98 protein-coding genes and 1 pseudogene are annotated in these 83270 nt (G+C 35.2%); 67 read left to right on the top strand and 32 right to left on the bottom strand.

Annotation, left to right across the window (positions count from 1 at the left end):
- Positions 1 to 110 precede the first annotated feature (110 nt).
- Together LCM23_RS15895 and LCM23_RS15900 are read left to right on the top strand one after the other, a co-directional pair.
- Positions 111 to 563, top strand: coding sequence for an HIT family protein (locus LCM23_RS15895; protein ID WP_224937831.1), 453 nt, complete (start codon positions 111 to 113; stop codon positions 561 to 563).
- Entirely contained in the window at positions 556 to 1368 is an 813-nt protein-coding gene (locus LCM23_RS15900) for a protein phosphatase 2C domain-containing protein (RefSeq protein ID WP_224937832.1), read from the top strand. The genes LCM23_RS15895 and LCM23_RS15900 overlap by 8 nt, the downstream gene beginning before the upstream one ends.
- Positions 1369 to 1511: 143 nt before the next feature.
- Here LCM23_RS15900 and LCM23_RS15905 read toward each other — a convergent pair whose 3' ends face one another.
- From LCM23_RS15905 to LCM23_RS15915, 3 genes are all read right to left on the bottom strand, one after another.
- Positions 1512 to 2168, bottom strand: a complete 657-nt coding sequence (locus tag LCM23_RS15905) for a lipoprotein (RefSeq protein ID WP_224937833.1) — start codon at positions 2166 to 2168, stop codon at positions 1512 to 1514.
- Positions 2169 to 2303: 135 nt separating this feature from the next.
- The gene (locus LCM23_RS15910; RefSeq protein WP_224937834.1) at positions 2304 to 2915 is read right to left on the bottom strand and encodes a CPBP family intramembrane glutamic endopeptidase; all 612 of its coding nucleotides are present in this window, start codon (positions 2913 to 2915) and stop codon (positions 2304 to 2306) included.
- A gap of 366 nt (positions 2916 to 3281) precedes the next feature.
- Positions 3282 to 3464, bottom strand: a complete 183-nt coding sequence (locus LCM23_RS15915; RefSeq protein ID WP_095369711.1) for a YkvS family protein — start codon at positions 3462 to 3464, stop codon at positions 3282 to 3284.
- 248 nt (positions 3465 to 3712) lie between these two features.
- On the opposite strand from LCM23_RS15915, the gene LCM23_RS15920 reads away from it, so the two are divergent.
- The 3 genes from LCM23_RS15920 to ptsP all read left to right on the top strand — a co-directional run bounded on the left by LCM23_RS15920 (position 3713) and on the right by ptsP (position 6003).
- A complete protein-coding gene (locus tag LCM23_RS15920) occupies positions 3713 to 3907 on the top strand; it encodes a hypothetical protein (protein ID WP_224937835.1) in 195 nt (64 codons plus the stop codon).
- Positions 3908 to 4018: 111 nt separating this feature from the next.
- Entirely contained in the window at positions 4019 to 4285 is a 267-nt protein-coding gene (locus LCM23_RS15925) for a phosphocarrier protein HPr (protein WP_095369710.1), read from the top strand.
- Positions 4285 to 6003: a phosphoenolpyruvate--protein phosphotransferase gene (gene ptsP, locus LCM23_RS15930; RefSeq protein ID WP_263624275.1), complete on the top strand. Its 1719-nt coding sequence runs from the start codon at positions 4285 to 4287 to the stop codon at positions 6001 to 6003. Before LCM23_RS15925 ends, ptsP begins: the two co-directional genes overlap by 1 nt.
- 304 nt (positions 6004 to 6307) lie before the next feature.
- Here ptsP and LCM23_RS15935 read toward each other — a convergent pair whose 3' ends face one another.
- Together LCM23_RS15935 and LCM23_RS15940 are read right to left on the bottom strand one after the other, a co-directional pair.
- A complete protein-coding gene (locus LCM23_RS15935) occupies positions 6308 to 6532 on the bottom strand; it encodes a sulfurtransferase TusA family protein (RefSeq protein WP_095369708.1) in 225 nt (74 codons plus the stop codon).
- A gap of 12 nt (positions 6533 to 6544) precedes the next feature.
- Positions 6545 to 7612: a YeeE/YedE family protein gene (locus tag LCM23_RS15940; RefSeq protein WP_224937836.1), complete on the bottom strand. Its 1068-nt coding sequence runs from the start codon at positions 7610 to 7612 to the stop codon at positions 6545 to 6547.
- 171 nt (positions 7613 to 7783) lie between these two features.
- Here LCM23_RS15940 and LCM23_RS15945 point away from each other — a divergent pair, with 171 nt between their 5' ends.
- Both LCM23_RS15945 and LCM23_RS15950 read left to right on the top strand, forming a co-directional pair.
- Positions 7784 to 8233, top strand: a complete 450-nt coding sequence (locus LCM23_RS15945) for a hypothetical protein (RefSeq protein WP_224937837.1) — start codon at positions 7784 to 7786, stop codon at positions 8231 to 8233.
- Between the two features lie 73 nt (positions 8234 to 8306).
- Positions 8307 to 9182, top strand: coding sequence for an NAD(P)-dependent oxidoreductase (locus LCM23_RS15950; RefSeq protein ID WP_224937838.1), 876 nt, complete (start codon positions 8307 to 8309; stop codon positions 9180 to 9182).
- A gap of 53 nt (positions 9183 to 9235) precedes the next feature.
- Here the strand turns inward: LCM23_RS15950 and LCM23_RS15955 are convergent, their stop codons facing one another.
- A complete protein-coding gene (locus LCM23_RS15955) occupies positions 9236 to 10384 on the bottom strand; it encodes an aminotransferase A (protein WP_224937839.1) in 1149 nt (382 codons plus the stop codon).
- Positions 10385 to 10711: 327 nt separating this feature from the next.
- Here LCM23_RS15955 and LCM23_RS15960 point away from each other — a divergent pair, with 327 nt between their 5' ends.
- Both LCM23_RS15960 and LCM23_RS15965 read left to right on the top strand, forming a co-directional pair.
- Positions 10712 to 12028, top strand: coding sequence for an MFS transporter (locus LCM23_RS15960; RefSeq protein WP_224937840.1), 1317 nt, complete (start codon positions 10712 to 10714; stop codon positions 12026 to 12028).
- An 84-nt stretch (positions 12029 to 12112) separates the two neighbouring features.
- Positions 12113 to 13006: a chemotaxis protein gene (locus LCM23_RS15965; RefSeq protein ID WP_224937841.1), complete on the top strand. Its 894-nt coding sequence runs from the start codon at positions 12113 to 12115 to the stop codon at positions 13004 to 13006.
- 284 nt (positions 13007 to 13290) lie between these two features.
- On the opposite strand, the gene LCM23_RS15970 is transcribed toward LCM23_RS15965, so the two are convergent.
- The 3 genes from LCM23_RS15970 to LCM23_RS15980 all read right to left on the bottom strand — a co-directional run bounded on the left by LCM23_RS15970 (position 13291) and on the right by LCM23_RS15980 (position 15358).
- On the bottom strand, positions 13291 to 13782 hold the full coding sequence (locus tag LCM23_RS15970) for a YkyB family protein (protein WP_180316977.1): 492 nt from the start codon (positions 13780 to 13782) through the stop codon (positions 13291 to 13293).
- Between the two features lie 86 nt (positions 13783 to 13868).
- Complete coding sequence (locus LCM23_RS15975; RefSeq protein ID WP_224937842.1) at positions 13869 to 14363, bottom strand: L,D-transpeptidase family protein; 495 nt, start codon at positions 14361 to 14363, stop codon at positions 13869 to 13871.
- A gap of 158 nt (positions 14364 to 14521) precedes the next feature.
- Positions 14522 to 15358 (bottom strand): metallophosphoesterase, encoded by an 837-nt coding sequence (locus LCM23_RS15980; protein ID WP_306469963.1) that lies wholly within the window; start codon positions 15356 to 15358, stop codon positions 14522 to 14524.
- A gap of 287 nt (positions 15359 to 15645) precedes the next feature.
- Here LCM23_RS15980 and LCM23_RS15985 point away from each other — a divergent pair, with 287 nt between their 5' ends.
- A complete protein-coding gene (locus tag LCM23_RS15985; protein WP_224937844.1) occupies positions 15646 to 16863 on the top strand; it encodes an EAL domain-containing protein in 1218 nt (405 codons plus the stop codon).
- An 86-nt stretch (positions 16864 to 16949) separates the two neighbouring features.
- Positions 16950 to 17180, top strand: a complete 231-nt coding sequence (locus LCM23_RS15990; RefSeq protein ID WP_224937845.1) for a hypothetical protein — start codon at positions 16950 to 16952, stop codon at positions 17178 to 17180.
- 53 nt (positions 17181 to 17233) lie between these two features.
- Here LCM23_RS15990 and LCM23_RS15995 read toward each other — a convergent pair whose 3' ends face one another.
- Positions 17234 to 17473 carry a glutaredoxin family protein gene (locus LCM23_RS15995; protein ID WP_224937909.1) on the bottom strand — a complete coding sequence of 80 codons (240 nt, stop codon included), beginning with the start codon at positions 17471 to 17473 and terminating at the stop codon, positions 17234 to 17236.
- A 208-nt stretch (positions 17474 to 17681) separates the two neighbouring features.
- Between LCM23_RS15995 and LCM23_RS16000 the strand changes: the two genes are divergently transcribed.
- The 8 genes from LCM23_RS16000 (at position 17682) to LCM23_RS16035 (ending at position 24166) form a co-directional block, all read left to right on the top strand.
- On the top strand, positions 17682 to 17918 hold the full coding sequence (locus LCM23_RS16000; protein ID WP_095369696.1) for a YkuJ family protein: 237 nt from the start codon (positions 17682 to 17684) through the stop codon (positions 17916 to 17918).
- Between the two features lie 653 nt (positions 17919 to 18571).
- Entirely contained in the window at positions 18572 to 19021 is a 450-nt protein-coding gene (gene cbpB, locus LCM23_RS16005) for a cyclic-di-AMP-binding protein CbpB (RefSeq protein ID WP_095369694.1), read from the top strand.
- Between the two features lie 106 nt (positions 19022 to 19127).
- Positions 19128 to 20012, top strand: a complete 885-nt coding sequence (locus tag LCM23_RS16010) for a LysR family transcriptional regulator (RefSeq protein WP_281202404.1) — start codon at positions 19128 to 19130, stop codon at positions 20010 to 20012.
- An 85-nt stretch (positions 20013 to 20097) separates the two neighbouring features.
- A complete protein-coding gene (gene dapD, locus LCM23_RS16015) occupies positions 20098 to 20808 on the top strand; it encodes a 2,3,4,5-tetrahydropyridine-2,6-dicarboxylate N-acetyltransferase (RefSeq protein WP_224937846.1) in 711 nt (236 codons plus the stop codon).
- A 74-nt stretch (positions 20809 to 20882) separates the two neighbouring features.
- A complete protein-coding gene (locus LCM23_RS16020; protein WP_224937847.1) occupies positions 20883 to 22013 on the top strand; it encodes an N-acetyldiaminopimelate deacetylase in 1131 nt (376 codons plus the stop codon).
- Between the two features lie 233 nt (positions 22014 to 22246).
- The gene (locus LCM23_RS16025) at positions 22247 to 22789 is read left to right on the top strand and encodes a peroxiredoxin (RefSeq protein ID WP_095369690.1); all 543 of its coding nucleotides are present in this window, start codon (positions 22247 to 22249) and stop codon (positions 22787 to 22789) included.
- Positions 22790 to 22901: 112 nt separating this feature from the next.
- Positions 22902 to 23357: a TlpA disulfide reductase family protein gene (locus tag LCM23_RS16030; RefSeq protein WP_224937848.1), complete on the top strand. Its 456-nt coding sequence runs from the start codon at positions 22902 to 22904 to the stop codon at positions 23355 to 23357.
- Positions 23358 to 23506: 149 nt separating this feature from the next.
- Positions 23507 to 24166: a potassium channel family protein gene (locus LCM23_RS16035; protein WP_224937849.1), complete on the top strand. Its 660-nt coding sequence runs from the start codon at positions 23507 to 23509 to the stop codon at positions 24164 to 24166.
- Between the two features lie 35 nt (positions 24167 to 24201).
- Here LCM23_RS16035 and rnjA read toward each other — a convergent pair whose 3' ends face one another.
- Positions 24202 to 25869, bottom strand: a complete 1668-nt coding sequence (rnjA, locus tag LCM23_RS16040; RefSeq protein ID WP_224937850.1) for a ribonuclease J1 — start codon at positions 25867 to 25869, stop codon at positions 24202 to 24204.
- Positions 25870 to 25872: 3 nt separating this feature from the next.
- Positions 25873 to 26085 carry a DNA-dependent RNA polymerase subunit epsilon gene (locus LCM23_RS16045; RefSeq protein ID WP_095369686.1) on the bottom strand — a complete coding sequence of 71 codons (213 nt, stop codon included), beginning with the start codon at positions 26083 to 26085 and terminating at the stop codon, positions 25873 to 25875.
- Positions 26086 to 26821: 736 nt separating this feature from the next.
- Here LCM23_RS16045 and LCM23_RS16050 point away from each other — a divergent pair.
- Complete coding sequence (locus tag LCM23_RS16050) at positions 26822 to 27589, top strand: Cof-type HAD-IIB family hydrolase (RefSeq protein WP_224937851.1); 768 nt, start codon at positions 26822 to 26824, stop codon at positions 27587 to 27589.
- 64 nt (positions 27590 to 27653) lie between these two features.
- Here LCM23_RS16050 and def read toward each other — a convergent pair whose 3' ends face one another.
- Both def and LCM23_RS16060 read right to left on the bottom strand, forming a co-directional pair.
- On the bottom strand, positions 27654 to 28211 hold the full coding sequence (gene def, locus LCM23_RS16055) for a peptide deformylase (protein ID WP_224937852.1): 558 nt from the start codon (positions 28209 to 28211) through the stop codon (positions 27654 to 27656).
- A gap of 213 nt (positions 28212 to 28424) precedes the next feature.
- Positions 28425 to 28544, bottom strand: a complete 120-nt coding sequence (locus LCM23_RS16060) for a YjcZ family sporulation protein (protein ID WP_224937853.1) — start codon at positions 28542 to 28544, stop codon at positions 28425 to 28427.
- Between the two features lie 260 nt (positions 28545 to 28804).
- Here LCM23_RS16060 and LCM23_RS16065 point away from each other — a divergent pair, with 260 nt between their 5' ends.
- The 7 genes from LCM23_RS16065 (at position 28805) to LCM23_RS16095 (ending at position 36507) form a co-directional block, all read left to right on the top strand.
- Positions 28805 to 29467, top strand: coding sequence for a YkyA family protein (locus LCM23_RS16065; RefSeq protein WP_224937854.1), 663 nt, complete (start codon positions 28805 to 28807; stop codon positions 29465 to 29467).
- Between the two features lie 628 nt (positions 29468 to 30095).
- The gene (pdhA, locus tag LCM23_RS16070) at positions 30096 to 31211 is read left to right on the top strand and encodes a pyruvate dehydrogenase (acetyl-transferring) E1 component subunit alpha (RefSeq protein ID WP_224937855.1); all 1116 of its coding nucleotides are present in this window, start codon (positions 30096 to 30098) and stop codon (positions 31209 to 31211) included.
- A gap of 3 nt (positions 31212 to 31214) precedes the next feature.
- The gene (locus tag LCM23_RS16075) at positions 31215 to 32192 is read left to right on the top strand and encodes an alpha-ketoacid dehydrogenase subunit beta (protein ID WP_224937856.1); all 978 of its coding nucleotides are present in this window, start codon (positions 31215 to 31217) and stop codon (positions 32190 to 32192) included.
- A gap of 65 nt (positions 32193 to 32257) precedes the next feature.
- Positions 32258 to 33613, top strand: a complete 1356-nt coding sequence (locus tag LCM23_RS16080) for a dihydrolipoamide acetyltransferase family protein (RefSeq protein ID WP_224937857.1) — start codon at positions 32258 to 32260, stop codon at positions 33611 to 33613.
- Positions 33614 to 33616: 3 nt separating this feature from the next.
- Positions 33617 to 35026 carry a dihydrolipoyl dehydrogenase gene (gene lpdA / locus LCM23_RS16085; protein ID WP_224937858.1) on the top strand — a complete coding sequence of 470 codons (1410 nt, stop codon included), beginning with the start codon at positions 33617 to 33619 and terminating at the stop codon, positions 35024 to 35026.
- Positions 35027 to 35369: 343 nt separating this feature from the next.
- Entirely contained in the window at positions 35370 to 35621 is a 252-nt protein-coding gene (locus LCM23_RS16090; RefSeq protein ID WP_095373481.1) for a hypothetical protein, read from the top strand.
- A 37-nt stretch (positions 35622 to 35658) separates the two neighbouring features.
- Positions 35659 to 36507: a polysaccharide deacetylase family protein gene (locus LCM23_RS16095; RefSeq protein WP_224937859.1), complete on the top strand. Its 849-nt coding sequence runs from the start codon at positions 35659 to 35661 to the stop codon at positions 36505 to 36507.
- Here LCM23_RS16095 and LCM23_RS16100 read toward each other — a convergent pair.
- On the bottom strand, positions 36504 to 36854 hold the full coding sequence (locus LCM23_RS16100; protein WP_224937860.1) for a hypothetical protein: 351 nt from the start codon (positions 36852 to 36854) through the stop codon (positions 36504 to 36506). The genes LCM23_RS16095 and LCM23_RS16100 overlap by 4 nt on opposite strands.
- 33 nt (positions 36855 to 36887) lie before the next feature.
- Positions 36888 to 37328: a DUF1885 family protein gene (locus LCM23_RS16105; protein ID WP_224937861.1), complete on the bottom strand. Its 441-nt coding sequence runs from the start codon at positions 37326 to 37328 to the stop codon at positions 36888 to 36890.
- Between the two features lie 143 nt (positions 37329 to 37471).
- Between LCM23_RS16105 and LCM23_RS16110 the strand changes: the two genes are divergently transcribed.
- Complete coding sequence (locus LCM23_RS16110) at positions 37472 to 37744, top strand: SAV0927 family protein (protein WP_224937862.1); 273 nt, start codon at positions 37472 to 37474, stop codon at positions 37742 to 37744.
- Between the two features lie 195 nt (positions 37745 to 37939).
- Positions 37940 to 38065: a GapA-binding peptide SR1P gene (locus LCM23_RS16115; protein WP_224937863.1), complete on the top strand. Its 126-nt coding sequence runs from the start codon at positions 37940 to 37942 to the stop codon at positions 38063 to 38065.
- 179 nt (positions 38066 to 38244) lie between these two features.
- Here the strand turns inward: LCM23_RS16115 and LCM23_RS16120 are convergent, their stop codons facing one another.
- The gene (locus LCM23_RS16120) at positions 38245 to 39714 is read right to left on the bottom strand and encodes an aminotransferase class I/II-fold pyridoxal phosphate-dependent enzyme (RefSeq protein WP_224937864.1); all 1470 of its coding nucleotides are present in this window, start codon (positions 39712 to 39714) and stop codon (positions 38245 to 38247) included.
- Between the two features lie 337 nt (positions 39715 to 40051).
- On the opposite strand from LCM23_RS16120, the gene LCM23_RS16125 reads away from it, so the two are divergent.
- Positions 40052 to 40321, top strand: a complete 270-nt coding sequence (locus LCM23_RS16125) for a UPF0223 family protein (protein WP_095369672.1) — start codon at positions 40052 to 40054, stop codon at positions 40319 to 40321.
- Between the two features lie 81 nt (positions 40322 to 40402).
- Here LCM23_RS16125 and LCM23_RS16130 read toward each other — a convergent pair whose 3' ends face one another.
- Positions 40403 to 41020 (bottom strand): YktB family protein, encoded by a 618-nt coding sequence (locus LCM23_RS16130; protein WP_224937865.1) that lies wholly within the window; start codon positions 41018 to 41020, stop codon positions 40403 to 40405.
- A 230-nt stretch (positions 41021 to 41250) separates the two neighbouring features.
- Here LCM23_RS16130 and LCM23_RS16135 point away from each other — a divergent pair, with 230 nt between their 5' ends.
- Positions 41251 to 41445 (top strand): hypothetical protein, encoded by a 195-nt coding sequence (locus LCM23_RS16135; protein ID WP_095369670.1) that lies wholly within the window; start codon positions 41251 to 41253, stop codon positions 41443 to 41445.
- Between the two features lie 148 nt (positions 41446 to 41593).
- Positions 41594 to 42394 (top strand): inositol monophosphatase family protein, encoded by an 801-nt coding sequence (locus tag LCM23_RS16140; RefSeq protein WP_224937866.1) that lies wholly within the window; start codon positions 41594 to 41596, stop codon positions 42392 to 42394.
- A 77-nt stretch (positions 42395 to 42471) separates the two neighbouring features.
- Here the strand turns inward: LCM23_RS16140 and LCM23_RS16145 are convergent, their stop codons facing one another.
- Positions 42472 to 42657 (bottom strand): YlaF family protein, encoded by a 186-nt coding sequence (locus LCM23_RS16145; protein ID WP_095369668.1) that lies wholly within the window; start codon positions 42655 to 42657, stop codon positions 42472 to 42474.
- Positions 42658 to 42873: 216 nt separating this feature from the next.
- On the opposite strand from LCM23_RS16145, the gene typA reads away from it, so the two are divergent.
- The 5 genes from typA (at position 42874) to LCM23_RS16170 (ending at position 46671) form a co-directional block, all read left to right on the top strand.
- A complete protein-coding gene (typA, locus tag LCM23_RS16150) occupies positions 42874 to 44709 on the top strand; it encodes a translational GTPase TypA (protein WP_224937867.1) in 1836 nt (611 codons plus the stop codon).
- Between the two features lie 78 nt (positions 44710 to 44787).
- Entirely contained in the window at positions 44788 to 45102 is a 315-nt protein-coding gene (locus LCM23_RS16155; RefSeq protein ID WP_224937868.1) for a YlaH-like family protein, read from the top strand.
- 28 nt (positions 45103 to 45130) lie between these two features.
- On the top strand, positions 45131 to 45412 hold the full coding sequence (locus tag LCM23_RS16160; protein WP_308937069.1) for a hypothetical protein: 282 nt from the start codon (positions 45131 to 45133) through the stop codon (positions 45410 to 45412).
- A 501-nt stretch (positions 45413 to 45913) separates the two neighbouring features.
- A complete protein-coding gene (locus tag LCM23_RS16165; RefSeq protein WP_224937870.1) occupies positions 45914 to 46120 on the top strand; it encodes a hypothetical protein in 207 nt (68 codons plus the stop codon).
- Positions 46117 to 46671 (top strand): nucleotidyltransferase family protein, encoded by a 555-nt coding sequence (locus LCM23_RS16170; protein WP_224937871.1) that lies wholly within the window; start codon positions 46117 to 46119, stop codon positions 46669 to 46671. The genes LCM23_RS16165 and LCM23_RS16170 overlap by 4 nt, the downstream gene beginning before the upstream one ends.
- Positions 46672 to 46713: 42 nt before the next feature.
- Here the strand turns inward: LCM23_RS16170 and LCM23_RS16175 are convergent, their stop codons facing one another.
- A complete protein-coding gene (locus LCM23_RS16175; protein WP_095369663.1) occupies positions 46714 to 46914 on the bottom strand; it encodes a YlaI family protein in 201 nt (66 codons plus the stop codon).
- An 82-nt stretch (positions 46915 to 46996) separates the two neighbouring features.
- Entirely contained in the window at positions 46997 to 47599 is a 603-nt protein-coding gene (locus LCM23_RS16180) for a YhcN/YlaJ family sporulation lipoprotein (RefSeq protein WP_224937872.1), read from the bottom strand.
- 180 nt (positions 47600 to 47779) lie between these two features.
- Here LCM23_RS16180 and LCM23_RS16185 point away from each other — a divergent pair, with 180 nt between their 5' ends.
- Complete coding sequence (locus LCM23_RS16185) at positions 47780 to 49126, top strand: PhoH family protein (protein ID WP_263624283.1); 1347 nt, start codon at positions 47780 to 47782, stop codon at positions 49124 to 49126.
- Between the two features lie 68 nt (positions 49127 to 49194).
- Here LCM23_RS16185 and LCM23_RS16190 read toward each other — a convergent pair whose 3' ends face one another.
- Positions 49195 to 49692 carry a peptidyl-prolyl cis-trans isomerase gene (locus tag LCM23_RS16190; protein ID WP_224937873.1) on the bottom strand — a complete coding sequence of 166 codons (498 nt, stop codon included), beginning with the start codon at positions 49690 to 49692 and terminating at the stop codon, positions 49195 to 49197.
- 145 nt (positions 49693 to 49837) lie between these two features.
- Here LCM23_RS16190 and glsA point away from each other — a divergent pair, with 145 nt between their 5' ends.
- The 4 genes from glsA (at position 49838) to pyc (ending at position 56194) form a co-directional block, all read left to right on the top strand.
- Positions 49838 to 50776, top strand: a complete 939-nt coding sequence (glsA, locus tag LCM23_RS16195; RefSeq protein WP_224937874.1) for a glutaminase A — start codon at positions 49838 to 49840, stop codon at positions 50774 to 50776.
- Positions 50777 to 50869: 93 nt separating this feature from the next.
- Positions 50870 to 51151 carry a YlaN family protein gene (locus tag LCM23_RS16200; RefSeq protein WP_095369658.1) on the top strand — a complete coding sequence of 94 codons (282 nt, stop codon included), beginning with the start codon at positions 50870 to 50872 and terminating at the stop codon, positions 51149 to 51151.
- Between the two features lie 365 nt (positions 51152 to 51516).
- Positions 51517 to 52731, top strand: a complete 1215-nt coding sequence (locus tag LCM23_RS16205; protein ID WP_224937875.1) for an FtsW/RodA/SpoVE family cell cycle protein — start codon at positions 51517 to 51519, stop codon at positions 52729 to 52731.
- A 19-nt stretch (positions 52732 to 52750) separates the two neighbouring features.
- Complete coding sequence (gene pyc / locus LCM23_RS16210; protein WP_224937876.1) at positions 52751 to 56194, top strand: pyruvate carboxylase; 3444 nt, start codon at positions 52751 to 52753, stop codon at positions 56192 to 56194.
- A 64-nt stretch (positions 56195 to 56258) separates the two neighbouring features.
- Here the strand turns inward: pyc and LCM23_RS16215 are convergent, their stop codons facing one another.
- Positions 56259 to 57218: a COX15/CtaA family protein gene (locus LCM23_RS16215; RefSeq protein WP_095369655.1), complete on the bottom strand. Its 960-nt coding sequence runs from the start codon at positions 57216 to 57218 to the stop codon at positions 56259 to 56261.
- A gap of 1054 nt (positions 57219 to 58272) precedes the next feature.
- Between LCM23_RS16215 and coxB the strand changes: the two genes are divergently transcribed.
- From coxB to LCM23_RS16250, 7 genes are all read left to right on the top strand, one after another.
- Positions 58273 to 59331, top strand: a complete 1059-nt coding sequence (gene coxB / locus LCM23_RS16220) for a cytochrome c oxidase subunit II (RefSeq protein WP_095369654.1) — start codon at positions 58273 to 58275, stop codon at positions 59329 to 59331.
- Between the two features lie 34 nt (positions 59332 to 59365).
- Positions 59366 to 61231, top strand: a complete 1866-nt coding sequence (gene ctaD, locus LCM23_RS16225; RefSeq protein ID WP_224937877.1) for a cytochrome c oxidase subunit I — start codon at positions 59366 to 59368, stop codon at positions 61229 to 61231.
- Positions 61231 to 61860, top strand: coding sequence for a cytochrome (ubi)quinol oxidase subunit III (locus LCM23_RS16230; RefSeq protein ID WP_095369652.1), 630 nt, complete (start codon positions 61231 to 61233; stop codon positions 61858 to 61860). Before ctaD ends, LCM23_RS16230 begins: the two co-directional genes overlap by 1 nt.
- A 3-nt stretch (positions 61861 to 61863) precedes the next feature.
- Complete coding sequence (gene ctaF, locus LCM23_RS16235; RefSeq protein ID WP_095369651.1) at positions 61864 to 62196, top strand: cytochrome c oxidase subunit IVB; 333 nt, start codon at positions 61864 to 61866, stop codon at positions 62194 to 62196.
- A gap of 268 nt (positions 62197 to 62464) precedes the next feature.
- Positions 62465 to 63367, top strand: a complete 903-nt coding sequence (ctaG, locus tag LCM23_RS16240) for a cytochrome c oxidase assembly factor CtaG (protein ID WP_224937878.1) — start codon at positions 62465 to 62467, stop codon at positions 63365 to 63367.
- A gap of 184 nt (positions 63368 to 63551) precedes the next feature.
- Complete coding sequence (locus LCM23_RS16245) at positions 63552 to 64019, top strand: DUF420 domain-containing protein (protein WP_095369649.1); 468 nt, start codon at positions 63552 to 63554, stop codon at positions 64017 to 64019.
- Positions 64020 to 64319: 300 nt separating this feature from the next.
- Positions 64320 to 64649 carry a hypothetical protein gene (locus LCM23_RS16250; RefSeq protein WP_224937879.1) on the top strand — a complete coding sequence of 110 codons (330 nt, stop codon included), beginning with the start codon at positions 64320 to 64322 and terminating at the stop codon, positions 64647 to 64649.
- A 27-nt stretch (positions 64650 to 64676) separates the two neighbouring features.
- On the opposite strand, the gene LCM23_RS16255 is transcribed toward LCM23_RS16250, so the two are convergent.
- Positions 64677 to 65036, bottom strand: coding sequence for a YugN family protein (locus tag LCM23_RS16255; RefSeq protein ID WP_224937880.1), 360 nt, complete (start codon positions 65034 to 65036; stop codon positions 64677 to 64679).
- Between the two features lie 495 nt (positions 65037 to 65531).
- Between LCM23_RS16255 and LCM23_RS16260 the strand changes: the two genes are divergently transcribed.
- A complete protein-coding gene (locus LCM23_RS16260) occupies positions 65532 to 66614 on the top strand; it encodes a CAP domain-containing protein (protein ID WP_224937881.1) in 1083 nt (360 codons plus the stop codon).
- Between the two features lie 47 nt (positions 66615 to 66661).
- Here LCM23_RS16260 and LCM23_RS16265 read toward each other — a convergent pair whose 3' ends face one another.
- Positions 66662 to 67150 (bottom strand): PaaI family thioesterase, encoded by a 489-nt coding sequence (locus tag LCM23_RS16265; RefSeq protein WP_224937882.1) that lies wholly within the window; start codon positions 67148 to 67150, stop codon positions 66662 to 66664.
- A 203-nt stretch (positions 67151 to 67353) separates the two neighbouring features.
- On the opposite strand from LCM23_RS16265, the gene LCM23_RS16270 reads away from it, so the two are divergent.
- From LCM23_RS16270 to LCM23_RS16290, 5 genes are all read left to right on the top strand, one after another.
- Entirely contained in the window at positions 67354 to 67758 is a 405-nt protein-coding gene (locus tag LCM23_RS16270) for a YlbD family protein (RefSeq protein WP_224937883.1), read from the top strand.
- Positions 67759 to 67773: 15 nt separating this feature from the next.
- The gene (locus LCM23_RS16275) at positions 67774 to 68013 is read left to right on the top strand and encodes a YlbE-like family protein (RefSeq protein WP_191812444.1); all 240 of its coding nucleotides are present in this window, start codon (positions 67774 to 67776) and stop codon (positions 68011 to 68013) included.
- A 90-nt stretch (positions 68014 to 68103) separates the two neighbouring features.
- A complete protein-coding gene (locus tag LCM23_RS16280; RefSeq protein WP_224937884.1) occupies positions 68104 to 68535 on the top strand; it encodes a hypothetical protein in 432 nt (143 codons plus the stop codon).
- A gap of 65 nt (positions 68536 to 68600) precedes the next feature.
- Positions 68601 to 69041 carry a YlbF family regulator gene (locus tag LCM23_RS16285; protein WP_095369642.1) on the top strand — a complete coding sequence of 147 codons (441 nt, stop codon included), beginning with the start codon at positions 68601 to 68603 and terminating at the stop codon, positions 69039 to 69041.
- A 122-nt stretch (positions 69042 to 69163) separates the two neighbouring features.
- The gene (locus LCM23_RS16290; protein ID WP_224937885.1) at positions 69164 to 69439 is read left to right on the top strand and encodes a YlbG family protein; all 276 of its coding nucleotides are present in this window, start codon (positions 69164 to 69166) and stop codon (positions 69437 to 69439) included.
- A 50-nt stretch (positions 69440 to 69489) separates the two neighbouring features.
- On the opposite strand, the gene LCM23_RS16295 is transcribed toward LCM23_RS16290, so the two are convergent.
- Complete coding sequence (locus LCM23_RS16295) at positions 69490 to 69879, bottom strand: DUF7147 family protein (protein ID WP_224937886.1); 390 nt, start codon at positions 69877 to 69879, stop codon at positions 69490 to 69492.
- 131 nt (positions 69880 to 70010) lie between these two features.
- Here LCM23_RS16295 and LCM23_RS16300 point away from each other — a divergent pair, with 131 nt between their 5' ends.
- From LCM23_RS16300 to coaD, 3 genes are all read left to right on the top strand, one after another.
- Positions 70011 to 71393: a hypothetical protein gene (locus LCM23_RS16300; RefSeq protein WP_224937887.1), complete on the top strand. Its 1383-nt coding sequence runs from the start codon at positions 70011 to 70013 to the stop codon at positions 71391 to 71393.
- Positions 71394 to 71751: 358 nt separating this feature from the next.
- Complete coding sequence (gene rsmD / locus LCM23_RS16305) at positions 71752 to 72315, top strand: 16S rRNA (guanine(966)-N(2))-methyltransferase RsmD (RefSeq protein WP_224937888.1); 564 nt, start codon at positions 71752 to 71754, stop codon at positions 72313 to 72315.
- A 23-nt stretch (positions 72316 to 72338) separates the two neighbouring features.
- On the top strand, positions 72339 to 72821 hold the full coding sequence (gene coaD / locus LCM23_RS16310; protein WP_095369637.1) for a pantetheine-phosphate adenylyltransferase: 483 nt from the start codon (positions 72339 to 72341) through the stop codon (positions 72819 to 72821).
- Positions 72822 to 72892: 71 nt separating this feature from the next.
- Here the strand turns inward: coaD and ylbJ are convergent, their stop codons facing one another.
- Positions 72893 to 74107, bottom strand: coding sequence for a sporulation integral membrane protein YlbJ (ylbJ, locus tag LCM23_RS16315; protein WP_224937889.1), 1215 nt, complete (start codon positions 74105 to 74107; stop codon positions 72893 to 72895).
- A gap of 310 nt (positions 74108 to 74417) precedes the next feature.
- On the opposite strand from ylbJ, the gene LCM23_RS16320 reads away from it, so the two are divergent.
- Entirely contained in the window at positions 74418 to 75206 is a 789-nt protein-coding gene (locus LCM23_RS16320) for a patatin-like phospholipase family protein (RefSeq protein WP_224937890.1), read from the top strand.
- Positions 75203 to 76222 carry a SepM family pheromone-processing serine protease gene (locus tag LCM23_RS16325; protein WP_224937891.1) on the top strand — a complete coding sequence of 340 codons (1020 nt, stop codon included), beginning with the start codon at positions 75203 to 75205 and terminating at the stop codon, positions 76220 to 76222. The genes LCM23_RS16320 and LCM23_RS16325 overlap by 4 nt, the downstream gene beginning before the upstream one ends.
- Positions 76223 to 76442: 220 nt before the next feature.
- On the opposite strand, the gene LCM23_RS16330 is transcribed toward LCM23_RS16325, so the two are convergent.
- The 4 genes from LCM23_RS16330 to LCM23_RS26200 all read right to left on the bottom strand — a co-directional run bounded on the left by LCM23_RS16330 (position 76443) and on the right by LCM23_RS26200 (position 79644).
- Positions 76443 to 76727 (bottom strand): hypothetical protein, encoded by a 285-nt coding sequence (locus LCM23_RS16330; protein WP_224937912.1) that lies wholly within the window; start codon positions 76725 to 76727, stop codon positions 76443 to 76445.
- Positions 76690 to 77904 carry a nucleotidyltransferase gene (locus tag LCM23_RS16335; protein ID WP_224937892.1) on the bottom strand — a complete coding sequence of 405 codons (1215 nt, stop codon included), beginning with the start codon at positions 77902 to 77904 and terminating at the stop codon, positions 76690 to 76692. Before LCM23_RS16335 ends, LCM23_RS16330 begins: the two co-directional genes overlap by 38 nt.
- A gap of 222 nt (positions 77905 to 78126) precedes the next feature.
- Positions 78127 to 79242, bottom strand: a complete 1116-nt coding sequence (locus LCM23_RS16340; protein ID WP_224937893.1) for a site-specific integrase — start codon at positions 79240 to 79242, stop codon at positions 78127 to 78129.
- A gap of 174 nt (positions 79243 to 79416) precedes the next feature.
- Positions 79417 to 79644 carry a helix-turn-helix domain-containing protein gene (locus LCM23_RS26200; protein WP_224937894.1) on the bottom strand — a complete coding sequence of 76 codons (228 nt, stop codon included), beginning with the start codon at positions 79642 to 79644 and terminating at the stop codon, positions 79417 to 79419.
- A 112-nt stretch (positions 79645 to 79756) separates the two neighbouring features.
- Here LCM23_RS26200 and LCM23_RS25940 point away from each other — a divergent pair, with 112 nt between their 5' ends.
- Entirely contained in the window at positions 79757 to 79882 is a 126-nt protein-coding gene (locus LCM23_RS25940) for a hypothetical protein (RefSeq protein ID WP_263624294.1), read from the top strand.
- Here the strand turns inward: LCM23_RS25940 and LCM23_RS16350 are convergent.
- Positions 79879 to 80241 carry a helix-turn-helix domain-containing protein gene (locus LCM23_RS16350; RefSeq protein WP_224937895.1) on the bottom strand — a complete coding sequence of 121 codons (363 nt, stop codon included), beginning with the start codon at positions 80239 to 80241 and terminating at the stop codon, positions 79879 to 79881. The two genes, LCM23_RS25940 and LCM23_RS16350, sit on opposite strands and share 4 nt — an antisense overlap.
- Positions 80242 to 80394: 153 nt before the next feature.
- Between LCM23_RS16350 and LCM23_RS16355 the strand changes: the two genes are divergently transcribed.
- From LCM23_RS16355 to LCM23_RS16380, 6 genes and pseudogenes are all read left to right on the top strand, one after another.
- Positions 80395 to 80625, top strand: coding sequence for a helix-turn-helix transcriptional regulator (locus LCM23_RS16355; protein ID WP_224937896.1), 231 nt, complete (start codon positions 80395 to 80397; stop codon positions 80623 to 80625).
- Positions 80622 to 80804, top strand: a complete 183-nt coding sequence (locus LCM23_RS16360) for a helix-turn-helix domain-containing protein (RefSeq protein WP_224937897.1) — start codon at positions 80622 to 80624, stop codon at positions 80802 to 80804. The genes LCM23_RS16355 and LCM23_RS16360 overlap by 4 nt, the downstream gene beginning before the upstream one ends.
- Positions 80805 to 80832: 28 nt before the next feature.
- The gene (locus LCM23_RS16365; RefSeq protein WP_224937898.1) at positions 80833 to 81405 is read left to right on the top strand and encodes a host-nuclease inhibitor Gam family protein; all 573 of its coding nucleotides are present in this window, start codon (positions 80833 to 80835) and stop codon (positions 81403 to 81405) included.
- 69 nt (positions 81406 to 81474) lie between these two features.
- Positions 81475 to 82086: an ERF family protein gene (locus LCM23_RS16370; protein ID WP_224937899.1), complete on the top strand. Its 612-nt coding sequence runs from the start codon at positions 81475 to 81477 to the stop codon at positions 82084 to 82086.
- A 252-nt stretch (positions 82087 to 82338) separates the two neighbouring features.
- Positions 82339 to 82881, top strand: a complete 543-nt coding sequence (locus tag LCM23_RS16375; protein WP_224937900.1) for a site-specific integrase — start codon at positions 82339 to 82341, stop codon at positions 82879 to 82881.
- Positions 82882 to 82979: 98 nt separating this feature from the next.
- Positions 82980 to 83096, top strand: a pseudogene (locus tag LCM23_RS16380) (ClpX C4-type zinc finger protein); the annotation flags it as partial.
- Positions 83097 to 83270: the final 174 nt, after the last annotated feature.

The following is an 83270-nucleotide window of genomic DNA, read 5'->3' on the forward strand; positions in this document are numbered from 1 at the left end:
AGTTTTGGTGGTGTTTTTATTGCAGGAAAATATGAATTTTTAGAAAATTATACCAATATTACATTTTTTATATTATAATTCTATAAATAATTAAAAAGGAGAGAATTCCTGTGAAAGACTGTTTTATTTGCAATAAACACGCTGGAAATATTGAAACATCTGGAGTTATGATTTATGAGGACGAGTATGTTTATGTTGGTCATATTGATAGAGATGGAAATCCAAACTATTTAGGTCATATTATGATTGATTTAAAAAGACACGCTCCGACACTTGGAGATATGAATATGGAAGAAGCAAAAGCATTTGGTATGATCATCGCTAGAGTAAGCAAAGCATTGTTGAAAAGTGAAAATGCTGAACATATCTATTCATACGTTATGGGTGATGCGGTTCCTCATCTTCATATGCACTTAGTAGCTCGTTATCCAAATACACCTAAAGAATATTGGGGACCAAATGCTGTATATGATTGGGAAGATGCTCCTATGGGCAACAATAACGATGTTATTGAACTTTGCAGTCGTATAAAAACATATCTAGAGAAAAATGAAAATGAGTAACCATATCGTAGATTTTAACTGGATAGGGAACCAAGAAAATTTCGTAGATAAACCAGATATTCTTCAACTCAATCATATTTTGGTGGGGCGTTACGGTGGTAATTCGAACGCAGGACAATATAAGAATGAAGATGGATGTTTGGTATGGTTGAATGAAAAGGAAAATTGGGAATTCATCATTCTTCTAGACGCACATAATACATCAGAGAGTGCAGAAGTAATAGTAGAACAATTCGTTAATGATAGTTCTCAAATAAAAGATTTATTGTCTTTACCGACAACTCATCAAACATTTAAAAGGTTTGAAAATAAAATATTAAATATGTTTCAATCTCAAGAATTTCTATCTGCTTGCCGAAATGTCAAAGGAGAAACTGCTTGTTTAATTGTGGTAAGAAAAGATAAATATGTGTGGTGGTTTTCAGTTGGGGATTGTATTCTATATTTATTTCATCCAGACCTATTTGCTCTAGGTCAATACCAGTTAAATCAAAGACAATTCTATGAATGGATAGGACAAGTAAATACTTTTGAAGAGGAAGTACCTTGTTACAGTGTGGGGATAAAAGAATTAAGACAAGGAGAAAATCACTTTTTTCTAACCACAGATGGTCTAATTGAATGCCCTAATGAACCATATTCAAATCCGTCAAACATTTACAATTCTTTCTTTAACTCTCAAGATGGTGAAAGCATTCAGTCAATGTTGAAGAATATCCAAGATAATAATGTCAGAGATAGCACTACCATAGTTTCCTGGAAAGTAAATATTTCGAAGGAAGCTACTAGAGCCAGCAATCAATAGGCGAATATTTGCTGATTGTTATGCTAAATTTGAAGTTAAATGCTATAAAAAAAGAGGTGCGAATCGCACCTCTTTTTTTATTGTTAATTTAGGTTTTCTCCCCGTGAACCGAACCCGTTAAGCTAGGACAGTCTCTTTTTTTATTATTTTGTTTGAATGGTTTTTGCCATTTCAATAAAAGCATCTTTATAGTTGGTATCTTCATTCTTATTAAATAAAGTAAGCTTTACTTGGGCTGAATCATTGTGGACAATAAATGCCGTTACTGTATCGGTTTCAGATGAAGCTTCCATCATAACAGCATCTTTGAAAAAGTCATCTTGAGGGAGAGAAGGATGCTCTACTTCTTCGTTAACAGATTGAAGTTGGATCATTGTATTCTCTTCAAGTTGTTTCATGTCTACTTCTTCAGGAAGTACCTCAATTCGCATAAACACCTCAGATTGATCATTTAAATGGAGGATATCTTTATTTGGTTCCTCTGCAGTTAAGGTGAAATCAGGTAAAACATGTAAAGAAAACGCTTGATTGTCACTTTCTTTAAGAAAAGCAGTTTCTTCTTTTGTTTCACCGTCTATTTCATATGATAAATTTTCCTCCATCACGCGAATTTCATTTTCTTTTTTTTGGCTATCGTCTTTGTTTTCGTTTTGATTTTCATCTTCATCTTCATCTACTTCTTCATTTGGTGGATTACTATTATTATTTTCACCATTGCCATTGTCTGTTTCTGACGTTCCGCATGCTGCTAATAGAAAGATAGCTAAGGGAACAGTTAACCATTTTAAAAAGTTCTTCAAAACAAATTTCCTCCCTAAGTTACGTAATCAAAGCATTAGACGAGAAATGCTGTGTACTTGTTACAAATTTCCTCTAATAATTTTGGATAAAGCTAACTGCTATATGCTTACGACCATTTTACAAAATCTATCTGGTTATACTAGAGGAAAGAATACAAAAAGGAGCAAGGAAAATATAATATGTGAAGTGATAAGTAAAACAATGCTTCTTTTCCAAAGGTAAATGGTTCCCCAATATAATCCTGCTATTAATGCTGCCAGTACCAGAGCCCATGAGCCTGAATAAAACTGTACAGAAGCAAAAAGAATAGAGGAGATGCCAACAGCAAGAAAACCATTGGTATAGTTCATTACCCTCTTTTGTACAAATCCACGCCAGAAAATTTCTTCACCTGGAGCGAAAAGGAATATTAATAACAGATACTGCCATATATTCTTTGCGCCATAATAACTATAGAGCCTTTCAACAGGTTCTGTAATCGAGAGGCCGATAAAACTTAATACTGTATAACCTAACCAAAAAATGCCATATAGAAAAACCCCTGATAAAGTACCCCATAATAAGTTTTGGGTAAAGGTTTCTTGATGATCTAGTTCTATACTTATAATGGCAAAACTAATAAGAAATAACATGGTGGCACTAAAGATATACCAGAAGATTGATTTGTCCTCAAATGTGAAATACATTAGTACATGTGCAAGGACGATCCCGACAATTAAGCGAATGTCAGGTGAATTCTTACGCATTTCATATAACCCCTTTCATGCAAGACAATCATTATTCTATCAAAAAAGCAGTAAAAAAAATATGATTATCTTATTTGAGGATTATATTTATGACGAATATATGTCAAAGAAAAAGAAAAGGGTGAGTATATAGGTAGAACTATAGTAGAAAGATAGTATGAGGGATAACTATATATTCTGTCTGAAGGTACTAGATGTTATTATCGCTATTCTCATTGAAGCAGGAGTAGCAGAAATAAAAAAATCCAAACAAATCTGAATTCTTATGAAGGAATTCACTTTGTTCGGACTTTTTTTAATGAAGTGTCGATTAATTTATAGTTATTTTTTATGTTTAGAAAATAAAATGGGTATTTTGGATTTATATTAATTTTCTTGGACAATTTTATAGTTTTTATGATTTACAACTGTCCTGTGTTCTAATTCTAAATCTCTGTAGTTTTCCATATAGCTCAAGTCAACGATGACGGAGTTCTCATTTACTTTTTCGACAATGCCCCTTAAGCCATCTCTAAATTCAATAATATTTCCAACTTCAGCTTTTTTCACATAAATTGCCCCTTTTCTTTCCAAATTTTTTGTTAATAACCATTTTGCACTAAAACTGTTTATTCGTAAAGGAATTTACACTAATAATACGAAAAATATAAACCCTTTTGAGTGACTTGTCTACATTTTCCTCCTTTGCTGTAAACCATAGTTCTTACGTTGTTTTATGGATATAACCTAAATCTAATTGATTCTCTTTAAAAGAGCGCAGTTTTTTTATAAAATAGAAGGAAGCAGAGGTGAATAATATGGATGCATCATCAATAGAAGAAATCATAAACAAATTAAAGAACAAAGAGATTGAAGAGTACTATGTGAAAAAAGAAGATTTTTTAACGTTTCGCTCAGTCATTGTAAAAAGGGAAGATTTTAAATACATTAGAGGAATTGCACAAAGAGGTGGGGATGTTATTTATCAATATTTAACTGAACCTAGAAGTTAAAAAAGGTTTGTTTTTTATACATGTGATATAGTAAAAGAATCCTAAAAAATGTGTTATTCTAATGGATATCTATATTACATATAAGAGTGATGAAAAAGGAGATCGATGAAAATGATAGAGAAAAAATTTATTGTAACTTCACCAACAGGGATTCATGCTAGACCAGCCACACAATTGGTGCAAACAGCGAGCAGATTTACTTCAGATATTCAATTAGAGTATAAAGAGAGAAAAGTAAATCTAAAATCGATTATGGGTGTAATGGCATTAGCAGCTGGCAAAGGTGCGGAAATTACTATTATCGTTGATGGTAACGATGAAGAGGCGGCTATTGAACAACTTGCTACAATGCTTAAAGAAGAAGGTCTTGCGGAATAATGGCTTTCTTACAAGGGATACCTGCATCAGAAGGAATCGCTATTGCAAAAGCTTTTCGCTTTGAGCCAATTGATGTGAAAATCGAGTGCAAAAAGGTTGAAAACAGTACGAAAGAAGTTAACCTTTTTTATGAAGCACTCGAAAAAACCGTTGATGAATTAAAGCAAATTAAAGAGCATGCGAGTACCGAGGCAGGAATTGAAAATGCTACAATTTTTGATGCACATCTTCTTGTTTTGAGGGATCCGGAATTAATTGAACCAGTGATAGATCGGATAATGAAGAAACAGTACAATGCAGAATTTGCTGTGAAAGAAATAACCGATCACTATATTCATTTATTATTACAAACTGAGAACGAGTATTTAAAAGAAAGAGCAGCAGACATTAAAGATGTTGCCAATCGATTGCAGGCACATCTTTTAGGGATACCTGTTTTTGACCCAGCCATGGTGACGGAAAATGTAATTATTGTATCCGAAGATTTAACTCCATCAGACGCAGCGCTATTGAATCCTAGCAAAGTGAAAGGGGCAGTGACAAATGTGGGAGGTAAAACCTCTCACGCTGCGTTCATTGCCCAATCACTTAATATTCCCTCTGTTGTGGGTACAAAAACGGCCTTAGGTGATATCGAGAATGGTGATGTACTGGTAGTTGATGGGTATTCGGGTATCGTTCATATTAACCCGACGCCTGAATTGATTGAAGAATATGAAAAGAAACAGGAACAGACTTTAAGAGATTTGTCCGAACTATCTTGGTTAGCAAAAGAAAAAACAATTTCACTCGATGAGCAATATTTCTCTATTGTTGGAAACATCGGTAGCATGGAGGAAGCAAAAGGGGTTATCGAGCATGGGGGAGAAGGAATCGGCTTATTTAGAACCGAGTTTCTTTTTATGGAAAAAAAGCAATTACCGACTGAGGAAGAACAATTTCACGTTTATAAATCGGTTCTAGAATCGATGAATGGCAAACCGGTAGTTGTTCGAACTATTGATATCGGTGGCGATAAAGAGCTGCCATATCTAAAATTATCAAAAGAAATGAACCCTTTTTTAGGCCTACGGGGAATACGCTTCTGTTTAGGTGAACAATCAATTTTACGGACACAGTTACGCGCATTAATAAGGGCAAGTGCGTTTGGAACATTAAAGATTATGTTTCCTATGGTTGCTGTAATTGAAGAGTTTAGACAAGGGAAGCTTATGTTCAGAGAAGAATGTGAGAAACTGATAGAAGAAGGGGTAGAGATAGGTCATATAGAACTTGGTATGATGGTCGAAATTCCAGCTACGGCACTGATGATTGAGGCATTTGCAAAAGAAGTAGACTTTATCAGTATTGGTACAAATGATCTCATTCAGTATACATTGGCTGCCGATCGATCTAATGAGCAGGTGTCGTATTTATATCAACCTTACCACCCTGCTATTTTACGACTCATCAAAAATGTCATTGATGCTGCCCATAAAGAAGGGAAATCCGTCAGTATATGCGGTGATATGGCGGGCAATGAGGTCGCAATACCATTATTAGTGGGAATGGGCTTAGATGAGTTCTCTGTTCACTCAGCAGCCATAATTAAGACCAGAGCGCATATACGTAAGTTAAATAAGTCAGAAATTGAGAAAAAAATAGATATTCTCCTTAATTTGCCGAATGCTGTTGAAATTGAATCGGCACTAGAAAATTTTTTCTATAAAAAGTTATAAAAAATGGTTTATGTTCTGACTGATGCGGGTAATTCTTAAATATGCACTTAAGAAAACCTTAAGTCAGCTAAATCATTCTCATTTTCCCCTTATTAGCTAGCCGATTGGCTAGCTTTTCTTTTTGTTCTAAACTTAGATTTAGGAGGAACTATCGGCTTATTTATGGTGTATTAGGGTATTTACGTGAGGGCAATTTTTTATTTCGTTCAATAAGCGTATATCGTAGATAAAAAAACCGAACAAAGGTATTGTTCGGTTTCAAGAATTTTGCTAAAAACTTATTAGTTACAACGATTTTATTAATTTATTTCTTTTGAATTGTAATTGTCCAAGCGGCATCTCCAAGTTGTTCATAGTTGGTTACTTGGTGACCAGCTTCTGCAGCCCAGCGTGGAAGACTTTCAGTTGCTTGTGTACAATCAAATTGAATAATTAGTTCATCTCCTGATTGGATCGATTCAATTGCAGATTTTGCTTCCACTAATGGAAATGGACAAACTTGACCCATTACTTCTAATGTTTTTTGCATGTTTGTTTCCCCCTATACAGCTTGTTGTGATGTCGTACTTTGAGAAGCACGTCTTTTCTGTGGTCTAACATAGACAAAGTAGGCAGCGGTCCAAGTACCTAAAATAATAAATAAGAGACCGATCCATCCTTGCCATGTCATCATTGAAGTCATTACTAGTCCATTGCCTATTGAACAGCCACCCGCAAGGCTAGCTCCAAACCCCATCAATAATCCACCAATAAAACTATTTATACCTGTTTTTTTATCAGGCATTCTAAAACGAAATTCCTTGCTGCCTTTGGCTGCGATAAATGATCCAATGAAGATTCCTAATACAAGAAACACTCCCCAGTTAATAAATGCAGCATCACCAATCACTAAATATTGTAGAATGTTTGCAGATGGTGTTGTAATGCCTAAACCAAACATTCTACCTGTAGCAGCGCTTAGTGGCCATGCAAGGAGAGCGATTAGCCCTACAAGAATTGCAGTGACAAATGGATGCCATCTTTTTTCAAACAATAAATGGCTAAGTCCAGTCCGTTTAGGTTTTAAAGATGGTATCGCGATTTTTGGCTTTCTAAGCTCTCGATAAACAAGACCGCCAGTTATAAGTAATAAAGCGATAATGAAAATCCAGTTGCTTATACCAAATGTAGCAGCAATTGAGTTTTCCGGTAAAGTAATTGAACTTATTTCTGTATTTAAAGGTGCGAGTACGCCTGTTTTCATAACCGCAGCCATTACCATATAAGCGAACAGAGCAATCCAGCTACCTAGTAAACCTTCTCCCGCTCGATACCAAGTACCAGTCGCACAACCACCGGCTAATACGATGCCGATACCAAATACAAAAGAACCAAAGATAACTCCTAACCAAGCGAAATTACCAGCCGTGAAATCGATGATTCCTAATTGAATAAGAGTAAACACGCCAATACTTTGCACACAAATAGCAATGAGTAAGGCATAAAACATCCGATTATCTTTTGCGATGAACATATCACGGAAGCCCCCTGTTAAACAGAAGCGCCCACGTTGCATAACAAAGCCTAACAACGCACCGCAAATTAATCCAGTTATTAACATTTGTATCATATTTATCCCCTCTAATTCCGAGTAAACTTATAAGCCTTTACGATTTATGATGATAAAGGATAGACAGAAATATTGTCAAGGGTTTTTTAAGTAAATGAAAATAGAAGGATGAATAATTGTTGTTAAGTTTGACAATAACTGGATTAATCGTATCTGAAAGGGGAGTAGAAAATGTTGAGTCGTCGAATATTTATCGTATGCCTTCTCTTTTTTCTTAGTGGATGTACGAGTAATGATCAGCAATCAATTATTAATCATCATGCAGATGCTTTATTAACGAGAACAAATGAATTACAATTTAGATTTCAGTTAAATGATAAAGTTTTATTAGAAGAAGAAGCTTATGTCATTAAAGTCAATATCCATAATAAAGAACTAGCCTTAGCTTTAGGGGCGGATGAAATCTTTTATGGTAATGAAAACGGGCAGGCGGTAGAAGTGATTGAACCTGAAGGGAAGAAAGATTTCTTCATCTATATGGAACCCATTCCACTACAAAAAGATTTACATGTTTTTGACATTGAAAATATGATTGAGAATCAAGCAGTTTCTATCGAAATAATCAATAATGAGCATAGTGTGGCGAAGGGGTATTTAACTCATTTTTCTTCACAACTTTGATAAACCGTTATCTTTCAAATAGTAAATATAAATGATAGAATAATCAATATATTTATTTTGAAGGAGAGAGAGAATGAATAAAGAAGAGACGAAGATTGGTTTTATTGGTACAGGAGTGATGGGGAAGAGTATGGCTCTCCATTTGATTAAAGCAGGCTATACAGTCCTGGTCTATTCACGTACAAAAGAAAAAGCAGCTCAATTAATATCTCAAGGGGCTAGTTGGATTCATTCTCCTAAAGAATTAGCCAAGCAAGCAAACATTGTTATTACTATGGTTGGCTATCCTGATGATGTGAAATCAATCTATCTAGGTGAAGAAGGATTAATTGAAAATGCAAATCCACATACTTATTTAATCGATATGACAACGTCAACGCCTACTCTTGCGAAAGAAATTGCTGAAAGGGCAAAACAAAAAGAGATTTATGCAATTGATGCGCCTGTTTCAGGTGGAGATATAGGTGCTAAAAGTGGAAAATTGTCTATTATGGTGGGTGGTGAAGATACTGCCTATCAGGCAATTTTACCAATTCTACAATATATGGGCGAAAACATTGTCTATCAAGGAGTTGCTGGAGCTGGACAACATACAAAAATGGCCAATCAAATAGCAATAGCCTCGAATATGATCGGTGTTTGTGAGGCGATTATTTATGCAGAAAAAGCAGGATTAAATAGTGAGAACGTATTAAAAAGTATCACTAGTGGGGCAGCTGGGAGCTGGTCACTTTCAAATCTTGTCCCACGAATGATTTCTGGTGATTTCTCTCCAGGTTTTTATATAAAACACTTTATTAAAGATATGACAATTGCCTTAGATGAAGCGGAAAAAATGGGAATGGAAACACCTGGCCTAAGGTTAGCGCGAGAAATGTATGAAAAATTAGCTGCTGAAGGAGAAGGGGAAAGTGGAACACAGGCATTATATAAATATTGGGAAAGATAGTTTTTTATAAAAAGATAAGCTTTGTCGGCAGGAAGTGGGCCGACAAAGCTTTTTTATTGTATTTCAAGAAAAGAAGCTAATCGATTTAAACCCTCTTCCAATGTAGTCATTGAATAGGCAAAAGATAATCTAAAATAACCTTCCCCGTAAGAGGAGAAAGCACTGCCAGGCACGACAGCGGCACCTGATTGCTTCACTAATTGTAAACAAAAATCGAATGAGGATATTTGTTTCGATGGAATTTTTACAAAAAAGTAAAACGCTCCGTTCGGTTTAACCACCTCAAGATTCATCGCTTTTAGGCGCTGAAAAACATAATCCCGTCTTTTCTTATATTCTTCCTTCATGGGGAGAGCATCATCTATCCCTTTTGTTAATGCTTGTAGCGCAGCCATTTGCGAGATAGATGAGGCGCAAGTCACATTATATTGATGAACTTTTAAGATATGCTTAGCTATTTTCTCTGGAGCAAATAATAACCCGATTCGCCATCCAGTCATGGCATGTGATTTTGATAAGCCGTTAATGACAATGGTTTGCTCTTTTAATATTGAGCCAATGGAGAAATGTTGCGAATCAAAGCTTAACTCACTATAAATTTCATCTGCAACAATAAAAATATCTTTTCCTCTTATTAGATCCGCAATCTCTTCGATTTCACCTTTAGATAAACTGACACCAGTTGGATTTGATGGGTAAGGTAAAATAATTGCTCTTGTGTTTTCATTGATAAGAGGAAGTATGACGCTTGCTGTCATTTTGAATTGATTTTTTGTTATATCTGCATAGACGGGTGTTGCCCCACAGAGGCGAATAATCGGCTCATAGCCGGGATAAACCGGGCCAGGAAGAATAACCTCGCAATTTTCATCTAATATCGTTCTTAATGTAATATCTATTGCTTCACTAGCTCCTGAAGTAACAATCACTTCAGTTGATTCATCATAATCTAACTGATATTTTTCTTTAACAAAATCAGTTGCTGCTGCTCTTAATTTCAAATCGCCCGCATTATGTGTATACGATGTATAATCTTCATCAATCGCTAATTTAGCTGCTTCTTTTACATGTGTGGGTGTGGAAAAATCAGGTTGTCCGATAGTCAAAGAAATCATATCTTTTGTATCTGAGACCATATTAAAGAATTTTCTAATACCCGAAATTTCAATGGATTTAACTTTTGGATTAACTAAATGTTCCAATGGATTCACCTCAAATTAAAAATAATGAGAACGGTTCAAACATATTTATATGTAGTGTAGTTATACAAACCATTTGCGAAAAAAGATATTCATTGATTTTGTTGTCTTTCTACATTGATTCTTTTCCGAGTACATGGTTTTATCTCTTTATTGTACAAAAGTTTTCCTATAGGATAAACCTTTTTATTATGTAGCTTTTTTTACAATTTCTTAACTGCTAATAAATAAGGTTTTAGAAAAAAAGAGATAAAATAAATTCTAAAAAATGGTATGATGAAAGAAAAAATTACCTAATTTCAATTTGCAAATGTAGAGGGGAGAATGAGAGTGGAAATAGAAAGAGGATTAAAAAAGAAAAAAGGAAATCAATCGTGGAAGGCATATTTAACCTTACCCATCATTTCATGGGCATTATATGATTTTGCCAATACGATTTTTTCCTCCAATATTAATACCATTTTTTGGCCATTTTATATGCAGGAAATTATCGGGAATAATGAAGTACAAGAACAATTAGCGAATACTTTTATTGCTTACGCGAATTCAATAGCCAGTTTTTTATTGGTGATTTTTAGCCCATTGTTTGGTGTCCTCATTGACCGAACAGGGAGGAAGAAAAAATATATCGTTATCTTTACATTGTTATCTGTAAGCTTTACCATTTTAATGGGCGTATTTGCAGAGATAAATTTGACTAGTACCATCATGGGTGTTCCTTTGTATTTGGCTCTCGTAATCGTCTCATTTATTATAGCGAAGTTTTTCTTTCATTCGAGTCTTGTTTTTTATGACACGATGATAGCTGATTTAGGGAAAAAAGAAGATGTTCCTCTTATATCTGGATTTGGTGTTGCGATAGGGTATTTAGGGACATTATTAGGATTAACTGTATATTTATATGTTGGAAACAGTGATTTCCATCATGCTTTTATACCAACTGCTATTTTATTTTTATTATTTTCATTACCATTATTCTTTTTTATAAAAGATAATCCGAAAAAAGTACAGGTTGAAAACAAAGCTTCTTTCTTGTCAGGATATAAGGAGATTTATAAAACGTTTAAAGAAATAAAATCACATCGTGTCATTTTTACATTTATGATTGCTTACTTTTTCTTAAATGATGCCTTAGCAACAACAATCGCAATGATGGCACCTTATGCGAGCACCATTGTTGGCTTTTCTGCAGGAGAATTTATCCTATTGTATTTAGTTTCAACTGTATCAAGTATTATCGGCTCTTTTATTTTTGGTTATATTACCAAATCAGTTGGTGCTTATCGGGCCATTAGATATGTGAGTCTGCTCCTATTAGTTGCTTTAATAATCGGTACTTTTGCCGTTAATGCCTGGATGTTCTGGATAGCTGGTAGTATGTTTGGAATCGCTCTAGGATCCATGTGGGTAACATCGAGAACTTATATTGTCGAACTTACACCAGAAGATAAGAGAGGCCAGTTTTTTGGATTATTTGCGTTTTCCGGCAAAGTCTCATCGATTATTGGCCCGTTTATTTTCGGAACGATTACGTATCTGCTTGCTTCTCACGGTAGTATAGCTAGTAGGTTTGGAATGGGCTCCTTAATCGTCTTAACGCTAGTGGGATTATTCTTCTTAAATAGGATTAAGCCTGAAGAGAACTAAAAATCTACTTCTTCTTATCTATACTTATTGGTTTTAGCCGATATAAGCTAAGAGTAAGAAAAAGATTGAGAGGAAGACGTTTATATGATTTCAGAGAGACAATCAGTTGTAGAAAGCGGCATGAATGAACTAGAAATAATCGAATTCAAAGTAAATAATCAACATTATGGAATGAATGTTTATAAGGTTAAAGAAATTGTTGCCCCATTGGCGATTACGCCTATTCCACATGCCCATCCATTTATTTTAGGGATTACACAACTCAGAGGTGAAGTTTTGCCCGTTATTAGCTTGAGAAATGCATTGGTTTCCAATCAAGACTCGTATACACACATCGTTAAAGATGACAGTAGTTTTCTCATTGTAGAGTTTAATAAGCAAAAGGTGATATTTCACGTGGATGAAGTAAGGCAGATTCATCGTCTGTCATGGGATCAAATTGATAAACCTGATGATATTTATAATAATGACAATAGTTATACACTTGGTGTAGTAAAACAATCAGAAAATATGATTCTGATGCTTGATTTTGAAAAAATCCTGACTGATATCAATCCCAATATTGGTTTCTCCAAAGATGATTTAAAAGCGGATATTGCTGGTGATAAAAAGAATGCGAGGATTGTTATTGCTGAAGATTCCCCAATGCTACGCAGTATATTAAAAGAAACATTAAATAAGGCTGGCTTTCAGCAGTTACTTTTCTTTGAAAATGGAGAAGAATGTTATAATCATTTAGCATCTGAGGAAAATAAAGTCGATCTTGTTATTACTGATATTGAAATGCCATTAATGAATGGTCACTTCCTTACAAAATATATTAAGCAAGATAGTAAACGACAATCCACACCTGTAGTTATTTTTTCATCGCTTATTACGGAAGATCTTCTACATCAGGGAAGGAAAGTTGGTGCAGATGCACAAGTAAGTAAGCCCGATATCCAAAACCTTGTAAACGTCATCTTAGAGTTATTGTAAATAAAGTGACAGGTCCGCATTATTTCTTGCCATTATCTCATTTACTTGTTTATATAAGCTTAGAATTTAAGTAGATTCCATTCTTATCCCTAGGAGAATAAGATTTTTCCCAATATAAAACCCGAACCATTTGCTGTGTCCTCCCGTAAGTAGACAGGTTAAGAAATCTGACTACTTACGGGAGAGTGGCAATTCGTTCGGGTTTTTTGGTTTATAGCTTTATTTAGGTAGAATAAACTAGACTTCAGTCACTTCATTTTTATTTAAAAAGGTAAGGTACTATTTTAGAAGTAGGATTCCCCTAGTTTTTTAAATACAGGTTTTTCATATTTATTTGATTTACGATTATTTGGATGATGTTGGCCTTCTTTTAAACCGGTATAAGTCATGAGTAGCTTTTTGGCTTGGCTTAAAGAAATAGAGGAGCGTGGATTTCTTACTGACGAGTCCAGGTTTCCTAAATGGGGCAACGCTGTAAAATCCATTTTTGAAGGTGGTAAGTGAAAGGTGTAGGCACCACACTTAATTAATACATCTGATTGTTGTTGGCTATTTTTTGGGTTTCGTGAATAATGTAGACCAATCTTTTTTGCTTTACCTTCCTTCAGAAGCTTCTGTAGTGAATCATGTTTCACTTTATATAAAAACTTCGGATTTGGAGCCGTTTTGGCGTGACGGTTAACGGTGAAGATTGCTTGTGAGAGGTTTTCTACCGTTGGTTTTAACTGAGGGTGGTGCTCATTGCTTGCAGAGTTCAATTGAAGTACTCCTTTCATATTTTAGAAAAAATTAAATTATTAGTATACATTATACCCCTTTTTAAGAAAATACAAAAGGGTAAGTTCAAATACCCTATCATTTATTAAGTAATAACGACTGAAGTTCCATTGGGAACTAAACTAGCTAATTCAAGCACATCACTATTATGCATTCTAATACATCCTTTCGAAACAGCTTTTCCTATAGAACTCGGATCGTTTGTGCCGTGAATACCATACCCCTTCTTAGAAAGTGATAGCCATAATGCCCCAAAAGGACCTCCAGGGTTTGGTTCACGGTTGACGATAACGAATTGACCTACAGGTGTAGTTGTTAACATCTTACCAATTGCAATCGGATATGTTTTCACTAATTGCTTGTTTTTGAATAAGGAAAGCGTTCTTTTTTCTTTGGATACAACGATAGAATAGGGGATATCTGATGAATTAGGGAGTCCAGGGATTACTATTTGTTGCCCGATATATATTACTGATGGATTGACAATAGCAGGGTTTGCTAATAGTAATTGGTGATAGGGTATACGGTAATTTGCAGCAATCAGCTGCATCGATTCTCCAGGTTGAACAATATGATACATTTCCGATCCATCCTTTCTAGAGAAGGGTACCATATATATATGATAGCGGAAGTTGTAACATACATTTTTTTAAATGAATAGGAATGTGGGTAGATCATTTTTAAAGGTGAGCTTTCATTTGAAATGAATAACTCACCCAATATGATAAAAAGACGATGTTATTGACTTTTTAAGGTGAAGATTGTTAGTTCAGGCCGACAGAGAAAACGAAAAGGTAGTCTTGTTGTCCCGATTCCTCTATTAACGTATAATTTAAGTGGTTTTTCATCCCCTACATCATAAAAACCTTCATAATAAACTTCTCCAAAGGGTGGCTTTACCAGTGCACCAATGAAGGGGATTTGAATTTGTCCACCGTGACTATGGCCGCTAAATTGAAAGTCTACATGATATTGACTTGCTTCATCAGCTAAGTCAGGGGCATGTGATAGGAATATATGATACCCGTCATTAGGTATGTCCGCAAAAGTAGTTTGGAAATTTGGTTTACCGAGCATCGCATCATCAATGCCTGAAATATATATGCTTTCATTATTGATGGTTACTTTTTTACTCTCGTTAAGTAAAACCTCAAATCCCGACTCTTCCATTATCTCTCTGTAAATATCAGAACCATATCCACCGTGATCATGATTGCCATAGATAGCAAATTTACCAATCGATGCATTAAGTTTTGATAATACGGGACTAATTTGATTGATGTAAGGATACTCATTAGGTTTGTCCATTAAATCTCCAGTAAAAAGAATTAAATCAGGCTGGAATGAGTTAATTTTATTCATTAATTTTTTGAGTTCATTTAAGTCATAATGAAAGCCTAAATGTGTATCACTGAATTGTACAACTTTTAAATTATGAAAAGAGTGGGGTAATTGAGGTTTGATGATGTTATGATGATTTACTTGTAAATATTTCGGCTCAATATCACGTGCATAAAAAAAGCCACCAGTACCGATAGCGGCTAGAGCTACGAAAGATCCCATACTTTTTTTCAAAAAACTTCTCCGAGTCATTTTATCTGCCATTACATTATACCAACCAATCTCTTTAATATACTCTCTCATACTATCAAATATATGAACGAAAAAACAGCAAAGACCAATATTTCCAATCATTGATAACAATTTGTAATAATTAACTAAACAAATTGTAAGGATATATAGTTTAGTAGTTTTTACATATAGATAAAATTTTAATTTTCGACCTATTGGCAATATGTAGGGGAGAATATGATATAATGGGATATCGTATTAAAAGTTCAGATAAATGGGAGTGCCACTTTATGGAACCATTAGAAATCTTACAAGACAGCAAACAAATTATGCCGTATTTTTTTCCGATATTTAGTGCGGATGAGCATAGAATTATCGGTTATGAAGTGATTGGTAAGTTTATAACTGAAAATAATGAGATTGATTTGAAGTCATTTTTAGCTGACGATTCCATACCAGAAGAATATCGTAATAAAGTCGATGATATTTTGCTGGAAAAAGCGTTAGAGCATGCTATTCAAATGAAAGATGATGTAATGATATATATTAATCGCAATGTTGACTTGTTATTAAATCAAGATAGTGAGCATCTACTGAATATTTTAAAAAAATATGAGGATCAAGGTATTGCGTTAGATCGAATTGTTATCAGTATGACGAAAAGAACGCCGATTGATGATGATTTTGACTATTTGGATCATTTCATTAGTTATTATCGTACATATGGCATTAAAATCGCCATCGATAATTTAGGAGAAGCGAATAATAATCTAGAACAGATTGGGAAGTTAGCACCAAATATTTTAAGAATTGATTTAAAAGCTTTACGTTCTTCATCAAATAATCATCATTATCAAGAAATTCTTTATTCTCTATCAATGTTAGCCAGAAAGATTGGTGCAACATTATTATTTGAAAATATCGATATGGATTTTCAGTTGCAGTTTGCTTGGAGAAATGGGGGCAGATATTACCAAGGAGACTATTTGCATAAAGCTGGAAGTGTATTTGTTGATCGAGATATCTTGAAGGAAAAATTAAAAGAAAAATGTCATCAATTTATCACCTATGAAAAGAAAAAGTTGCACTCATTACACACGATAACTGAAAAGTTTAACGAAACGATGACAGAATACTTACAGAAAAATCATGTGTATGAATCTTATGTGCCATTCCTGACAAAACTAGCAACGAAGTTAGATCATGTTGCCTTTAGGTTATATATTTGTAATGAAGATGGTTTTCAACAAACTCCAAATATTTTTAAGAAAAATAAGAATTGGATACAACAAGATGAATACCTGCATAAAAATTGGAGCTGGAGACCATATTTTTTAGAGCATATAATGAGAATGAAAAGTAATAAAAAAGGTTTATTGTCAGATCTCTATACAGATATTGAGACAGGAGAAACAATTAGAACTTTTTCTTTTCCGTTAACAGCAACAGAGTATTTATTCGCAGATCTTTCCTATGATTTTTTATATGAGAGAGACGGGCTATTATAGATAAAGGCAATATCAACCAGCATAATTCATACTTTAGCGCACATCCTATCTTTACTAGAACGTATTATGTAAAGGAGTGAAATAGGGTGAGCGGCTGGTTAATTGCTTTAATCGTTGTTTGTTTAGTTCTCATCGTTTGGTCATTGTTCTCCACTTCATCTATATTAAAGGAAAAAGCATCAACGAATAAGGAACTGGATGCAGATATCCCCGATGAGGTGAAGAAAAGACCTTATTTATTCAATCCTATCCTTGTCGTCTATGTCGTTTTCTTCGTTGCCTTAGCAGCCATTACAATCTTTTACGTTTTTCGATAATTTCGTCTAAAAAGGCTTCCTCTTTTCACCTGGAAGCCTTTTTTATTCATTGATTATTCTTCTATTTCTAATAATTCTTTTAGCTTTTCTAAATTAAAACCGCTAATCACTTCGTTTTCGATAACGACCGTTGGAGTTGAGTAGGAATGATATGTTTGTGTTAGTGCTTTCATTGCTTTAGGATCTTTTTTAATATCTTTTTCTTCAAAAGAAAAACCGTAGTCTTTTAAAAACATTTTAGTAATTTCACACGGTGGGCATTCTGGTTGTGTATAAATAGTAATTGATTTCACGTACAATCATTCCTCCTGAAAAGTCGAACTTTGAAAAAATCTGGACTTTTTTTATTCTTTTACTTGTGTAATCATACCATATTAATTATCCTGTTAATATTGGCATGTAAAAAAAACGGTTTAATAACCGCTTTTTTAGAAGTAGGATAAAAACATGCCTAGAGAGAAACCTTAAGTTAAAGGGTTGTTTTGGAAAGGAGATAAACAATTGTCACAATTACAAGGCATATTGACTAGATTAAAAAATTTACAAGAGCAGGCAACTGGCTCAGAACCCACACAGAGATTTTTTGAGGTGAATGGTGAAAGAAAATGCCAAGTTACTTATCATCCGAAAAACGAAACATTCGAATTGGAAGTTTACAATGACAAAGAGAAGCCTAAACGTTATCAATTTGATAATGTTGATATGATAACAATTGAAGTGTTCGAGCTCATTCAGTAATCATACCCTTATATGCGGAGAGACCAACTAAATGGTCTCTTTTTTTTAATTAGAGATAAAAATGAAGGCACCTGCTCTTGCTTACGTAGGGATACAAAAAAGCTTACATTCAAGATGATAGTCAATCCTCCAAAATAGAATGAGAAGTGAACCTATGGGCTAATAAAGCGAATAGTTAGCTTAGACAAATTGGTTATCCCTGTCGTCTTTGTGCAAAATAAAATAAATATTAGACAATAGCATTAATTTTTCAGAAGGTTATTAGGAAGTACAGTAAGTTTGAATGAAGCAACGGATAAATTACATTCACGAGAGAGTAAAACGTGTTATCAAGTTAAATAAGGATTTGTCTCCTTCATTTCCATCGGCTAAATAATTTCATCGTTCTTCGGTCATTCTATAAAAGAGGTGATGTGATATGGTACCAGAGGTTATTTGTCCAAACTGTGATAGACGAGCGAAGATGGATAAAACACTTACTGCGCAATCAAACCAAAACTTGATTTTTCATTGTCCTTACTGTCAATATCGTAGTAGAAATATTCATACAAGTAAAGGATAGGTTTATGGGGTAAATATAAGGCAGATGTGAGGAAACTATGATAAAATCATAATTGAATACAAATCATTAAAGTTTGAGGAGTTTTCAAATTATGATCAGTCTCCACAGTGAAGAGTTTTTAGAAATTGATATTAAAGACTTGCTTATTCCTTCAGAGCGAGTGGCACATGTTCAAATCGGCAATAATTTAGAGCACACCCTTTTAGTTTTGACGAAAAGTGGTTACACAGCTATTCCTGTCTTAGATCCTCACTATAAGCTCCATGGATTGATTAGCACTCCAATGATTATGGAATCTATTCTTGGTTTACAAAGAATTGAATTCGATCAATTGGAAGAAAAGCGTGTAGAAGAATTTATGAATCATGATGTACCACGCCTAAATATTAATACTTCTCTTAGAAATGCCACAGGACTATTAGTCGATCATCCATTTATTTGTGTTGAAGATGATGAAGGGTACTTTGAAGGTATTCTTACCCGTAGATCCTTATTAGTTCAACTGCAAAAAGCATTGCATAGCAAAAAGAAGAAGGACTAAAGAGCTCCCAAAAGATATTGGGAGCTTCCGTATGTCAAGATTATTCACCCGTTTGCCCGTATGTGAAGGGGAGTGGTGTGAGTTTTAGAGGTGGTGAACGTCAAAAGTGGCTTCTCTATCGGAATTCCATATGTTAAGTGTACTTGCACAAGAAATGAATATGCGTAAAGCAGCTGAACGATTGTTTGTATCACAACCAGCTCTTTCTCAAAGGTTACAAAATATCGAGAAAGAATGGGGAAGTAGATTATTCGTACGGTCTCAAAAGGGATTGTCCTTAACACCAGCAGGTGAAATGGTCATCAAGTTTGTTAATGAGGTCGTGGTAGCTGAGGAAAAGGTAAAAGAATCGATTCAGTCTTTAAATACTGAAGTATACGGGACATTGAAAATTGCTGTTGCTTCCATTGTCGGGCAAAATTGGTTACCTCAAGTATTAAAGAAATTTGTTAATCGCTATCCTCAAGCGAAAATATCCTTGATTACAGGCTGGAGTAGTGAAATTCTAAGATCACTTTATGATGACGATGTACATATTGGGATTATTCGCGGTACACCAGATTGGAAAGGTGTTAAGATACCTTTATTTAAAGATAGCCTGTATCTTGTTGATACAGAGATTAAGGATACGAATCAAATATTAGAAACCGATCGGCCCTTTATTCAATTCAAAAGTGATTCAAATTATTATCAAGAGATACAAGACTGGTGGTTAAGGAAATTTAAGACACCGCCGAAAAGGACGATTGTAGTCGATCAAATTGAGACCTGTAAACAAATGACATTAAATGGGATAGGTTATGCAATATTACCTGCCATTACATTAACGGGGATGGAGAAAAATATATTTATTAGTCCCCTACAGGATGAAAACGAACAACCTATTAGTCGTGATACATGGTTACTTGGATATGAATCAGCTTTTGAGCTGAAGCAAGTACAAGCATTTGTCGAATTAATTAAGCAACATATAGCTGAAGAACAAAAATGATAATATCACTTGTTTTCAATGCGTTAGTTTGTTAAATTAATTCTAGTTAGTTTATACATATATGAACATCAAAGGAGGAATTACAATGAAAATGATGGATGCAAATGAAATCATTTCTTTTATTCAAAATAGTACTAAATCTACACCTGTAAAAGTCTATATTAAAGGTGATTTAGAGAATATCGATTTTGGTAGCTCAAGTCAATCTTTTCTGAATGGTCAAAGTGGTGTCGTTTTCGGTGAATGGGCTGAAATTGAACAAGCAATTAAAAATAATGAAGCGAAAATTGAAGATTATGTAATCGAAAATGATCGCCGTAATTCTGCTATTCCATTATTAGATATGAAAAACATTAAAGCACGTATTGAACCAGGTGCAATTATTCGTGATCAAGTTGAAATTGGCGACAATGTTGTCATTATGATGGGGGCTTCTATTAATATCGGTGCTGCTATCGGAGAAGGAACAATGATTGATATGAATGTCGTCCTTGGTGGACGAGCAACTGTCGGTAAAAACTGCCACATTGGTGCAGGTTCCGTATTAGCAGGTGTCATTGAACCCCCTTCTGCAAAACCAGTTATTGTTGAAGATGACGTAGTAATTGGGGCAAATGCAGTTATTTTAGAAGGCGTAACTGTTGGTAAAGGTGCTGTTGTTGCAGCGGGTGCAATTGTCATTGATGATGTAGCACCTAATACAGTTGTAGCTGGTACACCAGCAAAGGTCATCAAACAAATTGATGATAAAACAAAATCAAAAACAGAAATTAAGCAAGAACTTCGTCAACTTTAATCATAAGGTAAAATGAATATAGAAAAAGCGTGGAAGTTTATTTCCACGCTTTTGTATATGGAGGAGAATAGTAGTTGATTGATAATCAATTTGTGAGAATACGCCGAGACTTGCATAAGATACCGGAACTAGGATTTCAAGAAGTGAAAACCCAGAAATATTTATTAGAATATATTGCCTCATTGGATCAAACGCGAATGGAAGTAAAAACGTGGAGAACTGGTATTATCTTAAGGATTAAGGGCTTGAATCCTTCCAAAACGATTGGTTACAGGGCAGATATAGATGGCCTGCCAATTGATGAAGAAACAGACTATCCTTTCCAATCCACGCATAAAGGAAATATGCATGCCTGTGGTCACGACTTTCATATGGCAATCGCACTTGGTGTATTAACTAATATCGTCAATCATCCAATTAATGATGATATGGTATTTATTTTTCAACCTGCTGAAGAAGGACCAGGTGGAGCCAAGCCATTGTTAGAATCAGCAGAATTTCAACAATGGAAACCTGACATGATTTTCGCTTTGCATATTGCACCCGAATACCCTGTTGGTACAATCGCTGTGAAAGAAGGGCTGTTGTTTGCTAATACGTCAGAATTGTTTATCGATTTAAAAGGCAAAGGTGGTCATGCAGCCTACCCTCATCAAACAATAGATATGGTCGTAGCAGCATGCTCTTTAGTTAATCAACTTCAGACCATTGTTTCAAGAAACATTGACCCTCTTGATAGTGCTGTTGTAACAGTAGGAAAAATCACTGGTGGTACAGTACAAAATATTATTGCTGAAAATGCAAGAATAGAGGGAACGATCAGAACGCTCTCACCAACATCGATGAACAGAGTAAAACAAAGAATTGAGGCGCTTGTACAAGGAGTAGAAGTGGGCTATGAATGTCAAACAACAATCGATTATGGAAGTAATTATTATCAAGTATACAATGATGAAGTGTTAACAGCCGATCTCATGCAATTCACAGAAGGCCATAAAGAGGCAAACTTATTTATTTGTAAAGAAGCGATGACAGGTGAAGACTTTGGATATATGCTACGTGAAATTCCCGGTTTTATGTTCTGGCTAGGAGTTAATTCTCCATTTGGTTTACACCATGCACGTCTTAAGCCAGATGAGGGAGCAATTAATTTAGCGATTAACTATATCGTTGATTACTTGAACTATAAAGGGAATAGGGCGTAATCACTTCATATCAATCGAGCGCACGCTCAATTATTTTCATCACTTAGCTCTTTTTGATAATATAATAATATAGATAATAAATTGAATAATTTAGAATAAATCCTAATTTAAATTCATTTTAATTTACCTTGACTATTATCAAGAAGAAATGTATAATTATTATCGATGAACAAGTTGCAAATGAGAATATACATATCAATTGTTTAGTACATAATTACTGGAGGGAATTAATCATGGCAGAACGTATGGTAGGAAAACAAGCACCAAGATTTGAAATGGACGCTGTATTGGCTAATAAGGAATTTGGTAAAGTAAGTCTTGAAGAAAATATGAAGAATGATAAATGGACAGTTCTTTTCTTTTATCCAATGGATTTCACTTTTGTTTGCCCAACTGAAATTACTGCAATGTCAGATCGCTATGATGAATTCGAAGATCTTGATGCAGAAGTAATTGGTGTATCAACAGATACTATTCACACTCATTTAGCATGGATTAATACTGATCGTAAAGAAAATGGACTTGGTGATCTTAACTATCCATTAGCTGCGGATACAAACCATGTTGTATCACGTGACTATGGTGTCTTAATTGAAGAAGAAGGTGTAGCACTTCGTGGGCTATATATCATTAACCCTGAAGGAGAGCTAATGTATTCAGTAGTAAACCATAACAACATTGGCCGTGACGTTGATGAAACCCTACGTGTGCTTCAAGCACTTCAAACGGGTGGCCTTTGCCCAGCTAACTGGAAACCAGGTCAAAAAACTCTATAATTCATTAGAGTCTTATAACCCTATTGTTGGGTTACATAAGAAAAGAGGCCTAACATTCGTTTGTTAGGTCTCTTTTCTTCAGAGTTATCTATCATGAAGGGAGATTGACTATATGAAATTACGTGCGCCAATGCCTGAATTAACAGGAGCAACAGAATGGTTAAATGGACAAGTGACAAAAGAGGAGCTTATTGGTGAAAAGCCAACACTTATTCATTTTTGGTCTATCAGTTGTCATCTATGTAAAGAAGCCATGCCTCAAGTGAATCAATTTAGAGATGAATATAGTGAAAAGTTAAATGTGATTGCTGTTCATATGCCAAGGTCTGAAGATGATTTAGATTTAGAAGAAATCAAGAAAGTGGCAGCAGAACACGATATCACACAACCAATTTATGTTGATAGTGAACATAAATTGAATGATGCCTTTGAAAATCAATATGTCCCTGCTTATTATGTATTTGATAAAGAGGGTGTCCTCCGTCACTTCCAAGCAGGTGGTAGTGGAATGAAAATGTTAACAAAGCGCGTTAATCGTGTGTTGGATGAAATGGAGAAATCTGAATAAAGGGTAGCTTAAAAGCTGAGATTAATGAATCTCAGCTTTTTTTCTATTGGAATTGAAAAGATAAAATGAATCACTACATTTATGGCTTTTCCATTCATAAATGTGGTAGAATAATGTTCGTTAATAGGTGATAATTCGGAGGTTTACTTATGAGAAAAAACTTTGTTGTCATTGGTTTAGGTAGATTTGGTGGTAGTATTTGTAAAGAGCTAACGGAACAAGGGATGGAAGTAATGGCGATTGATTCGAATGAGGCAAGAGTGAATGAGTTTTCAGTTATTGCCTCTCACGCAGTAGTAGGTGATACAACGGATGATGCTGTCATTAAAAGTCTGGGTTTGCGTAACTTCGATCACGTAATTGTAGCCATCGGAGACGATATTCAAGCAAGCATATTGACAACATTGATGTTAAAAGAAAATGGCGTTAAAAAAGTAACTGTTAAAGCTCAAAATGATTATCATGGCAAAGTATTAAGTAAAATAGGGGCAGACGTCATTGTGCACCCTGAAAGAGATATGGGGATTAGGATTGCTCATAAGTTAGCCTCCAATAGTATACTTGATTATTTAGAGTTATCTGATGAGCATAGCATCGTTGAAATTGAAGCAAATGAAAGAATTGGCGGTCATTCGATTATTGATTTGGATATAAGAGCAAAGTATGGTGTGAATATAGTAGCAATCAAACGCAGGTCAAGTATTATTGTCTCGCCACAAGCTACGGAAATTATACAATATAAAGATGTACTTATTGTTATTGGGGCAGATAATGATATTAATCGTTTAGAGAAAAAGATGTTAAGTTAAAAAAAAGCATTCGAGGTAAACTCGAATGCTTTTTATCATACTTCCATAATGATAGGTAGTATCATTGGACGGCGTTTTGTTTTTTCATATAAGAACGGAGCAAGTGTATCTGTAATTTCATTTTTAATCTCAGACCATTGTGTTGTTTTTCTTTCCATCACTTTATTCAAATGTTTAGCGATTAAGGATTGTGCATCATTGATAAGGTCTCCAGATTCTCTCATGTATACAAATCCTCTAGAAATTAAGTCTGGGCCAGCAGAAATCTTAAACTCTTTCATGTTAATACTAACAACAACCACAACTAGTCCTTCTTCTGATAGAATGCGGCGGTCACGTAAAACAATATTTCCTATATCGCCAATACCATTACCATCGATATACACATTACCTGATGGGATTTTCCCTGCAACTTGAGCAGTCTGATCACTGAGGGCTAGCACATCACCATTGTCCATGATAAAGATATCTTCTTCATTCACACCACAATCTATAGCTAGGCCAGCGTGCATTTTTTGCATGCGATATTCACCGTGTATCGGCATGAAGAACTTTGGTTTGATTAATCTTAACATAAGCTTTTGCTCTTCTTGTCCACCATGTCCTGATGTGTGAATATTATTTAATTTACCATAAATCACTTCAGCACCAGCACGTGAGAGACGATCAATCGTTCTACTTACACTAATCGTATTACCAGGTATTGGTGAAGAAGAAAAGACAACAGTATCACCCGGGTGAATCTGAATTTGGCGATGTGTACCATTTGCGATTCTTGAAAGTGCTGCCATCGGTTCGCCTTGACTTCCCGTACAAAGGATAGTGACTTGGTTAGCAGGGAGACGATTAATTTGCTGTGCATCAATAAATGTATCTTTTGGTGCAGTAATATAACCAAGTTCTTGACCAATATTAATTGCAGCTTCCATACTTCTTCCAAACACTGCGACCTTTCTTCCGTTCCTTACAGCTGCTTCTGTTACTTGCTGAAGACGATGAATGTTCGAAGCAAAGGTAGCAAAGATAATTCTACCCTCTACTTTACGGAAAATATCATGAATGCTATCTCCGACTTTTCTTTCAGACATCGTAAATTCAGGAATTTCACTATTTGTACTATCTGAAAGTAAGCAAAGGACACCTTCTTTACCAATTTCAGCGATTTTAGTTAAATTAGCAGGTTCACCAACTGGCGTAAAATCAAATTTAAAGTCTCCAGTATGAACGACTTGACCTGGAGGAGTTTTTACAACAATCCCATAAGAATCAGGGATACTATGCGTTGTTCTAAAGAATGTCACAGAAGTTTTTCTAAATTTAATGATATCATCTTCCTGAATCTCATATAACTTCGTCTGTCTTAGTAAACCATGTTCTTCAAGCTTATTTTTTAATAAGCCTAGTGCTAGTTTTCCACCATAAATGGGGATATTTATCGTTTTTAATAAATACGGAATCCCGCCGATATGGTCCTCGTGTCCGTGCGTAATAAACAAACCTTTAATCTTATCTTCATTCTTTTGTAAATAAGTGTAATCAGGAATAACATAGTCAATCCCTAATAATTCATCTTCCGGAAATTTAATTCCCGCATCAATTAGGATAATCTCATCTTGGAATTGTACTGCATACGTATTTTTTCCGATCTCTCCAAGACCACCAAGAGCGAATACAGCAGTCTGGTCATTTTTAACAAATTTCATAAATTATTCAATCTCCAATACTTTAAAATCTTGATGATCTTGCTCATAAGCTAAGTAGTCACCTTCAACTGCTGTAACAAACTCAATATTGATTGGACGCGTTTTTAGTTTAGTTCGCACGTCCCTTTCATTTTTACCTTCTACATACACGGTTTTTGTGTGCTCACGTACAGGCACTTCTTTCGCGGACTCTTGATAGTAAACTTTAAATAACATAGGGTATCTCTCCTTATTCCGTAGTCTTTATCTATATTTTTTAAAAAGTAACATGAGATATAGGATAAGAGATCGTCACATGTAAGTATATTAAGGAAAAAAGGCTGCTCATACATTGACTCATTATTTATTTTTAGTATGGTTACCTACCAGGGGTAACAAAGACCTTTTTTTAAGAATCAATGTTTAGCATTACTTACTCGACTTTAAATCGTATGTTTAAATAATTTATAGACTAAGCCAAATATTGGTCTTATATACTTAACATTGTTGGATTTCTTAACACAATCTAATGTATTTACTTAGTTAAAGCGTTAATTGTATAATAAAATTAAATCAGTCTAGTGGCTTTCATCATCATGCCCATTCTTATTTATGTCTAAAACAGTGACTTTTTATTTCACGAATTGCCATTTCATTTCTGTATGTCATGTATGTAATTAAGTGTATTGATTATAAATTTACAATAATGAAGGAGCCCTTCGCAAGTTTGAAGGGCTCAAAATCCGTTTTCACTACTATTTGTCATACTTTAAACACTTTTCGATTCAATTCCCTTAATCCTATTGTATACGATATGCGTGTAAAGTAAAGCCTTCGGTTAGAGTTTTAGTAAAAAATGTTATTGATCTGTAGTTGTTTGACATCTTAAACAAGAAGGTTATATGGTTTTAGTAGTGGGAATCGTAATGAACAGAAATCATTTATCATGTAGGTAGAAAAAAGGAGTTATAAAATGAAAATTGTATTTTTTGATATAGACGGAACTTTGCTCAATAAAGATAATGTTATACCTGATTCAACAAAAAAAGCGGTCAAGCAGTTACAGGAAAATGGCATTTATGTAGCGATTGCTACAGGAAGAGCTCCATTTATGTTTAAGCATATTAGAGAGCAATTAGATATTGAGTCTTTTGTTAGTTTTAACGGTCAATATGTTGTGTTTGAAGGAAACGTCATCTATAAAAAACCCTTAAATAAGGTCCAATTAAGACAATTAGAGAAACATACACATAAAAATGGTCATCCGATGGTCTATTTAAATGAAGAGACAATGAAATCATCTGTTTCTCATCATCCATATATTCAAGAAAGTATGGATAGCCTTGATTTTCCACACCCTGAAGAAGATGCTATTTTCTATGAAAAGAAAGAGATTTATCAGGCACTTGTTTTCTGTAAACATGAGGATGAAAGCCTATATTTAGATGTTTATGACGATTTTGGCTTTGTAAGATGGCATCGTGTATCTACTGATGTTGTCCCATCTGGAGGAACGAAAGCAGAAGGAATAAAAGAAATGATTAAGAGACTAAACATCAGCATGGAAGATGTATACGCTTTTGGTGATGGTTTAAATGATATTGAAATGCTTGAGGCTAGTGGTGTCGGTGTTGCTATGGGAAACGCTTTTCCAGAAGTTAAAAAAGTCGCAAATATGGTGACTGAACATGTAGACCAAGATGGGATATGGAAGGGGCTAAGAAGGCTGGAATTAATATAACGAAAGCCTGGGTAAAGATTAAAATGGAGGGAGTAATTATACTCTCCTCCATTACTTAAGAACTTTACATTCTTTCTATCGCAATAGCATTTTCAATTGGTTTGAAAGGGTCTTGTTGATTTATATGGTCATAGAACATCACACCGTTTAAATGATCAATTTCATGTTGAAAACAAATAGCAGGTAACCCTTTTAATCTTATTTTAACTTCTTCATTGTCAATGTTATACCCTTTAACTGTAACTCGTGCATACCTTGGAACAAACCCTTCAATCACCTCATCCACTGAAAGACAGCCTTCTCCAGCTGTTAAATATGCCTTCTCAACTGAATGGCTAATAATTTTGGGGTTGAAGAGTGCGTAACTGATTAAGTTGTTTTTTTCATCCGAACAATGAACGGCAATCATTCTTTTTGATACATTTATTTGTGGAGCTGCTAACCCTATTCCTGGCCTTAATCCATATTGCTCCGCAATGGCAGGGTTTTGACTATTTTGTACATACATCATCAAATCGTTTAATAGTTTCTTGTCCTCTGAAGAAGCTGGTAAAATAACCTCTTCGGCTACTTTCCTTAACACAGGATGACCATCTCGGACAATATCATTCATCGTTAACAAAATTTCAACACTCCTTGAAAAGGTAAATATCATGTTATTGTATTTTTTAGGATCTATTGAAAAGTTTTAGTGAAATAAGGGTGTCTTATGTTCCCTCTCTTTTCAATCGACAAGGTAATGAAATAAGTTTACCAAACAAAATTGAAAAAGTTAATCTAATCATTGACATATTCTCTATGTAAAGGTGTAGATATTATCTACACCCTCCAAATACTAGTTCCAAAGAGCTGCCCCTACGATAATCAATAAAATAAAGAGAACGATAATTAAAGCAAATCCACTTCCACCACAACCGTTTCCACAACCACCATTACCGTATCCGTATCCAGACATAGTTTATACCTCCAGCATTTTTCATTTTCATCCTTAGCGGACGATTAGTATAGGCTATGACCAAGAAAAGCAAATTGTATGGGCCAGCGCCTAAAGCATAGTTGAAAATAACAAGAATATATATAGTACTAGTTAATAATTGTAAAATGTTTAAAGTATCGATATAGTAGAAGTGATAAACGACAAAATTTTTATAAATTAGACAAGTTTATGCAAACAGAGATACATAATGGTCTAGACGAATTAAGTGGAGGGATAGGATGTATAAGAAAGTAAAACTCATTGGACTAACAATGGTCGCAAGTATCGTATTCCTAGGTGGTTGCAGTCAAAGTCCAAAAGAAGAGATGCTCAATACGTTAGAGGAAGTTGCTCAAGCTGAACAAGAATTCAAAAATCAACAGGAGCCTCTTGTAGAAATTGAGAAAAAAGAAAAAGAAATTTATGATCAAATTATTGCTTTAAGTATGAAAGAATTCGATCAAATTAAAGAACTTTCAAATGAAGCGATTGAACTTGTTAATGAACGACAAGAATTAATGAAAAAAGAAGAAGAAAGTATTAATGCTTCGCAAAAAGAGTTCGAAAAAACGGAGAAGCAAATGAGTAAAATTGAAGATGAAAATTTAAAAAAGTCAGCTGATGAATTATACGATGTTATGATGCAGCGTTATGATGTACACAGTGAATTATACAATCATTATATGAATTCAACTGAAATGGACATTGAACTGTATGAGCTATTTAAAAAAGAAGATGTTACATTAGAACAGCTTGAATCCCAAATTGAGAAAATTAATCAATCATATGAGAAGATTGTAGAAAATAATGAAACATTTAATGAGAAAACGAAAGAATATAATGATAAGAAGCTTGCGTTTTATAAGGATGCTGGCATAGAAATGGAAGAGAAAAAAGAATAGTATACGATTAAAAGAGTATATGTAAACGAGCAAATTCAATTATCTGGATTTGCTCGTTGTTTGTTTATATAATTATTTTCCTTTAAAAAAGTGATTGAATTTTTGATTAATAAAAATTTATAAGTAAGGATCTTTTTTTGTGACGGAGATAACTATGTGCTCAAAGATTTTGGCAGAGTTTATTCAGACTAGTATACTGGAAAGTTTCGAAAAAGCGGGTTATAAAATAATGAAAATAGTCTAATTATATCTCTTTTTATGAATATTACCTTTATTATAACAGATGGATAAAACTACTCTTTTATATAGTACAGATTAAGACAGTTAAAGTTTTAAATTTTCATTCATTATTATTTGAAATGATTTAAAACCAAAAAAATAAAGGTTTTCACAATTGACGAATGAAAAACCTTATATTAAAATAAATGCAAACGAAGAAAAGTGTGTCATTCATTTTTGTGATACAACTAGTACAGTTTGAAGAAAAGAAGTTATAATAATAAAGACGTTTTTTTTGTTGGTATTTGTGGAAAACTATACTATGTGTTGTCATCAGACAAATATAAACGTGATATTCTCCATTTGATAATCAATTAAGCGTTTTTAAAATAAGAAAGGGTGACTTTTTATGGCTTCAAAAACGAAAAAGGCTAGTTTAGATGTAAAGAAGCAACTTGAAAAAGTAGAAGATCAATTTGAAACACTGCAAATTTTAGATGAAGAAGGTAAAGTTGTTAATGAATCAGCAATGCCAGATCTAAAAGATGAGCAATTACAAGAACTAATGAAACGGATGGTGTACACACGTATTCTTGACCAACGTTCCATTTCTTTAAATAGACAAGGTAGACTGGGCTTTTATGCGCCAACTGCTGGACAAGAAGCATCTCAACTGGCTTCACAATTTGCTTTAGAGAAAGAAGATTTTATTTTACCTGGATATAGAGATGTCCCTCAAATCATTTGGCATGGCCTTCCGCTTGCTCAAGCATTCTTATGGTCTAGAGGTCATTTTGAAGGTGGAAACATCCCAGAGGACGTCCACGTGATTGCACCACAAATTATTATTGGTGCACAATACATTCAAACTGCAGGAGTAGCATTAGGTATTAAGAAACGTGGCGAAAAGAAAGTAGCGATTACTTATACTGGTGATGGTGGAGCTTCACAAGGTGATTTCTATGAAGGAATTAACTTTGCTGGTGCCTTCAAAGCACCTGCTATTTTCATTGTTCAAAACAATCGCTTTGCCATTTCAACACCTGTAGAGAAGCAATCTGCTGCTAAAACAATTGCACAAAAAGCTGTTGCTGCAGGAATTCCTGGTATTCAAGTTGATGGTATGGATGCTCTAGCTGTTTATGCTGCTGTTAGTGAAGCACGTGAGCGCGCTATTAATGGAGAAGGACCAACATTAATTGAGACATTAACGTATCGTTATGGTCCTCACACAATGGCTGGCGATGACCCGACGCGTTACAGAACAAGTGATCTCGATAATGAATGGGAAAAGAAAGATCCACTTGTTCGCTTCCGTAAATTCCTAGAAGGCAAGAAATTATGGAATGAAGATATGGAAAACGAGGTCATTGAAAAAGCAAAAGAAGATATAAAAGTGGCTATTAAAGAAGCTGATAACACACCAAAACAAAAAGTAACTGACTTAATCAATATTATGTATGAAGAAATGCCTTATCACCTTAAAGAACAATATGAAATTTATAAAGAGAAGGAGTCGAAGTAAGCCATGGCGCAAATGACAATGATCCAAGCAATCACTGATGCACTTCGTACAGAACTTAAGAATGACCCGAATGTATTAGTATTTGGAGAAGACGTAGGCGTAAACGGTGGAGTGTTCCGTGCTACTGAAGGTCTTCAAAAAGAATTCGGCGAAGAGCGTGTGTTTGATACACCACTAGCGGAATCTGGAATTGGCGGTCTTGCAGTCGGACTTGGTTTACAAGGCTATCGCCCAGTTCCTGAAATTCAATTCTTTGGATTTGTTTATGAAGTAATGGATAGTATTTCCGGACAGCTTGCTCGTATGCGCTATCGTTCTGGAGGAAGATATAATGCCCCTGTTACTATTCGTTCACCATTTGGTGGCGGTGTACACACACCAGAAATGCATGCTGATAGTTTAGAAGGATTGATGGCTCAACAACCTGGTCTAAAGGTCGTTATTCCTTCTTCTCCATATGATGCAAAAGGTCTTTTAATTTCTGCGATTCGAGATAATGATCCTGTTATTTTCTTGGAGCATATGAAATTATATCGTTCATTCCGCCAAGAAGTGCCTGAAGAAGAATATACAATTCCTCTAGGTAAAGCTGAAGTGAAACGTGAAGGTAATGACATATCAATTGTTACTTATGGTGCAATGGTGCATGAAGCATTAAAGGCGGCTGACGAATTAGAAAAAGAAGGACATTCAGCAGAAGTGATTGACCTTCGAACAGTTAGCCCAATTGATATTGAAACAATTATTTCTTCTGTTGAGAAAACAAACAGAGCAATTGTTGTGCAAGAAGCACAAAAACAAGCTGGTGTTGCAGCAAATGTTGTGGCTGAAATTAACGACCGTGCGATTCTTAGCTTAGAGGCGCCTGTATTACGTGTAGCAGCTCCTGATACTGTGTTTGCTTTTCCACAAGCGGAAACAGTATGGTTGCCGAACTATAAAGACATTATTCAAACTGCAAAAAAAGTAATTGAATTTTAAATAAAATAGGGAACGTGACCCCTAATTTCTTTAATAACTATGATACAATAGGATGGTGAATTTAATTGGCATTTCAATTTAGATTGCCTGATATCGGTGAAGGTATCCATGAAGGCGAAATCGTCAAATGGTTTGTAAAAGCTGGTGATGAAGTTCAAGAAGATGATGTTCTTTGTGAAGTTCAAAATGATAAAGCGGTAGTTGAAATACCTTCTCCTGTAAAAGGGAAAGTAGAAGAGATTCACGTAGAAGAAGGTAGCGTAGCCACTGTTGGACAAGTACTTATTAGCTTCGATGCACCTGGTTATGAAGACTTAAAGTTTAAAGGTGACCATGAAGAAGAAGAGTCTGAGGAAAAGAAAGAAACAGAATCTCAAGTTCAAGGAACTGCTGAAGAAGGAGAAAGTGTAGAAAAAGAGAAAACAGCTCCTAAAGATGAAGACAAAAAAGAAGGAAAAGTTATCTCTGAAACAAACACTGACTCTAATCAGCGTGTTATTGCTATGCCTTCAGTACGTAAGTATGCAAGAGAAAAAGGTGTAGATATTCAACAAGTAAGCGGTAGCGGAAAAAATGGACGTGTGGTAAAAGAGGATATTAATCTATTCTTAGAAGGTGGAAATGAGCAACAAGCTGACACTAAGCCTCAACAACAAGACGCTTCGGTTGAAAGTAAGGAAGAGGAGAAATCCCAAACTCAGTCTATTCCTGAAGGAAGCTATCCTGAAACACGTGAAAAAATGAGTGGTATTCGAAAAGCGATTGCTAAAGCAATGGTTAAGACGAAGCAAACGGCTCCGCATGTGACATTAATGGACGAAATCGATGTAACAAAATTAGTTGCTCATCGTAAGAAGTTCAAAGAAGTTGCCGCAGAAAAAGGAATTAAATTAACCTTCTTACCTTATGTAGTAAAAGCATTAACAAGTGCATTACGTGAATATCCAGTCCTTAACACTTCACTAGATGAAGAAGCGGGAGAAATCGTTCACAAGCATTATTACAATATTGGTATCGCTGCTGATACTGATAGAGGGTTACTTGTACCAGTGGTTAAAGATGCTGACCGTAAATCAATATTCACTACGTCAAATGAGATAAATGAATTAGCTACAAAAGCAAGAGATGGAAAACTTTCAGGAAGCGAAATGAAAGGTGCTTCTTGTACGATAACAAATATCGGCTCTGCTGGTGGTCAATGGTTTACACCACTTATTAACCAACCAGAAGTAGCTATTTTAGGTATCGGTCGAATTGCTGAAAAAGCAATCGTCAAAGATGGAGAAATTATCGCAGCACCAGTTCTAGCATTATCATTGAGCTTTGATCACCGCATCATCGATGGCGCTACTGCTCAAAATGCACTAAATCACATCAAGCGTTTACTAAATGACCCAGAATTATTGCTAATGGAGGCGTAAGAAATGGTAGTAGGAGATTTCCCAATTGAAACAGATACTATAGTAATTGGTTCAGGTCCAGGAGGATATGTGGCAGCCATTCGTGCCGCACAAATAGGACAAAAAGTAACAATCGTAGAAAGAGGTGAAGTAGGGGGCGTATGCTTAAACGTTGGATGTATTCCATCTAAAGCATTGATCTCTGCTGGTCACCGTTATGAAACGGCTAAAGAATCAGAATCAATTGGTATTACAGCTGAAAACGTAAAAGTTGATTTCTCTAAAGTCCAAGAATTTAAAGCTGGCGTAGTTAAAAAGTTAGTAGGCGGTGTTCAAGGTTTACTTAAAGGTAACAAAATTGACATTGTTAAAGGTGAAGCGTACTTTGTCGATGCCAACACTTTACGTGTAATGGATGACAATTCCGCACAAACATACACTTTCAAAAATGCGATTATTGCAACTGGTTCAAGACCAATTGAACTACCGGCATTTAAATATTCTAAACGTGTATTAAATTCTACAGGGGCGCTAGCGCTTGAGGAAATTCCAGAAAAAATCGCTGTTATTGGTGGCGGTGTAATTGGTGTCGAGCTTGGTGGTGCATACGCAAGCTTTGGTTCTCAAGTAACTATTCTAGAAGGTGCAGATGATATTCTTCTAGGTTTTGAGAAACAAATGACAACACTTGTGAAAAAGAACTTAAAGAAAAAAGGTGCAGAAATTATTACTAAAGCATCTGCAAAGTCAGTTGAAGAAACTGAAAATGGTGTAAAAGTAACTTATGAAGTAAAAGGTAAAGAAGAAGTTTTAGAAGCTGATTACTTATTTGTTATGGTTGGTCGTCGTCCTAACACAGATGAACTTGGCCTTGAGCAAGTAGGTGTGAAAATGACTGATAAGGGCGTAATTGAAGTTGACAAACAATGCCGTACAAATGTAAATAGCATTTTTGCTATTGGTGATGTTGTGGCTGGACCTCAACTAGCACATAAAGCTTCATATGAAGGTAAAATTGCTGCTGAGGCAATTGCTGGTGAACCGTCTGAAATTGACTATCTTGGCATTCCAGCTGTTGTATTCTCAGAACCTGAACTTGCAACTGTAGGCTATTCAGAAGCCCAAGCAAAAGAGGAAGGTCTTGAGTATACAGCTGCTAAGTTCCCATTTGCTGCAAATGGCCGTGCATTGGCTCTTGATAGCACAGATGGTTATGTGAAGTTAATTACGCGTAAAGAAGATGGATTAGTAATCGGTGCGCAAATCGCTGGTGCAAATGCATCTGATATGATTGCTGAGCTCGGCTTAGCAATTGAAGCAGGAATGACTGCAGAAGATCTTGCGATGACTATTCATGCCCATCCAACTTTAGGTGAGATAACAATGGAAGCAGCTGAGGTTGCTCTAGGTACACCTATTCATATTGTAAAATAATTATTTTACAAATCGCTGTTATATGATGAACTGCACCACAAATGTTTGCTACATTTGCTGGTGCAGTTTTTTTTGCAAAAAAGTAGCTGTTTAAGGTAAAATTCCTGGAAAGCATAAAAAATTCAAGATTATTGATAAGAGTGACTTATGTTATGTCTCATGATGTAAGTTAAAGCAAATCTCACACGACTAAAATTCTATATGAAATTAGCACTTTTTTTCGCTTAATTGGAAAGAATACGGAAGTTTTTGGTATATGTTGTATGATACAATGGAAATATCGTTCTGTTCGCATGCATACAATGATAGAAATAAAAGTGCAAATTTTCAGGACGGTGAGGGTATGAGGCTATACACAGTCGTTATTTTACAGTTAATCATATGGAGTGGTTACACATTTGTTGAATGGTTATCAAGATATGACAAATTAAGTATGAAGGTCATCATCCTGCTTATATTTGTTTATTTTGCCATGGTATTGGGTAATCATTTATTACATTCAAAAATGAGAACAGTATTAGCTACTTCTATCAGTATTAGCGTATATTTATTTTTCTATTTCATTATGTTCTACATAGATGATCTAATAAGATAACTTTTAACAAAAGAAATGCTTGAGAGGAATGAATGAGATGAAGAACAGTTTTTTCGTTTTATTACTTAGTCTTGTTTTAGTTGTTACTGCATGTGGTAATGAAGAAAAAGAAACAACGAATGAGCCAAAAGACGATGAAGCGATAGAAGAAACAGAGCAGGAAGAAGAAACGAATCCACAAGAAGAAGAAAAGGATGAAGGTGTGACTGAAGAGAAAGAAGATTTGGCAGAAGTTGATGTCCAACCATCATATATCGTTAATGAAAAAACATGGAAGGTTGAGCCGATAAAAGATGCTAATGATAAAGTTGTATTGTTAACGATTGATGATGCACCGGACAAGCATGCATTGGAAATGGCAAAAACATTAAGTGAAAAAAAAGTGCCTGCTATTTTCTTTGTCAATGGGCATTTCCTACAAAGTGAAGAAAGTAAAAAGACATTGAAAGAAATTGCTGATTTAGGTTTCCCAATTGGTAACCATACATATCACCATGAGAACTTAACGGAGATTTCAGAAGAAAAGCAAAGAGAGGAAATCATTTCTTTAAATGATTTAGTAGAGGAGATCATTGGAAGTAGACCTCAGTTTTTCAGAGCTCCGTTTGGGGCGAACACAGACACTAGCTTGAGAATTGCTAAAGAAGAGGAAATGATACCAATGAATTGGACTTTTGGGTATGATTGGGAAGTAGATTACCAGTCAAAAGATGCATTAGAAAAGATCATGGTAGAGAACCCTTATTTGAGTAATGGAGCTATTCTATTAACACATGATCGTTCATGGACCAATGAAGCATTGGAAGGAATTATTAATGGCATACAAGAGAAGGGCTATGAGTTTCTAGATCCAAACAAAATACAAAAAGAAAAAGAGGCAGCTTAAGGCTGATCCTCTTTTTCTTTTCTTGTTGCCCGTCCATTAATAAATCGTGAAGTAATGGAGTAAATTGAGAAGAATAATAGAAAGTAGCTTAAAATATTTAAAAGAAATGGAACCCATTGGATACTCGTCTCAGCGTCAAGTGGTGAGGTGAATTCTATTACTTGCGGGTAGGATGATGTATCGTCTGAAACGGTTACGCTCTGTTTGGCATAAGGAAATGGCCCCCCAAACAAAAATGATTGTTCTAATGGTTCTGGCACATCTTCGAGATATTTACTGAAAATAAATGGCGAGATGAATGTGAAAATAAGTGCAATGATTAAAATTATTATGACTGGTTTTCGCATGAAGATTATAACCCCTCTAGCTGAAGTATTTTTTCATTGTAGTTTTCTTTTGTAGTAGTACATGATTCGTCCATTGAATAGATGAAGCTCGGCTTGTAGTTTTTTAGCGAGAAATTTGCAATATTCATTTGCTTTTCCTTTATCGCCGAACGTTGCTACTTCAGGCAATGTAAAGCAAATATTTGTTTGAATCCTCGGTATATCATCATTATCCATTATTTTTTCTTTTTGAATAGAAATAAGGATGGCACGATATCTTTCATTTTCAGAATAGAGAGTAATTTGTTCTCCTTGTTTCTCATTAGAATCAATGATCTCATATGGGAAAGCAGCTTGACTATAGGCCCAATCCACCTGATTTCCAGTTTTTGCAGTGATGTCTTTATAATATTGGAAATAATCTTTTAGTTCAGTTGTTGTAATTGTGTCAATCTTGGATGCAGGCACTAGCTTAATCGATGCATATGCATTCATTTAAAAAAGCCTCCATTCAAAAGTCCTAAGGGTATACACTATATCTATTCTATCACCAGTGAAATATATGTGACAATGAAAATGTTGCATAGAAATCAAAGATAAATTATAATAATATTCAAATTATTTAAAGGAGGGTGGATATGAAGTTTTTAAATCAAATGTATGATGATTTAGAGGATGTACATGCCAGATTTGTTGGCTTTTCTTCTTCTATTACTCGCTACGATTTTGCCATTTTTTCGGTCCCTTTCTTTACAAAACCCCTTGTGGTTTGCTTGCAGACGAGTTGTTCTACTCTCCTCGATATAAAAGATCTTGATGATCGCCATTACCTCCAAAAAGCTTTTCAAATTGAAAGTAATGAACAAACAGCTGAACTTATTCAATTTTTTAAGATTGAATTAAATAAGTAAGGTTGTAGATAAATCAAGGTTAATAAGGTACAAGAAATCAGTTAATATGCTGATTTCTTTTTCTTTTGCGATATTTAGTATGTCTTATTTTATCGATATTAGTTAAAAAAAGGGCTTGATAAGATAAATAGTATGTATTATTATAATATATAAGATGAAAACGATTACAATGAATGATGAAAGGATGGATGAAGAATGGGTACCATCGTTTGTCAAATATGTGACGAAACTATTGAAGTTTTTGAAGATGAAAAGGTGTCAGTTTTATACGGTCAATGTGGATGTAAAAATGAGCATAGCAAGATGCACATTGAAGAATAGATGATATATTAAACTATTAATCTTTATAATAAACAGAGTGCAAATGCCATAGATTTAATCTATGGCATTTTTTATAGGGTTCTTATCATAATAATTTTCCATAAAAAATGCGAATCAAATATGTCATTCGATTCGCAATAGAAATGTGAAACTAAGCCAATTACCATTTATCTCGCGTTTTATTTTATCGCTTTATGTTCTTTAATTACTCGAATATATTTAAAATCATAATCTTCTGGTCCCTGGACAGGTAGTCCAGCTTCCATATTTGTTTTGATATAATTAAGGTTTTCCTTTGTAATAATCTCCCCAGGAGTAAAGATAGGAATGCCTGGTGGGTAAACCATAATGAATTCAGCAATAATTCTACCTTCTGATTCATCAAAAGGAACAAGTTCACTATCAGCATAAAATGCATCTCTAGGAGATAGTGCTAATAATGGAATATTGGGTAATAACACTTGCGGATTTACTTTCGCTGCTTTTCCGTGTCTTTCTTTAGATAGCTCTTTCAAGGCATGAATAAGCTTATCCGCATCACTTCTATCATCACCAGGCGTGATGATACAGAGAATATTATATAGATCAGATAATTCAACTTCAATATTGTAATGCTCTCTTAACCATACTTCTACATCAAACCCACTTATGCCTAAATCTTTCACAGATATGATTAATTTTGTAGGATCGTAATTAAAGGTTGCATTTGTACCAAGAATTTCTCTTCCTACACAATAAATATGTTCAATTTCGTTTAATTCTTTCCTCATATATTGAGCAAGCTCAATAGTTTCCTCGATAATTGCTCTTCCTTCAGTGGCTAAACGTTTTCTAGCAACATCTAATGAGGCAAGAAGCAAATAAGAGGTAGAGGTAGTCGTTAGCATGCTAAGAATGGACTGTACCCTTTTTGCTGACACTCTCGTACCCTTTAAATTAAGAATGGAGCTTTGTGTCATAGAACCACCTAGCTTATGGACGCTCGTAGCAGCTAAATCTGCACCAGCTTGCATGGCAGACAATGGGAGCTCATCATGAAAATGAATATGAACACCATGTGCTTCATCTACTAATACAGGAATATCGTACGAATGGGCTAAATCAACAACTTCCTTTAAGTCACAGGCAATACCAAAATAAGTAGGGTTAATAACAAGTAACCCTTTGGCATCTGGATGTTGTTCTAACGCTTTCTCAACAGCATCAGTTGTGATACCGTGTGAGATACCTAATTCTTTATCAACGACAGGGTGGATAAAGATAGGGGTTGCGCCAGCAAAGATAATGGCAGACATGACAGATTTGTGCACATTTCTTGGTACGATAATTTTATCTCCAGGACCACAAACAGCCATAACCATCGTCATAATAGCACCACTCGTACCTTGTACGGAAAAGAACGTATGGTCAGCACCAAAGGCTTCAGCTGCTAAGTCTTGTGCTTCTTTTATGATGCCTGATGGGCGATGCAGGTCATCTAGTGGACCTATATTTATCAAGTCAATCGAAAGTGCATTTTCTCCAATAAAGTTTCTGAAATCAGGATCCATCCCTCTTCCTTTTTTATGTCCAGGAATATGAAATTGAATCGGTTCGCGTTTTGCGTGGGAGAGAAGTCCATTAAATAATGGTGTTTCTGTTTGAGACAATTAAATTCACACCTCTTTAAACAATCAATTTTGCAAACAAACAAGTGAATTATAGCATTTATCCTTCCTCCTGCATAGAAAGATAAACAAAAATTTTTATTGTGCTAACTTTGCACTCCATTCGTGAGGATAGATAGTTAACGATCCATCATCTTTAGAGGATTCAATTATTCGTATGAAATGATTCATTTGAGTGGATTCTTCCCATACTAAGATAAATGCATATCCACTAAATAATCTTGTCTATGTTTTTTTAGATTCTAAAATTTAGCATATGCTTGCTCTTCTTCGTTAACTCCCGTACAATCAGCATGTAATCTATGTGAGAGGTGTTTATATGGAGTATCAATATCCAATGGAAAGCGATTGGTCAACAGAAGAAATTATAGATGCAATTGCTTTTTTTCAAGCAGTCGAAAAAGCTTACGAAAAAGGAATTCAACGTGAAGATTTCATGGCTGCTTATCGTCGTTTTAAAGAAATCGTACCGGGCAAAGCACAAGAGAGAAACCTTTGTAATGATTTTGAAGAAATAAGTGGGTATTCTTCTTACCGCACGGTTCAAATGGCAAAAAAAGCAGATGAGAGTAGTAAAATTAAAATGTAATAAGAAAAAGCAGTAAGAGACGGTTTGAACCAGTCTTCACTGCTTTTTTTTTATAAAATGATTAAACTTTACAGAGGTTTATTACATTTTATAGAGGGGTATAACTTTTTTAAAAACACTCTCTGTGTAAGTAGTAAATTCAGAACCAGAAAGTTTCATTGCTTCTTCTTTTGACATATTTATACCACAGAGTAACTCTGCTCTTTTGACATTCTGTAGTCGAACAAACATGTTTTCTAGCTCATCCTTTGTAAGGTCGCTATGTTTGATCACTTCTGGTTTCGTGTGATCTAATGACCAAACGAAGTCTTGTGGGATATCATCATAGATTTTATCTATTTTGGTTTGCAATTTTTCAGCAATCTCAACTTTATTCGGTGCTTCATAAATAATGGCAAACCAGACAAATACATGCGTTTCCCACAGACCAATCTGAAAGTGAGGAAGCATCTTATAGCCTCTTGTATTATTGGCGAAAGCGACCCAAGTATCATTTGGTGGATTTTTTGTCCTTCTCGCATGCTTAGCCACATGAGGAATCATTTCATCACCTGTTTCCGTAGAGAGAAAAGGGGAAAATGTTTCTCCAAGTGCTTCAAGTTTGGGTCTTACTGTTGCAATTAAGGCTTCCATTCTTTCTTCTAAACCATCAATTGTAAAAACATCGAAATCTTCTTTCTTAAATCCATTAAATGTCATATGTAAACACTCCTTAAACCGTTTTACTATGTCGCATATTGTAGCATAAAACCGGGAGAGAGAACCAATTTTGTACACCAAAATAATAATCAATTGGGTAAAATCATCTTCTTCATAGGTAAACGTACAATTTTGTTGCACTGTGAAAAGAAGCTTCATATGATAAAAGTAAAAATAATCAGAAAACTTTTCTTGTGAAATTACTAAAACGAAAAGGGGTGCACTGTCTAATGAAGCAGCTAATTAATTCAATCAAAATGGCTACATTTGAAAAAGAAAGAACGGCAGTATTGCGATTAGAGATGGATTATGAGTTAGCAACACTTTTTGAAGCTTTAGAACTGAAAGATGAAGAGGAAGTAAAATCTACAAAGAAAAAGCTTGAAAAAATCAGACAGGAACTTCTCAAGCTTAATGCATTTTAAGTTGTGATGAATAAAGATGTTAAAGCGAACTTAACAGCAAGCAGTTAAGTTCGCTTATTGCTTTTTAAAGCTGTTCACTTGAAGTATTGCTATTTTTTCGATAAGCTAATGGTATTTTATACCGCTTAATAAAGAGTGGAGGATGAAAATGACTAATTGGAATGAAATACATAGATTAGCCACCACATGGGTGAAGGAAGCTGGAGAGAGAATCAAAGCATCATTTAGTGAAGAATTAACCATTGCAACAAAATCTCATCGCAATGACCTTGTCACGGATATGGACAAAGGAACCGAGCAATTTCTTATTGGTAAAATACATGACCATTTTCCATCACATCGAATCTTAAGCGAAGAAGGTTTTGGTGATGATTTTGCGGATGTAGGTGGGATTATTTGGGTGATTGATCCCATTGATGGCACCATGAATTTTATTCACCAACAAAGAAATTTTGCCATTTCCATTGGTGTATTTCATGAGGGAGTCGGTAAAGTCGGGATGATTTATGATGTGGTACATGATGAAATGTATCATACGATTAGTGGTGAGGGTGCATACATGAATGACACGAAGCTGAAGCCATTGACTAAGGGTGAAGTAAGAGATGCAATAATTGGCATCAATGCCACTTGGGTAACGAGTAACAAGCGTATTGACCCTAGTTACCTTGCTCCATTAGTAAAGGATGCGAGAGGAACAAGATCGTATGGTTCTGCTGCGCTTGAAATGGCCTATGTTGCTTCTGGTCGTCTAGATGCTTATATAAGTTTGCGACTCGCTCCTTGGGATTATGGTGGCGGCATGATTTTAATCAATGAAGTTGGAGGGAAAACGACAAATTTAAAAGGGGAAGCCTTGATGATTACACCTCAAACTTCAGTATTTGTTGCAAGACCGGGTGTACATGAAGAAATTCTTCAGCAGTATTTAAATAGTGGAAATTGGTAATAAAAAAATGGTGCCAGGCTTGTCCAATTCAAGGGTAGTCGGCACCATTTTTCTAACTTGATGTTGTATTTTAGCCTTTATAATTCTCCATTTTCTCGCATTTTTTTCTTCAGCGTAAAGCCGTATCCCATAACAGCAACGATACCTACGATACATAGAAGAAATCCAAGAATACTTCTTTCTCCGATAGCAATACCAATTCCGCCTATACATATAGCCGCAGCAATCGCACAAGCTAATAATGGCCATTTAATATTTTTCATTTAATCCTAACCTCCAATTTTGTACATTGGATACCATAATCGTCCACAGAACTTATTTTACACAAAAAGAAGTTAGTTTTCTACAATATATGTGATATAATGTATCAGTTATAGTATGAAGGCAGTGATTTTTAGTCAAAAATGAAAAGAAAATAAACTGATTATATATCTTCACATAGTAAGAAGGTTTACACAATCAGCTAGGAGGAAACATAGTTGAAACATAGAGATGATATACGTAATATTGCGATTATCGCCCACGTTGACCATGGTAAAACAACTTTGGTTGACCAATTATTAAAGCAGTCTGGAACATTCCGTACAAATGAGCATGTAGAAGAACGTGCAATGGATTCCAACGATATCGAGAGAGAGCGTGGAATTACAATCCTTGCTAAGAATACAGCTATCAAATATCAAGATACGCGTATTAATATACTTGACACACCAGGGCACGCTGACTTTGGTGGGGAAGTAGAACGGATTATGAAAATGGTTGATGGTGTATTGCTTGTAGTCGATGCTTATGAAGGTTGTATGCCACAAACGCGATTTGTATTGAAAAAAGCATTAGAGCAAAATTTAACACCAATCGTCGTTGTCAATAAAATCGATAGAGACTTTGCTCGTCCTGAAGAAGTCATTGATGAAGTCATTGATCTATTTATTGAATTAGATGCAACTGAAGAGCAATTAGAGTTCCCTGTTGTTTACGCTTCTGCTATTAATGGAACAGCTAGTCTAGATCCACAAAAACAAGATGAAGATATGAAATGCTTATATCAAGAAATCGTCAATAATATCCCAACACCAATTGATAATAGTGAAGAACCTTTACAATTCCAAGTAGCACTATTAGATTACAATGATTATGTTGGACGAATTGGGATTGGTCGTGTATTCCGCGGAACGATGAAAGTAGGCGAGCAAGTTGCGTTAATGAAGCTTGATGGGTCTGTTAAGCAATTCCGTGTAACAAAAATGTTTGGTTTCTTTGGTTTGAAACGCCTTGAAATACAAGAAGCAAAAGCAGGAGATTTAATTGCTGTCTCTGGAATGGAAGATATCAATGTCGGGGAAACAGTATGCCCGGTAGATAATCAAGACGCTCTTCCTGTATTACGAATCGATGAACCAACATTACAAATGACCTTCCAAGTGAACAATAGTCCATTTGCTGGTAAAGAAGGAAAATATATTACTGCAAGAAAGATCGAAGAACGTTTGCATGCGCAATTACAAACAGATGTCAGCTTAAGAGTGGAAGAAACGGATTCTCCTGATGCATGGACTGTATCTGGTCGAGGAGAGCTTCACTTATCGATTTTAATTGAAAATATGCGTCGTGAAGGCTTCGAACTTCAAGTATCTAAGCCAGTTGTTATTATAAAAGAAATTGATGGTGTTAAGTCTGAACCAATTGAACGCGTTCAAATTGATGTTCCTGAAGAATATACTGGTGCCATTATGGAATCTATTGGTGCGCGTAAAGGTGAAATGCTAGATATGGTTAATAACGGGAACGGTCAAGTGAAATTAATTTTCCATGTCCCTGCTCGTGGATTAATTGGTTATACAACTGAATTCTTAACACAAACTCGTGGTTACGGAATCATTAACCATACTTTTGACAGCTATCAACCAATGATGCAAGGTCAAGTAGGTGGAAGAAGACAAGGCGTGCTAGTTTCCATGGAGAGTGGAAAAGCATCTACTTATGGTATCATGCAGGTAGAAGACCGTGGTACAATATTTGTAGAGCCTGGCACAGAAATTTACGAAGGTATGATTGTTGGTGAACATACACGTGAAAATGATCTAGCTGTTAATATTACAAAAGTCAAGCATGCAACGAATGTTCGTAGTGCAACGAAAGACCAAACATCAACAATTAAAAAGCCTAGAATCATGACGCTTGAAGAAGCACTCGAATATTTAAATGATGATGAGCTTTGTGAAGTTACACCTGAATCGATTCGTCTTCGTAAAAAAATTCTAGATAAAAACGAACGAGAAAAAGCAGCTAAAAAGAAAAAATACGCTGAAGCTTAAGCCCACATAGTCACTCGAAAAAGAGGAGGTAATTCATATTGCCTCCTTCCTTAATACATACTAAGGAGGATTTGGAGCATGATTGAAGATCACCTTTCCTTTTTTGCAGCACTATATAAAGTTCATGAGAATTCAGATCTAGGGATGTGGTTGTTGTATCTCACCATTGTTGCACTCTGTATTATTGTCTTTAAGTTAGGGTTTGCTAAAAAGCTTCCTTTACTAAAATCAATAATTATATATGCGTTCTTATTTATGGGATGTACAATGCTAACTTTCTTAGGGGTATTTTTACCAATTGCAGAAGGACTTGTCGTTGCTGCTGTCATATTAATAATATATAAAATCCGTCTTCATCAAGAAAAGAAACAACAAAGAGCCAGCGCGGAATAATGAAGAGTGGGGGAGATTTTAATTGAACGTGCATGATAGTATTTATAATTGGCTTACCATTAAAGTTGTGACTGATGCGAGACCAGAGGATGAAGCAGCAACCGAAACAGAAGAAATGTTTTTACAAATGTTGAAAAATGATCACGGAATTAACGAAATCCAATATGAAAAAGCTGATCTATTCTATCATGTCTCTTATAGAGATAATGAAGATAGTAAATCAGCAAAATATCCGATTGAATTAATAGAAGTGATGTTAAAACAAATATTAGCAGAACCTGAAAAATACAAAAACTTCCCCACGGTATAATAAAAAAACGCCACCCGATTTGAACTGCACCCAAATTGTTAGACACACAACTAACAATGGAGGTGCAGTTTTTTTATTATATTATAGTAGTACAAAGAGCAACAGTGCGCCTTAAAAGATTGGTCGATGAGGAGAAGATTCAAACGCCTCAGAATTAGAGAAAGAATAGAGCTCTGTTAGTGACAGGCTCGAATCTAGATGAGACGTGAGGAAAGGGGTTCATTTTTATTTGTTCAAAACGGCTCTACCGGATTGAAGAGTATTTCGTTCATGAACATATTTCGGAGATAGTTTCGGAAAACACTTTGAAATATGGATACTGGACAATGATAGTGCATTTTGTACAATTATGTACATCTCTCTTCTTTATCGTTAAAATAAAGGGACTAAACAGTGCGACTGCAAGAGTTAGCGATTGAAAGCTTTATATTACATCGAAAAGGTTATTGTCGATTGTATCCGTTCTGCAGTTCACCAAAGGCTTCCTTTTAAGAGTGAGCAATGGGGTTTAAATTAGTTGCTAAAGGGCTAGGTGTAGCCTTACTACCCGAAAGTATATGTAAGTTGATTGGATTTGATATAGTATACTTCAAAAATGATCCCATTGATTGTGCTAGGCAATTTCATGGAACTTGCTATGGTTTGGCGTGTTGTGGTGAGTGGATTATTGAAGGGATTGAAGAAAGCTTAGGGGGAGGAAATAGATGATTCGAAATGAAGGAGATATTTTACAGTTAATTAGAGATGATAAAGAAATGATGGCCATATTAAAAGCCGCTAAACAACTTCAATTACCTGATTGGTGGATTTGTGCTGGTTTTGTTCGATCAAAAGTATGGGATACCCTTCATCATTTTCAAGAAAAGACGCCATTGCCTGATGTTGATGTCATCTATTATGATAATCAGCAATTGAGTGAAACCATTGAAAAATACTATGAAGAAAAATTACACAAGATACTACCGCATATTCCTTGGTCAGTTAAGAATGAAGCGAGAATGCATTCTGTTAATGGCCTGCCGCCTTATCAATCCTCAGAGGACGCTATTGCAAAATTTCCGGAGACGGCCACCGCTATTGGCGTAAAGTTAGATAGCGAAAATCAATTAGTCATAACGGCACCATGGGGCATAGAAGACCTTATTCATTTTCGTATCAAGCCGACTCCGTTTTTTTCAGCTTCGAGGAAGAGAATGCAATTATTTCAAAGCAGGGTTATTTCAAAAGGTTGGAAAAAAAGATGGCATTTTGTTAACTAATATGAAATCCCTCCGTTTTATCTTTAACGGAGGGATTTTAAATTACCATTCTTCTTCTTCTTGTTTACTTCTATACAATTTAAAGTTGCCTGTAGCTGCTCTTTCATTCGTCTTCGTAGTTATTCTGTCATTGCATTCAACACACATATATGTGTGAATAGGTCGGTTTCTTAATCGTTTTGCTTCATAAGATTCATTATCAATTGATTCAATTTTATCACAAATAACGCATTGTACTTTCATTTATATACATCCTTTTCTAATAAACAAGCATTTTCCTTATTATAAACTAGCTGTTTTTGAAATGAAAGGATGCTGTCGTGAATTACTTATGATAATTCGATTGTTCCTCTTGATGCTTATTTAATTTTTTTGATTCTGTTTCATTAAGCTGTTCTTTTGATTCTTCCGTTTCCTCTGATTTATTCGGTTCAATGATATCACCAGGTACTTCTGGCATCATTCGACCAGAAATATCAGCTAACTCATTTAAAACCCCTTTTATCGGATGGCCATTTTCCACATCCTCTTTTACTTCCTTAAGTCTGGCATATAAATCAGGATCGGCAATAATTACAGCATTCGCACCGTAGGGGTCATGCTTTAAGCTTTCAGCAACTGCATATTTTATCGAGCCAACCTCAGACCGCTCAACATCTTCATCAATATCAATACCTACGATGCAATAGTCACCTAATACGACAGCAGTTGCATCGTTCACACGACGATTATCAGAAGCTAATGTGGCTAAGTGCTTAGAAGTCTCTTGTCCAGTCAATACTTCTTGTTCAGATATGGTACTATTTTTTACATTAACTGTATGAGGTGTACCTTTCTCATTTTGTGAAGATTGTGCGTTATTTTGTGCACCACACCCCGTTAAGTTGAGTACGATAAATAATGATAGTAGAACGTGAAAGTACTTCATTATACTACCTCCATCAAGATTAAACTTTAAAAAAAGTAAATGTTTACAACTAGTGTGCGAAAGTTCTTCTATCTTTATGCGATAAATCATATATTTTAGCAAAGTTAGATTTGTCCATGTTGATATTGAAAATGTTGAAACTAACAAGCAATGAACTATTTATGCACTAATGTATTTCTAATGGCGGGAGGCATCGGGTTGAGTAAAATATACGTGTTAGATACAAATGTCTTATTGCAGGATCCAAATTCCATTTATTCTTTTGAGGATAATGAAGTCGTTATTCCAGCTGTGGTGTTAGAAGAGGTAGATTCGAAAAAAAGGTATATGGATGAAATTGGGAGGAATGCAAGGCAAGTATCAAGAATGATTGACAGTATGAGACAGTCCGGGAAATTGCATGAGCAAATCCTTCTTGAAAATGGTGGAAGCTTACGCATTGAACTAAACCATCGTTCTTTTCACCAGCTACAAGAAATTTTTGTTGAGAAAACGAACGATAATCGGATTTTGGCTGTCGCTAAGAACCTCTCATTAGAAGAAGAGACAAAAGAAGGTGGTAGACCAGTTATTCTTGTGAGTAAAGATGCGCTTGTAAGAGTAAAGGCAGATGCTATTGGTTTACTAAGCGAAGATTTTTTAAGCGATCGCGTGATTGAAAATGATCATATATATACAGGTTTTCTTGAAGTATATCTCCATTTAGATATGGTGAATGAATTTTACAGTCAAGGAGAATTATCACTAAATAAAGTAGGAAACCATTCATTCTATCCTAATCAATTTGTCATTCTAAAAGATGCGCTTGGTTCATCAGCTTCTGCACTTGGCATTGTTGATCAAACGAAAGGGAAATTGAAAAAACTTATTTTTGATTATGATCATATTTGGGGTATTAAACCAAGAAATGTACAACAAACGATGGCATTAGAACTGCTTTTACGCAGGGACTTGCCTCTTGTTACTTTAATTGGTAAAGCAGGAACTGGAAAGACGTTACTCGCGCTAGCTGCAGGCCTAATGCAGACTGAGGATTTAGGAGATTTCAAAAAGTTACTTGTCGCTAGACCAATTGTTCCAGTTGGTAAGGATTTAGGGTTCTTGCCAGGAGAAAAAGAAGAGAAATTACGGCCATGGATGCAACCGATTCATGATAATCTTGAATATTTATTTAATGTTAAGAAGCCAGGGGAATTAGATGCCATTTTGGCAGGAATGGGTTCAATTGAGGTTGAGGCTCTTTCTTATATAAGAGGGAGAAGTATACCTGACCAGTTTATTATTATTGACGAGGCACAAAATTTAACAAAGCATGAAGTAAAAACGATTTTAACAAGAGTTGGTGAGGGTAGTAAGATTGTCTTAATGGGGGATCCTGAACAAATTGACCATCCATATTTAGATGCCTATAATAATGGTCTTACTTACGTTGTCGAAAAGTTTAAAGATCAGAAGATTGCCGGCCATTCCAAATTGATTAAAGGTGAAAGGTCAGGGCTAGCTCAACTCGCTGCTGATATCTTATAAGGATACTCTTAAATACTTCTATAAAAAAAGACTGAACGAGCATAGTTGCTCTCGATTCAGTCTTTTTTTTATATAATATGGAAATCTTGTACGTTTTTAATCGGCTGTAGGCGATTGCTTCCATCTTTATAATAAATATGCACTGGACCATCTTCTTTCAATGGTTTACCCTTTAAAGAAAAGGCGAGAATGAGGTTTTCTGCCTCTGTCATAGGGATACTGACTGTTTCATTCTCACAATGTACTTCTATTGTCCTCGATCCACTATTTGGCTCAGCATTTGTAAGAAAAGGCAAGAAGGGAATCCCAAAAGTACCGGTTAAGACACGAACCTTTTCAAATTTCTTTTCTGTTTTAAGTGTTGGTGGGTAAACGGCACCTTCCATTATTTCACGATCCCAATGTTTAGAGGCTGCTTTCGTATATTCCTCCTTTTCATTCGGTAATTCTTCTTGATTCTCAAAATATGTATCAAGGTCAATTTTTCGGTCATCAAAAATCCATACACTTGGATCGAGTGTAATTGTATATTTGACGTTACCTGTAATATGGATGATATCCTTCATTTGTCATACCCCCTGCTTGTGTCACTAATATCTAATGTTCCTTATAAAGTATAACGCTTTTAACTGCAAATGTCATTTCAACTCGCATGGAATGTTACTAAATGTATTAAACTATAAGGAAATATTGAAGGAGAGTAGGGGAGTTATGGGTTGTCAGACTGATCAAGAATTGTTAGGAATAATTGAACGAGTGAAACCGCTTGTGGCTAAAGGTAAAGTAGCAGATTATATCCCGGCTTTGAAGGCTGCTGATCAGTCAAATGTTTCAGCAGCTGTCTTTCATATTACTCGAGGTAGTGATGTTTGTGTTTCAGCTGGAGATATTGAACAAAAGTTCACATTACAAAGTATTTCAAAAGTGCTTGTTCTAGCACTAGCATTAATTGATCAAGGATACACAAATGTATTTCAAAAAGTAGGTATGGAACCAACTGGGGATCCTTATAATTCAATGATTAAGCTTGAGACGAGCTCACACTCTAAACCTCTGAACCCAATGATTAATGCAGGAGCTTTGGCGGTTACAAGCATGGTAAATGGAAATTCTCCCGATGAGAGATGGCACCGTATTCTCCACTTTGTCCAATGCTTATTAGGGGGTAAAGCCATTGGTTACAATAAAGAGGTGGCAGATTCGGAATATAAGACAACAGACTTAAATCGTTCATTATGTTATTTTATGAAACAACATGGAGTGATTGATGGAGATGTTGATGAGTTAATTGATATTTATACGAAACAATGCGCGATTGAAATGAATTGTTTAGATTTGTCAAGAATAGCAGCAGTATTTGCCAATAATGGCCGTGATCCGCAATCAGGAAACATATTAATTGAGGAGGAAATTGCAAGAATATGCAAAACATTCATGGTAACTTGCGGTATGTATAATGCTTCAGGTGAGTTTGCAATCAAAGTGGGAATTCCTGCGAAAAGTGGTGTATCGGGTGGTATAATGGCAGTTGTGCCAGGGAAGTTAGGAATAGGCATTTTCTCTCCTGCACTAGATGAGAGAGGGAATAGTATTGCCGGTGCAGAAATTTTGAAGATTATGGCAGAGGAATATCATTTTAGTATTTTTTAATCAGCGGATATCCCTGATTATCCTTGCTTTTTTTTTCACTTAAGTTTAAAATTTATAGATAGGATAATCGCTCGGAAACGGGGGGATTGAAAGTTGGCTTCTGAAATGGTTATTGATCATAAAGAAAGAGCTAATGCTCTATTACAAGCAGATGCTGAAAAAATATTAAAATTAATCAAAGTCCAAATGGATAATTTGACTATGCCTCAATGTCCATTATACGAAGAAGTACTTGATACGCAGATGTTTGGCTTATCTCGTGAAATTGATTTTGCTGTGAGACTTGGATTAATTGCTGATAAAGATGGAAAAGAAATTCTTGATAAACTTGAGAGAGAATTATCCATTCTACATGAAGCATCAGTAAAAAAATAAAACATATTAAAAACTCAAGCTAAGAATATTAGCTTGAGTTTTTTTGTTTGTTAAAAATTGGTTAAGAGAAGAATAGAGAAAAAATAGAAAAAATATATGTTATGCTGCTTTAAAATTAATAGTCAATATTATGCTAATCTATACAATTGATTCTACGAATTAAGCATATATAGTAGACAAAAAGATAATTATGATGTATAAATATATTAATTAGTATGTCACATTAGATAGAATCATACAGAACAATGATCTAATCATTTAACGCGTTACGTTTTAATTACATTCCTTTTTATCTTTATTTTGGCAGGAAAATCAATGCTATAGTAGAATAAATATACTACTTAAGAGAATAAAGGAAGAGGCATATGTTTAAAAAAATTCTAAAATCTTATGATTATTCATTGATCGTTGTATTAGGTCTGCTATGTATATTTGGACTGGTTATGGTCTATAGTTCAAGCATGGTGACTGCTGTCCAACATAATGGAGTTGCTAGTGACTACTTTTATGATAAACAAAGAACACATTTAATTCTTGGTACGATTGCGTTTATTGTTGCTGCCCTATTCCCATATAAAGCTTATAAAAGTAACAAGTTTCTCATTCCAATCGTCTTCTTTTCATTTTTTGGTTTGTTACTTGTATCGATTATCGGGAACGCGGTTAATAACGCACAAAGCTGGATTGATTTAGGTACCCGTTCTATTCAACCATCGGAGTTTGTAAAGGTTATTGTTATTGTTTATTTGTCTGCTGTTTATGCAAAGAAACAATCGTATATTAATGAATTTAATAAGGGTGTTGTACCACCGCTTGTTTATTTGATTCTCGTTTGTGGCCTGATTGCGATGGAACCAGATTATGGAACGGCAGGAATTATCTTTTTAATTGGTCTAGCGATTATTTTATCTTCTGGTATGAATATGAAAAACCTTTTAAAATTAGCTGGTATTGGTGCTATTTTTTTAGTTCCAATCATGCTTATTTTAAGAGATAAAATCTTTACAGATACTAGGCTAGCAAGATTCGATTTCCTACATCCGTTTGAAGCTGAAGGGGGATATCAATTGTCCAACGCATTTATCGCCCTTGGTAATGGTGGATTAACCGGTTTAGGATTAGGACAAAGTATTCAAAAAATGGGCTACTTACCAGAAGCTCATACAGATTTTATTATGGCTGTTATCGTTGAAGAACTGGGTGTTTTTGGTGTGATGTTTGTGCTTTTTGCTTTAGGCTTCATCGTACTAAAAGGCATATTCGTCGCACTCAAGTGTAAAGATGCATTTGGAAGTTTATTAGCTATAGGTGTTTCTAGTATGATTGGCATTCAAGCATTTATTAACCTTGGCGGTATATCAGGAGTCATTCCTTTAACTGGGGTGCCTTTGCCTTTTATAAGCTATGGTGGATCATCCTTATTAGTACTTATGGTTTCAATGGGCATTTTAGTGAATGTATCAATGTTTGTAAACTATGAAAAGAAATATAAAGAAAAAGAAGAACAAGATGTAACGACTGACAAACCAGTAAATACAACAGCAAGTATGGGTGGTCGTTTTACATATAATAGACGATAAAAATATACGGGGTGTTATTATGGGTCAAAAGATTAGTAAGGTATTAGTCGCCAATCGAGGAGAAATTGCCATTCGTGTTTTTCGTGCCTGTACGGAATTAAATATCCGTACAGTTGCGATCTATTCAAAGGAAGACTCAGGGTCGTATCATAGATACAAAGCAGATGAAGCATACCTTGTTGGTGAAGGTAAGAAGCCGATTGATGCTTACCTCGATATCGAGGGTATCCTTAAAATCGCAAAAGATAGCGGAGTTGACGCGATTCATCCTGGTTATGGCTTCTTATCAGAAAATATTCAGTTTGCTAGAAGATGTGAAGAGGAAGGTATTAAGTTTATTGGGCCTGAATCTAAACATTTGAATATGTTTGGAGATAAAGTAAAGGCGCGGTCACAAGCCCAAAGTGCGAATATTCCGGTTATTCCTGGTTCTGATGGTCCTGTGCAAGCTGTTGAAGAAGTAGAACAATTCGGAAGAGATTACGGCTACCCAATTATTATTAAAGCCTCGCTTGGTGGTGGCGGTCGTGGAATGAGGATAGTTAACAGTGGCGAGGAAGTGAGAGAAGCCTATAATCGCGCGAAATCTGAAGCGAAAGCGGCGTTCGGTAATGATGAAGTGTATGTCGAAAAATTCGTGCAAAATCCGAAACATATAGAAGTGCAAATCATTGGGGACCAACATGGTAATATTATTCACCTGTTTGAAAGGGATTGTTCTGTACAAAGACGTCACCAAAAAGTTGTCGAAGTCGCACCATGTGTATCGTTAGATGAGGAATTAAGAGGACGTATTTGCGAGGCAGCCGTACAATTAATGAAGAACGTCGATTATATTAATGCTGGAACAGTTGAGTTCCTTGTTTCAGGAGAAGAGTTTTATTTCATTGAAGTAAATCCTCGTGTCCAAGTTGAACATACAATCACTGAAATGATAACTGGTATTGATATCGTGCAAACACAAATTTTAGTTGCTGAAGGATATGGATTACACAGTGAAAAAATTGGTATACCAGATCAAGCAGATATCAAAACAATGGGATATGCGATTCAATCTCGTGTAACGACAGAAGATCCTTTGAACAATTTTATGCCTGATACAGGAAGACTAATGGCTTATCGTAGTGGTGGAGGGTTTGGTGTTCGTCAAGATGCAGGTAATGCTTACCAAGGTGCAGTAATCACACCACATTATGATTCTTTATTGGTGAAACTTTCAACTCATGCAATTACCTTTGAACAAGCTGCATCAAAAATGGTAAGAAATTTACAAGAATTTAGAATCAGAGGGATAAAAACCAATATTCCGTTTTTAGAGAATGTTGTTAAACATAAAAACTTTTTGACAGGTGAATATGATACATCTTTTATTGATCGTACACCGGAACTGTTTATTTTCCCAAAAAGAAAAGACCGTGGAACAAAAATGCTATCATACATCGGTAATGTAACTGTTAATGGTTTCCCTGGAATCGAAAAGCAGAAGAAGCCAGCATTTGATCAACCAAGAATGCCTAAAATTATTTTACCTAATGAGTATCAGTCTGGTACAAAGCAAGTACTTGAAGAACGTGGTGCAGAAGGGCTTGTGTCATGGATTAAGGAACAAAAGAATGTTCTATTAACAGATACGACGTTTAGAGATGCTCATCAATCCTTACTAGCGACAAGAGTTCGAACAAAGGATTTACAAAATATTGCTGAACCGACGGCAAAACTACTACCGCAAATGTTTTCTTCAGAGATGTGGGGCGGTGCGACTTTTGATGTGGCTTATCGCTTTTTGAAAGAAGATCCTTGGGAAAGATTATTAACATTACGTCAGAAGATGCCAAATATTCTCTTACAAATGTTGTTAAGGGCTTCTAATGCTGTTGGTTATAAAAACTATGCGGACAATGTTATTCAAGAGTTTGTAGAAAAGTCAGCACATGCAGGTATCGATGTCTTCCGAATTTTCGATAGTTTAAACTGGGTAAAAGGTATGGAGGTAGCAATTGATGCTGTTAGACAGACAGGCAAAATCGCTGAGGCAGCCATTTGTTATACAGGTGATATTTCTGATAAAACAAGAAAGAAATATGATCTAGCGTATTATAAAGAGTTGGCTAAAGAACTCGAACATCAAGGTGCTCATATTTTAGGGATTAAGGATATGGCTGGATTATTGAAGCCTCAATCAGCCTATGAGCTCATTTCAGAATTGAAAGAAACGGTAGATATTCCTATTCATTTGCATACGCATGATACTAGTGGCAACGGAATTTTCACTTATGCAAAAGCAATCGAGGCGGGCGTTGATATTGTTGATGTTGCCTTAAGTACGATGGCTGGATTAACATCACAACCTAGTGCAAATACATTATACTACGCGTTAGAAGGTTCAGAAAGACAACCTGAGATGAGTGTGGATGCATTAGAACAACTATCCTATTATTGGGAAGATGTACGTAAATATTATCAAGAATTTGAAAGTGGTATGAAAGCACCTCATACAGAAATTTATCAACATGAAATGCCTGGAGGGCAATATAGTAACCTACAACAACAGGCAAAAGCAGTTGGATTAGGGGAGAAATGGGATGATGTAAAAGGGATGTATTCCCGCGTCAATCAAATGTTTGGTGATATTGTCAAAGTTACACCGTCATCAAAAGTTGTAGGAGATATGGCTCTATACATGGTACAAAATCAATTAGATGAAGAAGCGGTCATTCAAAAAGGTGCTTCACTAGACTTCCCTGATTCTGTTGTCGAGCTGTTTGAAGGTTATTTAGGACAACCGTATCAAGGATTCCCTAAAGATTTACAAAAGGCGATATTGAAAAATAGAGAAGCCATCACTGTTAGACCTGGAGAGCTGCTAGAACATGTTGATTTTGAAGAAATAAAAGCGACATTATATAAAGAGTTAGGTAGAGAAGTGACAAGCTTTGATGCAATTGCCTATGCACTTTATCCTAAGGTATTTATGGACTACCACAAAACATATACGCAATTTGGTGATGTTTCTGTTCTTGATACCCCTACATTCTTATACGGTATGAACTTAGGTGAAGAAATTGAAGTGGAAATTGAAAAAGGAAAAACGCTTATTGTTAAATTAGTGTCAATTGGTCAAGCGCGGGCAGATGGAACGAGAGTGATTTATTTCGAACTAAATGGACAACCTCGTGAAGTGGTGATAAAAGATGAAAGTATTAAATCTTCCGTTGCAACGAAAGTAAAAGCAGACCCCCACAATGAAACACATATTGCTGCGACAATGCCTGGAACAGTTATTAAGGCAGTAGTAAACAAGGGGGACATCGTTAATCAAGGTGATCACTTGATGATTACTGAGGCGATGAAAATGGAAACAACTGTACAAGCTCCATTTACAGGTACGGTAAAAGAAATTTATGCAGCTGATGGTGAATCGATTGCTACTGGTGATCTTTTAATTGAATTAGCGCGATCATAATAAAAAAACTTTTCCTCTTAAATAGAGGAAAAGTTTTTTTGCTTACTTTCAATCAAATAAAAACTTATGATAATGGAACGTTTTTGTCTTTTTTATTGTCCGTTTTCTTTGATTGAGTCAATTCATTCGCTTTGCTTCGTGTTGTGAGAAGGATAAAGTAGCTTAACACCCCAAACAAGCAAGAAATAAAAAATGCATGGGCGAGCGCAATGTACAAGTTTAATTGGGTAATTACAACTAGTGCGCCAGCAATGACTTGTAAACTGACTAAAATAAACGAGATAATCCAGCCGATATAAATGACTGGCTGATGCTTATAATGTTTCAGTGCCAGTATCATGATATAGGTAATCCAAATAAATATGAAACCAGCTGCTGCACGATGTCCCATCTGAATCCATTCATACATATTTAGCGGAAGACCGATGGCGTCATTTCTACAGAATGGCCAATCGATACAAACGAGACTAGCATTTACATGTCGTACAAGCGCACCTGTATAAACAACGATATAACTGTAGAGTGTAACCCCGATAATGTGGCGCTTCATTCGTTGATCGAGAACAAGTTTTTCTGCTTGGAACTTCTTATCCACTTCGAAAATTAACAAAGTAAGTAATAGAACAGCGGCAAATGATATTAATGAAATACCGAAATGGAGTGCCATCACAAAATCAGATTGTCCCCACATGACTGCAGCTGCACCGATGAGTGCTTGCAATACTAGAAAGATGACAGATGAAATGGCTAGAAATTTAGTTTCTCTTACATGACCAATCTTTTTCCATGACCAAATGGCTAAAATTAGAACCATAAATCCGACAGAACCTGAAACAAGTCTATGCGCGAGCTCAATAATTAATTCGGGTGAAATATTGCTTGGGATAAATTCACCGTGACATAATGGCCATGATGCCCCGCAGCCGTCTCCCGAATCTGTCTTTGTAACTAATGCCCCGCCTAATAGAATGAGTAGCATGCCTATTGTTGTTAGGACAGCAAACCATTTTAATGATCGTTGCAAATCTTTCACCTTCTTCTGAATGTATAGGTATGTATGAGCGCTATGGCTATAAGAATATAAGGTTTACGCCACGCGTGATTATACTTATAGATACCATTTAAATGCTGATATTTGTCATAATGTATAACCAAATAATTGTGTTCATTTATGTTTATTTACTTCGTTTAAATCGGATAAGTTGTAATTGAACTAAATGTGAAAAAAATACGTCTATGTATACTCACTTTTTTGATACTACAGGATTCATCAAAATATTACAATACTTATAAAAATTCTTCCGTATTCATCCTTATTTCCCTTGAAAACATAAGTTTTGTCTGCTAGAAATATAGTTGTCATGTAAATATTTCTAAAAAGCTTAAGTTGTGTGATTACCTTAATTTATCATTTAATGAAAAAATTATTAACTTAATTATCTCAGAAAAGTGATGAATATATAATGAAAAACAAACTTCTGACACAAATTAGTCATAATTAATTCTAGAAAATTTCACAAAATAACTAAAAAATGTGATTTAATATACAGTGAATGCATCACACTTGTTTTGTGTGGAATTGTCAATGATTTGGAATTAATTTTAACTGCTTTAGTGAATTTAATGACAAATATGGTAATGTAAACTAATTTGCTTTATAGTGGAGATAGTGCTTAACTTTTAATCTGTCATTAAATGCTTTCCAGTATCACATACTAAAAGGAAATAGGATGAAAACGAAAAAATAGCTTGAAATCTGTCTAAGATTTTTTTAATAATCTGGATATTATGTTTACTCATAAATACATAACAAACACAAAGAGATTACTTACATATTTAAAAAGTGAACATAATAGTAAGGAAGACAAGCTTTTTAAGAAAGTTGTTTTCTAAGATAGGAATACCTTTTCCAAAGTTTGTAACAATATGATTAGAAGTATGTGTTGGGCTTTACTTAATTTTACTGGTGGAGTAGCTCATTTTTCATTTGTTGGGAGATTCTCTCTTGTTGAGAGATTTATCCATATTAAGTTTTAGCACTCAAAGAAATTTTCACGAAAGAGGGGTATGAATAAGCTATGAAAAGGCTTGCAAAAGGGCGTCTGCTATTTATGTTAGCTGTAACGACGTTATTTCTAGCCGGCTGTGGTGAGCCATTTATATCGGCACTACAACCAGCGGGTGAAGTTGCGCAAACACAATATGACCTTATGCTATTGAGTACATTCATTATGGTTGGTGTCATTATTGTCGTGACAGTCATTTTCCTTATCGTACTGTTTAAGTTTCGTCGTAAAGACGATAAGATCCCTAAACAAGTTGAAGGAAGTCACAAATTAGAGATTATCTGGACTGTTATACCAATTTTATTACTTCTAGTTTTAGCTGTACCGACTGTTGCAGCTACGTTTGACTTAGCTGATGTTTCTCCTATGGAAGATAAGAATGAAGAGGGGAAAACAGATGTAACGGTGGTAAATGTTAAAGCGAATCTTTATTGGTGGGAGTTCGAATATCCGAATCAAGGTATCGTAACTAGTCAGGAGCTAGTGGTTCCTACTGACGAAAAAGTATATTTCAATCTACTATCAACAGATGTGAAACACTCATTCTGGATTCCAGCTGCTGGTGGTAAGCTTGATACCAATACTGAAAATACGAATAAGTTTTGGTTAGAATTTGATAGTAAAAAAGCTGATGAAGTAGGTAATATTTTTTATGGGAAATGTGCTGAGCTTTGCGGACCATCACATGCATTAATGGACTTTAAAGTAAAAGCTATTTCAAAAGATGATTTTGATGCTTGGGCTGAAGACTTGGCTTCTATGGAAGAAGCAGCTCAACCTGAAACTGCGTCTGCAGAACAAGGGCAAGAAATCTTTAATCAAAGCTGTATTGGGTGTCATGCAGTTACGCCTACAGGAGCAAATGCTGTTGGTCCTAACTTGACAACTTTTGGTGACCGTACGCATATAGCTGGATACTTAGAGCATACAGAAGAGAATCTGAAAGCTTGGATAAAAGATCCAGAAGAATTTAAGCCTGGAAATAAAATGACAGGTCAGTATGGTGACCTTTCAGATGAAGAAATCGATGCATTAACAGATTACTTAATGGGCCTTAAAGTTGAGGATTGATAAGGCGATTTGCGTTTAAGAAGGAGGTAAAATTGTGAGTACCTATGCTCAGAAAAAAGGTGTTGGCGCCGTTTTATGGGATTACTTAACAACTGTTGACCATAAAAAAATTGCCATCCTTTATCTAATTGCTGGTGGATTTTTCTTCCTAGTCGGTGGACTAGAGGCAATGTTTATCCGTATCCAGCTAGCCGTACCAGGCAATGATTTTGTAAGTGCTGGAGTATACAATGAAATACTCACTATGCACGGTACAACAATGATTTTCTTGGCAGCGATGCCGTTGATATTCGCATTTATGAATGCGGTTATGCCACTACAAATTGGGGCACGCGATGTTGCATTCCCTTTCCTTAACTCTCTAGGGTTCTGGTTGTTTTTCTTTGGTGGTGTATTCCTAAACCTTTCGTGGTTTTTAGGAGGAGCTCCTGATGCTGGTTGGACTTCTTATGCGTCCCTTTCACTTGCGTCAGAAGGTCACGGGATAGATTTTTACGTATTAGGATTACAAATCTCAGGTGCGGGTACATTAATAGGGGGGATTAACTTCCTCGTAACGATTATTAATATGCGTGCACCAGGAATGACTTATATGCGTATGCCGTTATTTACATGGACAACGTTTGTAACGTCAGCATTAATACTATTTGCATTCCCTCCACTAACTGTGGCACTTTTCTTAATGCTTTTTGATCGTTTATTTGGAGGAAATTTCTTTAACCCAGATATGGGTGGTAACACAATTATTTGGGAGCATTTATTCTGGATCTTTGGACACCCAGAAGTTTATATCTTAGTATTACCAGCTTTTGGTATCTTTTCGGAAATCTTTGCGATTTTCTCAAGAAAAAGATTGTTTGGTTATTCATCAATGGTTTTCGCTACCGTGTTAATCGGGTTTTTAGGTTTCATGGTATGGGCTCACCATATGTTTACAACTGGATTAGGTCCGATCGCTAATGCCATTTTCTCTGTGGCGACAATGGCAATCGCTGTTCCGACGGGGATTAAAATATTTAACTGGCTCTTTACAATGTGGGGCGGTAGCATTAAATTTACAACCCCAATGTTGTATGCGATTGCGTTTATACCAACCTTTACAATGGGTGGAGTAACAGGTGTTATGCTTGCGTCAGCTGCACAGGATTATCAGTACCATGATAGTTACTTTGTTGTTGCTCACTTCCATTATGTTATCGTTGGTGGAGTTGTCTTCGCATTACTTGGCGGTTTACATCTATATTGGCCGAAGATGTTTGGCACAATGTTGAATGAAGCCCTTGGAAAAGTAACATTCTGGTTATTTTTAATTGGGTTCCATTTAACCTTCTTTATTCAACATTTCTTAGGTTTAATGGGGATGCCGCGTCGTATCTTTACGTTTAACGAAGGTCAAGGGTTTGAAACTGCGAACTTGGTAAGTACTGTTGGTGCCTTCTTTATGGCGGTAGCAACAATCGTATTATTAATTAATGTGGTTATGACCATTGCGAAGAATAAAAAAGTTGGTGGCGATCCATGGGGTGACGGACGTACACTTGAATGGGCAATACCATCACCACCACCGTTTTATAACTTTAAACAGCTTCCACTTGTACGTGGTTTAGATCCTTACTGGATTGAGAAAATGGAAGGTAATAAAGAGATGACTCCGGCTGAGCCAATAGGAGACATCCATATGCCTAACAATTCATTCGTTCCATTTGTTATTTCCGTAGGATTGTTTATCGCTGCATTTGGTGCAATGTACCATAATGAACATTCATGGGGCATCCCAGTACTTATTATCGGCATGTTGGTTGTCTTTGGTTCTATGTTCTTTAGATCAGTGAAAGATGACCACGGATATCATATTCATAAAGAGGAATTAATGGATGATGATAAAGGGGGTAAGGCATAATGAAGGCAGATGAAAAATTCACATATGAAACATGGCCTGCAGCGCCTGAAAAGCAAACCCTCGACGGAAAGAATAAATTTTTAGGTTTCTGGCTATTCCTTGGTGGTGAAACTGTTTTATTTGCGACTTTATTTGCAACTTATTTAGCATTAAAGGATCGTGTACCAAACAGTGACCATTATTTAGCAAAAGACCTTTTTGAAATACCATTAGTGTTTGTTATGACAATGTTGTTATTAACAAGCTCACTAACTAGTGTTTATGCAATGTACCATATGAAGAATTTCAACTTCAAAAAAATGCAGTTATGGTTAGGCATTACCGTATTACTCGGTTTAGCTTTCCTTGGTTTAGAAGTTTACGAATTCAACCATTATGTACATGAATACCATCATACATTTACAAGTTCAGCATTTGGTACAGCTTTCTACACACTTGTTGGCTTCCATGGTGGTCACGTTGCATTTGGTCTTGCATGGATCATTACATTAATGGTACGTAATGCAAAACGTGGATTAGACCTTTATACAGCACCAAAGTTTTATGTTGCAAGTTTATACTGGCACTTTATTGATGTTGTATGGGTGTTTATCTTTACGGTTGTATATTTAATGGGAATGGTGGGATAACTGATGGCAAATGAAGAATTAAACTCAGGTAACCCAAAAGTTGACATTGAATATCGTCGCAGAAAAAGCGCAGAGGAAATGAGATATCAGGTTGTTTCATTTGCCATGATGATCTTTTTAACATTTGTGGCTTTCATTGCTGTTGGCTATGATATTTCCGGATGGTTTACCATTCCGTTTATCTTAGTTCTAGCAATCGTTCAAGTAGGCTTCCAACTATATTATTTCATGCATATGAGCCATAAAGGACATGAAGCTCCTGCATTGTTCCTGTATTCAGGTGTCTTTGTAGCTTTCATTACTCTGCTGGCATTCATGACAATTATTTGGTGGTAAAAATGAAAAACGACTGATAAATTTCAGTCGTTTTTTTGTGTGTTAAAAATGGTCAAAATAGATTGCTTAGTAATTCATGTAATAGATAATAACCAAATTGAGCTACAATTCTTAAAAATTTATGACAGTTACAACAATCAAGGTAAGATGTTGACACCGATTCCATAAAGTGGGTTGCCACGGTCTTTAAGACAAGCGTATAATAGACATTGATATCAGAAACAATAATGATGGCCTGTAGTATTACATAAAATGAGGTGACGTAAGAATGCCACTTAGTATTTTTGGATTTAGAGCATTATGGAGTCCGTATTTTTTTCTAGCATTGGTCTTGTTGTTAATTTTGTATTTTTTAGTGACCGTTAAGTTTCGCCACCGTTTTGCAAATAGTGAACCATTACATAAGAAAGAAGCGCTATTCTTCTCAAGTGCAATCTTAGTCTTATATTTGATTAAGGGTTCTCCGCTTGATCTAATGGGACATTTGATGTTTTATGCACATATGATTCAAATGGGTGTACTCTATTTAGTTGTGCCAATCTTGTTTATTTACGGAATTCCTAAATGGATGTGGCGTTCTTTTATTGCCTTACCAATCGTAAAACCATTGTTTCGCTTTTTTACAAAACCATTAATTGCTTTAATCTTTTTTAATGGCTTATTTTCTTTTTACCATATCCCGTTAATTTTTGATGTAATTAAAGTAGATATGACTTTGCATACAGTTTATACAATTATCTTATTTCTCTTTGCTATATGTATGTGGTGGCCACTTATCACACCGTTACCTGAGCAGCAAAGAATAAGTGGGCTAAAAAAAGTCGGTTATATTTTTGCAGATGGTATTCTATTAACACCGGCTTGTGCACTGATCATATTTGCAGACGCACCGATGTATGCAACGTATTCTGATCCACATGCATGGGGACAAGCATTAGCTCTCTGTGTTCCCACAGGAACCCTCGCAGGATTAAATTTAAGTGGACCAGAAATGTTTAATAGTATGTCTCTACTGCATGATCAGCAGTTAGGCGGCGTTATTATGAAAATTATACAGGAAATTGTTTATGGCTATGTTTTGGCGCTTGTATTTTTTGAATGGTATCGCAAAGAACAGTCAGATGAGAAAGAAGCTGAAAATCAGCTCATGAACCCAAGAACAGTGGAATAAATCTCGAGCCTACCTAGCTACTAAGGTAGGCTCCATTTTTGAACAATTAAAGAACTTTTACGAAAACCATTCAATCATGATTGAAAAAGAAGGAATACTTTTATAAAATGAGCATAGCTTCTTCATGTAATTACATGAAGGATAAAGTACATATAGGAAGTTTGATAAGAGAAAGGAAGTTACCATGGAGCATTCATTGCCTGTCTTACCAACAATCAGTACAACCTTTATCGTGTTAAGTGCCATTATGGTGGCAATTGGTTGGGTTCAAATTAGTAAGAGAAAAATTGACGCACATAAAAAATCGATGACATTAGCTGGCATTTTTGCCATCATATTCTTTATTATTTATGCTAGTCGAACAATCTTTATCGGAAATACATCATTTGGTGGCCCTGATGATATAAAAATTTATTATACCCTTTTTCTTGTCTTTCATATTACATTGGCGACATCAGGAGCGGTACTTGGAATCATTAACTTGTATACGGGATATAAGAATAAGTTAAAGCTTCATAGAAAGATCGGTCCCTTTACAAGTATTATTTGGTTTGCTACTGCCATTACGGGGGTAGCCGTTTATTTACTACTATATGTTTTTTATCATGGCGGAGAAACAACTTCATTAATCAAAGCGATATTCGGATTCTAAAAAGTCCAAAATAATGCAAGTCCGAGCTTATTCGAGTGCTAGTATCATTCGAATATGTTCGGACTTTTTTTACTTGTATTTCCATGTCAATACATAGTAATACATAAAACTTTAGATGGAGAAAGAATAAATGAGAATAAAGGAAGTGACCCCATCAAATAGTAAGAAAAAAGTAGATTTTGGGCACCTGTTTAAAGAGTACTTTTTGTAGACATAGCAGAACAAAATGAGATCGAACTGCATTAACTATACTATCCTTTACTTAAGAAGGTTGAATTCAGAAATGAATGGATGATGCAATTGGAAAAGCGAGATGTGGAAAAACAAAAAGTACGCAAATTTATCATTTCATCCATTGTAGAATCCAATATACGCTATCTTCAAATGGATGGTGCGGAGGAAAAGGTAAGGTTAATTAGAAGAAGTAGTGAAGATATTATTACGCGATTAGATGATCAGGTGATAATTGAAGTAAGATTAAGTATTATACCGTATAAAGAAGTATTAACAGATTTGATGATTTTACAAAAACAAATAATTGAAGATATTCGATTATTGACTGGACTTCGCGTTGGTAAGGTAGTTTTGAAAATAGAGCATTGCTCTATCGATTCGATAGAAAAAACGTGAAGATTTGTTCTTCACGTTTTTTTTTGCTTACTTAAGTATTTGTTCTAAATCATTATTAATGTCTGTTAAGATCTTTTCAGATTGCTTAACAAGTGATTGTGGAAAGTGTTCGCCATCCCCATATTCTACTCCATGAGGATAATAATGTTTGCCTAATAAAGGAGTAAGTAATTGAATCGTAGCCTTTCTAGCGCCAACGTCACCTTCTACTGCATGTCCAAATATACGAAGATAGTAGATTCCTTCTTTTAATTCAAATTTTCGATCGTATGTAACTCTTTCATAATCCCACTGTCCTGCACGTACTAACTGATAAGAATCCATTAGGTCATCTAGTCGCTTTAGTTCAACTTGCTTGTTTTCTAAACCAGTATTTTCAAGCTTCATAATAATCAATCCCTCCTGAAAAAAACAATTGGTAAACAGAACCAATATTGAATCATCTCAAATTTAATAATAGTTGAAAAATGGACAAGTTGCAATCTTTTTCAAATGTATCATTATATTCACCTAACACTAGTATTCCCAACATCCTTTATATATGTATAATGAAAAATTAGCGAAAAGAATGATAAATATAGAGGCTAATGATATAAAGTTCATTTCCATGTATAATAAGATGTATAAACCTTTAAATCGAGATTTTTATACAATTTAAATCTGCTTCTTTACTGAAGTGTACCCTATAGTTGTTGTAAAGGTTTTCTTAATTCATAAACAACTTGCTATTATCCATTTCTATGTGATGATATACTATATTTAAACATATGTTATAAAAAATGCTTTTTCGTGTATTGAAAAGATTGGAAGTTATGTGATTCTTAACGATACTCATGTATATGACATGGATATAATAGAAGTGTCCGGGTTTTAAAAGAAGTCATGGGAGGTGCAAGTTCTCTGAAGAGTGTATTACGCGTATTTGTACTGATATTGGCTCTTACCGTTATATGGTTATACTTAGATTTTAGTAGTGAAGATCAACTGCTGTTGAGTGATGAGGGTACAGAAGTTGCTCAAGATGAGACGATAGGTAATCAACATGATGAAGAGTCAATGGTTGCTGAGATGCCTGAAGAAGGATTGCTTACTTTAATGGGGTCAAAAGCTTCGGATATTAAGAAACAGTTTGGTGAACCGGAACGGATTGATCCTACACTTCAAGGCTATGAATGGTGGATTTATCCGAATGGCAATCATGAATATATACAAGTCGGTATATGGGAAGGGAAAGTAATTTCCATATTTGCCACAGGTGAAGAAGTGGATGTTACCCCTTTTAAAATAGGACAACCATCTGGAGAAATTTATTCTTCTTTATATGCAGAAACAAATATAGAAATTGAATTCGAAGGTAGTGTTTATCGCTTTGAGTTATCAGAAGCGGACATGAATATGAGACCAATTATTAGAATCGGTGATTATTATGCATTACTTTATTTAGATAAATTTACAGGTACGCTTTCTAGTGTTCGTTTTCTAAATGATGAGTCTTTCGTGATGTTAAGGCCTTATGAATTAGTTTATAGGGGCGAGTTATTTGTTGTAAATGATATAGAAGAAGAGGAAGAAGCGGCTATCAATCGAGGGATGGAGCAGCAGATTATTGATATTACAAACGTAATGAGAGAAAGATATAATGTAAATGAACTTAGCTTAGATGAGAAGACCCAAGAAGTAGCCTATAACCACAGTGTGGATATGTACGAAAGTGAAGCCTTTTCGCATACGTCGGATGAATATGGTGAACTGTCAGACCGCCTAAAGGCTGGCGAGGTTGCTTATCTATCTGCTGGTGAAAATATCGCTGCTAATTATGTAGATGCACCTTCAGTAATGGAGGGATGGTTAAATAGTAGTGCGCATCGTGAAACTTTATTGAATGAACAATTCACTCACATTGGTGTAGGTGTTCATAAGAAGCACTTTACACAAAACTTTATTGAAAAATGGGAACAAGAATAAAGACGTGGCCTACTCATTTGTATGATGAGTGCACGTCTTTTTTTTGTTCACTTTCCGACAACAAAAAAGGTAGAGGAAGCAGTTGCAACCTTCTTACCGTCGTCTCTTTCAACGACAGCAGAGAGGACCATCATGCGACTTCCTTTATGAGTGATTGTTGCATGACAAGTAAGGTTGTTGCCTTTAATTGCGGCTAAATAATGAAGGTTTAATTGTGTAGTCACTGCCACCTTATCTAACGGAGTTGCTTCATTGCTTAAAGTACCCATTGCGGTATCAATGAGTGTAGCAATCATACCTCCGTGAACAATACCAAGCGGATTATAAAGTAGAGGTGTAATAGGGATGGAAATTGTAACAGCATCATCTTCTAACTGTTCTTCTACATTCATAAATGCTTCAATATATGAACGATTAGCCCCATTTTGCTGTCTTTCTAAACTATCCACAATCCTATTAATTAACGCTAAATCTTTGTCATTGGTCTCAGCAACAATTTGTGAAAACTTCTGAAGTAAGAGATCTTTCTTTGTCATAATTTGTGAAACTCCTTGTTATATCATTAACTTTAAGCATTATCATTTTCATTTCCTCATTCCAATAAAATGAAGTTTTGTATATATGCTTATCTTTATCGTAACAGAAACCTAAGCAATAGAAATATAGAAATTTATCACTTTTATGGTGATGCACTCATACAATAAAGTAGGCATTTGTAACGAAAACGAGGTGAATAATAGTGGCACAGAAACAATTGCACCCAACTGTGGAACGGTTTAAGTCTTATGTGAAAAAGAATCCATCAGTACTAAAAGAGGTGAGGTCCGGTAAAAAGTCGATGCAGCAATTGTATGAAGAATGGTACCTATTGGAAGATGATGAGCAAGATGAGCGTGATCAGAAGACTGATTCTTCCGAACCCACTACTGAAAACAAACAAGATTGGATCAATCAAGTGATGGGAACTGTAAAAAACATGGACGTTAATCAAGTACAAGGTTATATTACAAATATGAGCCAAGCTCTCGGAGCGATCCAAGGGGTGTTATCACAATTTCAAGGAGGAGCTACATCCTCTAAAAGCTCTACTAAATCAAATTCAATTGCTCAAAAGCCAAATCCATTTGCATTTAAAAAAGATTAAAGAAGGTGAAAATCTTTGCGTAAAGATATAAGAGAGTATATTCAACAAAATGAAGAATTAAAAAAGTTCGTTAGAGAACAGCCACAGTGGTATCGAACGTTATCGCGAAACCCAACAGAAATACAGAAATTAGAGGTAGCGTCTTTACATTATCATAAAAAAACAATTCCTCATCATGTAGAAAAGTTTTCTAATGGGGTTCAGATGGCATCTATGATGATGAGTATGTTTCAAGCAATGAACAGTCAATCATAAATGGTCTTCTTCGCTTAGGAAGAAGGCTATTTTTTATGAGTAATTATTTTTGTAAAAGCAAATAATACATAATAAAAAGGGTTGATGAGCTTGCAAAAAATATATCAATACTTCTCGCTTTGTATTTTATTCATCTTATTAGTAGCTTGCACCAAAGATATTCCAGAGCCAGAAACAAATAGCATACTAGCTCCTGTTAAGGGGCTTGAAATTAGAGAATCTATTCCGGTAACAACTGCCATGGCAAAAGGGCCACAAGATTTTTTCGTCAAGCATGTAGTGGAAGGTAACGATGTATTTATTGAATGTATTGTTGATGGGATAACATTTAGAGAAGATCGACAAGGGGTGAAGGGAAAGTTTATTGTTTATGTTGATGGGGAGAAAACAGAAGAAATCAACCGCGCAGCTTTCAAAATAAAAGGGTTGTCACAAGGGAAGCATCATATCAAACTAGAAGTAGTGAGTAGTGATCCCGCGCTTTACTTTTTGACAAAGGAATTTATCATACAAGTGGAATAATTGTTCTCAGTACTTTAGATTTTAGGTATTCCATGATATGATGAAAAGTGGAGGTGAGCTTCCAGATGCTTGCTACTTTAGAAAGATTAGAGATATTGGACGTAGCCGATGAGATTGTCACGATGATTGTCAAGTCTGAGGAAGCTACTCAATACAAGCAATGCCTCAAGGAGATGCAATCAAATCCTGAAACTCAGGAAAAGATTCGTCAATTTGTTGAAATGAAAGATCTTTATGAGGATGTACAACGATTTGGTAAGTATCATCCTGATTATAAAAGAGTTACGATGTCTATACGTCAGTTAAAGAGAGAAATGGATATGGATCCGTATGTTGCAGCGTATAGACAATCGGAAACAGAGTTACAGAGTTTGCTTGACGAAATTAGCGTCATTATAAGTCACTCTGTGTCTCAACATATTAAAGTCCCAACAGGTAACCCATTTTTTGATAATGCTTGTTCGGGTGGTTGTGGATCAGGCGGAGCATGTAGCTGTTCTGCTTAACAGTGCGGTCATGACCGCACTGTTTTTTTAAAAGATAGAGAATGAAAAAATCAATCACATTGTAAAAATAATGAAATATATGCTAGACTAATAACAATCATTTGAACAAAAGGGGAAGTATTATGCTTGGAGAGAGGCAAGGTTTAATTGTTTGGCTTTATTCATTAAAGCAAGCGAAAATGTTACGTCGCTTTGGGAACGTTCATTTTGTATCGAAACGGTTAAAGTACGTAGTTGTTTATTGTAACTTGGAGGATATCGACGCCTTAACTGAAAAGATTAGTTCATATTCGTTTGTTAAAAAAGTTGAACCTTCATACAAACCTTTTTTAAAAACTGAATTTGAAAACGCAAAACCAGATAAAGCAAAAGAGTATGATTATAAGATGGGCATTTAACAACTTAAACAAACCTAGGCACATATAGTAAATATAGTGCCTAGGTTTGTTTAAGTTAGTGCAGGTAAATAGTGATTTAACCTGAAAATAGCGATTAAATGTTGAAAATATAAGTCTTTCTCAGAGAAAAGTGTCGAAGGTTTCACATTGAATTGGATGAGTTCTTTATTTAACTCTTTCGCTGTATCCGCAAATAATTGAAAGCGTTTATTAGGTCTGATTGTATGATTTGGCACGCCTTCTCTGCATATATATATAGGTTGGAATTTACCTTCAGCAGGTGGGTTTAATATCACGATCAGTGAACTCATGGCCTTGTCATTTATGGTTGTATGTAAAACCATCATATGTTTAAGGCGGTCATCATTCCTTTTCGCTATCTCAATCAATTCATAAATGTCAGAAAACCCTTCTCCGAGTTCAATAAATCTTTGAATCATATTTGTTCTCCTTTTATGTTTAATCAACACTTTCCTACTTTATCATTTTTTTTTATTGATTAGAAGGATATTCGGTGTTTATATATAATTAGGTACAATTATTTCTTGAATGAGTAGTAAGGGAGCACAAGATGAAAAAGGTAATTTCTATTCTTTTTGTTATCATTATTCTCTGTATATTTTTTAATCAATGGGATCAATTCATAGCAGATGAGCAAACTGTCAATGCACAAGAAAGTGCACAATCAAAAGTTACCATTCATTCAGATGAAAAATCTGTCCAAGTCTTTCAAACAATTTCTAGTTTATCTGACAAATCCATTTACGAAATAATCGTACCGGAGAAAGCTTCAAATTGGACATGTACATATAATGATAAAGATGAGTGTAAAAGAGTTTGGCGAGCTGAAAACATTATAGAGACTAAAGGTAGTCAGTTACATATTACCTATAGTTTGCCTCTGAATAAAAAGACTAACACTTTGATTCGTGATTGGTTATTTCAATTAAAAGGTGTCACTATAGATCATGTGGAATTAAAAATCATTGAATCTCACCATCGAAATGGAAAGTGGCTGGCTGGTATTCCATTATCTGGGTTCGTAAAAGAGGATCTAATAGATTATTACTTCTTTTCTGGTAAGACCAACAATCCGGCACTGCTTTGGTATAATGAAGACATAAACACCGAGCGAAACGAAACGTATTATTCGTACTATGGTGATCACTATCCTGAGATCAAAGAACTGATACAAAAACATGAAGAAAAGGTAAAAGAAGCAAACTTTTTAAGTATCATTACAACTAATCAGTTAAAAAGTGGTCTATTTGGAGGCATTCTCATACTACCAATTGGGGAGTTATTAGAAAGAGAATTAGTAGACGCTCTCTATTTCCATTCTATTGAAAGTGAAGAAATAGAATGGTTCTTGGATTTGTTAACCTCATTTATTATTGATGAAAATCCTCGGTTTGATCTAAGTATGTATGCTTTTAATGAACTAAAAGAAAAGCTAACTTCAAGTGAGTTGGAGCAGCTTGTTGCCAGTATTTCCGACTTGGATGAAAGTTTCGTACCAGAAGATATGGATGAGATACTTTATCAAATAACGGGAAAACAAACGAACTTCTTTGCTGAATTAGTAAGGAATAAACAACCGGTTTCTTTAGAATTATATACAATGAAAGATTATCATTGGAATAATAAAAAATTAACTGTGAAAATAATTGAAATTGATGGAATAGAGTGGGTACCTCTACAAAAGACAATGTCATTCCTCGAGTTTGAAACAGAGCGTTTATCTGAAACGGAATGGGCAATCTTTAATGACAAAGATGTTTATCGTTTATATTCAGACCAGTCGATTTTTATAAGAAACGAAGAGGTGTTTGGCTTGCTAGAACATCCACTGAAACAGATGAATGGAGAGTATTATTTAGAAAAAAAATGGCTCCAGTCTATCTTTCAGATAAACTTGAGAGAAGAGGGTAATAAAGTTTATTTTGACATGTAAAAGGAAAGCATGTGTGGAATTTATAGAATCATTCCTATTTGAATGAGTTCACCGTCGATAAAAATAAAAAATCCCTGTAGCAAAAAACCTACAGGGTCCTTCCAACCATCTAATAGGCAGAAGGTAAAGGGAGAGGAGAAACCGGAGGAAGAACTTATGGGGAAACGTAAGTCTTCTCCGCGGTTGGCAACAACATCGTTTAGATGCTGTTAATTTCATTATCTCCATATAAGACATTGTTATACATTTTTATTCGGCATCTCTTGAAATACTTAGGAGAATATGAGTTTGTTTCCTATAAAAAGTATGGTAGGATGATGAAGAAAAATTGAATTTAGAATAAGTGGTGAGTAGTAGTATGCGGGTAGTATCTGGTCAATATAAAGGACTGCAACTTAAAGCCGTTCCTGGCAAATCAACAAGACCAACAACTGATAAAGTAAAAGAAGCAATCTTTAATATGATAGGACCCTATTTTGATGGTGGCATTGCCCTTGATTTGTTCGCTGGAAGTGGTGGCCTTGGGATTGAGTCATTAAGTAGAGGTGTAGAAAAAGCGATTTTCGTTGATCGTGATAGCAAGGCAATACATACAGTACATGAAAATTTACGAATTTGTAAAATCGAAAAAGGCGTTGAAGTTTATAGAAATGACGCAGAAAGAGCTTTAAAAGCCATTATGAAAAGGGAGTTGCAATTTGATTATATCTTCCTTGATCCACCTTACAAAAAGCAGCAACTCGTTAAATTGTTAGAAATCATTAGTCAACAGAAGTTACTAAAGCAAAGTGGCATTATAATGTGTGAACATAGCTCGGATATACAATTACCCACATTATGCGGGGACTTAGAACAAGTAAAGTATGAAAGCTATGGTATCATTGCTGTTTCCATTTATCGTTATATTGTACCTAATGAATAAATTAGAAAGCAGGGGGAATAAAAATGAGCGGGATTGCCGTATGCCCAGGAAGTTTTGATCCAATTACTTTTGGCCATTTAGATATTATCAAAAGGGGAGCAAAAGTATTTGACGAGATACATGTCGTGCTATTAAATAATTCTTCTAAGAATCCACTCTTTTCTGTTGAAGAAAGAATTCATCTAATTGAAGAAGTAACGAAAGACATTCCTAATGTCAAGGTTGGGACTTTTCAAGGTTTATTAGTGGATTATGCAAAAAGTGTAAATGCAAAAGCAATCATTCGCGGTTTAAGGGCAGTATCTGATTTTGAATATGAGATGCAAATCACATCGATGAATCGCGTATTAAATGATGAGATTGAAACATTCTTTGTTATGACGAATAATCAATATTCCTTTTTGAGTTCAAGTATCGTAAAAGAAGTGGCAAAATATCAAGGAGATATTTCTGACCTCGTTCCAGCTGTGGTACAAGATGCGCTACATAAAAAATTCGCTAAGTAAAATAAAGAGGCAGATCAACTCTGAGAGTGTCTGCCTTTTTTTATACGATCTTTTAGTTTTAAGGTTGTGTACTAATGGGAAAGAAAATGCCTACGGTAGTAGATGAAAATATATAAAATAAGAGAAAATAAAGTAATGAGAGGTCCAAGTGTTATCATGTAATCATATATGGTAAATGCTTCGCTTTGAAAAACGGGTATAGCGTTAGATGGTTGCTCAAATGACACGCGGTCGTAGAGTAAATGCCAAAAAAGATAGGCGTAAAAAGCTGCAATAAATGAATGAATAATTCGAGCGATGAAAAATGGCTTAAAACGAATATCGGATTGAGCGATAATGCTTGCGACTTGTGATTGAACACTAAATCCACAGAAGGCCAAGATAGCACTTGCAATCATTACTTGTTGTAACAACGGAACATGATCGACTTGAGCAGTCATCTGATTTCCTTGAGTCAGTTCAAAAATGCCAGAAAATAAAGCTTTACTAAAATCAGGGGAGATTTGGAAAATAGATAATAAAAAACCGAGCCCATGAGCGAAAAAGTCTGTAATGCCGATGTGGAATAATAATTTATTTATGACCGAAAATAAAATAATAAAGCCACCGATCATTAATAAAGTATGGATAGAAGATATTACAGCATCACCAACAAGTTTTCCTAATGGACGCTGTTCTTGTAATCTTGTTTCGTGTAAGACATTAAATGCTTCCTTAAATGAAAATTTCCGCGCGGGGGGCGTCGCTATCTTAGTGTTCTTCTTTTCTTCCTTTCGTCCGTAAAAACGCATGATAAAACCTACAGTTAAATTACCAAGATAATGGGCTAAAGCAAGGATAATCCCTAATTTTGTATTATGAAAGAAACCAACAGACACCGCGCCAAAAATAAACAAGGGATTGGAACAGTTAGAGAAGGAAACAAGTCGCTCTGCTTCCAGACGTGATATTTGTTTCTCTTGTCTTAATCTTACAGTGAACTTTGCTCCAGCCGGATAACCAGATGCCATTCCCATGGCTAATACAAAGCCGCCAACACCTGGTACTCTGAATAGTGGTCGCATGAGAGGTTCTAATAGTACACCAATAAATTTTACTACACCAAAACCGATTAAAACCTCGGCTATAATAAAAAATGGTAATAGGGAAGGAAAAACAATCTCCCACCACATTTCGAGGCCCCTTCTCGATGCATCAACGGATTCTTGTGGATATAATATAAGTGAAACGGCGATTAATGATGCCGAAAGTGCAAGCATGACTGTTTTTAACTTTGAACGTGACACGAACGAGCCTCCCTTATGTAATACGGCTGGAACACAATGTAAGCATGTCCTTCTTCTATTGAATATACGACGACAGATGAAAAATTAGACCATTGATTTCAAAATGACATTTACTTACTATTGGTGAATCTTCCTTTTAAATAGATTCGAACTAATACCCATTAAAAAAAAGTATGGAAAATGAAATCACTCGTCTGTTAACTAAAGCAACTATTTATACATAAGATAATAAATAGCATTTTGTTGTTTGATATCAATACATTAAAGAAGAAAGACAATCATTTTATGAAAGGGATTGGAGGGAAAGATTTTGGTTCGACCAAAAATAGGTCTTGCTCTCGGATCTGGTGGTGCGCGTGGGTTTGCACATCTTGGTGTAATAAAAGCGCTTGTGGATAAAGATATACCAATTGACATGATTGCAGGGAGCAGCATGGGGGCAATGGTAGGCTGCTTTTACGCTACAGGCATAGATATTGAAACATTATATAAATTTTCCACTGTTTTTAAAAGAAAGTATTATTTGGATTTTACGGTCCCTAGAATGGGGTTTGTCGCTGGTAATCGAGTGAAGGAATTCATCCGTGTATTCACACAAGACAAGAAAATAGAAGATTTAAATATTCCTGTTTCTGTTGTCGCAACTGACATCCAGAAGGGAGAAAAGGTTATTTTTCAAGACGGGCCAATAGCAGAAGCTGTTAGAGCAAGTATATCTATTCCTGGTATTTTCGTACCTGAAAAGGTTGAAGGACGGTTACTAGTCGATGGAGGGGTTATTGACCGTGTGCCTGTTTCAGTTGTAAAAGATATGGGAGCAGATATTATTATTGCTGTTGATGTCTCAAGAGTAAATGTTCAGACAGAGATACACTCCATTTATGATGTAATCATGCAAAGCCTAGATATTTTACAAATGGAGAATGTGATTAACCGTGAAATAGCATCCAATGTGATGATTCGACCAAGTGTAGGGATGTATAGTTCAAAAGCTTTTACAAATATAAATGAAATAATTAAGATAGGAGAAGAGGAAGCGCTCAAATATATCGACAAAATAAAAGAAATCATCGAAAATTGGAAGGAGCCAAATGAATGAAAAGAAAAATTTGGGCTCGCTCCTTCTTCGTCTTAGCATTACTCGTCCTTGTTACTTCCTTTATACAACTTCCTTATTATGTCTCAAAGCCAGGAATGGCGAAAGAATTAGAACCAATCATTGAAGTTGAGAATGGTGACAGCGCTACAGGAAGTTTCATGCTTACGACTATAAGAATGGGCAAAGCTAATATTTATACTTATTTATGGGCAAAATGGCAAAAATATCAACATATTTATCCTATCGAGGATATCCGAAGAGATGATGAAACAGATAGAGAATATCAGTTAAGGCAATTATACTTAATGGATAACTCCAAGCAGTCAGCCATAGAAGTGGCATATCAACATGCTGGATTAGATGTGAATTACAATTATCAAGGTGTGTATGTACTTAATATTATGGAAGGTATGCCAGCAGAAGGGAAACTCGAAGCATCAGATATGGTAACGAAAGTAGATGGAAAATCTTTTCAATCTTCGGAGCAATTCATTGATATGGTTTCATCCAAATCGGAAGGTGATAGCATATCCCTTACGTTTGAAAGAAATGGGGAACAAAGAGAAACCGATATCGAACTAGAGAAAATTGCTGCGACTGGAAAGGCTGGTGTAGGCATTACTTTAGTGGATGATAAAGAGATTTCAGTTGATCCAGAAGTGGCGATTGATACAAGTGAAATTGGAGGTCCATCAGCTGGCTTTATGTTTTCATTAGAAATTTATAATCAGTTAGTTGAGGGAGATTTAACAAAAGGTTATGAAATCGCCGGAACTGGCACAATCTCACCAGATGGTACAGTAGGGCGCATCGGTGGAATAGATCAAAAAATTGTGGCTGCAGATAATGCCGGCGCAGACATTTTCTTTGCACCTAATGAGAATAATAGTAATAAGTCAAACTACAAAGAAGCTGTTAAAACAGCTAAAGATATTGATACTGATATGAAAATCATCCCAATTGACACATTTGATGATGCAGTGAAATACTTAGAGGGGCTAGAAAATAAATCATAGAAATCATAGATTCAAGGCCATAAAGTGTGGGGCATGTAATGTATAAACGGAGAGATTCTGCTAAATCATCAGAATTTCTCCGTTATTTTTTTTGTGATTATTTTCGCTTTGTTATAAGTAACACTATATTATACAATCCATGTAAATTTTATTCGAATTCTATTGCCTAGGTGTACAAGTAGTGTGAAGAACGAAGAGGAGGAGGCCCTAGCTCGTTCAACTAGAAATAGCCAATCAAAAGGAATTTTTTACGTACATCTAAAATGGGAAACTTCAAGATAGATAAGCAAAACGGTCTTGCACGTCCATCTAGGGTGAAATAGGAAGAGATAGCAGAATAAAAGCGATTTGCGCGTCCATCCAGATTAAACACGAGAGATAGCCGAGCAAAAGTAGCTTTATTCGACCATCTCTCATATTTTCTCAGTAAATAGCCAACAAAACCGAACAATCGGCTCGTGTCTATATCATTTGTCATAAATGATTGGTGGTTGGCTAAAGTCAAGTTTTAAAAGCTGCTGCTGTTGTGGAGAATTAGCTGCAAGCGCATATATTCTAGTTGCTTTAAGATCCAGTGCTAATGACTCTCGATTTTTGTCGGAGACTTTAGAAATGAGAGGAAGCTTAAACTCGCCTTTATATTTATTTAAGTAAACCCTTCCTTTTTTTGACATACCAAGTAGGCGAAGGTATGGTGCTTGCTTTAAATGCGACATAGTTTGTTTACCTGCATGGATAAGAATATATAAACAAATTCTCTGGATGCGTGTCCAAGTATATCGTTTTGTTTTCACTGCTTCCATAAATGTTTGAAAAGATGTTGAAGTCTTGCTCGCTTCGATTAAACGGAATTCGATTCCTTCTTCAACCTCATAAATTTCTCTAAGTTGAGCAGGTGACGAACTGAGCAAGCGGTATTGTAGCATAGGCCAATACAGTTCCCAATGATGCAGAACTCCAAATTTTTTATAATACGAATGCAAGGCTTCATATGAGGTTCTCGGCATATATTTAAAAGTTTCTTCTATATTTGTTTCTTGAGAAAATATCTTTTTTCTTATGCTAGTTGCACTTGCTATGGTTGATGAGTTAAAGTCTTCATCGTGGTACTCGGCATTCTTTCTTGCGATGGTTGTTGGCTCTATTTTCGCATTTTGTTGCTTTATAGCTTTTATGTATTGGAAGCCAAGAATATTATTTGGTTTTGTTAGGTCCACTATTTCTTCATTGATGGTTAATTGTTGGAAAGCAAGAGATGCAGATTTAGGATAACTATAGCCTTCTTTACTATAATTTCTAATCAGTTGGTTATACTCCTTTTCATGTTGATGTAACTCACGATAAGTTGATAAAAATGGCTGTATACTACCTTGCTCACTACCGAATGATAAATATTGACACAGAGTGGCATCGAGTATTGAAATGGCTCCATTTGCAAATATATCTGCTTGAGATGTCGCAAATGAAAAAGGAAGTTCAAAAACAAGGTCACAACCACCAGCCAATGCCATTTCAGCCCGTGCCCATTTTGATACGATTGCCGGCTCTCCTCTTTGCAGGAAATTACCACTCATCACACAAATCACCACGTCTGCACCTGTTTCTTTTTTTGCTTGCTCTACTTGATAGGCATGCCCATTATGAAAAGGATTATATTCAACGACAATACCAACAGCTTTCATCTGTTAACCACTCCTTCTTATTTCTTAATTATAAATGAAGAAATAAAATTTCACTAATGCTTACATAAATTGACGATAAAGGTTTGCAAATTGAACAAAATTGGTTACAATACTAAGAGAAAATGAGATAAATGATTCTCTTTTCAATAACCTTCTGACTGTAAAGAAAAAATTTACACTACATTTCGAGGAAATACCTTAATACGAGTGGTTTAACGGGGGTTATTCTTCATCGTTGACCACAAAGTGACCACCAGTTAAAATATCATCAATTTTTTTGCTAGCTTCAGCTTGACGTTCGTCAAAAACATCTGTATAAACATTAAGTGTAATACTAACATCAGAATGACCTAATCTTTGGGAAACAACTTTTGGACTCACACCCTCATCTATCAAAATTGTGGTGTGGGTTCTTCTTATGTCATGAAACCTTATTTCAGGAATACCTAATTCTCGACTAACTGTTTTTATGTTTCGTCTTAACGTATAAGGACCTACTAAGGTGTTGTTTCTAGTGCAGAAAACAAAAGTTTCATTTGTATAGGGACTATTTTCTTTGTGATCTTTTAACATTTTTATCAAAAAATCACCTATAGGTATCCAGCGGTCAGACGACTCTGTTTTAACTGGACCAATCACATATGTGCCTTCTTGCAAAGTAAGCGTATGCTGCACATGGATCATCTTTGCCTCATAATCAATATCATCCCAATGCAAACCTAAAATTTCCCCAACTCTCATACCTGTGTAAAAGGCTATATAATACGCCAAATGATATTTAGTCCTAAACCGAATCTTATCAAGAAAAAGTAACGTCTCTTCTTTTGTCCAACTTAATTGTTTCTTTTTTTGTATTTTCGGCTTCTTTGCTTTATTTACTGGATTTGAATGGATAAACTCCATTTCTACTGCTTTGTTCATAATATTTCCTAATATTACACCTACATATGATATATACTTGCTTGATAAACCTTGCTTCTTTAAATCCTGATAAAAATTGTGAATATGCATAGGTTTTATCTTCTTAACATCTGCATTGTCGAACTTTGGTCTTATACGTGCTTCAATCGCTCTTTTATATGAGTATAAAGTACTAGCACGTACAGTTTCTTCTTTCTCTTCATACCACATTTTTATTAAATCCTTAAATAAAACTGTCTTATGAGAAATAAAAGAACCGTTTTCGAATTCAGAAATAGCTTGAGCTAAAGCCTTTTCTGCGTCTTTTTTCCTCTCGAATCCACCTTTAGAGATTTCTTTACGTTCGTTGGTTAATGGATCTCTTGTGTGGAATCTGTATTGGTAGTAGTTGCCGCGTTTACGAACACTTCCTCGCATAATTACCCTCCTATAAATGACCAAAAAATCTAAGATGTAGAAATATTTGTAATAAATTACTAAAGAAAAAAATTGTTATTTCGACATAATATGACAAAAGTATTAGTCTTTTTTGTGTATAATTAAGTCATAAAGTTCGATATGTGCGAACATTTGTGTAGACTTTGACACATTTTATAAAGTGTCATCGTCCGCGACAGTATTAAATTCATAAAGATCTTCAATAGTGCATTTTAAACAATCAGAAATATTCTTTGCAGTCTCAATTGACATGATATGTTTATTATTCACATATTCTGATATTTGAGATTTAGGAATGTTACACATTTCTGAGAGTTGTTGTTGTGATAGATCTGCATCTTTTAATCTGTCGCTAAGTTTGCACCTACCGACCTTGTACAACTATTTATCACCACCTTTCAAGAAAATTGAATGAATAAAACCTTCACATTATATCGGCTTCATTGTATCATTATGTATATAGGAACTAATGTTCTCATAAGGAGTTGTGAAAATGGACTTAACCACCCTCGTAGAATTAGCTGCCACAAATGATGATGTAGATTTGAAAAAATTAATTGTATCTTTATATGGTGAAAAGGAAGCAGAAAAATTTTATGAACAATTAAAAAATTGCTAATCATTTTTGTTTGTTTGGAAAAGCAAATTAAGCATATCTATAGCTCTTTTTCTTTCGCTTTCATCTAAGACTTCATCACCCCAACGTAATGTTTTATTTTTTAGTAATCTTTCTAAATCGATTGTCTCGACATCCTCTACATATCCTGCAAGCTTGAGTAACTTATCATAAGGGTATTCATAAGCAGCCCCGAGTTTTTTTAAAACTTCTGGAGATGGGTGTAGAGGGGTGTTCGTGCCTCTTCTTTTTCCTTTTTCTAAATCAGAAATATAAGAATGACTTAACCCTGTTTCTTCTCCAACACTTCTTAACGACCTTTTTCCTCTTAATTCTTTTAGTAAATTACCTAATTCATTCATAGTCAAATACCTCCACGTACATATTGTAATATATGTTCAACAAAAATAATCAAAAAAACTTAAAAAATATTGTAGAACATAGTTGACAATTTGTTCATCAAGTTCTACAATATGGTTATAAGTTGAACATGTCGAACAACAAGGAGGAAGTAATTGAAGAACACCATCAAGTATTTAAGAAGAAGCCCAGAGTTTGATCTTACTCAGCAAGAATTAGCTGAAGAATTAGGTGTATCTAGATCGACAATTCATTCAATTGAATCTGGTGCTACCCCATCAGGTCATATAATGTTGAAGATATCAAATTATTTCAACAGAGATGCAAGAGATATTTTTTTTGATGATGATGTAGCACATGTCGAACATAAGAGGGGAGAAAAATGAAAAAAATACAACCAATGCTTACAGCAAAAGATGTAGCTAAACGATTAAATGTTTCAATTCGGTTTGCTTATGAATTGATGCAGAGGAGCGATTTAACAACAGTTAAGATGGGCAGGTCAGTTAGAGTTGAGGAAGATGACCTTCAAAAATGGATCGATAAGCAGAAACAAATCAGTTAAATATATACAAATAGAAAGGTTGATGTGCGTGAATCCACTAAACATTTTAGAAGAAATTGAACAAGAGGAAAAAGTGTTGTTTCAAGAAGCTTTTCAAGTTAATGATTTAGAAAGTGCTGCAGAAGCACAAAGGAGAATTGCTTGGTTTGAGGATAAAAAGAAAGAAATTGAAGATATTACTCAAGCTCAAATTGAACCATTTCAAAAGAGAATAGAAAAAATCAAGTCCTGGGGAGAAGAATCTAAACAGGAATTTATTCAAAAACAAACGTATTACAGTAATCTTTTAGAACAGTTTATGAAAGAACAAGTTGCTGAACAAATTTTAAATGGTAAGAAACCTAAAAAAACATTATCTCTTCCTTATGGAAAGATCGCATTGAAAAAGCAACAACCTGAGTTTTTGAAGGATGAAGCGACTTTGCTAAGTTATGCGGAACAATCCGGGTATGTGAAAGTGGAAAAGAAAACAGATTGGGCAAGTATTAAAAAGTCCTGCATTGTTGTAGGAGATAAACTGTATGACCAGAATGGAGAGCAAATCCCTGGAGTAACTGTTGTAGAAAGAGAAGAAAAATTCGAAGTCAAGTTGGATTGCTAATCGCCACAATTAGCAACCCTAGGTAAAACTTTAACAAGCCAATTATATATAAAGGGAGAGAAATAGGCAATGACTCAAAATGCCAGTATCTATAAGAAAATCGCTAAAGTAATGTCAGAAGTTAGTCGGGTACCTAAAAATGGATATAACTCCTTTAATAAATACAAATATGCAACTGAGAGCGATTTAACTGAATCTATTCGTCCTATTCTAAATGAAGTAGGTCTTGCCTTTTTTTCGAATGTGCTGGAACAAGAAAGAAATGGAGATTTCACAAAAGTAAAAATGGAATTCACCCTTATTGATTTGGATACGTCAGAAACACTTAAATCCTATTATTGGGGAGAAGGTCAAGATAAAAACGATAAAGGTCTATATAAGGCGTACACAGGCGCTACAAAGTATTTCTTTATGAAAACCTTCTTGATACCTACTGGAGATGATCCAGAAGGAAATGAAGATAATCAAACACCTAAAAATAGCAAGTCGGAGAAAATGGCGACTGATAAACAGTTGGACCTTGTGAAAAGGTTAATTATAGAAGTAGCAAATTCCACTGAAAGTACTCAAGAGAATACTTACAAAGCCTTAAAGAACTACATTAAGAAGGATATAGAATGGTATTCCGAGGACGATGCGACAAAAGCAATCCAAATCCTAAATAAGCAGAAAGGAGCGTAATTATGCACTTTCTTTTAGACGAAAACCACAAGGCTTGGCCTTATATTTTCTGGGGTTGTATTACAGTATTCAGTCTACTCATCTTCTTCGGATTAATCGATGGATAAAAAAGAACATAGCAGCATGATCTACTACATATGTGAAGAATGCAACGAAGCAGAGTTATTACTAGGGATTATACCAATGAAGAAATGTACATGTTGTCACAAGGTTATGGAAGCCATAGAAGAATATTAAAAGGGAGTTGTTGCATTGAACACCGTTCAACCTATACGTGATTTAGAGAAAGTTGCTGCAATGAAAGAAGTCTTGATGAACCAGCATGAAAGGAATTACTTCTTATTCGTATTAGGGATTAATACCGGTCTAAGAATAAGTGATTTGCTCAAGTTGAAGGTAGGTGATGTGAGAAACAAAAACCATATCGTTATAACTGAGCAAAAGACTGGTAAATTGAAGCGGTTTAAGATTAACAACGATCTAAAGCGCCATATAACGGATTTTACCGTTAAGAAAGAGGAAGCAGAGTATTTGTTTAAGTCCAGAAGAGGAAACGGCCGTATACATCGTGTGCAAGCGTGGAAAATACTTAGCGCTGCTGCACAAGAGGTAGGTTTAGATGAAATCGGCACACATACGTTAAGGAAAACTTTCGGATATCACTTCTATCAGAAGTATAAGGATGTTGCAGTGTTGCAACAAATATTTAATCATTCATCCCCATCTGTCACTATGAGGTACATCGGGATTAATCAGGACATTATAGATGAAGCTGTGGATGGGTTTTCATTATAAGGAGGGAAATAATGAATTCAAATGAAGAGGCTCTATACTCCATCTTTGAGAAGGCTAAAAGGTATGATGATCTTGCTTTTTTAAGTAAAAACAAACTAATTAATTGCTCTTTTTGCGGCAAAGATGAATCAAACCTAAAAAAGCTAATAGCTGGACCAGATGTGTTTATTTGTAATGAATGTATAGAGATATGTGTTGAAATTCTTGAGGAAGATGCAAATAAGGGAAAATCTTGATTTAAAAATATCCACTTTCTAATCAAGAAACGTTATTTGTATTATGTTCACTAAAATTTGGAGGTGCGGTATGACAATTTATAATCCTCAAGCCGAGGACAGGGGTTACTTCTATCACGTAAAAATATACGAAGAAATGCTCCTTACTTATGA

Source organism: Cytobacillus kochii (assembly GCF_020171845.1).
GTDB classification, from domain to species: Bacteria; Bacillota; Bacilli; order Bacillales; family Cytobacillaceae; genus Cytobacillus; species Cytobacillus kochii.

Bases quoted from the DNA above. Each gene is read 5' to 3' on its own strand.
- pyc (WP_224937876.1), top strand. From the start codon at position 52,751: ATGGGTCAAAAGATTAGTAAGGTATTAGTCGCCAATCGAGGAGAAATT.
- glsA (WP_224937874.1), top strand. From the start codon at position 49,838: ATGGGTTGTCAGACTGATCAAGAATTGTTAGGAATAATTGAACGAGTG.
- LCM23_RS15945 (WP_224937837.1), top strand. From the start codon at position 7,784: ATGTTGAGTCGTCGAATATTTATCGTATGCCTTCTCTTTTTTCTTAGT.
- LCM23_RS16300 (WP_224937887.1), top strand. From the start codon at position 70,011: ATGAAAAAGGTAATTTCTATTCTTTTTGTTATCATTATTCTCTGTATA.
- LCM23_RS15935 (WP_095369708.1), bottom strand. From the start codon at position 6,532: ATGCAAAAAACATTAGAAGTAATGGGTCAAGTTTGTCCATTTCCATTA.
- rnjA (WP_224937850.1), bottom strand. From the start codon at position 25,869: ATGAAATTTGTTAAAAATGACCAGACTGCTGTATTCGCTCTTGGTGGT.
- lpdA (WP_224937858.1), top strand. From the start codon at position 33,617: ATGGTAGTAGGAGATTTCCCAATTGAAACAGATACTATAGTAATTGGT.
- LCM23_RS16205 (WP_224937875.1), top strand. From the start codon at position 51,517: ATGTTTAAAAAAATTCTAAAATCTTATGATTATTCATTGATCGTTGTA.
- LCM23_RS16075 (WP_224937856.1), top strand. From the start codon at position 31,215: ATGGCGCAAATGACAATGATCCAAGCAATCACTGATGCACTTCGTACA.
- LCM23_RS16140 (WP_224937866.1), top strand. From the start codon at position 41,594: ATGACTAATTGGAATGAAATACATAGATTAGCCACCACATGGGTGAAG.
- LCM23_RS15975 (WP_224937842.1), bottom strand. From the start codon at position 14,363: ATGTATCATATTGTTCAACCTGGAGAATCGATGCAGCTGATTGCTGCA.
- cbpB (WP_095369694.1), top strand. From the start codon at position 18,572: ATGATCAGTCTCCACAGTGAAGAGTTTTTAGAAATTGATATTAAAGAC.
- LCM23_RS16135 (WP_095369670.1), top strand. From the start codon at position 41,251: ATGAAGCAGCTAATTAATTCAATCAAAATGGCTACATTTGAAAAAGAA.
- LCM23_RS16125 (WP_095369672.1), top strand. From the start codon at position 40,052: ATGGAGTATCAATATCCAATGGAAAGCGATTGGTCAACAGAAGAAATT.
- LCM23_RS16180 (WP_224937872.1), bottom strand. From the start codon at position 47,599: ATGAAGTACTTTCACGTTCTACTATCATTATTTATCGTACTCAACTTA.
- LCM23_RS16290 (WP_224937885.1), top strand. From the start codon at position 69,164: ATGCTTGGAGAGAGGCAAGGTTTAATTGTTTGGCTTTATTCATTAAAG.
- LCM23_RS15900 (WP_224937832.1), top strand. From the start codon at position 556: ATGAGTAACCATATCGTAGATTTTAACTGGATAGGGAACCAAGAAAAT.
- LCM23_RS16165 (WP_224937870.1), top strand. From the start codon at position 45,914: ATGGGGTTTAAATTAGTTGCTAAAGGGCTAGGTGTAGCCTTACTACCC.
- LCM23_RS16360 (WP_224937897.1), top strand. From the start codon at position 80,622: ATGAAAAAAATACAACCAATGCTTACAGCAAAAGATGTAGCTAAACGA.
- LCM23_RS16170 (WP_224937871.1), top strand. From the start codon at position 46,117: ATGATTCGAAATGAAGGAGATATTTTACAGTTAATTAGAGATGATAAA.
- LCM23_RS16025 (WP_095369690.1), top strand. From the start codon at position 22,247: ATGGCAGAACGTATGGTAGGAAAACAAGCACCAAGATTTGAAATGGAC.
- LCM23_RS16325 (WP_224937891.1), top strand. From the start codon at position 75,203: ATGAAAAGAAAAATTTGGGCTCGCTCCTTCTTCGTCTTAGCATTACTC.
- LCM23_RS15940 (WP_224937836.1), bottom strand. From the start codon at position 7,612: ATGATACAAATGTTAATAACTGGATTAATTTGCGGTGCGTTGTTAGGC.
- LCM23_RS16255 (WP_224937880.1), bottom strand. From the start codon at position 65,036: ATGAAGCTTGAAAATACTGGTTTAGAAAACAAGCAAGTTGAACTAAAG.
- LCM23_RS16100 (WP_224937860.1), bottom strand. From the start codon at position 36,854: ATGCGAAAACCAGTCATAATAATTTTAATCATTGCACTTATTTTCACA.
- coxB (WP_095369654.1), top strand. From the start codon at position 58,273: ATGAAAAGGCTTGCAAAAGGGCGTCTGCTATTTATGTTAGCTGTAACG.
- LCM23_RS16245 (WP_095369649.1), top strand. From the start codon at position 63,552: ATGGAGCATTCATTGCCTGTCTTACCAACAATCAGTACAACCTTTATC.
- LCM23_RS16050 (WP_224937851.1), top strand. From the start codon at position 26,822: ATGAAAATTGTATTTTTTGATATAGACGGAACTTTGCTCAATAAAGAT.
- LCM23_RS16035 (WP_224937849.1), top strand. From the start codon at position 23,507: ATGAGAAAAAACTTTGTTGTCATTGGTTTAGGTAGATTTGGTGGTAGT.
- LCM23_RS16155 (WP_224937868.1), top strand. From the start codon at position 44,788: ATGATTGAAGATCACCTTTCCTTTTTTGCAGCACTATATAAAGTTCAT.
- LCM23_RS16260 (WP_224937881.1), top strand. From the start codon at position 65,532: ATGGGAGGTGCAAGTTCTCTGAAGAGTGTATTACGCGTATTTGTACTG.
- LCM23_RS16185 (WP_263624283.1), top strand. From the start codon at position 47,780: ATGGCGGGAGGCATCGGGTTGAGTAAAATATACGTGTTAGATACAAAT.
- LCM23_RS15910 (WP_224937834.1), bottom strand. From the start codon at position 2,915: ATGCGTAAGAATTCACCTGACATTCGCTTAATTGTCGGGATCGTCCTT.
- LCM23_RS16060 (WP_224937853.1), bottom strand. From the start codon at position 28,544: ATGTCTGGATACGGATACGGTAATGGTGGTTGTGGAAACGGTTGTGGT.
- LCM23_RS16335 (WP_224937892.1), bottom strand. From the start codon at position 77,904: ATGAAAGCTGTTGGTATTGTCGTTGAATATAATCCTTTTCATAATGGG.
- LCM23_RS15985 (WP_224937844.1), top strand. From the start codon at position 15,646: ATGGAACCATTAGAAATCTTACAAGACAGCAAACAAATTATGCCGTAT.
- LCM23_RS16030 (WP_224937848.1), top strand. From the start codon at position 22,902: ATGAAATTACGTGCGCCAATGCCTGAATTAACAGGAGCAACAGAATGG.
- LCM23_RS15925 (WP_095369710.1), top strand. From the start codon at position 4,019: ATGATAGAGAAAAAATTTATTGTAACTTCACCAACAGGGATTCATGCT.
- LCM23_RS16145 (WP_095369668.1), bottom strand. From the start codon at position 42,657: ATGAAAAATATTAAATGGCCATTATTAGCTTGTGCGATTGCTGCGGCT.
- coaD (WP_095369637.1), top strand. From the start codon at position 72,339: ATGAGCGGGATTGCCGTATGCCCAGGAAGTTTTGATCCAATTACTTTT.
- LCM23_RS15950 (WP_224937838.1), top strand. From the start codon at position 8,307: ATGAATAAAGAAGAGACGAAGATTGGTTTTATTGGTACAGGAGTGATG.
- ctaF (WP_095369651.1), top strand. From the start codon at position 61,864: ATGGCAAATGAAGAATTAAACTCAGGTAACCCAAAAGTTGACATTGAA.
- LCM23_RS16370 (WP_224937899.1), top strand. From the start codon at position 81,475: ATGACTCAAAATGCCAGTATCTATAAGAAAATCGCTAAAGTAATGTCA.
- LCM23_RS16265 (WP_224937882.1), bottom strand. From the start codon at position 67,150: ATGACAAAGAAAGATCTCTTACTTCAGAAGTTTTCACAAATTGTTGCT.
- LCM23_RS16090 (WP_095373481.1), top strand. From the start codon at position 35,370: ATGAGGCTATACACAGTCGTTATTTTACAGTTAATCATATGGAGTGGT.
- LCM23_RS25940 (WP_263624294.1), top strand. From the start codon at position 79,757: ATGGACTTAACCACCCTCGTAGAATTAGCTGCCACAAATGATGATGTA.
- LCM23_RS16340 (WP_224937893.1), bottom strand. From the start codon at position 79,242: ATGCGAGGAAGTGTTCGTAAACGCGGCAACTACTACCAATACAGATTC.
- LCM23_RS16230 (WP_095369652.1), top strand. From the start codon at position 61,231: ATGAAGGCAGATGAAAAATTCACATATGAAACATGGCCTGCAGCGCCT.
- LCM23_RS16065 (WP_224937854.1), top strand. From the start codon at position 28,805: ATGTATAAGAAAGTAAAACTCATTGGACTAACAATGGTCGCAAGTATC.
- pdhA (WP_224937855.1), top strand. From the start codon at position 30,096: ATGGCTTCAAAAACGAAAAAGGCTAGTTTAGATGTAAAGAAGCAACTT.
- LCM23_RS15970 (WP_180316977.1), bottom strand. From the start codon at position 13,782: ATGAAAGGAGTACTTCAATTGAACTCTGCAAGCAATGAGCACCACCCT.
- ctaG (WP_224937878.1), top strand. From the start codon at position 62,465: ATGCCACTTAGTATTTTTGGATTTAGAGCATTATGGAGTCCGTATTTT.
- LCM23_RS16115 (WP_224937863.1), top strand. From the start codon at position 37,940: ATGGGTACCATCGTTTGTCAAATATGTGACGAAACTATTGAAGTTTTT.
- LCM23_RS16285 (WP_095369642.1), top strand. From the start codon at position 68,601: ATGCTTGCTACTTTAGAAAGATTAGAGATATTGGACGTAGCCGATGAG.
- LCM23_RS16175 (WP_095369663.1), bottom strand. From the start codon at position 46,914: ATGAAAGTACAATGCGTTATTTGTGATAAAATTGAATCAATTGATAAT.
- LCM23_RS15920 (WP_224937835.1), top strand. From the start codon at position 3,713: ATGGATGCATCATCAATAGAAGAAATCATAAACAAATTAAAGAACAAA.
- ptsP (WP_263624275.1), top strand. From the start codon at position 4,285: ATGGCTTTCTTACAAGGGATACCTGCATCAGAAGGAATCGCTATTGCA.
- dapD (WP_224937846.1), top strand. From the start codon at position 20,098: ATGAAAATGATGGATGCAAATGAAATCATTTCTTTTATTCAAAATAGT.
- LCM23_RS16295 (WP_224937886.1), bottom strand. From the start codon at position 69,879: ATGATTCAAAGATTTATTGAACTCGGAGAAGGGTTTTCTGACATTTAT.
- LCM23_RS16095 (WP_224937859.1), top strand. From the start codon at position 35,659: ATGAAGAACAGTTTTTTCGTTTTATTACTTAGTCTTGTTTTAGTTGTT.
- LCM23_RS16105 (WP_224937861.1), bottom strand. From the start codon at position 37,328: ATGAATGCATATGCATCGATTAAGCTAGTGCCTGCATCCAAGATTGAC.
- LCM23_RS15965 (WP_224937841.1), top strand. From the start codon at position 12,113: ATGATTTCAGAGAGACAATCAGTTGTAGAAAGCGGCATGAATGAACTA.
- LCM23_RS16190 (WP_224937873.1), bottom strand. From the start codon at position 49,692: ATGAAGGATATCATCCATATTACAGGTAACGTCAAATATACAATTACA.
- LCM23_RS16130 (WP_224937865.1), bottom strand. From the start codon at position 41,020: ATGACATTTAATGGATTTAAGAAAGAAGATTTCGATGTTTTTACAATT.
- rsmD (WP_224937888.1), top strand. From the start codon at position 71,752: ATGCGGGTAGTATCTGGTCAATATAAAGGACTGCAACTTAAAGCCGTT.
- LCM23_RS16110 (WP_224937862.1), top strand. From the start codon at position 37,472: ATGAAGTTTTTAAATCAAATGTATGATGATTTAGAGGATGTACATGCC.
- LCM23_RS16350 (WP_224937895.1), bottom strand. From the start codon at position 80,241: ATGAATGAATTAGGTAATTTACTAAAAGAATTAAGAGGAAAAAGGTCG.
- LCM23_RS16045 (WP_095369686.1), bottom strand. From the start codon at position 26,085: ATGTTATTTAAAGTTTACTATCAAGAGTCCGCGAAAGAAGTGCCTGTA.